This window comes from Agrococcus sp. UYP10 (assembly GCF_040547205.1).
GTDB classification, from domain to species: Bacteria; Actinomycetota; Actinomycetes; order Actinomycetales; family Microbacteriaceae; genus Agrococcus; species Agrococcus jenensis.
Window position 1 is genome coordinate 1 of sequence record NZ_JBEPPG010000001.1, and the last position, 112678, is coordinate 112678.

Annotated in this window: 105 protein-coding genes (1 of these 105 cut by a window edge); 19 read left to right on the forward strand and 86 right to left on the reverse strand. The window is 73.5% G+C overall.

Annotation, left to right across the window (positions count from 1 at the left end; genetic code table 11):
* Positions 1 to 99 precede the first annotated feature (99 nt).
* The 17 genes from tyrS to infC all read right to left on the reverse strand — a co-directional run bounded on the left by tyrS (position 100) and on the right by infC (position 17182).
* A complete protein-coding gene (tyrS, locus tag ABIB37_RS00005; protein WP_354255108.1) occupies positions 100 to 1404 on the reverse strand; it encodes a tyrosine--tRNA ligase in 1305 nt (434 codons plus the stop codon).
* Positions 1405 to 1423: 19 nt separating this feature from the next.
* Positions 1424 to 2839 carry an argininosuccinate lyase gene (argH, locus tag ABIB37_RS00010; protein ID WP_354255111.1) on the reverse strand — a complete coding sequence of 472 codons (1416 nt, stop codon included), beginning with the start codon at positions 2837 to 2839 and terminating at the stop codon, positions 1424 to 1426.
* On the reverse strand, positions 2836 to 3765 hold the full coding sequence (gene argF, locus ABIB37_RS00015) for an ornithine carbamoyltransferase (RefSeq protein ID WP_354255114.1): 930 nt from the start codon (positions 3763 to 3765) through the stop codon (positions 2836 to 2838). The genes argH and argF overlap by 4 nt, the downstream gene beginning before the upstream one ends.
* The gene (gene argB, locus ABIB37_RS00020) at positions 3762 to 4703 is read right to left on the reverse strand and encodes an acetylglutamate kinase (protein ID WP_354255117.1); all 942 of its coding nucleotides are present in this window, start codon (positions 4701 to 4703) and stop codon (positions 3762 to 3764) included. Before argB ends, argF begins: the two co-directional genes overlap by 4 nt.
* Positions 4693 to 5871: a bifunctional glutamate N-acetyltransferase/amino-acid acetyltransferase ArgJ gene (gene argJ, locus ABIB37_RS00025; protein WP_354255120.1), complete on the reverse strand. Its 1179-nt coding sequence runs from the start codon at positions 5869 to 5871 to the stop codon at positions 4693 to 4695. The genes argB and argJ overlap by 11 nt, the downstream gene beginning before the upstream one ends.
* A complete protein-coding gene (gene argC, locus ABIB37_RS00030) occupies positions 5868 to 6914 on the reverse strand; it encodes an N-acetyl-gamma-glutamyl-phosphate reductase (RefSeq protein WP_123697549.1) in 1047 nt (348 codons plus the stop codon). Before argC ends, argJ begins: the two co-directional genes overlap by 4 nt.
* A 9-nt stretch (positions 6915 to 6923) precedes the next feature.
* Positions 6924 to 7589, reverse strand: coding sequence for an SIMPL domain-containing protein (locus tag ABIB37_RS00035; protein WP_354255123.1), 666 nt, complete (start codon positions 7587 to 7589; stop codon positions 6924 to 6926).
* Between the two features lie 29 nt (positions 7590 to 7618).
* Positions 7619 to 10102 (reverse strand): phenylalanine--tRNA ligase subunit beta, encoded by a 2484-nt coding sequence (gene pheT, locus ABIB37_RS00040; RefSeq protein ID WP_354255126.1) that lies wholly within the window; start codon positions 10100 to 10102, stop codon positions 7619 to 7621.
* On the reverse strand, positions 10102 to 11148 hold the full coding sequence (pheS, locus tag ABIB37_RS00045) for a phenylalanine--tRNA ligase subunit alpha (RefSeq protein WP_354255128.1): 1047 nt from the start codon (positions 11146 to 11148) through the stop codon (positions 10102 to 10104). Before pheS ends, pheT begins: the two co-directional genes overlap by 1 nt.
* Before the next feature lie 27 nt (positions 11149 to 11175).
* Positions 11176 to 12117, reverse strand: a complete 942-nt coding sequence (locus tag ABIB37_RS00050) for an amino acid ABC transporter permease (RefSeq protein ID WP_354255131.1) — start codon at positions 12115 to 12117, stop codon at positions 11176 to 11178.
* Positions 12114 to 12761 (reverse strand): amino acid ABC transporter permease, encoded by a 648-nt coding sequence (locus ABIB37_RS00055; RefSeq protein ID WP_354255134.1) that lies wholly within the window; start codon positions 12759 to 12761, stop codon positions 12114 to 12116. Before ABIB37_RS00055 ends, ABIB37_RS00050 begins: the two co-directional genes overlap by 4 nt.
* 63 nt (positions 12762 to 12824) lie before the next feature.
* Entirely contained in the window at positions 12825 to 13748 is a 924-nt protein-coding gene (locus ABIB37_RS00060) for a glutamate ABC transporter substrate-binding protein (protein WP_123697543.1), read from the reverse strand.
* A gap of 38 nt (positions 13749 to 13786) precedes the next feature.
* A complete protein-coding gene (locus ABIB37_RS00065; RefSeq protein WP_354255137.1) occupies positions 13787 to 14524 on the reverse strand; it encodes an amino acid ABC transporter ATP-binding protein in 738 nt (245 codons plus the stop codon).
* A gap of 78 nt (positions 14525 to 14602) precedes the next feature.
* On the reverse strand, positions 14603 to 15412 hold the full coding sequence (locus tag ABIB37_RS00070; RefSeq protein ID WP_354255140.1) for a TrmH family RNA methyltransferase: 810 nt from the start codon (positions 15410 to 15412) through the stop codon (positions 14603 to 14605).
* Between the two features lies 1 nt (position 15413).
* A complete protein-coding gene (gene rplT / locus ABIB37_RS00075) occupies positions 15414 to 15800 on the reverse strand; it encodes a 50S ribosomal protein L20 (protein ID WP_123697540.1) in 387 nt (128 codons plus the stop codon).
* A gap of 34 nt (positions 15801 to 15834) precedes the next feature.
* Positions 15835 to 16029, reverse strand: a complete 195-nt coding sequence (gene rpmI, locus ABIB37_RS00080) for a 50S ribosomal protein L35 (RefSeq protein WP_123697539.1) — start codon at positions 16027 to 16029, stop codon at positions 15835 to 15837.
* Between the two features lie 10 nt (positions 16030 to 16039).
* The gene (infC, locus tag ABIB37_RS00085) at positions 16040 to 17182 is read right to left on the reverse strand and encodes a translation initiation factor IF-3 (protein ID WP_502914059.1); all 1143 of its coding nucleotides are present in this window, start codon (positions 17180 to 17182) and stop codon (positions 16040 to 16042) included.
* A gap of 158 nt (positions 17183 to 17340) precedes the next feature.
* Between infC and ABIB37_RS00090 the strand changes: the two genes are divergently transcribed.
* Entirely contained in the window at positions 17341 to 17697 is a 357-nt protein-coding gene (locus ABIB37_RS00090; protein WP_245989841.1) for a DUF1844 domain-containing protein, read from the forward strand.
* On the opposite strand, the gene ABIB37_RS00095 is transcribed toward ABIB37_RS00090, so the two are convergent.
* From ABIB37_RS00095 to ABIB37_RS00120, 6 genes are read right to left on the reverse strand one after another with little or no spacing between them, the layout of a single operon-like run.
* A complete protein-coding gene (locus ABIB37_RS00095) occupies positions 17694 to 18515 on the reverse strand; it encodes an SseB family protein (protein WP_354255144.1) in 822 nt (273 codons plus the stop codon). The two genes, ABIB37_RS00090 and ABIB37_RS00095, sit on opposite strands and share 4 nt — an antisense overlap.
* Positions 18508 to 19257 carry a bifunctional 1-(5-phosphoribosyl)-5-((5-phosphoribosylamino)methylideneamino)imidazole-4-carboxamide isomerase/phosphoribosylanthranilate isomerase PriA gene (gene priA / locus ABIB37_RS00100; RefSeq protein WP_354255147.1) on the reverse strand — a complete coding sequence of 250 codons (750 nt, stop codon included), beginning with the start codon at positions 19255 to 19257 and terminating at the stop codon, positions 18508 to 18510. The genes ABIB37_RS00095 and priA overlap by 8 nt, the downstream gene beginning before the upstream one ends.
* Positions 19258 to 19287: 30 nt before the next feature.
* The gene (hisH, locus tag ABIB37_RS00105) at positions 19288 to 19923 is read right to left on the reverse strand and encodes an imidazole glycerol phosphate synthase subunit HisH (RefSeq protein ID WP_354255150.1); all 636 of its coding nucleotides are present in this window, start codon (positions 19921 to 19923) and stop codon (positions 19288 to 19290) included.
* The gene (gene hisB, locus ABIB37_RS00110; protein WP_354255152.1) at positions 19923 to 20522 is read right to left on the reverse strand and encodes an imidazoleglycerol-phosphate dehydratase HisB; all 600 of its coding nucleotides are present in this window, start codon (positions 20520 to 20522) and stop codon (positions 19923 to 19925) included. Before hisB ends, hisH begins: the two co-directional genes overlap by 1 nt.
* Before the next feature lie 9 nt (positions 20523 to 20531).
* Positions 20532 to 21611 carry a histidinol-phosphate transaminase gene (locus tag ABIB37_RS00115; RefSeq protein ID WP_354255155.1) on the reverse strand — a complete coding sequence of 360 codons (1080 nt, stop codon included), beginning with the start codon at positions 21609 to 21611 and terminating at the stop codon, positions 20532 to 20534.
* Positions 21612 to 21660: 49 nt separating this feature from the next.
* Positions 21661 to 22023, reverse strand: coding sequence for a hypothetical protein (locus tag ABIB37_RS00120; RefSeq protein WP_354255157.1), 363 nt, complete (start codon positions 22021 to 22023; stop codon positions 21661 to 21663).
* Between the two features lie 221 nt (positions 22024 to 22244).
* Here ABIB37_RS00120 and lexA point away from each other — a divergent pair, with 221 nt between their 5' ends.
* Positions 22245 to 22868, forward strand: a complete 624-nt coding sequence (gene lexA / locus ABIB37_RS00125; protein WP_354255159.1) for a transcriptional repressor LexA — start codon at positions 22245 to 22247, stop codon at positions 22866 to 22868.
* 3 nt (positions 22869 to 22871) lie between these two features.
* Here the strand turns inward: lexA and hflX are convergent, their stop codons facing one another.
* Entirely contained in the window at positions 22872 to 24410 is a 1539-nt protein-coding gene (gene hflX, locus ABIB37_RS00130; protein WP_354255162.1) for a GTPase HflX, read from the reverse strand.
* Positions 24411 to 24431: 21 nt separating this feature from the next.
* Between hflX and ABIB37_RS00135 the strand changes: the two genes are divergently transcribed.
* A complete protein-coding gene (locus ABIB37_RS00135; RefSeq protein WP_502913999.1) occupies positions 24432 to 25043 on the forward strand; it encodes a class I SAM-dependent methyltransferase in 612 nt (203 codons plus the stop codon).
* On the opposite strand, the gene dapF is transcribed toward ABIB37_RS00135, so the two are convergent.
* From dapF to dapA, 16 genes are all read right to left on the reverse strand, one after another.
* Positions 25027 to 25893: a diaminopimelate epimerase gene (dapF, locus tag ABIB37_RS00140; RefSeq protein ID WP_354255165.1), complete on the reverse strand. Its 867-nt coding sequence runs from the start codon at positions 25891 to 25893 to the stop codon at positions 25027 to 25029. The two genes, ABIB37_RS00135 and dapF, sit on opposite strands and share 17 nt — an antisense overlap.
* Positions 25890 to 26798, reverse strand: a complete 909-nt coding sequence (miaA, locus tag ABIB37_RS00145) for a tRNA (adenosine(37)-N6)-dimethylallyltransferase MiaA (RefSeq protein WP_354255168.1) — start codon at positions 26796 to 26798, stop codon at positions 25890 to 25892. The genes dapF and miaA overlap by 4 nt, the downstream gene beginning before the upstream one ends.
* The gene (gene miaB, locus ABIB37_RS00150; RefSeq protein WP_354255171.1) at positions 26795 to 28270 is read right to left on the reverse strand and encodes a tRNA (N6-isopentenyl adenosine(37)-C2)-methylthiotransferase MiaB; all 1476 of its coding nucleotides are present in this window, start codon (positions 28268 to 28270) and stop codon (positions 26795 to 26797) included. Before miaB ends, miaA begins: the two co-directional genes overlap by 4 nt.
* A gap of 40 nt (positions 28271 to 28310) precedes the next feature.
* On the reverse strand, positions 28311 to 28781 hold the full coding sequence (locus tag ABIB37_RS00155; RefSeq protein WP_354255173.1) for a hypothetical protein: 471 nt from the start codon (positions 28779 to 28781) through the stop codon (positions 28311 to 28313).
* An 82-nt stretch (positions 28782 to 28863) separates the two neighbouring features.
* Positions 28864 to 29454 carry a regulatory protein RecX gene (locus ABIB37_RS00160; RefSeq protein ID WP_354255176.1) on the reverse strand — a complete coding sequence of 197 codons (591 nt, stop codon included), beginning with the start codon at positions 29452 to 29454 and terminating at the stop codon, positions 28864 to 28866.
* A complete protein-coding gene (recA, locus tag ABIB37_RS00165) occupies positions 29451 to 30521 on the reverse strand; it encodes a recombinase RecA (protein WP_123697524.1) in 1071 nt (356 codons plus the stop codon). Before recA ends, ABIB37_RS00160 begins: the two co-directional genes overlap by 4 nt.
* 159 nt (positions 30522 to 30680) lie before the next feature.
* The gene (locus ABIB37_RS00170) at positions 30681 to 30902 is read right to left on the reverse strand and encodes a DUF3046 domain-containing protein (RefSeq protein ID WP_123697523.1); all 222 of its coding nucleotides are present in this window, start codon (positions 30900 to 30902) and stop codon (positions 30681 to 30683) included.
* Positions 30903 to 30912: 10 nt separating this feature from the next.
* Positions 30913 to 31242, reverse strand: a complete 330-nt coding sequence (locus tag ABIB37_RS00175; RefSeq protein ID WP_354255180.1) for a helix-turn-helix domain-containing protein — start codon at positions 31240 to 31242, stop codon at positions 30913 to 30915.
* Positions 31243 to 31363: 121 nt separating this feature from the next.
* Complete coding sequence (locus tag ABIB37_RS00180; RefSeq protein WP_354255183.1) at positions 31364 to 31903, reverse strand: CinA family protein; 540 nt, start codon at positions 31901 to 31903, stop codon at positions 31364 to 31366.
* Positions 31900 to 32499 (reverse strand): CDP-diacylglycerol--glycerol-3-phosphate 3-phosphatidyltransferase, encoded by a 600-nt coding sequence (gene pgsA / locus ABIB37_RS00185; protein ID WP_354255186.1) that lies wholly within the window; start codon positions 32497 to 32499, stop codon positions 31900 to 31902. Before pgsA ends, ABIB37_RS00180 begins: the two co-directional genes overlap by 4 nt.
* 35 nt (positions 32500 to 32534) lie before the next feature.
* A complete protein-coding gene (locus tag ABIB37_RS00190; protein WP_502914001.1) occupies positions 32535 to 35354 on the reverse strand; it encodes an FtsK/SpoIIIE family DNA translocase in 2820 nt (939 codons plus the stop codon).
* Between the two features lie 51 nt (positions 35355 to 35405).
* Positions 35406 to 36617, reverse strand: a complete 1212-nt coding sequence (locus ABIB37_RS00195) for an ABC transporter permease (protein ID WP_354255189.1) — start codon at positions 36615 to 36617, stop codon at positions 35406 to 35408.
* Positions 36614 to 37315 carry an ABC transporter ATP-binding protein gene (locus ABIB37_RS00200; protein WP_354255192.1) on the reverse strand — a complete coding sequence of 234 codons (702 nt, stop codon included), beginning with the start codon at positions 37313 to 37315 and terminating at the stop codon, positions 36614 to 36616. The genes ABIB37_RS00195 and ABIB37_RS00200 overlap by 4 nt, the downstream gene beginning before the upstream one ends.
* Positions 37312 to 38463: an efflux RND transporter periplasmic adaptor subunit gene (locus ABIB37_RS00205; protein ID WP_354255194.1), complete on the reverse strand. Its 1152-nt coding sequence runs from the start codon at positions 38461 to 38463 to the stop codon at positions 37312 to 37314. The genes ABIB37_RS00200 and ABIB37_RS00205 overlap by 4 nt, the downstream gene beginning before the upstream one ends.
* A 116-nt stretch (positions 38464 to 38579) precedes the next feature.
* Positions 38580 to 40253 carry a ribonuclease J gene (locus ABIB37_RS00210; protein ID WP_354255197.1) on the reverse strand — a complete coding sequence of 558 codons (1674 nt, stop codon included), beginning with the start codon at positions 40251 to 40253 and terminating at the stop codon, positions 38580 to 38582.
* Positions 40254 to 40348: 95 nt separating this feature from the next.
* A complete protein-coding gene (dapA, locus tag ABIB37_RS00215) occupies positions 40349 to 41320 on the reverse strand; it encodes a 4-hydroxy-tetrahydrodipicolinate synthase (RefSeq protein ID WP_354255199.1) in 972 nt (323 codons plus the stop codon).
* 172 nt (positions 41321 to 41492) lie between these two features.
* On the opposite strand from dapA, the gene ABIB37_RS00220 reads away from it, so the two are divergent.
* Positions 41493 to 43067, forward strand: coding sequence for a cell wall-binding repeat-containing protein (locus tag ABIB37_RS00220; protein ID WP_354255202.1), 1575 nt, complete (start codon positions 41493 to 41495; stop codon positions 43065 to 43067).
* Here ABIB37_RS00220 and ABIB37_RS00225 read toward each other — a convergent pair.
* On the reverse strand, positions 43054 to 43572 hold the full coding sequence (locus ABIB37_RS00225; protein WP_354255205.1) for a dihydrofolate reductase: 519 nt from the start codon (positions 43570 to 43572) through the stop codon (positions 43054 to 43056). The two genes, ABIB37_RS00220 and ABIB37_RS00225, sit on opposite strands and share 14 nt — an antisense overlap.
* A 141-nt stretch (positions 43573 to 43713) precedes the next feature.
* Here ABIB37_RS00225 and ABIB37_RS00230 point away from each other — a divergent pair, with 141 nt between their 5' ends.
* Positions 43714 to 44727, forward strand: a complete 1014-nt coding sequence (locus ABIB37_RS00230; protein WP_354255208.1) for a cell wall-binding repeat-containing protein — start codon at positions 43714 to 43716, stop codon at positions 44725 to 44727.
* Entirely contained in the window at positions 44718 to 46358 is a 1641-nt protein-coding gene (locus ABIB37_RS00235; protein WP_354255211.1) for a cell wall-binding repeat-containing protein, read from the forward strand. Before ABIB37_RS00230 ends, ABIB37_RS00235 begins: the two co-directional genes overlap by 10 nt.
* Here the strand turns inward: ABIB37_RS00235 and ABIB37_RS00240 are convergent, their stop codons facing one another.
* The 3 genes from ABIB37_RS00240 to dapB are packed head-to-tail and all read right to left on the reverse strand — an operon-like array spanning position 46359 to position 48372.
* Positions 46359 to 47174 (reverse strand): thymidylate synthase, encoded by an 816-nt coding sequence (locus tag ABIB37_RS00240; RefSeq protein WP_354255214.1) that lies wholly within the window; start codon positions 47172 to 47174, stop codon positions 46359 to 46361.
* On the reverse strand, positions 47171 to 47671 hold the full coding sequence (locus ABIB37_RS00245) for a hypothetical protein (RefSeq protein WP_354255217.1): 501 nt from the start codon (positions 47669 to 47671) through the stop codon (positions 47171 to 47173). Before ABIB37_RS00245 ends, ABIB37_RS00240 begins: the two co-directional genes overlap by 4 nt.
* Positions 47668 to 48372 (reverse strand): 4-hydroxy-tetrahydrodipicolinate reductase, encoded by a 705-nt coding sequence (dapB, locus tag ABIB37_RS00250; RefSeq protein ID WP_354255219.1) that lies wholly within the window; start codon positions 48370 to 48372, stop codon positions 47668 to 47670. The genes ABIB37_RS00245 and dapB overlap by 4 nt, the downstream gene beginning before the upstream one ends.
* Positions 48373 to 48437: 65 nt before the next feature.
* Between dapB and ABIB37_RS00255 the strand changes: the two genes are divergently transcribed.
* Positions 48438 to 48896 carry a GNAT family N-acetyltransferase gene (locus tag ABIB37_RS00255; RefSeq protein ID WP_354255222.1) on the forward strand — a complete coding sequence of 153 codons (459 nt, stop codon included), beginning with the start codon at positions 48438 to 48440 and terminating at the stop codon, positions 48894 to 48896.
* Positions 48897 to 49043: 147 nt separating this feature from the next.
* On the opposite strand, the gene ABIB37_RS00260 is transcribed toward ABIB37_RS00255, so the two are convergent.
* The 3 genes from ABIB37_RS00260 to ABIB37_RS00270 all read right to left on the reverse strand — a co-directional run bounded on the left by ABIB37_RS00260 (position 49044) and on the right by ABIB37_RS00270 (position 53418).
* The gene (locus ABIB37_RS00260; RefSeq protein ID WP_123697513.1) at positions 49044 to 49646 is read right to left on the reverse strand and encodes a histidine phosphatase family protein; all 603 of its coding nucleotides are present in this window, start codon (positions 49644 to 49646) and stop codon (positions 49044 to 49046) included.
* 64 nt (positions 49647 to 49710) lie between these two features.
* Positions 49711 to 51084 (reverse strand): M16 family metallopeptidase, encoded by a 1374-nt coding sequence (locus ABIB37_RS00265; protein WP_354255225.1) that lies wholly within the window; start codon positions 51082 to 51084, stop codon positions 49711 to 49713.
* Positions 51085 to 51153: 69 nt separating this feature from the next.
* Positions 51154 to 53418, reverse strand: a complete 2265-nt coding sequence (locus tag ABIB37_RS00270) for a polyribonucleotide nucleotidyltransferase (RefSeq protein ID WP_354255228.1) — start codon at positions 53416 to 53418, stop codon at positions 51154 to 51156.
* Between the two features lie 234 nt (positions 53419 to 53652).
* Here ABIB37_RS00270 and ABIB37_RS00275 point away from each other — a divergent pair, with 234 nt between their 5' ends.
* Positions 53653 to 54492, forward strand: coding sequence for a hypothetical protein (locus ABIB37_RS00275; RefSeq protein WP_354255230.1), 840 nt, complete (start codon positions 53653 to 53655; stop codon positions 54490 to 54492).
* 76 nt (positions 54493 to 54568) lie between these two features.
* On the opposite strand, the gene rpsO is transcribed toward ABIB37_RS00275, so the two are convergent.
* From rpsO to ABIB37_RS00310, 7 genes are all read right to left on the reverse strand, one after another.
* Positions 54569 to 54838: a 30S ribosomal protein S15 gene (gene rpsO / locus ABIB37_RS00280; RefSeq protein ID WP_123697509.1), complete on the reverse strand. Its 270-nt coding sequence runs from the start codon at positions 54836 to 54838 to the stop codon at positions 54569 to 54571.
* Positions 54839 to 54947: 109 nt separating this feature from the next.
* Positions 54948 to 56195 carry a PrsW family intramembrane metalloprotease gene (locus ABIB37_RS00285; RefSeq protein ID WP_354255233.1) on the reverse strand — a complete coding sequence of 416 codons (1248 nt, stop codon included), beginning with the start codon at positions 56193 to 56195 and terminating at the stop codon, positions 54948 to 54950.
* A gap of 49 nt (positions 56196 to 56244) precedes the next feature.
* Positions 56245 to 57741 (reverse strand): aspartate ammonia-lyase, encoded by a 1497-nt coding sequence (locus ABIB37_RS00290; protein ID WP_354255236.1) that lies wholly within the window; start codon positions 57739 to 57741, stop codon positions 56245 to 56247.
* Positions 57742 to 57833: 92 nt separating this feature from the next.
* Positions 57834 to 59060 (reverse strand): kynureninase, encoded by a 1227-nt coding sequence (locus tag ABIB37_RS00295; protein WP_354255239.1) that lies wholly within the window; start codon positions 59058 to 59060, stop codon positions 57834 to 57836.
* Complete coding sequence (locus ABIB37_RS00300) at positions 59057 to 60088, reverse strand: amidohydrolase family protein (RefSeq protein WP_354255242.1); 1032 nt, start codon at positions 60086 to 60088, stop codon at positions 59057 to 59059. The genes ABIB37_RS00295 and ABIB37_RS00300 overlap by 4 nt, the downstream gene beginning before the upstream one ends.
* Complete coding sequence (locus ABIB37_RS00305; RefSeq protein ID WP_354255244.1) at positions 60085 to 60954, reverse strand: tryptophan 2,3-dioxygenase; 870 nt, start codon at positions 60952 to 60954, stop codon at positions 60085 to 60087. The genes ABIB37_RS00300 and ABIB37_RS00305 overlap by 4 nt, the downstream gene beginning before the upstream one ends.
* A gap of 30 nt (positions 60955 to 60984) precedes the next feature.
* The gene (locus ABIB37_RS00310; protein WP_354255247.1) at positions 60985 to 61773 is read right to left on the reverse strand and encodes a N5-glutamine methyltransferase family protein; all 789 of its coding nucleotides are present in this window, start codon (positions 61771 to 61773) and stop codon (positions 60985 to 60987) included.
* Positions 61774 to 61826: 53 nt separating this feature from the next.
* On the opposite strand from ABIB37_RS00310, the gene ABIB37_RS00315 reads away from it, so the two are divergent.
* Entirely contained in the window at positions 61827 to 63134 is a 1308-nt protein-coding gene (locus tag ABIB37_RS00315) for a M20/M25/M40 family metallo-hydrolase (protein ID WP_354255250.1), read from the forward strand.
* A complete protein-coding gene (locus ABIB37_RS00320; protein WP_354255253.1) occupies positions 63134 to 63538 on the forward strand; it encodes a hypothetical protein in 405 nt (134 codons plus the stop codon). Before ABIB37_RS00315 ends, ABIB37_RS00320 begins: the two co-directional genes overlap by 1 nt.
* Before the next feature lie 372 nt (positions 63539 to 63910).
* On the opposite strand, the gene ABIB37_RS00325 is transcribed toward ABIB37_RS00320, so the two are convergent.
* The 10 genes from ABIB37_RS00325 to ABIB37_RS00370 form a co-directional block, all read right to left on the reverse strand.
* Positions 63911 to 64321, reverse strand: coding sequence for a hypothetical protein (locus ABIB37_RS00325; protein ID WP_354255256.1), 411 nt, complete (start codon positions 64319 to 64321; stop codon positions 63911 to 63913).
* A gap of 134 nt (positions 64322 to 64455) precedes the next feature.
* The gene (locus ABIB37_RS00330) at positions 64456 to 65385 is read right to left on the reverse strand and encodes a cation diffusion facilitator family transporter (RefSeq protein WP_354255259.1); all 930 of its coding nucleotides are present in this window, start codon (positions 65383 to 65385) and stop codon (positions 64456 to 64458) included.
* A 29-nt stretch (positions 65386 to 65414) separates the two neighbouring features.
* Complete coding sequence (locus ABIB37_RS00335; RefSeq protein ID WP_354255262.1) at positions 65415 to 66287, reverse strand: aldehyde dehydrogenase family protein; 873 nt, start codon at positions 66285 to 66287, stop codon at positions 65415 to 65417.
* Positions 66287 to 67726: an aldehyde dehydrogenase family protein gene (locus tag ABIB37_RS00340; RefSeq protein WP_354255264.1), complete on the reverse strand. Its 1440-nt coding sequence runs from the start codon at positions 67724 to 67726 to the stop codon at positions 66287 to 66289. The genes ABIB37_RS00335 and ABIB37_RS00340 overlap by 1 nt, the downstream gene beginning before the upstream one ends.
* A gap of 8 nt (positions 67727 to 67734) precedes the next feature.
* On the reverse strand, positions 67735 to 68745 hold the full coding sequence (gene deoC, locus ABIB37_RS00345) for a deoxyribose-phosphate aldolase (RefSeq protein ID WP_123697496.1): 1011 nt from the start codon (positions 68743 to 68745) through the stop codon (positions 67735 to 67737).
* A 101-nt stretch (positions 68746 to 68846) separates the two neighbouring features.
* Positions 68847 to 69797: a bifunctional riboflavin kinase/FAD synthetase gene (locus ABIB37_RS00350; protein WP_354255266.1), complete on the reverse strand. Its 951-nt coding sequence runs from the start codon at positions 69795 to 69797 to the stop codon at positions 68847 to 68849.
* Positions 69794 to 70132: a hypothetical protein gene (locus ABIB37_RS00355; RefSeq protein ID WP_354261495.1), complete on the reverse strand. Its 339-nt coding sequence runs from the start codon at positions 70130 to 70132 to the stop codon at positions 69794 to 69796. The genes ABIB37_RS00350 and ABIB37_RS00355 overlap by 4 nt, the downstream gene beginning before the upstream one ends.
* 113 nt (positions 70133 to 70245) lie before the next feature.
* Complete coding sequence (locus tag ABIB37_RS00360; RefSeq protein ID WP_354255268.1) at positions 70246 to 70617, reverse strand: hypothetical protein; 372 nt, start codon at positions 70615 to 70617, stop codon at positions 70246 to 70248.
* The gene (truB, locus tag ABIB37_RS00365) at positions 70614 to 71519 is read right to left on the reverse strand and encodes a tRNA pseudouridine(55) synthase TruB (RefSeq protein WP_354255270.1); all 906 of its coding nucleotides are present in this window, start codon (positions 71517 to 71519) and stop codon (positions 70614 to 70616) included. The genes ABIB37_RS00360 and truB overlap by 4 nt, the downstream gene beginning before the upstream one ends.
* Before the next feature lie 9 nt (positions 71520 to 71528).
* A complete protein-coding gene (locus ABIB37_RS00370) occupies positions 71529 to 72239 on the reverse strand; it encodes a 4a-hydroxytetrahydrobiopterin dehydratase (protein WP_354255272.1) in 711 nt (236 codons plus the stop codon).
* A 98-nt stretch (positions 72240 to 72337) separates the two neighbouring features.
* Here ABIB37_RS00370 and ABIB37_RS00375 point away from each other — a divergent pair, with 98 nt between their 5' ends.
* Positions 72338 to 73342 (forward strand): ketopantoate reductase family protein, encoded by a 1005-nt coding sequence (locus tag ABIB37_RS00375; protein WP_354255274.1) that lies wholly within the window; start codon positions 72338 to 72340, stop codon positions 73340 to 73342.
* 37 nt (positions 73343 to 73379) lie between these two features.
* On the opposite strand, the gene ABIB37_RS00380 is transcribed toward ABIB37_RS00375, so the two are convergent.
* Positions 73380 to 74081 (reverse strand): nucleoside/nucleotide kinase family protein, encoded by a 702-nt coding sequence (locus ABIB37_RS00380; RefSeq protein WP_354255276.1) that lies wholly within the window; start codon positions 74079 to 74081, stop codon positions 73380 to 73382.
* Between the two features lie 40 nt (positions 74082 to 74121).
* On the opposite strand from ABIB37_RS00380, the gene ABIB37_RS00385 reads away from it, so the two are divergent.
* Complete coding sequence (locus tag ABIB37_RS00385; protein WP_354255279.1) at positions 74122 to 74994, forward strand: iron-sulfur binding domain-containing protein; 873 nt, start codon at positions 74122 to 74124, stop codon at positions 74992 to 74994.
* Positions 74995 to 75205: 211 nt separating this feature from the next.
* The gene (locus ABIB37_RS00390) at positions 75206 to 76627 is read left to right on the forward strand and encodes an RNB domain-containing ribonuclease (RefSeq protein WP_354255282.1); all 1422 of its coding nucleotides are present in this window, start codon (positions 75206 to 75208) and stop codon (positions 76625 to 76627) included.
* Positions 76628 to 76631: 4 nt separating this feature from the next.
* Here the strand turns inward: ABIB37_RS00390 and rbfA are convergent, their stop codons facing one another.
* From rbfA to nusA, 4 genes are all read right to left on the reverse strand, one after another.
* Positions 76632 to 77069 (reverse strand): 30S ribosome-binding factor RbfA, encoded by a 438-nt coding sequence (gene rbfA / locus ABIB37_RS00395; protein ID WP_123697488.1) that lies wholly within the window; start codon positions 77067 to 77069, stop codon positions 76632 to 76634.
* A gap of 64 nt (positions 77070 to 77133) precedes the next feature.
* Positions 77134 to 79893 carry a translation initiation factor IF-2 gene (gene infB / locus ABIB37_RS00400; protein WP_354255285.1) on the reverse strand — a complete coding sequence of 920 codons (2760 nt, stop codon included), beginning with the start codon at positions 79891 to 79893 and terminating at the stop codon, positions 77134 to 77136.
* A gap of 72 nt (positions 79894 to 79965) precedes the next feature.
* Positions 79966 to 80244, reverse strand: a complete 279-nt coding sequence (locus ABIB37_RS00405) for a YlxR family protein (protein ID WP_354255288.1) — start codon at positions 80242 to 80244, stop codon at positions 79966 to 79968.
* A gap of 39 nt (positions 80245 to 80283) precedes the next feature.
* Positions 80284 to 81273, reverse strand: a complete 990-nt coding sequence (gene nusA, locus ABIB37_RS00410; RefSeq protein ID WP_354255291.1) for a transcription termination factor NusA — start codon at positions 81271 to 81273, stop codon at positions 80284 to 80286.
* Positions 81274 to 81365: 92 nt separating this feature from the next.
* On the opposite strand from nusA, the gene ABIB37_RS00415 reads away from it, so the two are divergent.
* The gene (locus ABIB37_RS00415; RefSeq protein ID WP_354255294.1) at positions 81366 to 82862 is read left to right on the forward strand and encodes an alanine/glycine:cation symporter family protein; all 1497 of its coding nucleotides are present in this window, start codon (positions 81366 to 81368) and stop codon (positions 82860 to 82862) included.
* Here the strand turns inward: ABIB37_RS00415 and ABIB37_RS00420 are convergent.
* Genes ABIB37_RS00420 through ispG form a run of 9 tightly spaced genes read right to left on the reverse strand, consistent with a single transcriptional unit; the run spans position 82859 to position 92250 of the window.
* On the reverse strand, positions 82859 to 84622 hold the full coding sequence (locus ABIB37_RS00420; protein ID WP_354255297.1) for a proline--tRNA ligase: 1764 nt from the start codon (positions 84620 to 84622) through the stop codon (positions 82859 to 82861). The two genes, ABIB37_RS00415 and ABIB37_RS00420, sit on opposite strands and share 4 nt — an antisense overlap.
* A gap of 50 nt (positions 84623 to 84672) precedes the next feature.
* Positions 84673 to 85422: a hypothetical protein gene (locus ABIB37_RS00425; protein ID WP_354255300.1), complete on the reverse strand. Its 750-nt coding sequence runs from the start codon at positions 85420 to 85422 to the stop codon at positions 84673 to 84675.
* On the reverse strand, positions 85419 to 86411 hold the full coding sequence (locus tag ABIB37_RS00430; RefSeq protein WP_354255303.1) for a VWA domain-containing protein: 993 nt from the start codon (positions 86409 to 86411) through the stop codon (positions 85419 to 85421). The genes ABIB37_RS00425 and ABIB37_RS00430 overlap by 4 nt, the downstream gene beginning before the upstream one ends.
* Positions 86408 to 87397, reverse strand: a complete 990-nt coding sequence (locus ABIB37_RS00435) for a vWA domain-containing protein (RefSeq protein ID WP_354255306.1) — start codon at positions 87395 to 87397, stop codon at positions 86408 to 86410. The genes ABIB37_RS00430 and ABIB37_RS00435 overlap by 4 nt, the downstream gene beginning before the upstream one ends.
* On the reverse strand, positions 87388 to 87900 hold the full coding sequence (locus ABIB37_RS00440) for a hypothetical protein (protein ID WP_354255308.1): 513 nt from the start codon (positions 87898 to 87900) through the stop codon (positions 87388 to 87390). Before ABIB37_RS00440 ends, ABIB37_RS00435 begins: the two co-directional genes overlap by 10 nt.
* Positions 87887 to 88774 (reverse strand): DUF58 domain-containing protein, encoded by an 888-nt coding sequence (locus ABIB37_RS00445; protein WP_354255311.1) that lies wholly within the window; start codon positions 88772 to 88774, stop codon positions 87887 to 87889. The genes ABIB37_RS00440 and ABIB37_RS00445 overlap by 14 nt, the downstream gene beginning before the upstream one ends.
* A gap of 8 nt (positions 88775 to 88782) precedes the next feature.
* Entirely contained in the window at positions 88783 to 89805 is a 1023-nt protein-coding gene (locus ABIB37_RS00450; protein ID WP_456515419.1) for an AAA family ATPase, read from the reverse strand.
* Between the two features lie 23 nt (positions 89806 to 89828).
* The gene (locus ABIB37_RS00455) at positions 89829 to 91100 is read right to left on the reverse strand and encodes an MFS transporter (protein ID WP_354255317.1); all 1272 of its coding nucleotides are present in this window, start codon (positions 91098 to 91100) and stop codon (positions 89829 to 89831) included.
* Between the two features lie 7 nt (positions 91101 to 91107).
* Positions 91108 to 92250 carry a flavodoxin-dependent (E)-4-hydroxy-3-methylbut-2-enyl-diphosphate synthase gene (ispG, locus tag ABIB37_RS00460; RefSeq protein WP_123697476.1) on the reverse strand — a complete coding sequence of 381 codons (1143 nt, stop codon included), beginning with the start codon at positions 92248 to 92250 and terminating at the stop codon, positions 91108 to 91110.
* A gap of 88 nt (positions 92251 to 92338) precedes the next feature.
* Here ispG and ABIB37_RS00465 point away from each other — a divergent pair, with 88 nt between their 5' ends.
* Positions 92339 to 93286 carry an RNase H family protein gene (locus ABIB37_RS00465; RefSeq protein ID WP_354255320.1) on the forward strand — a complete coding sequence of 316 codons (948 nt, stop codon included), beginning with the start codon at positions 92339 to 92341 and terminating at the stop codon, positions 93284 to 93286.
* A 118-nt stretch (positions 93287 to 93404) separates the two neighbouring features.
* On the forward strand, positions 93405 to 94229 hold the full coding sequence (locus tag ABIB37_RS00470) for a class I SAM-dependent methyltransferase (protein WP_354255323.1): 825 nt from the start codon (positions 93405 to 93407) through the stop codon (positions 94227 to 94229).
* A gap of 5 nt (positions 94230 to 94234) precedes the next feature.
* Here the strand turns inward: ABIB37_RS00470 and ABIB37_RS00475 are convergent, their stop codons facing one another.
* A complete protein-coding gene (locus ABIB37_RS00475) occupies positions 94235 to 95563 on the reverse strand; it encodes a M50 family metallopeptidase (protein WP_354255326.1) in 1329 nt (442 codons plus the stop codon).
* Between the two features lie 46 nt (positions 95564 to 95609).
* Between ABIB37_RS00475 and ABIB37_RS00480 the strand changes: the two genes are divergently transcribed.
* Entirely contained in the window at positions 95610 to 96221 is a 612-nt protein-coding gene (locus tag ABIB37_RS00480; RefSeq protein WP_354255328.1) for a transglycosylase SLT domain-containing protein, read from the forward strand.
* A 2-nt stretch (positions 96222 to 96223) separates the two neighbouring features.
* Here the strand turns inward: ABIB37_RS00480 and dxr are convergent, their stop codons facing one another.
* Complete coding sequence (dxr, locus tag ABIB37_RS00485) at positions 96224 to 97306, reverse strand: 1-deoxy-D-xylulose-5-phosphate reductoisomerase (protein ID WP_354255331.1); 1083 nt, start codon at positions 97304 to 97306, stop codon at positions 96224 to 96226.
* Positions 97306 to 97791 carry an OsmC family protein gene (locus ABIB37_RS00490; RefSeq protein ID WP_354255334.1) on the reverse strand — a complete coding sequence of 162 codons (486 nt, stop codon included), beginning with the start codon at positions 97789 to 97791 and terminating at the stop codon, positions 97306 to 97308. Before ABIB37_RS00490 ends, dxr begins: the two co-directional genes overlap by 1 nt.
* 57 nt (positions 97792 to 97848) lie before the next feature.
* On the opposite strand from ABIB37_RS00490, the gene ABIB37_RS00495 reads away from it, so the two are divergent.
* Together ABIB37_RS00495 and ald are read left to right on the forward strand one after the other, a co-directional pair.
* Positions 97849 to 99180, forward strand: a complete 1332-nt coding sequence (locus ABIB37_RS00495) for an aminotransferase class III-fold pyridoxal phosphate-dependent enzyme (protein WP_354255337.1) — start codon at positions 97849 to 97851, stop codon at positions 99178 to 99180.
* The gene (gene ald, locus ABIB37_RS00500) at positions 99180 to 100292 is read left to right on the forward strand and encodes an alanine dehydrogenase (protein ID WP_354255339.1); all 1113 of its coding nucleotides are present in this window, start codon (positions 99180 to 99182) and stop codon (positions 100290 to 100292) included. Before ABIB37_RS00495 ends, ald begins: the two co-directional genes overlap by 1 nt.
* Here ald and ABIB37_RS00505 read toward each other — a convergent pair.
* The 5 genes from ABIB37_RS00505 to ABIB37_RS00525 all read right to left on the reverse strand — a co-directional run.
* On the reverse strand, positions 100259 to 102940 hold the full coding sequence (locus tag ABIB37_RS00505) for an FtsK/SpoIIIE domain-containing protein (protein WP_354255342.1): 2682 nt from the start codon (positions 102938 to 102940) through the stop codon (positions 100259 to 100261). The genes ald and ABIB37_RS00505 overlap by 34 nt on opposite strands.
* Before the next feature lie 66 nt (positions 102941 to 103006).
* The gene (locus ABIB37_RS00510; RefSeq protein WP_354255345.1) at positions 103007 to 105160 is read right to left on the reverse strand and encodes a transglutaminase domain-containing protein; all 2154 of its coding nucleotides are present in this window, start codon (positions 105158 to 105160) and stop codon (positions 103007 to 103009) included.
* Positions 105157 to 106335, reverse strand: a complete 1179-nt coding sequence (locus ABIB37_RS00515; RefSeq protein WP_354255348.1) for a DUF58 domain-containing protein — start codon at positions 106333 to 106335, stop codon at positions 105157 to 105159. The genes ABIB37_RS00510 and ABIB37_RS00515 overlap by 4 nt, the downstream gene beginning before the upstream one ends.
* A gap of 1 nt (position 106336) precedes the next feature.
* Complete coding sequence (locus ABIB37_RS00520) at positions 106337 to 107287, reverse strand: AAA family ATPase (protein WP_354255351.1); 951 nt, start codon at positions 107285 to 107287, stop codon at positions 106337 to 106339.
* A 17-nt stretch (positions 107288 to 107304) separates the two neighbouring features.
* On the reverse strand, positions 107305 to 112678 hold the 3' portion of the coding sequence (locus tag ABIB37_RS00525; protein ID WP_354255353.1) for an Ig-like domain-containing protein. The gene runs 353 nt beyond the window's last position; only the last 5374 of its 5727 coding nucleotides appear in the window; the start codon falls outside the window, past its right edge; the stop codon is at positions 107305 to 107307.

A 112678-nucleotide genomic window follows, 5' to 3' on the forward strand; every position in this document is an offset into this window, starting at 1 on the left:
GTCCGGCTCTGCGTCTTTGGGGTGACGAGGGATTACGTTACACGGGCCACACCCCCACCCCGCAAACCAGCCGCATCCCGGGCGTGTCGCCCCGGGTGGTCAGGCGGCGGGGCCCGCGTCGACGCCGGCGAGCGTCTTCTTGCCGCGCCGCAGCACGGCGAACCGCCCGTGCAGCAGCCGACCGTCGAGCGTTGCGCCCGGGTCGTCGATGCGCTCGTTGTTCACCGACACCCCGCCCTGCGCGATCGCGCGCCTGCCGTCGGAGAGCGAGTCGACGAGACCGGTCTCCTGCAGCAGCTGCAGCACCGGCGCATCCGGCGTCGCGGTCGCCTGCTTGTCGAGCGAACCGACCGCGGCGGCGAGCGTCGGGAGGTCGAGGGCGGCGAGGTCGCCGCTGCCGAACAGGGCCTGCGATGCGTCGATCGCCTGCTGCGTCGCGTCCGCCCCGTGGATGAACGACGTCGCCTCGATCGCGAGCACCCGCTGCGCCTCGCGCCGGAAGGGCGCCTCTGCGGTCGCGGCCGCGAGCTGCTCGATCCGCTCCTGCGGCAGGAACGTGAACGACTTGAGCAGCTGCACGACGATCGCGTCGTCCTGGTTGAGCCAGAACTGGTACATCGCGTACGGCGTCGTCAGGTTGGCGTCGAGCCAGACGGCGTTGCCCTCGCTCTTGCCGAACTTGCGGCCCTCGGCGTCGGTGATGAGCGGCGTGCCGATCGCGTGCGCATGCACGCCCTCGGCCTTCCGCAGCAGCTCCGTGCCCGCCGTCAGGTTGCCCCACTGGTCGCTGCCGCCGGTCTGCATGAGGCAGCCGTACCGCCGGTGCAGCTCGAGGAAGTCCATCCCCTGCAGCACCTGGTAGCTGAACTCGGCGTAGGAGATGCCCTCGTCGGACTCCATCCGCGCCGCGACCGCGTCCTTGCGGAGCATGGTGCCGACGCGGAAGTGCTTGCCCACCTCGCGGAGGAAGTCGACCGTCGACAGCGGCGCCGTCCAGTCGAGGTTGTTGACGAGCCGCACGGCGCTCTCCCCCTCGTCCGAGAGGAAGCGCAGCACCTGCGCCTGCAGGTACGTCACCCACTCGGCGACGGTCTCGCGCGTGTTGAGCTGCCGCTCGCTCGTCGGCTTCGGGTCGCCGATGAGGCCGGTCGAGCCGCCGACGAGCGCGAGCGGCCGGTGGCCGGCGAGCTGCAGCCGGCGCATGACGATCAGCTGCGCGAGGTTGCCGAGGTGCAGGCTCGGCGCGGTCGGGTCGAAGCCGCAGTAGAAGGTGATCGGGTCGCCGCCGAGCAGCGTGCGCAGCGCCTCCGGGTCGGTCGAGACGTGCACGCTGCCGCGGTACTGCAGCTCGTCCCACACGTTGTCGAAGGCGGGGTCGAGCTGGATGGGCGCGGGATCGATCACGGTTCGAACCTACCGGGGATCAGTGGCCGTCGAGGCGCGCGAGGCGCGCGTCGAGGGTCGCGAGCTGCGCATCGACGGCGCTGCGAGCGGTGCCGCCGATGCCGTCGCGCGACGCGATCGCGCCGTCGACGGTCAGCACCTCGCGCACCTCCGGCGTCAGGTGCTCGCTCACGCTCCGGTACTCGTCGTCGCTCGCCTCGTCGAGCTCGATCCCGCGCTGCTCGCACAGCCGCACGAGGGCGCCGGATATCTCGTGGGCCTCGCGGAACGGCACGCGCCGCTTGACGAGCCACTCGGCGACGTCGGTCGCGAGCGCGTAGCCGGCGGCCGCGCCCTCACGCATCCTGGCCTCGTCGAAGTCGAGCGTCGCGACCATCCCGGCGAACGCCGGCAGCAGCACCTGCAGCTGGTCGACCGCGTCGAAGACGGGCTCCTTGTCCTCCTGCAGGTCGCGGTTGTAGGCGAGCGGCAGCGCCTTGAGCGTCGCGAGGAGGCCGGCGTGGTCGCCGATGAGCCTGCCCGCCTTGCCGCGAGCGAGCTCGGCGATGTCGGGGTTCTTCTTCTGCGGCATGATCGACGAGCCGGTCGAGAACCCGTCATGCAGCCTCGCGAAGCCGACGTCGCGCGTCGACCAGAAGATGACCTCCTCGGCGAGCCGCGAGAGGTCGATCGCCGTCATCGTCAGCACGAAGGTCAGCTCCGCGACGACGTCGCGCGCGCTCGTCGCGTCGATGGAGTTCGGGCTCGGCGCCGCGAGCCCGAGCTCGTCCGCGACGACGGCCGGGTCGAGCCCGAGCGTCGAGCCGGCGAGCGCACCGGCGCCGTAGGGCGACTCGCTCGCGCGCACCCGCCAGTCGGCGAGCCGCTCGAGATCGCGCAGCAGCGGCCACGCGTGCGCGAGCAGGTGGTGCGCGAGCAGCACCGGCTGCGCGTGCTGCAGGTGGGTGCGGCCCGGCATCGGCGCGGTCGGATGCGCGTCGGCCTGCATACGCAGCGCCTCGATCACCGCGCGGATGCCGCGCTCCACCTCGTCGGTCTCCTCGAGCATCCACACCCGCACGAGCGTCGCGATCTGATCGTTGCGGGAGCGGCCGGCGCGCAGCCGTCCGCCGAGCTCCGGCCCCGCGATCTCGATGAGGCCGCGCTCGAGGGCCCCGTGCACGTCCTCGTCCGAAGCAGCGGCCGAGAACGCACCGCTGCGGACCCGGTCGCTCAGCTCGTCGAGCGCGGACCGCATGGCGGTCAGCTCCGCGTCGTCGAGCAGCCCCGCCGCGTGCAGCGCGGTGGCGTGCGCCTTCGAGCCGCGGATGTCGAGCTGCGCGAGCCGCCAGTCGAAGTGCGTCGACTTCGACAGCCGCGCCATCTCGGGGCTGGGGCCGGAGGCGAACCGGCCGCCCCACAGCGATCCCTCGTTCGTGCCCTGCTGGTCGCTCATGCGTCGCTCCGCTCGAGCAGCCAGGCGAGCAGGGCCTTCTGCGCGTGCAGCCGGTTCTCCGCCTCGTCCCAGATGATCGACTGCGGCCCGTCGATGACGTCGGCCGTCACCTCGAAGCCGCGGTCGGCGGGCAGGCAGTGCATGAAGACCGCGTCGGGCGACGCGAGGTCCATGAGCGCCTGGTCGACCTTGAAGCCGCCGAAGGTCGCGACGCGCTCGGCCTTCTCGTCCTCCTTGCCCATCGACACCCAGGTGTCGGTGACGACGACGTCGGCACCGGTCACGGCCTCGGTCGCGCTGGTCACGACCGTCGCGCTGCCGCCCGTCTCGGCGGCGATGCGCTGCGCATCCGCGACCACGCCCCCCTCCGGCACGTACTCGGCCGGCGCGCCGACGCGCACGTGCATGCCGGCGGTCGCGCACGCGAGCAGGTAGGACTGCGCCATGTTCGACCGGCCGTCGCCGACGAAGGCGACGGTGAGGCCCGCGAGCTCGCCCTTGTGCTCCTGGATCGTCAGCAGGTCGGCGAGCAGCTGGCACGGGTGGAAGTCGTCGGAGAGCGCGTTCACCACCGGCACGGTCGTCCCGGCTGCCATCTCCTCGAGCCCCGCCTGCGCGTAGGTTCGCCACACGATCGCGGCCACCTGGCGCTCGAGCACGCGCGCCGTGTCGGCCGCGGTCTCCTTGCCGCCGAGCTGGCTCGACGCGGTCGAGATGATGAGCGGCGAGCCGCCGAGGTCGGAGATGCCGACGTGGAACGACACCCGCGTGCGCGTCGACGACTTGTCGAAGATCACGGCGACCGAGCGGGGGCCGTCGAGCGGGCGCTCGCCGTAGCGGTCCTGCTTCATCCGCACCGCGCGCTCGAGCACCTCGCGCTGCTCGGCGGGGCTCAGGTCGTCGTCGCGGAGGAAGTGGCGGGTCATGCGGAGTCCCCTGTCTGGGTGGGTGCGTGGGCGGATGCGGGGCTCGAGGTCGCGGCGCGCACGACCTCGGTGCCCGAGCCCGCGCTCGTGAAGATCTCGGTGAGGATCGAGTGCGGCGAGCGGCCGTCGATGATCGCGGCCTTCGGCACGCCCGCGCGCACCGCGGTGAGGCACGCCTGCATCTTGGGGATCATGCCCGACTCGAGCGTCGGCAGCAGCGCCTCGAGCTCGTCGTCGGTGATCTCGCTGATGAGCGAGTCGCGGTCGGGCCAGTCGCGGTAGAGCCCCTCGACGTCGGTGAGGATGACGAGCTTCTGCGCGCCGAGCGCCGCCGCGAGCGCGGCGGCCGCGGCGTCGGCGTTGATGTTGAGGCTCTCCCCCGGGCGGTCGCCGTCGGGTGCGATCGACGAGACGACCGGGATGAGCCCGGCGTCGAGCAGCCGGTGGACGCCGGCCGGGTCGACCGCCACGACGTCGCCCACCTGGCCGAGGTCGACCTCCTCGCCATCGATCACCGCACCGCGGCGGCGGCCGGTGAAGAGGCCGGCGTCCTCGCCGGACAGGCTCGCCGCGAGCGGTCCGTGCGCGTTGATGAGCGACACGAGCGTGCGCCCCACCTGGCCGGTGAGCACCATCCGCACGACGTCCATCGCCTCGCGGCTCGTGACCCGGTAGCCGCCGCGGAACTCGCTCTCGATCCCGTGGATGCGGAGCGCCTCGTTGATCTGCGGACCGCCGCCGTGGACGACCACCGGCTGGATGCCGACGTGGCGCAGGTAGACCATGTCCTCGGCGAACGCGCGCTGCAGCTCGGCGCTCACCATGGCGTTGCCGCCGTACTTGACGACCATGGTCGCGCCGCGGAAGCGCTCGAGCCACGGCAGCGACTCGATGAGCGTCGCTGCCTTGTGCGCCGCGGCCTCGGCCCTAGCTGGCATATGCGGAGTTCTCGTGGACGTAGTCGTGCGTGAGGTCGTTCGTGCGCACCGTCGCGGTCTCGTCGCCCGCGAACAGCTCGATGAGGATGTGCGTCGCGCGCGGCGAGAGGTCGACCTCCTCGCGCGGCCGGTCGGGCTCGCCCGCGTGGCAGACGCGCACGCCGTTGAAGTGCACGTCGACGGCGTAGGGGTCGAAGGACGCGTCGGTCGTGCCGATCGCGGCGAGCACGCGGCCCCAGTTCGGGTCGTTGCCGAAGATCGCCGCCTTGAACAGGTTGGACCGCGCGACCGAGCGGGCGACGACGACCGCCTCCTGCTCGCTCGCGGCGGAGCGCACCTCGATGGCGATGTCGTGGGTGGCGCCCTCGGCGTCGCCGTGCAGCTGCGCCGCGAGGTCGTCGCACACCGCGGTGACGGCGGCGGTGAGCGCCGCCTCGTCGGGCCGCGAGCCGGATGCGCCCGACGCGAGCAGCAGCACGGTGTCGTTCGTCGACATGCAGCCGTCGGAGTCGAGCCGGTCGAAGGTCGTGCTGGTGGCGGCGCGGAGCGCCCGGTCGAGCATGTCGGCGTCGGCCTCGGAGTCGGTGGTGAGCACGACGAGCATCGTGGCGAGCCCCGGCGCGAGCATGCCGGCGCCCTTCGCCATGCCACCGACGGTGAAGCCGTCGGTCGTCACGACCGCCTGCTTCGGCTTGGAGTCGGTCGTCATGATCGCCTGCGCGGCGGCGAGCCCGGCCGCGTCGTCGTCCGCGAGCGCATCCGCGGTCAGGTCGACGCCGCGCAGCACGGCGGCGCGGAACGCCTCGTCGCCGACGCCGATGAGGCCGGTCGAGCACACCTGCACGTCGATCGCGCCGATGGGATCGGATGCCGTGCCGAGCCGCTCGGCGACCCTCTCGGCCGTCTGGTGCGTCGTCTGGAAGCCGAAGGCGCCCGTGAAGCAGTTCGCGCCGCCCGCGTTGAGGATCACCGCTCGAGCGGTGCCGCCGGCGATGGCCTGCTGGCTCCAGAGCACGGGGTTCGCCTTCGCGCGGTTCGAGGTGAACACGGCGGCCGCCGCGTCGAGCGGGCCGTCGTTCACGACGAGGGCCACGTCGAGGCCGCCCGACGCCTTCACGCCCGCGGCGACGCCGGCCGCCCGGAAGCCGCGCGCGGCCGTCACGCTCACGGCGCGACCCCGTCGATCGGCAGACCCATCTGCTCGTCGAAGCCGAGCGCGATGTTGGCGGACTGGATCGCCGCACCGGCCGTGCCCTTGCCGAGGTTGTCGATCGCGGCGATCATCACGACGCGGCCGGCCTCATCGTCGAGGCCGACGCCGATGTGCACCGAGTTCGAGCCGAGCACGTCGGCGGTGCGCGGGAACGTCCCCGCGGGGAGCATGTGGATGAAGCGCTCCTCGCCGTACGCCGACAGCCACGCCCCGCGCACCTCGTCGGCCGTCACATCGCCGACGAGCGGTGCGGTGACGGTCGCGAGGATGCCGCGCGTCATCGGCACGAGCACCGGCGTGAAGGAGTGGCGGATGTCGGTGGCGCCGACCGCGCGCAGGTTCTGCGCGATCTCGGGCAGGTGGCGGTGCGTGCCGCCGACGCCGTAGGGCGTCGCGGAGCCGGTGAGCTCGGCCGCGAGCAGGTTGGTCTTCGCGGCGCGGCCGGCGCCGGAGGAGCCGACGGCGAGCACCGACGTGAGCGCCGTCGCGTCGATGAGGCCCGCCGCGATGCCGGGCGCGGCCGCGAGCGTGACCGCGGTGGCGTTGCAGCCGGGGACCGCGATGCGGCGCGCTGCCCGCAGCTCGCGGCGCTGCCGGCCGCCGTCGGCGAGGATGAGCTCCGGCATGCCGTAGGGCCAGGATCCGGCGTGCTCCGTGCCGTAGAAGCGCTGCCAGTCGGCGGCGTCGTGGAGCCGGTGGTCGGCGCCCGCGTCGACGATGAGCGTCGACTCCGGCAGCTGCGCCGCGATGCCGCCCGAGTGCCCGTGCGGCAGCGCGAGGAAGACCACGTCGTGCCCCGCCAGCACCTCCGCGGTCGTCTCCTGGAAGGTCAGCGAGGCGAGGGAGCGCAGGTTGGAGTGGACGGAGACGAGGGGCTGCCCGGCGTTGGCGTGCGCCGTGACGGTGCGCACCTCCAGCTCGGGGTGCTGGGCGAGCAGCCGGAGCAGCTCGCCGCCCGCGTACCCGCTCGCGCCTGCGACGGCGACGGAGAGGCTCATGCCTCCAGGCTAGTCGCCCGCCCGATCCGCTTCGGCCGCGAAGCCCACCTCGACGGCGGCGCGCACCTCGAGCTCGCCAGCGGCCAGCTCGATGGCGCCGCCGCTGTCGCTCGCGGCCATGAGCTCGATGCCCCGCGCCTTCGCCATCGGCGGGCGAGGCGCCGTCGCCTCCGGCTCGCGGATGCTCGTGATGGCCGGCGTGCCGAGCCCGGCCGCGGCCGCGTAGTCGGCGGCCCGTGCCACGGCGTCGGCGATGGCGCACGAGCGGGCGCGGCCGGCGAGCTCGCGCTCCGTGCCCTCGGCGAGCGACCACGCGATGCCGCCGACCTCGTGCAGCCGCTCGACGCCGAGGTCGCCGATCCACGCGCCGAGCGCCTCGACGTCGACGAAGGTCGCGGTCACGGATGCGGAGGCGGTGAAGACGAGTCGCTGCGGCTGGCCCTCCCCCACCCACTCCCGGTGGTGCGAGACCCACACGCGGTCGGCGTGCCACGACTCGACGGCGCCCGAGGCGGCAAAGGCCTTCGCCTCGGCCGCCACCCGCGCGTGCCCGGTCGCGACCCGGCCCATCGCCTCGTCCGGCGCATCCGCCTGCCACCGCGACTGGACGGTGACGGTGGCGCGCTCGGCCGCCGCTCGCTCGACGGCCTCGCCGCGCACCAGGATCTCGACCATGCGCCGCATGCTACTCGTGGCGCCTGGCGCTACTCCCGCAGGCGCGCGCCGTGCCGCTCGGTCGCGACCGCGAGGCCGGCGAGCTTCGCCTCCGACGCCTCGGCCGCGGTGAGCGTGCGGTCGTCGGCGCGGAACCGCAGCGCGAACGTGAGCGACTTCTCGCCGTCGCCGAGCCCCGCGCCGCGGTAGTCGTCGACGAGCGCGATGTGCTCGAGCAGCGCACCGGCGCCGTCGCGGACCGCGCGACGCACGTCGCCGGCCGGCACGTCGACGGGCACGACCACCGAGAGGTCCTGCGTCGCCGCGGGCACGGGCGCGATGCGCTGGGTGTCGAGGCTGACGCGGGCCCGGGCGATGAGCAGGCTCAGGTCGAGCTCGGCCACGGCGACGACCCGCGGCAGGTCCGCTGCCGCCGCGACCGCGGGCAGCAGCTCGCCGGCGACCCCGACGACGGTCTCGCCGAGCAGCAGCTCCGCCGTGCGGCCGGGGTGCAGCCAGGGCCGCTCGGACTGGCGAAGCTCGAGCTTGAGGCCGAGCGTGCGGGCGATGCGCTCCGCCGCCTCGACCGCGTCGGCGATGCCGTAGCGCGCAGCCGCGACGCCGGGCTGCTTCCGCACCCGCTCGCCGACCAGCAGCACGGCCGCGTGGTCGGGCTGCGCGGGCAGGCGGTCGAGCTCGGCGAGCGCGTCGTCCTCCGGGCGGCTGGTGGACGCGGGCAGCGACTCGGTGCCCTGGCCGTCGACCGCGTGGAACACCCGGCCGAGCTCGAAGAGCGCGAGGTCGGTGAGCCCGCGGCCGAGGTTGCGGTGCGCGGTGTCGAGCATGCCCGGCAGCAGCGCGGTGCGCAGCCACGGGCGCTCGCCGTCGAGCGGGTTCTCGAGCCGCACGGGCTCGGCGCCGATGAGCCTGGCCTGCTGCTCGCTCACGAAGGGCGCGACGAGCACCTCGGTGAGCCCGGTCGAGGCGAGGGCGTCCGCGACCCGGCGGCGCAGCCGCTGCGGCCGCGTGTAGCCGCGCCCGGGAGGCGCGACCGGCAGCACCGAGGGGATGCGGTCGAACCCGACGATGCGGGCGACCTCCTCGACCAGGCCTTCGCGGTCGACGAGGTCGCGGCGCCACGTGGGCGGCGTGACCGTCCAGGCATCCGCCGCCTCGTCGATGCTCGCGCCGATGCGCTCGAGCGCGTCGCGCGCCTCGTCGACGGTGTAGTCGGCACCGGTGTAGGTGCTCCAGTAGCCGACCGGGATGGTGATGGGCGCCATCGCGGGCACGTCGCCGACATCCGCGCCGAGCTCGTCGATCGTGCCGCCCGCGAGCTCGACGAGGAGCTGGGCGACGCGGGCGGCCGCGGCCGCGGCGACGGCCGGGTCGACCCCGCGCTCGTAGCGCTTCGAGGCCTCGGAGAACAGCTTGTGGCGACGGGCGGTGCGGCCGATCGTGACGGCGTCGAACGTGGCGGCCTCGATGAGCACGTCGGTCGTCGACGCGTCCATCTCGGTCTCGGCGCCGCCCATGACGCCGGCGAGGCCGATCGCGCCGCGGTCGTCGGTGATGAGCAGGTCCTCGGTCGAGAGCGCCCGGTCCGCGCCGTCGAGCGTCGTGAGGCGCTCCCCCTCGGCCGCGCGCCGCACGACGATGCCGCCGCGGAGCTTGCCGAGGTCGTAGCCGTGGATGGGCTGGCCGAGCTCGAGCATCACGGCGTTCGTGATGTCGACCGGGAGCGAGATCGAGCGGATGCCCGCGAGCCGCAGGCGGGACGCGAGCCAGGCCGGGGTCGGCCGGCTCGGGTCGATGCCGCGCACGACGCGCGCGACGAAGCGCGAGCAGCCGGCGCGACCGCGGATGGGCGCCGCGTCGCGCAGCTCGACCGGGAAGCCGGATGCCGTGCCGGGCTCGATCGCCGATGCATAGATGGATGCGGGGTCGCGGAAGGGCTGCCCCGTCGCCGAGGCCACCTCGCGGGCGATGCCGCGCAGCGACAGCGCGTAGCCGCGATCGGGCGTGACGTTGATCTCGACGGCCTGGTCGTCGAGCCCGAGGATGGCGAGCGCGTCGTCGCCGATCTCGCCGGGGATCCCCAGCACGTCGAGGCGCATGATGCCGTCGTGGTCGTCGCCGAGGCCGAGCTCGCGCTCCGAGGCGATCATGCCGTCGGAGACGTGGCCGTAGGTCTTGCGTGCGGCGATCTCGAACCCGCCGGGCAGCGCGGCGCCGGGCAGGGTGACGACCACGCGGTCGCCCTCGACGAAGTTGAGCGCGCCGCAGACGATGCCGCGCACGCCGCCGTTGGCCTCGCCGACGTCGACCTGGCACCAGCGGATCGTCTTGCCGTTCTTCTGCGGCTCCTCCACGATCTCGAGCACGCGGCCGACGACGATCGGACCGCGGAGCTCACCGCCGTGGACGGCCTCCTCCTCGAAGCCGACGCGCACGAGCGTCGCGTGCAGCCAGTCGGCCGTGTCGGTCGCGGGGATCTCGACGAGCTCGCCGAGCCATGACAGCGGGATCCGCATCAGATCACCATCCCGAACTGCTCCGTGAAGCGGACGTCGCCCTCGATCATGTCGCGCATGTCGTCGAGCAGGTAGCGGAACTGCAGGGTGCGCTCGATGCCCATGCCGAACGCGAAGCCGGAGTAGACGTCGGGGTCGACGCCCGCGGCGCGCAGCACGTTGGGGTTGACCATGCCGCACCCGCCCCACTCGACCCAGCGCGCGCCGCCGCGCATGCCTGGGTGCCACACGTCCATCTCGGCGCTGGGCTCGGTGAACGGGAAGTAGTTGGGGCGCAGGCGGATCTTCGCCTCCTCGCCGAACATGGCACGCGCGAGGTGCTCGAGCGTGCCGCGGAGGTTCGCCATCGTGATGCCCTTGTCGACGGCGAGGCCCTCGAGCTGCGTGAACACCGGCAGGTGCGTGGCGTCGATGTCGTCGGTGCGGTAGACGCGGCCGGGCGCGACGATGTACGTCGGCAGCTCGCGGGTGAGCAGCGTGCGCACCTGCACGGGGCTCGTCTGCGTGCGCAGCACCATGTGCCGGTCCGCCGGCGCCACGTAGAAGGTGTCGGACTCGCTGCGCGCGGGGTGGTCGGGGTCGACGTTGAGCGCGTCGAAGTTGTACCACTCGTGCTCGAGCTCCGGCCCCTCGGCGACCTCCCAGCCCATCCCGACGAAGACGTCGCTCATCTCGTCCATGAGCATGGTCAGCGGGTGGCGCCCGCCGCGCGACCGGATGCGCGGCAGCGCCGTGACGTCGACGCGCTCCGCCTCGAGCTGCGCGGCCTCCTCGACGAGCGCGAGCTCGGCCTGGCGCGCGGCGATGGCATCGGCGACCCGGGCGCGGCCGGCGCCGATCGTCTGCCCCGCCGCCTTGCGGTCGGCAGGCGCGATGTCGCGCAGGCTCGCGTTGAGCGAGGCGAGCTCGCTGCCCTGCCCGTTGTGGGCGGACTTCGCGGCCTGCAGGTCGGCGGTCGTCGAGGCGGCGTCGATCGCGACGAGCGCCGCGGTCACCGCGGCGTCGACGCGCGCGCCGAGGTCGGCGTGAGCATCGGGGGTTGGCACCCGACGATCCTACCGAGCGCCGAGGGGTCAGCCTCCCTGGCCACCCATGCCCGCGCCCGGCAGCCGCGTGATGTCCGCCTGCGGGTCCGTGACCTCGCGCATGGCCTGCGTCGAGAGCGGGATCGCCTGGGTCGCGGTGCCGTCGAGGTTGCGTCCGCCGCGGCGCGGGCGCGCCATCCGCTTCGCCAGCGCGCGCACGATGGCGGACAGGCTCAGGTTGATCGCGAGGAAGATCGCGAGCATCACGAAGAACATCGAGAGCGCGTACGGGCCGCCCTGGCGGTCGTAGAAGTCGACGAGCTGACGGCCGATGCGGATGATCTCCGGCGAGCCGACGATGTAGCCGAGCGACGTGTCCTTCAGCAGCACGATGAGCTGCGCGAGGATGATCGGCAGCATGATGCGGAGCGCCTGCGGCAGCTCGATCTCGAGCGTCGTGCGCAGCGGCGTGAGGCCGATCGCCAGGCCGCTCTCGCGCTGGCCCTTCGGCAGCGACTTCATGCCGGCGCGGAGCGCCTCGCCGATGATCGCGCCGTTGTAGACGATGAGCGCCCAGACGACGGCCCAGTAGGCGCCGGTCGAGAAGACGATGAGGATGAACAGCATCATCAGCAGCACGGGCATGCCGCGGAAGAACTCGAGCACGATCGTGACCGGCACCCGCACCCACGGCGTGTAGGCGTTGCGCAGGATCGAGAAGACGATGCCGAGGACCATCGCGCCGACGGCGGCGATGGCGGCGATCGAGAGCGTGGTGCCGAGGCCGACCATGAGGCCGCGGGCGCCGAACCACAGCTGCGGGTCCTGGAAGATGTCCCAGCGGTCCTGGTAGAAGGCGCCGCCGAGCCACAGCTGGTAGGCGGCGAGCGCGAGCGCGGCGACGGCGACGACCGCGAAGACGATCGAGAGGATGCGCGACCGCTTGATCGCGTTGGGCCCGGGGGCGTCGAAGAGGACCGAGCCGCTCATCGCTGCACGCTCCACTTGCGCTCGAGGGCGTCGACCAGCTGGCCGAGCGGCACCGTGATGATGAGGTAGCTCAGCGCGATCCCCAGGAAGATCTGGAGCGACTGGTCGCCGTAGGTGTTCGAGAGGCGCTGCGCGACCGAGACGAGCACGAAGACGAAGAAGCCGAGCGCCACCGAGGTGTTCTTGACGAGCGCGATCACGACGTTGATGACCGGCGGCAGCACGCTGCGGAAGGCCTGCGGCAGGATCACGAGGCTCATGGTCTGGCCGAAGCCGAGCCCGATCGATCGGGACGCCTCCGCCTGGCCGAGCGGCACCGAGTTGATGCCCGAGCGCACCGCCTCGGCGAAGAAGGCGCTCGTGTAGTAGGTGAGGGCGATGATCGCGCCCAGGGTGAAGTCGAGGACGATGCCGAGCTTCGGGAGCACGAAGGCGGTGAAGAAGAACACGAGCGTCAGCGGGGTGTTCCTCGCGACCTCCGTCCAGACGGCCGCCACCACGCGCAGCGCGGCCACGGGCGACACCCGCATGCCCGCCAGCAGGATGCCGATGGGCAGGCCGATGAGCGTCACGACCCCGGTCAGCAGCAGTGTCGCGCCCATGCCCTGCAGCCAGAGCGGCCAGTTCTCGAGAAGTGCTTGCATCAGTCCCTCATCCGGCGGCCGGGTGCGGGAGGAGGACCTCCCGCACCCGGCTCGGGTGATCGATCAGTAGCGGTCGGGTGCCGGGAACTCGGGGGTCGGCAGCACGGCGCCTGCCGTCTGCTCCCAGAGCGACGCCATGGTGCCGTCGGCGACGGCCTCCTCGAGCACGTCGTTGATGAACGTGCGGAACTCGTCGTCGCCCTTCTCGATGCCGAGGCCGTAGGGCTCCTGCGTGAAGGTCGCGCCGCCGTCGACGAGCTCGAACTCGCCGGCGTTCTGGTCGACGAAGCCGGCCAGGATCACGTTGTCGGTCGTGACCGCGACGACCTGCCCGTTGCGCAGCGGGTCGAGGCAGTTCGAGTAGGTGTCGGTCGCGTTCAGCACGGCGCCGTACTCGTCGACGATGCGCGCTGCCGGGGTCGAGCCCTCGACGGAGCAGACCTGGAGGCCGGAGACGTCATCCGGACCGGTGAGGCCCTCGGGGTTGCCCGCCAGCACCATGAGCGCCTGGCCGGCCTCGTAGTACGGGCCGGCGAAGTCGATCTTCTCCTTGCGGGCGTCGTTGATCGTGTAGGTCGCCGCGACGAGGTCGACGGTGCCGTTCTCGATGAACGTCTCGCGGTTCGCGGAGACGGTCTCCTCCCACTGGATGCCCTCGAAGGGGATGCCCAGCTCGGCGGCGATGAGCGAGCCGACCGCGACGTCGAAGCCCTCGGGGGCGCCGTCCGGGCCGACCAGGCCGAACAGCGGCTGGTCGAACTTCGTGCCGATGGTGATCGAGCCGGCCTCGGCGAGCTCGGCCATGGTGGTGCCGGCCTCGAACTCGGGCGCCTCGGCGACCTCCAGGCCGTAGGGGTGCTCGGTGGCCGCGCCCGTCTCTGCGGGCTCCTCGGGGGCCTCGGACGACGTGGTGCCGGCAGGGCCGCCGCACGCGGTGAGGGCGAGGACCGCGACAGCGGCGACGCCCAGCGTCAGCTTGGTGCGCATGGGTGCTTCTCCTTGGGTGGTGGTGCTTCGGGAAGGGGTCAGTGGGTGAGGATCTTCGAGAGGAAGTCCTGGGCCCGCTCGGTCTGCGGGTTCGAGAAGAACGACTCCGGCGTCGAGTCCTCGAGCACCTTGCCGTCGGCCATGAAGAGCACGCGGTCCGCAGCCTTGCGGGCGAAGCCCATCTCGTGCGTCACGGTGATCATCGTCATGCCGCCGTGGGCGAGCTCGACCATGACGTCGAGCACCTCGTTGATCATCTCGGGGTCGAGCGCGCTCGTGGGCTCGTCGAAGAGCATGAGCTTCGGCTCCATCGCGAGCGAGCGGGCGATCGCGACGCGCTGCTGCTGCCCGCCGGAGAGCTGGGCGGGCATCTTGTTGGCCTGGTTGGCGATGCCGACGCGCTCGAGCAGCACCATCGCCTGCTCCTCCGCGTCCTTGCGCTTCTTGCCGCGCACCTTCATCGGGCCGAGCGTCACGTTCTCGAGGATCGACTTGTGCGCGAAGAGGTTGAACGACTGGAAGACCATGCCGACGTCGGCCCGCAGCTGCGCGAGCCCCTTGCCCTCGGAGGGCAGCTTGACGCCGTCGATGCGGATCTCGCCGTCGTCGATCGTCTCGAGGCGGTTGATGGCGCGGCAGAACGTCGACTTGCCGGAGCCAGAAGGCCCGATGACGACGACGACCTGGCCCTTGGGGATGCTGACGTTGATGTCGTTCAGCACGTGGAGTTCGCCGTAGTGCTTGTTGACGTGGTCGAGCTCGACGAGGGGCTGCATGCCGCCATCAAAGCACGACCTATGGCCAGGCTGAGCGCGCGATCCCCGGATCGAAACGAAACGGTTACACGCGCCCCGTCAGCTGCGCTGGGCGAACGCGCTCTGGTAGAGGCAGACCGACGCGGCCGTCGCGAGGTTGAGCGACTCCGCGCGCCCGTAGACGGGCAGCCGCACCGCGCGGTCGGCGAGCGCGAGCGTCGCGGCGTCGAGCCCGCGCGCCTCGTTGCCGAACAGCCACGCGGTGGGTCGGGCGAGCACGCCCTCGGCCTGCAGCGCGACGAGGTCCTCCCCCGTCACGTCGGCGGCGAGCACCGAGAGCCCGGCCGCCGCAGCGGCCTCGACGGCATCGAGCGTGGAGGCGCCGACGGCGACGTCGACGTGGAAGAGCGACCCGGTGGTGGCGCGCACGACCTTGGGCGCGTAGGGGTCGACGGAGTTGGCCGTCACGATGACGGCGGATGCGCCGGCGGCGTCGGCCGCGCGCAGGATCGTGCCGAGGTTGCCGGGGTCGCGCACCTCGTGGAGGATCGCGACGAGCGGGTGCTCCTCGGCGGCGGCGCGCTCGATCGCGTCCTCGAGCCGCACCGGCGACTGGCGGGCGACGGCGACGACGCCCTGCGGGTGCACGGTGTCGGCGAGCGCGGCGAGCGCGCGGTCGGAGACGGCGGTCAGCGTGGCGTGCTGCGCGGCGCGCTCGAGCAGGTCGGCGTGGCGCTCGCGCGCGGCGTCGGTGACGAAGACCTCGACGAGCTGCGCGGGCTGCCAGCGCACCGCCTCGTCGAGCGACGCGGGGCCCTCCAACAGGAACAGCCCGGTCGATGACCGGGCTGCTCGCTGCTGGAGTCTCGCAGCCTCTCGCACGCGGGGCGCGCGGGGGCTGTCGAGCATGTCAGGCTGCGTTCTTCGGCGCCGACGTGTCGGCCGGCAGGGCCGCCTTCGCTGCCTCGACGAGGGTCGCGAACGTGGCGGGCTCGTGCACCGCGAGCTCGGCGAGCATGCGACGGTCGACCTCGATGCCCGCGAGGCCGAGGCCCTGGATCAGGCGGTTGTAGGTCAGGCCGTTCGCGCGCGACGCGGCGTTGATGCGCTGGATCCACAGGCGGCGGAAGTCGCCCTTCTTGGCCTTGCGGTCACGGAAGGCGTAGACGTGCGAGTGGAGCAGCTGCTCCTTCGCCTTGCGGTACAGGCGCGAGCGCTGGCCCCGGTAGCCGGAGGCCTGCTCGAGGATGACGCGACGCTTCTTGTGGGCGTTGACCGCCCTCTTGACACGTGCCATGAGTCTGTTCTCTCTTGTCTCTCAGTCGCGCGCGTCAGCGGGCGAGCAGCTTCTTGATGATCTTGGCGTCGGCGGGCGCGAGCACCTTGTCCTTGTTGAGGCGGCGCGTCTGGACCGACGACTTCACCTCGAGGTTGTGGCGCATGCCGGCCTGCTGCTTGCGGATCTTGCCGGTGCCGGTGATCTTGAAGCGCTTCTTCGCACCGGAGTGCGTCTTCTGCTTGGGCATTCTTCTTCTCCTACTCGGATGCTGGCTTGCCGGCGGGCGGACCTGCGGGCTTGGCCTTGGGCGCTGCGGGCTTGCCGGCCGCCGAGGGCGCCGCGGGCGTGGCCGCGGGCTTCGGGACCGCGGGCTTCGCGGCGGGCTTCGGTGCCGCGGGCGCGGCGGCGGGGGTGCCGGCCGGCTTCGCGGCGGCGGGCGCCGCGGACGCGGGGCGCGGCGCGGTCGACGGGCGCGGTGCGCCGGCCGGGGTCGGCTGCACGGTGCGCGCGGTCTGGCGGGGGCGCGAGTCCGACGACTCCGACGACGGGCGCGACGAGCTCGAGGCGCTCGACGGGCGCGACGACGAGCTGCTCGCGGGGCGCGAGCTGCTGGCCGGGCGCGAGGTGCCGGTCGAGGGACGCGACGAGCGCGACTCCGAGTCACCGGTCGCGGCGCTGCGGGCAGGCAGCACCGGGCGAGCGGGACGCTCGGCGTCGAGGGCGGCCTGGTGCGCCGCCTGGCGCTCGGCCTCGGCACGACGCTTCTCCTGGTCCGCGGCGCGCTGCGCCGAGCGGGCGGCGTTGAGCTCCGCCTTCGCGTCGGACTTCGAGCGCATCGGGCCGACGATCATGACCATGTTGCGTCCGTCGATCGTCGGCGACGACTCGACCGAGCCGAACTCGCCGATGTCCTCCGCGAAGCGCTGCAGCAGGCGCACGCCCAGCTCAGGGCGCGACTGCTCGCGGCCGCGGAACAGGATCATGGCCTTGACCTTGTCGCCGGCCTTGAGGAAGCCCTCGGCGCGCTTGCGCTTGGTCTCGTAGTCGTGCTCGTCGATCTTGAGCCGGAACCGGACCTCCTTGAGGACCGTGTTCGCCTGGTTGCGACGTGCTTCCTTGACCTTCTGAGCCTGCTCGTACTTGAACTTGCCGAAGTCCATGATCTTGACGACGGGCGGGCGGGCGTCGGGCGCGACCTCGACGAGGTCGAGCTCTGCCTCGCGGGCAAGGCGAAGGGCATCCTCGACCCGGACGACGCCGACCTGCTCGCCGGCAGGGCCGACCAGTCGGACTTCAGGGACGCGGATGCGCTCATTGGTGCGGGGATCGCTGATCGCGGGCTCCTTCTCGTTTGCGTGCTGTGTGCTGGTGCACGGCGAACGAGGAGCCGACGCGCGGATCTGCTGCGCGGCTCAGCACCTGGCGACGAAGCGTCGCGGTGCCGTTGACCCGTTAGCCTGGAACGACTGCGGGTGGGATTGCTCCTCTTTCACCTCCGGGCGCGAAGCCCGAAACCTGCAGAAGCCTACCAGAGACCGACCTTCGGGAGAAGAGTGCGATGACCGACGCGATGCAGCACGACCACGACGACGCCATCGCCGAGATGCGCGACATCGCCGAGGTGCCCGCGGTCGAGCTGATCAACACCGTCGCGATCCACCTGCTGAGCGCGGCCGCGGTGAAGGTCGGGCTCGCGGACGACCCCGAGCAGCAGCTCGACCTCGACGAGGCGCGCAAGCTCATCAACGCCCTCGCCGGGCTGGTGACGGCGGCCGCGGCCGAGATCGGCGGCATCCACGCCGCACCGCTGCGCGACGGCCTGCGCTCGGTGCAGCTCGCGTTCCGCGAGGCGAGCACGATCCCCGACGCACCGGGCAAGGGCCCGGGCGAGAAGTTCACCGGGCCGGTCAACTAGCGCTCGAGCTCGGCGCGCGTGACGGCGAGCGCTGCCGGCGCCACGAGGGGCAGGCGCGCGGCGCCGCCGTCCCAGCGGTGCAGCCGCACCGCGACGCTCGCGATGCGCTCGCGCACGACCTCCGCGCCGCCGAGCGCCTGCGCCGCGCGCTGCACCTGGCCGGCGGCGTCGGGCGAGCCGTCGACGAGCGCATGCACCTCGAGCTCCGCGCCCGCGAGCGTGCAGCGCGGATCGCCGGTCGCGAGCACGACCGCCTGCACAGCGGGTGCTGCGAGCAGGGCGTCGAGCACCGCGGCGTGCACGGCCGGATCCTCGACGCCCCAGCGCCAGGGCTCGTCGGTCAGCAGCGCGGTGAGCATCGAGCGGCCGAGCACGAACTCGCCCTCGCCGCCGGGATCGACCACGATGCGCGCAGGTCCGTCGAGGGCCGCAGCCGCGGCGCGCTGCACGCTCGTCGGCACCGGGCGGGCGCGCGGGTTCCACGCCTGCATCGCGTCGACCCCCGAGAACATCGGCAGGATCGGCTCGCCGTCGGGACCGAGCACGGTGACGATCGACAGCTCCTGCGTCTTGTCGACGGTCCTGCCGCGGTCGTCGACGCCCGTCTCCCCCGCCGCCGCGAGCAGCGGCACGAGCAGGCGCTCGCCGCGCAGCGCGTCAACGACGGCAGCCCGGCCCGCGGTGCCGTCGGCGAGGGCGCGCACCGCCTCGCGGTAGCCCGCGGGCGGCGAGCCGTCGTCGCCGGCGTAGGCGGTGTCGTGATGGTCGAACGAGCGGCCGGCCCACGGCCGCCCGGCCGAGTCCGCGGCCTCAGGCACTCGCGACGTCGAGCGCGGCGGCGAGCGTGAACGCCCCCGCGTAGAGCGCCTTGCCGACGATGGCACCCTCGACGCCGTGCGGCACGAGCTCGCGGAGCGCGGCGATGTCGTCGAGGCTCGCGATGCCGCCGGACGCGACGACCGGCTTCTCGGTGCGCTCGGCCACCTGTCGCAGCAGCTCGATGTTCGGACCCTGCAGCGTGCCGTCCTTCGTGACGTCGGTGACCACGTAGCGGCTGCACCCGGCGGCCTCGAGCCGGTCGAGCACGTCCCACAGGTCGCCGCCGTCCTGCGTCCAGCCCCGCGCCGCGAGCGTGGTGCCGCGCACGTCGAGGCCCACCGCGATCTGCTCGCCGTACTCGGCGATCACGGAGGCCGTCCACTCGGGGTTCTCGAGGGCGGCGGTGCCGAGGTTGATGCGCTTCACGCCGGTGGCGAGCGCGGCCTCGAGCGAGGCCTCGTCGCGGATGCCGCCCGAGAGCTCGACCTGCACCCGGCCGCGCACGGCCTTGATGACCTTCTTGATCACGCCGCGGTTGTCGCCGCGGCCGAAGGCGGCGTCGAGGTCGACGAGGTGCAGCCACTCGGCGCCCTGCCGCACCCAGTCCTCCGCTGCCTCGACCGGGCTGCCGAACGACGTCTCGGTGCCGGCCTTGCCCTGCGTCAGCCGCACCGCCTTGCCGTCGGCGACGTCGATGGCGGGCAGCAGCTGCAGCTTGGGCGACTGGTTGAAGTCGGTCATGGGGGTTCGATGCCTTCCGGGGGTAGGAGCTCAGAGGCCGCTGACCCAGTTCCGCAGCAGGCGGATGCCCGCGTCGCCCGACTTCTCGGGGTGGAACTGGGTGGCGGCGAGGGGGCCGTTCTCGACGGCGGCGATGAATCGCTCGCCGTGCTCGGCCCACGTCACGCGCGGCTGGCGGATGCGCGGGTGCGGGTCGATGCTCCACTCGGTGGCCGCGTAGGAGTGCACGAAGTAGAAGCGCTCGTCGCGGAGCCCGGCGAAGAGCGTGGAGTCGTCGGGGGCGTCGACCTGCGCCCACCCCATGTGGGGCAGGATGTCGGCCTGCAGCCGGCGGACCGTGCCGGGCCACTCGTCGAGCCCGACGGTCGGGCTGCCGCCCTCCTCGCCGGCCGAGAAGAGCACCTGCATGCCCACGCAGATGCCGAGCACCGGACGAGAGCCCGCGAGGCGTCGGCCGATGAGCTCGCCGCCGCGGATCGCCTGGATGCCGGCCATGCACGCGGCCATCGAGCCGACGCCCGGCACGACGAGGCCGTCGGCCTCGATGACCGCACTGCGGTCGGCGGTGAGCGTCACGTCGGCGCCGGCCGCCTCGAGCGCCTTCGCGGCGGAGTGCACGTTGCCGAGCCCGTAGTCGAGCAGGGCGACGCGGGGACGCGCAGCCATCAGAGCGCGCCCTTGGTCGACGGCACCCCGGTGACGCGCGGGTCGTGCTCGACCGCCACGCGGAGCGCGCGCGCGAAGGCCTTGAACTCGGCCTCCGCGACGTGGTGGGGGTCGCGGCCGGCGAGCACCTCGACGTGCGCGGTGATCCTGGCGTTGAGGGTGATCGCCTCGAAGACGTGCCGCACGAGCGAGCCGGTGAAGTGGCCGCCGATGCGGTGGAGCTCGAACCCGGCGGGCTCGCCGCCGTGCACGAGGAACGGGCGGCCGGAGAGGTCGACGACGGCGCGCGCGAGCGCCTCGTCGAGCGGCACGGTGGCGTCGCCGTAGCGCCGCACCCCGGCCTTGTCGCCGAGCGCCTCGGCGAGCGCGAGGCCGAGCGCGATCGCGGTGTCCTCGACGGTGTGGTGCGCGTCGATGTCGGTGTCGCCGGACGCCTCGACCGTGAGGTCGATGAGCGAGTGCTTCGCGAAGGCCGTCAGCATGTGGTCGTAGAACGGCACGGTCGTCGAGATCGACGAGGTGCCGTCGCCGTCGAGGTCGAGCGAGAGGCGGATGCTCGACTCGCTCGTCGTGCGCTCGATGGAAGCAGTGCGGGCCATGCCTCGATCCTATTCCGCGCCGAGCTCGGCCATCGCGGCCAGCAGCGCGCTCGTCTCGGCCCGCGTGCCGGCGGTGATGCGCAGCGTGTGGGGCAGGCCGACGTCGCGCACGAGGATGCCGCGGTCGAGCAGGGCGCGGAAGGTGGCCTGCGGGTCGGCGACGCCCCCGACGAGCACGAAGTTGGCGTCGGACGGGTAGGGCTCGAAGCCCATGGCCGCCAGCTCGTCGACGATCCGGTCGCGCTGGGTGCGCAGCTCGTCGACGCGCGACAGCATCTCGTCGCTGTGGCGGAGCGCCGCGACGGCCGCCGCCTGCGTGATCGCCGACAGGTGGTACGGGAGCCGCACGAGCCGGAGCGCGTCGACGACGGCGGGGTGCGCGGCGAGGTAGCCGACCCGGATGCCGGCGAACGCGAACGCCTTGCTCATCGTGCGGGAGACCAGCAGGCGCGGGTACCGATCGAGCAGCGAGAGCGCGGTCTGGCTGCGGTCGTGCGCGAACTCGGCGTACGCCTCGTCGACGAGCACGATGCCGCGCGCGGCCTCTGCGGCCGCCTCGACGACGTCGAGGCCGATCGCCGTGCCGGTGGGGTTGTTGGGCGAGCAGAGGAAGACGACGTCCGGGTCGTGCTCGGCGATCGCCGCGCGCACGGCGTCCGGGCTGATCGTGAAGTCGGCGGCGCGCGGCACCGGCACCCACCGCATGCCGACGCCCTGCGCGAGCAGCGGGTACATCGAGTACGTCGGCGTGAACGAGAGCAGCGAGCGGCCGGGGCCGCCGAAGGCCTGCAGCACGTGCTGCAGCACCTCGTTCGAGCCGTTGCCCGCCCACAGCTGCGCTGGCTCGAGGCCGCGCCCGAGGTAGTCGACGAAGGCGCGACGGAGCGCGTCGAACTCGCGGTCCGGATAGCGGTTCGCGTCCGGGAGCGCGCGAGCGATCTCCTGCACGATGTCGAGCGCGACCGCCTCCGGCACCCGGTAGGCGTTCTCGTTGACGTTGAGCCGCACCGGCACGTCGAGCTGCGGAGCGCCGTACGGCGTCAGCCCGCGCAGGTCGTCGCGGATGGGGAGGTCGTCGAGGCTCGTCACTGAACCAGCCTAGGACGGCGGGCGAGCCGCGCAGGGCGCGGCCGCGCGCTCAGCGCGAGTAGTGCGCGGGGATCGCCAGCTGCTCGCCGGGCTGGATCGCGCCGGCGATGCCGTTGAGCAGCTCGATCTCGGCGATCACGTCGCGCGGGTCGGCCTCGGGGGCGACGACCTGCGCGATCTGCCAGAGCGACTGGCCCGGGAGCACGGTGATGTGCTCGAACTGGGCCGTGTCGGTGGAGGACGACGCGACGGCGCCGGCGAGCGCACCGCCCAGGACGCCGGCACCCGCGAGGGTGCCCGCGACGATGACGGGGGCGGCGACGAGCAGCGCGAGGGCGCGGCGACCGCGCGGCGTCATGCGCACCCGGACGGTCGGCGTGCCGGTGATGCTTGCGGTGGCGATGGCAGTCATGGCCTGCTCCTCTCGTGGGATCCGCAGCCGGTGCTCGGCCGGGAGCACCGGCCGCGAATCTCTGTTTCGAACCTATCTTCGATTCCACGGATGCGTCAAGCCCTGCCGCGGAGAATCTCCACGACACGCTCGAACATCCGTTTGATCCGGGCACCCTGTCGGATACGCTTTCGAACCACCAGGAGTCAAGCAGGGGCTACTGACATCGAGAGCGGGCGGGCATGGCGAGGCAGCTGACGGACAAGCAGCAGGCGATCCTGCAGATGATCCAGCGAGCGGTCCGCCAGCGCGGCTACCCGCCGAGCTACCGCGAGATCGGCGACGCCGTCGGGCTGTCCTCGCTCTCGAGCGTCACCCACCAGCTCGGCCAGCTCGAGCTGGCCGGCGCCATCCGCCGCGACCCCTCGCGCCCCCGCACCATCGAGGTGCTCGTCGACGACGAGCTCGACGAGACCGCCGGCAGCGTCGACCAGGCCACGTTCGTGCCGCTCGTCGGCCGCATCGCCGCCGGCATCCCGATCACGGCGGAGCAGCAGGTCGAGGACGTGTTCCCGCTGCCGAAGCAGCTCGTCGGCACCGGCGACCTCTTCATGCTCAAGGTCGTCGGCGACTCGATGATCGACGCCGCGATCTGCGACGGCGACTGGGTCGTCGTGCGGCAGCAGCAGACGGCCGACAACGGCGACATCGTCGCCGCGATGCTCGACGGCGAGGCGACCGTGAAGGTGTTCAAGCAGCGCGACGGCCACACGTGGCTGCTGCCCCGCAACTCGGCGTTCGAGCCGATCCTCGGCGACGAGTCCGACGTGCTGGGGCGCGTCGTCGCCGTCCTGCGCGCCGTCTAGGCGTCAGGCGGCCGGCTCGACCCGGAACTCCGCCAGCTGCGCGAGCGCAGCCTCGGTCACCTTCGCGTCGACGCGCGTGCCCGCCTCCTCGTAGGCCTCGCGCAGCACCTCGAAGCGGTCGTGGAGCATCGCGATGATGTCGCCACGGTCGAACGGCACGAGCAGCGACACCGCGACCTCCGGCCGCGGCAGCAGCTCGGCGATCCTCGCGAGGATCGCGTCGACGCCCTCGCCCGTCCGCGCCGAGGCGAACACGGCGTCCGGCTGGAGCCCGCGCAGCACGAGCCGCTCGTCGTCGCTGATGAGGTCGGCCTTGTTGAACACGACGACCTCTGGGATCGAGCGCGCGCCCGTCTCGCCCAGCACGTCGCGCACCGTGGCGATCTGCGCCGCCGGGTCGGGGTGGCTCGCGTCGACGACGTGCACGACGACGTCCGACTCCGCCACCTCCTCGAACGTCGAGCGGAACGCCTCCACGAGCTGGTGCGGCAGGTTGCGCACGAAGCCGACCGTGTCGGCGATCGTGAACTCGCGGCCGTCGGGCGTGCTCGAGCGCCGCACCGTCGCGTCGAGGGTCGCGAACAGCGCGTTCTCGACCAGCACGCCCGCGCCGGTGATGCGGTTGAGCAGGCTCGACTTGCCGGCGTTCGTGTAGCCCACGATGGCGACGCCCGGCACCTCGAAGCGGTCGCGGTTGGCGCGCTTCGCCTGCCGCGCGGGCCCGAAGCCCTTGATCTGCTTCCGCAGCCGCGCCATGCGGGTGTGGATGCGGCGGCGGTCGAGCTCGATCTTCGTCTCACCCGGACCGCGGGAGCCCATGCCGGCGCCCTGGCCGCCGACCTGGCCACCGGCCTGGCGCGACATCGACTCGCCCCAGCCGCGGAGGCGCGGGAGCAGGTACTCGAGCTGCGCGAGCTCGACCTGCGCCTTGCCCTCGCGGCTCGTCGCGTGCTGGCTGAAGATGTCGAGGATCACCGCGGTGCGGTCGATCACCTTGACCTTCACCTGGTCCTCGAGCGCGCGACGCTGGCTCGGCGAGAGCTCGCTGTCGGCGATCACGGTGTCGGCGCCGAGCTCCTTGACGATGGCCGCGAGCTCCTCCGCCTTGCCGCGGCCGACGTAGGTCGCGGGGTCGGGGTTGGGGCGGCGCTGCAGCATGCCGTCGAGCACGCGCGCACCGGCGGTCTCGGCGAGCGCGGCGAGCTCGCGCAGCGAGTTCTCGGCGTCCTCCGCGCCGCTCGCGCCACCCGAGTAGACGCCGACGAGCACGACGTTCTCGAGCCGCAGCTGGCGGTACTCGACCTCGGTGACGTCCTCGAGCTCGGTGCGCAGGCCGTCGACGCGTCGGAGCGCCGCGCGATCGGCGCGCTCGAGCTGCGCGCCGTCGACGTCGTCGCCGAACGCCGCGTCGGTCGCGGTGCCGTCGTCCTGCAGCGCTTGCGCGCGCTCGCCGAGCACGTCGTCCTCCGACGTGGCCCAGGCCAGGATGCGCTCCGTCGCGCGCCCGGGGCCGGTGGGTCCGCTGTCCTGCGGTGCTGCCATGCTTCGTCCTTCGCTACTGTCGTGTCCGTGCCGGACCACTACTTCTCACCCGATCCCGCCGCGCCCTCGTCCACCCGGACGATCCGGGTGCCCATCGCGGGCGAAGAGCGGGAGATGCTCACGGCCACCGGCGTCTTCTCCGGCGACCGCCTCGACGTCGGCACCGCGGTGCTGCTGGATGCCGTGCCCACACCCCCCGAGACCGGCGAGCTGCTGGACCTCGGCTGCGGCTGGGGGCCGATCGCCACGACGCTCGCGCTCCGCTCCCCCGCCGCCCGCGTGTGGGCGGTCGACGTCAATGCGCGAGCGCTCTCGCTCGTGGAGCGGAATGCCGAGCTGCTCAGCATATCGAACATCACGGCCGCCTCGCCCGAGCTGGTGCCGGACGACGTGCGGTTCGACGTCATCTGGTCGAACCCGCCCATCCGCATCGGCAAGGCCGAGCTGCACGCGATGCTGGAGCGGTGGATCCCGCGGCTGGCGCCCGGGGCGACGGCGTGGCTCGTGGTGCAGAAGCACCTCGGCGCCGACTCTCTGCTGCGGTGGCTCGCGGAGCGCTTCGAGGGCTTCGACGTCGAGCGCGCCGACTCCCGGAAGACGTACCGCATCATCGCCGTCACCGCGCCGGACTGAGCGTCTCTCCGCGGAAGACGATCTCGGCTGGCCCGGTGAGCCAGGCGTGGCCGCGCTCGTCGACGTCGACCTCGAGCCGGCCGCCCGGCACGTCGACGATCCAGCGGTCGGCGGCATCGCCCGACCAGTGCCGCGTGGCCATCGCTGCGGCGACGGCGCCCGTGCCGCAGGAGAGCGTCTCGCCGACGCCCCGCTCGTGCACGCGCATGCGGATCGAGCCGATGCCGTCGGCTATCGCCCCGGGCACGACGAACTCGACGTTCGCGCCGTCGACGGGCGCGGGGTCGAGCGACGGCGCCCGGTGCAGGTCGAGGCCGGCGAGCTCGTCCTCGCTCGCGAGGGCCACCACGACGTGCGGGTTGCCGGTCGAGACCCGCAGGCCCGGCCGGTCGACCTCGAGCCCGTCGGCGGCGACCAGGGCCATCTCGCCGAGCTCGAACGGGCCGAGGTCGACGGAGAGCAGCTCGCCGCGACGCACGACGCGCTTGACGCCCGCGCGGGTGGCGACGTCGATCGCGCCGCCGTCCGGCAGCTGCTCGAGCCCCGCCTCGAGCAGGTAGCGCACGAAGACGCGCACGCCGTTGCCGCACATCTCGCTCACGCTGCCGTCGGCGTTCCAGTAGTCCATCGCCCAGGTGCCCTCGGCGGCGCTGTCGAGGACGGCGACGCCCGTGGCGCCCGCGCGCACCGCGCGGATGACGCCGTCGCCCCCGACGCCGAAGCGCCGGTCGGCGAGCGCGCGGACGCGCTCCGGCGTGAGCGGCGCGCTGCCGTCGGCGTCGGCGACCAGCACGAAGTCGTTGCCGGTCCCGTGCCCCTTCGAGAAGCCCTGCGGGATCACCTGCGTCATGCTCCCAGGCTACCGACCGCTCGGCGCGCGAGCTCGGTCGGGTCCATCGGGGGCGCGGCCGGGTATCGCTGGAACCACGACACCTGGCGGCGGGCGTAGCGTCGCGTGAGCGCCTGGGTGCGCTCCACCGCCTCCGACTCGTCGATGCGCCCGTCGAGCTGGTCGAGCGCCTGGCGGTAGCCGATCGCCTGCTGCGCGGTCGTGCCCCGCTCGATGCCGGCCTCGCGCAGCGCGCGCGCCTCGTCGACGATGCCGAGCGCCCACATCCGCGCCACGCGTGCGTCGAGGCGCTCGACGAGCTCGGCCCTGTCTGCGCGCACGTGCTGGATGATCGTCGGCCGCACGAGCGACTCCTCGGGCGGCAGCCCCACGCGGAACGGCTCGCCGGTGAGGGTGACCGCCTCGAGGGCCCGCACGAGCCGCCGACCGTTGTGCGGGCCGATCGCGGCGGCGGCGCTCGCGTCGACGGCCGCGAGCCGCGCGTGCATCGCCGCCGCGCCGGACGCCTCGAGCTCGGCGTCGAGGTCGGCGCGGAGCGCAGCGTCCGTCGCGGGGAACGCGAAGTCGTAGAGCACGCTCGAGGCGTAGAGGCCGCTGCCGCCGACCAGGATCGGCACGGCGCCGCGCGCCTCGATCGCTGCGATCGCTCCCAGCGCGGCATCGCGGTAGGCCGGCACGGCGGCGTCCTGCCAGGGCTCGAGCACGTCGAGCAGGTGGTGCGGATGGCCGCGCCGGTCGTCGACGCCCGCCTTGGCCGTGCCGATGTCCATGCCGCGGTAGAGCTGCATCGCGTCGCAGTTCACGATCTCGGCCGTGCCGCCGAGGCGCGCGACCGCATCGGCGATGTCGAGCGACGCCGCCGTCTTGCCGGTGCCGGTGGCCCCGACGACGGCGATGAGGGTCACGTGGCGCGGAGCGCCGGCAGGCCGAGCGACACGGGGCGCGGGCCGCCGCCGGGGACGGGCGCCGGCACGGCGCACGAGTCGGCCTGCGCGCGATCCCAGGCGTCGCCCGCGCGGGTGCGCCGCAGCGCGAGCGGGCCGTCGTCGGCGATGAGGTGGAACGGCGCGGCGTGGGTGACGGCGACCGTCACGACGTCGCCGGGCCGCGGCACGTCGGCGCCGGGCGCGAAGTGCACGAGCCGGTTGTCCTCGGCGCGGCCGCTGAGCCGGTGCGTCGTCACGTCCTTCCTGCCCTCGCTGTTCGAGACGAGCACGTCCACCGTGCGGCCCACCTGCGCGCGGTTCTCCTCGAACGCGATGCGGTCCTGCAGCGCGACGAGGCGCTCGAAGCGCTCCTGCACGACCTCCTTCGGCACCTGGTCGGGCATCGTCGCCGCGGGGGTGCCCGGCCGGATCGAGTACTGGAACGTGAACGCCGACGCGAACCGCGACGCCTCGACCACGCGGAGCGTCTCGGCGAAGTCCTCCTCGGCCTCGCCGGGGAAGCCGACGATGATGTCGGTCGTGATCGCCGCGTGCGGGATGCGCTCGCGCACCCGGTCGAGGATGCCGAGGAACCGGGCAGAGCGGTAGGAGCGCCGCATCGCGCGCAGCACGCGGTCGGAGCCCGACTGCAGCGGCATGTGGAGCTGCGGCATCACCGCATCCGTCTCCGCCATCGCGTCGATCACGTCGTCGGTGAACGCCGCCGGGTGCGGGCTCGTGAAGCGGATGCGCTCGAGGCCGTGGATCTCGCCAGCGGCCCGCAGCAGCTTGCCGAACGCGAGGCGGTCGCCGAACTCGACGCCGTAGGAGTTGACGTTCTGGCCGAGCAGCGTCACCTCGACGACGCCGTCGTCGACGAGCGCCTGCAGCTCGGCGAGCACGTCGCCGGGCCTGCGGTCGCGCTCCTTGCCGCGGAGCGACGGCACGATGCAGAACGTGCACGTGTTGTTGCACCCGACGGAGATCGACACCCAGCCCGCGTAGGTCGATTCCCGCTTCGACGGCAGCGTCGAGGGGAACACCTCGAGCGCCTCGAGGATCTCGACCTCGGCCTCGCCGTTGTGGCGGCTGCGCTCGAGCAGCGTCGGCAGCGAGCCGATGTTGTGCGTGCCGAAGACGACGTCCACCCAGGGCGCGCGCTCGACGATCGTCGAGCGGTCCTTCTGGGCGAGGCAACCACCGACCGCGATCTGGAAGCCGGGCCGCTCGCGCTTGGTCTTCGCGAGCTGCCCGAGGTGCCCGTAGAGCCGCTGGTCGGCGTTCTCGCGCACCGCGCAGGTGTTGATGACGACGACGTCGGGCGCCCCGTCCTGCGCCTCGACCAGGCCCGCCGCCTCGAGCGAGCCGCGCAGCCGCTCGGAGTCGTGGACGTTCATCTGGCAGCCGAACGTCTTGACCTCGTAGGTGCGCGCTGGAGCGATCACGGACATGACGCCCAGGCTACCCGCGCTCGATCGAGCGCGGCGCTCGTCAGCCCTGCGTCGCGTTCAGCTCGTAGGTGTTCCCGTCGGTGCCCTCGCCCGAGAGGCTCATCGAGCCGTCGGTCGCGGTGCCGGAGAGCGAGACGTCGAACGTCTCGTCGCCGCTCTCGTCGACGGAGATCTGGGTGATGGTCATGTCGAGCGTGTCACCGCTCAGCGACCACACGTCGCCGGGCGAGTCGAACTCGGTGCCGGCCCAGTCGGCGAAGTCGATCGTGCCGTCCTCGTTGAGGGTGAAGGCGATGTCGGTCACCTGGCCGTTGAAGTCACCGGTCCAGCTCGTGCCGGCGAGGTCGCCGGTGCCGGCGCCCGGGTCGCCGGAGCCGGGGTCGCCGGAGACGACCGGTGCCTGCGTGGCCACAGGTGCGCCGCCGATCGGGGGCAGCTGGATGCAGCCCGTCAGCGCGAGCAGCGAGGCGCCGGCGAGGGCGGGGACAGCGAGGAGGCGGGTCGTCTTCATGGGAGCAACCTATCCTGCGGCTGAGCGTTCGTACCTGCACACGCGCTGAGTTTTCTTCCGATCGGCGCGTTCTTGCGATCGTTCAGCGGAACCGCGGCCCTGACGCGCTCCGACCCCGCGATCGCTGCGGCCTCGTGCGCTCGATCGCGATCCGCACGGTGCCGCCGGAGAAGCCGCGCCGCTGCAGGTAGCCGGTGAGGCGGCGCTCGGCCGTCTCGTCGTCGAGGTTCCCCGAGCGGCGTCGACGCTCGGCAGCGGCGTCGATCGCGCGCTGGAGCTCGTCGTCACGATCCGCCTCGTCGAGCTCGTCGGGGTCGAGGCCGCGCTTGCGCAGCTCCGCCGCCACGCCGCGCTCCCCCAGGTGCTTGCGCTCGCGCAGCCGCTCCGCGGTGTCGCGCGCCAGCTGCGCGTCGTCGACGAGCCCCTCGGCCTCGAGCCGGTCGAGCACGGCGGCCCGCACCTCCGGCTCGACATCGCGCCGCTCGAGCGTGCGGTCGAGCTCCTGCCGGCTCGCGGCGCGGCGCCCGAGCGCGCGCAGGGCGATCGAGCGGGCCGACTCCTCGTCGACGGGCTCCATCGGCTCGTCGTCGGAGTCGCCCGCGTCGCGCTCGGCGTCGCGGGCGACCCAGGCCGAGAGCTCGGTGACGCCGGCCAGGCGATCGGGGTCGCTCACGCGCCCTGGCGCCCCTGCCTGCGTGCGTCGAGCGACTCGACGCTGCCCTGCGCCTCGGCAGCCGGCTTCCCGGCGCCGATGCCGAGCTTCGTCAGGATCTGACGCTCGATCTCGGCCGCGATGTCGGGGTTCTCGATGAGGAACTGCCGGGCCTTCTCCTTGCCCTGGCCCAGCTGGTCGCCGTCGTAGGTGTACCAGGCACCCGACTTGCGGACGATGCCGTGCTCGACGCCGAAGTCGATCAGGCTGCCCTCGCGCGAGACGCCGATGCCGTAGAGGATGTCGAACTCGGCCTGCCGGAAGGGCGGGGCCATCTTGTTCTTCACGACCTTGACGCGTGTGCGGTTGCCGACCGCCTCGGTGCCGTCCTTGAGCGTCTCGATGCGGCGGATGTCGAGCCGCACCGACGCGTAGAACTTCAGCGCCTTGCCGCCGGCGGTCGTCTCGGGGCTGCCGAAGAAGACGCCGATCTTCTCGCGCAGCTGGTTGATGAAGATCATCGTGGTCTGCGTCTGGTTGAGGCCACCGGTGAGCTTGCGGAGCGCCTGCGACATGAGGCGTGCCTGCAGGCCGACGTGGCTGTCGCCCATCTCGCCCTCGATCTCGGCGCGCGGCACGAGCGCCGCGACGGAGTCGATGACGACGAGGTCGATCGAGCCGGAGCGCACGAGCATGTCGGCGATCTCGAGCGCCTGCTCGCCCGTGTCGGGCTGCGAGACGAGCAGCGCGTCGATGTCGACGCCGAGCTTCTTCGCGTACTCGGGGTCGAGCGCGTGCTCCGCGTCGATGAAGGCGGCGATGCCGCCGGCCTTCTGCGCGTTCGCGATCGCGTGCAGCGTGAGCGTGGTCTTGCCGGAGGACTCGGGGCCGTAGATCTCGACGATGCGGCCGCGCGGCAGGCCACCGATGCCGAGCGCGACGTCGAGCGCGATCGAGCCGGTGGAGATGGTCTCGACCGGTGCGCGCTCCTCGCTGCCGAGGCGCATCACCGATCCCTTGCCGAACTGGCGGTCGATCTGGGCGAGCGCCGCCTCGAGGGACTTCTCGCGGTCTGCGGGTGTGGGCATTGCTGGGCCTTCCGTCGGTGGTGCGCTCACGCTACGGCGGGCCGCTGACATGCGTGCGGCCCCAGCACCCGCCTGTGGATGACGGTGCCGTCGTGCCCCATCAGCCTACGCGCGCATCGAACGAGTCTTCGAACGACCGGCGGCGTGTCGCGACCCCGCTCAGGCTCGCGGCGCCCGCATCCCGCGACCGTGGCGGCGCTCGGCCGGCACGTCCTTCGCGTCGCACAGCGCCTGCCAGATGGCGCGCGCGGGCACGCCGGCGGCGAGGGCCTCAGCGGCCGTGCGGCCGCCGAGGCTCCCCAGCGTCATGTCGGTCATGAGCACCGCGCCGAGGGCGCCGAACTCCTCCGTGACCGCGAGCTGCAGCTCGCTCGTCCTCACCCGCGCTCCTTCAGCGGACGGCCGCGTCGAACTCCGCCACGAGCTCGTCGGGCAGCGTGTCGGGCACCGTCGAGCCGATCGAGTCGAGCTCGCCGTAGCTGAGCCCCTCGAGCACCGCGAGCCGGTCCCCCACCTCTCGGAGGATCCTCGACAGCGGTACCTCGAGGGCGTCCGCGACCGACGCGAGGATCTCGCTCGAGGCCTCCTTCTGACCGCGCTCGACCTCGCTGAGATAGCCCAGCGCGACCGAGGCGCGCGAGGCGACCTGGCGCAGCGTCCTGCCCTGCCGGAGGCGGACGTCACGCAGGACGTCGCCGATCTCCTGTCGTACCAGCACCATGGTCTCCCCCTTCACCGTGGCCGGATGCATCATCCTAGTCGCAGGCTCCCTGCGCCCAGCCGTGCTCCGCTCGATGTTGACAACGCCAGTGTCACATCCGGCATTCCGCACCGGCCCCTGGTCACGATGTGGATTCGCTGTGCATCACGAGGTCGGTGCGATCGAGCGCCGCGTCGAGGTCGGCGAGCGCCGCCTCGAGCGCCGCGTGCCGCACCGCCTCGCGGTCGCCGAGCACGACGTGCGACGACGCCTCGGCGACGAGGCCGTCGTTCGTCTCGAGCTCGAGGCCGATGTGGAACTCGCCGGGCGGGTGGTCGTCCTGTGCGCCGGGGCCCGCGACGCCGGTGGTGCCGAGCCCGATCGTGCACGCCGACCGGTCGATCGCCGCGAGCTGCCGCACGCCCCGCGCCATCCAGATCGCCACGTCGGGGTCGACCGCGCCGCGCTCCGCCAGCAGCGTCGCCGGCACGTGCAGCACCCGCTGCTTCATCTCCGTCGCGTAGGCCACGACGCCGAGCCGCAGCACGACCGAGGCGCCGGGCGTGCGGACGAGCGTCTCCGCGACCAGGCCGCCGGTGAGCGACTCGGCCACCGCGATCGTCACGCCCCGCGCCGCGGCTCGCGCGACGATCCGGGCGGCCAGCTCCTGTGCTTCCATCATCGTCCTCTCACTGCGTGCACCACGAACTCGATCCCCGAGTAGACCGTGAGGGCGACGGCGATCGTCATCGTGACGACGCACACCCACACCGCCCAGTCCCCCAGCCACGCCTGCAGCGGCAGCAGCGCGAGCGGCAGCGCGATGGCCTGCGCCATCGTCTTGGCCTTGCCCGCCCAGTCGGCCGCGATGACCACCTGCTGCGCCACCACGAGCCGGTACACCGTGATGCCGATCTCCCGCACGAGCACCACGATCGTGATCCACCAGGGCAGCTCGCCGAGCAGCGAGAGCACGACGAACGCGCTGCCGGTGATGGCCTTGTCGGCGATCGGGTCGAGGAGCTTGCCGAGGTCGGTCACGAGGCCGCGGCCGCGCGCGATCAGCCCGTCGACAAAGTCGGTCGCGATCAGCACGGCGAACAGCAGGGCCGCGAGCGTGCGCGGGAGCGAGGGCTCCGGGTTGGTGAGCGCGACGACGATGAAGACCGGGGTGAGCAGGATGCGCGCGAGCGAGATGAGGTTGGGCACGCTCGCGACGCTCGCCGGCTCGTCGCCGCGCCGCCAGATGCGACCGCGCCACGGACTGAGGATCCCCATGCTGCGAGGCTACCGACTCGAGCCGAGCGGGTCGGTCAGTCGCGACCCGTCAGCGACCAGGCGTCCTGGTCGTCGTCGTCGGCCTCCACGACCTCGAGCCCGTCGCGGTTCGCCTCGTCGAACGGGTCGGCGTAGCGGTCGTCGGCCTCGATCCAGGCGGCGCCGTCGTCGTCTGCAGCGTCGTCGACGTCGTCGGTGCTGTCGACCTGCGGCGCGGGCGCGGGTGCGGCGGCGGCGGCGGCGCGCGGCGCTGCCGCCGGGCCCTCGCCGCGGAGCGACGCGAGCACCGTGGCGAGGTTGTCCGGCGGCACGAGCACGTCGCGCGCCTTCGATCCCTCGGACGGGCCGACGATCTCGCGGGACTCGAGCAGGTCCATGAGCCGCCCGGCCTTCGCGAAGCCGACGCGCAGCTTGCGCTGCAGCATCGACGTCGAGCCGAACTGCGTCGAGATGACGAGCTCCGCCGCGGCGCAGAGGTCCTCGAGGTCGTCGCCGATGTCGCTGTCGATCTCGCGCTTCTCGGCGACCTCGGCGACATCGTCGCGGTACTCGGGCTGCGCCTGCCCGGTGACGTGCTGCACGACCCGCTGGATCTCGGCCTCGTCGACCCAGGCGCCCTGCACGCGCATCGCCTTGTTCGCGCCCATGGGCAGGAACAGGCCGTCGCCCTGGCCGATGAGCTTGTCGGCGCCCGGCTGGTCGAGGATGACGCGGGAGTCGGTGACGCTCGAGACCGCGAACGCGAAGCGGCTCGGCACGTTCGCCTTGATGAGGCCGGTGACGACGTCGACCGAGGGGCGCTGCGTCGCGAGCACGAGGTGGATGCCGGCGGCGCGCGCGAGCTGCGTGATGCGCACGATCGAGTCCTCGACGTCACGGGGGGCGACCATCATGAGGTCGGCGAGCTCGTCGACGACGACGAGCAGGTACGGGTAGGGCTTGAGCGCGCGCTGGCTGCCGGCGGGCAGCACGATCTCGTCGGCGCGCACGGCCTTGTTGAAGTCGTCGATGTGCTTGTAGCCGAACGACGCGAGGTCGTCGTACCGCATGTCCATCTCCTTCACGACCCACTGCAGCGCCTCTGCCGCCTTCTTGGGATTCGTGATGATCGGGGTGATGAGGTGCGGCACGCCCTGGTAGGCCGTGAGCTCGACGCGCTTGGGGTCGACGAGCACCATCCGAACGTCGGCGGGGGTCGAGCGCATGAGCAGGCTCGTGATCATCGAGTTCACGAACGACGACTTGCCGGAGCCGGTCGAGCCGGCCACGAGCAGGTGGGGCATCTTCGCGAGGTTCGCGACGACGTAGCCGCCCTCGACGTCCTTGCCGATGCCGATCGTCATCGGGTGCTTCGAGTCGGCGGCCGCGCGCGAGCGCAGCACGTCGCCGAGCTTGACGATCTCGCGGTCCGGGTTCGGGATCTCGATGCCGATCGCGCTCTTGCCCGGGATGGGCGAGAGGATGCGGACCTCGTTCGACGCCACGGCATACGAGAGGTTCTTCGACAGCGCCGTGACGCGCTCGACCTTGACGCCGGGCGCGACCTCGACCTCGTAGCGCGTGACGGTCGGGCCGCGCGAGAAGCCGGTGACCTTCGCGTCGACGTTGAACGAGCTGAGCACCTGCGTGATCGAGGCGACGATCTCGTCGTTCGCGGCCGAGCGCGCCTTGGGCGGGTCGCCCTGCCCGAGCGAGGCGATCGAGGGCAGGCGGTAGGGCCGCTCGCGCGGGGGCGCGACGGGCGCTGCCGGCGCCACGGCATCCGCGACCTCGAGGGACTCGTCCTCGCCGACGATCTCGCCGGTGTGCTTGCGCATCGCCTCCTCGGCCTGCTCGAGCGAGGCGAGCACCGCGGTGGCGTAGTCGTCGTGGTCGTCGGCGTCGGCGGCCGGCAGCGGCTCGACGGCGGCGGCCGGCACGCGGTCGACGTGCGTGGTGGGCTGCTCGCGATCGACGAGCACCGGGGTGTCGTAGGCGGGGTCGACCTCGCGGCCGGTGGCGTTGCGGCGCCAGAACGGCAGCGCGTCGGGGTCGTCGACGAGCTCGTCGTCGGCGATCTGCGCGGCCTCCGCCTTGGCGAGCTCCTTCGCGTCGCGGCGCTCGCGGCGCGCGGCCTCGCGCTGCTCGGGCGTCGCCGTCTCGACGCCGAACAGGTAGCCGTAGAGCTCGCGGAGGCGGTCGGGGATGCGGTTGGGCGCGGTGCGGGTGATGACGAGCACCGCGAGGGCGGCGATGAGGCCGCAGATGATGCCGGCGCCGATGCCGGTGAGGAGCGCGGCGAGCGGCGCGGAGATGACCCAGCCCAGGATGCCGCCGGCGTCCGCGAGCGCCGGCATGCCGAGCGAGGCGTCCGGCATGCCGAGCACGACGTGGCAGAGGCCGGCGACGGCGATGAGCAGCATGGCGAGGCCGACGCCGACGCGGCCGTTGTCGCTCACGGAGGCGGGGTGCCGGAACATCCAGAGCGCCAGCAGGACGAGCACGACCGGCAGCGCGATCGCGACCTGGCCGAAGAGCCCACCGAACGTGTAGGCGGAGATCGCCTGCGCGACCGGGCTCGTGGGGAGGATCCACTCCACGATGGCGCCCGCGATGGCGAGCAGGGTCAGCAGGAACGGCACGCCGTCGCGGCGCTCCTCCTTCGCGAGCGACTCGCGGCCGAACACCCGTGCGCCGGCGCCGGTGGCGTGGGCGAGGCCCATCCAGACGCGCTGGCCGAGGCCGGGACCGTGGTCCTCGAAGGTCGGCTGCGCGGTGGTCTGGCGCGTGCGCTGCACCTTCGTGGTCGCGGTGGCGGCCTTGCCCTTCGAGGCGGCGCTGGTCGATCGCGGGCGCGTCGGCTTGGTCGTGGACATGCGCACACCCTAAGCGCGGGCGCCGACGCCGCCGCGGAGGCGCTCCGCGGATCAGAAGCGGATGGCCTCGATCACCTTCGAGCGGACGGCGATCGTCGCCGGGATGCTGCCGGCGATCGCGCCGACCGCGGCCGACACGAGCAGGCCCGTGACGGCGGCCCCCATCGGGAATCCGGGGAGGACGACGCCCCCGATGCCCTGCGTGAGCGTCTCCTGCACGACCGGCAGCCGGTAGGCGAAGATGCAGATGGCGATGCCGGTCGCGCCCGCCACCACCGTGCCGACCACGGACTCGAGCATGACGGCGACGAAGATGCGGCTGCGCGAGGCGCCGAAGGCGCGTCGGATGCCGAGCTCGCGGACGCGCTGGCGGATCGAGACGACGGCCACCGTGATGAGCCCGAGCGCGCCCAGCAGCAGGATGACGACCGCGGTGCCGACGAGCGTGAGCTGCAGCGGCAGCAGCGGGTCGTAGCCCTCGAAGGCCTGCCAGTCCTGGCGGTTGCCGTCCACGGAGCTGCCGGGCAGGGCGGAGCGGATGTCCTGCGAGAGCATCCGCACGCCGTCGTCGGCCATCGACTCGGGCACCCACGCCTCGAGCTGCATGCCCGAGATCATTCCCGCCTGGCCCGCCGCATCGGCGACGCGCACGACGTCGGTCGGCAGCATCCACGCCTGCGGCCAGTCATCGCCGAGCCCGCGGTCGACGACGCCCACGACGACCGCCGTCGTGCCGCCCAGCTCGACCGTGCGGTGCGCGTCCATGCCGCCGCCGCCGAGCGCGTCGAGCACGCCCCGGTTGACGACGACCGCAGGCGCGAGGCGCGCGCGATCGCTCTCGACGAGGAACCTGCCGTCCGCGACGCCCAGATGCCGCATGACCGCGAAGTCGGGGTCGACGCCCTCGACCTGCACGCCCATCCCCTGACCGCCGATCGTCAGGGAGGCGCTCGTGCGGGCGCTGGCGTACTCGACCCGGTAGCGCTCGACGGCGGCGTCGATGGCGCCGAGCGCGGCGAGGTGCTGCTCGGCCGACGGGGCGTCGGTGGAAGCCGGGGTGACGTACATGGTGACCGTCGCTGGCCTGCCGCCGCTCGCCTCCATCGAGACGAGCAGCGTCGAGCGAGCCAGCTCTCCGACCGCGACGGACGCGGTGAGCGCGGCGATGGCGACCGTCACGCCGATGAGGCTCATGAGCACGCGCCCCCGGTGGATGCGGAGCTCGGTCCAGGCGTCCTGGATGGCGGCGGCCACGTCGGTCATGCCGGCACCTCGACGCGCTCGTGGGGCTGCAGGCGGCCGTCGACGAGCTGCAGCACACGGCGTGCGCGGCTCGCGACCGCGAGGTCGTGCGTGATGGTGACGAGGGCGGCGCCGGCGTCGGTCGCCACCCGGTCGAGCAGGTCCATCGTGCGGGCACCCGTCTCGATGTCGAGCGCGCCGGTCGGCTCGTCGGCGAGGATGAGGCGAGGCCGCCGCACGAGCGCCCGGGCGATCGCGACCCGCTGCTGCTCGCCGCCCGAGAGGTGCGTCGCCCTCGTGTCGAGCCGGTGGCCGAGCCCCACCCGGTGCAGCATCTCGCGCGCGAGGTGGGCTCGTCGCCAGTACGCCCGGCCGGCGCCGTAGTGCAGCGGCACCGCGACGTTCTCGGCGGCCGTGAGGCCCTCGATGAGGTTGAACTGCTGGAAGACGAAGCCGACGCTCGCGCCGCGCAGCCGGTCGCGCCTCCGCCCCCGCATGAGGGCGACGGGCTCGCCGTCGAGCTCGACGACGCCGGTCGTGGGCTGGTCGATCAGGCCGAGGAGGTTGAGCAGCGTCGACTTGCCCGAGCCGGAGCGGCCGACGATCGACACCCGGTCCCCCGCCGCGACGTCGAGGTCGACGCCCTTCAGGATCTGCAGGGCCGGGCCGTCGATCGTCGCGAACTGCCGCGTGACACCGCGCAGGTGCAGGAGCGTCACGGCGCGAACCCGCCGCCGAAGCCGCACACCATGGGGTCGGCGGTCACGGGATCGGCGCACGGATCGGCGGCGCCGGGCACGAACTGCAGCACCTGGTCGCCCTCCGCCAGCCCCGAGCGCACCTCGACCCGCGTGCCGTCGGTGAGCCCGAGCTCGATGCGCACCTCCTCCGGCTCCCCCGACGCCGTCGGCCGGTAGACGATGCCCGCGTCCGCGCTGCCGAGCACCGCCGTCGTGGGCAGCAGCAGCACGTCGTCGGCGGAGCCCGCGACGAGCTCGATGCTGGCGGCGAGGCCGACGAAGACGCGGACGTCGTCCGGCACGGCGCAGCTGAGGGTCGCGCTCTCGCCCGTCGCCGCCGCCTCGCCCGTCGGCTGCGCGATCGTGACGCCGCCGCACTCGAAGGGCGCCGGCCCGCCCTCGATCGTGACTGTCGCGGTCTCCGGCCGGCTCGTGAGCCGGTACTGCTCCGCCGCGCCGACGGAGGCGCGCACGAGGTGCTGCGGGGGCTGCACGGCGCCGGTCTCGGTCGCGATGTCGACGCCCTGGTCGACGAGCAGCGCGAACCCGGTGAGCGTGCCCGCGGCCGGCGCCGTGACGTTGTAGACCCGCGCTGTCGGCGGTCCGACGGTGCCATCCGCGGCCGGCTGCGGCTGCGTCTCGACGCGGACGGTGTACAGCACGTCGCCGGCGGCGACCTGCTGGCCGTCCGTGGCGACGATCCTCGCGACGGTGCCCGAGCGGGTGGAGCGCACCGGCACGGACTCGACCGGCACGACGGAGCCGGCGACGGACACCGCGTTCTCGATCGAGCCGCGCTCGACCCCGGCGGTGGGCTCCTCGAAGACCGCGCCCGGGAACGCGTCGTCGGCGATCGCGGTCTCGCCCGCGGGGAAGAAGGCGAGCTTCACGAGCGCGAGAGCGATCACGGCACCCACCGCGAGCTTCAGCACCGGCAGCACCCAGGTGCGCCAGGCACCGGGCCCGCGGGCGGCGCGCTCGGCCCTGTGCAGCTGCTTCCGCTCGAGGCGCTCGAGCCGTCGCTGCCGCGTCGTCGCTCGGCGCGCTTCGCGAGCGGACGGCTCGGCGTGCGCCGGCGCGGCCGCGGCGGGCGCGTCGAGGGCGTCGGGGTGGTGCTGATCCGGCACGGCGTCGTCCTCTCGGCTGCGGCGCCAGCAAAGATGCAGAGGCGCCCCTGTCCATACGCTAGGACGGGGCGCCTCCGCCGACCTCCTCCTGCAGGATGAGATCGGCTCGCTTCCGATCAGGCCTCGATGACCACCGGGACGATCATCGGGCGGCGGCGGATGCGCGTGCCGACCCAGCGGCCGACCGTGCGGCGCACGACCTGCTGGTACTGGTGCTGGTCGCGCACGCCCTGCTCCCCCGCCTCGGCGAGCGCCTTGACGATCTTCGGGCGGATCTCGTCGAAGACCTTGTCGTCCTCGGCGAAGCCGCGGGCGTGGATCTCCGGCCCCACGATGACCTTGCCGGTCTGCGGCTCCAGCGCGATGAAGATGGAGATGAAGCCCTCCTCGGCGAGGATCCGGCGGTCCTTGAGGTCGGCCTCGTCGATGCGGCCGACGGAGGAGCCGTCGACGTAGACGAACCCGATCTCGACCTGGCCGGCCACGCGGATCCGGTGGTCCTTGAGGTCCCAGACCGTGCCGTTCTCGCCCACGAACGCGCGCTCGCGCGGCACGCCGGTGTCGATCGCGAGCTGCGCCGCCGCGTGCAGGTGGCGGTACTCGCCGTGCACCGGGATGACGTTCGCGGGTCCGAGGATGTTGTAGCAGTAGAGCAGCTCGCCAGCGGACGCGTGGCCGGAGACGTGCACCTTCGCCGAGCCCTTGTGCACGACCTTCGCGCCGAGCTGCATGAGCCCGTTGATGATGCGGAAGACCGCGTTCTCGTTGCCCGGGATGAGGCTCGAGGCGAGGATGACGGTGTCGTCCGCCCCGACCTCGATGCGGTGCTCGCCGTTCACGATGCGGCTCAGCACGGCCATCGGCTCGCCCTGCGAGCCGGTCGACATGTAGACGACCTCGCGCGGCGGCAGGTTCTCGGCACGCTTCTGCTCGATGACGACGCCGTCCGGCACCTTGAGGTAGCCGAGCTCGGCGGCGATGCCCATGTTGCGCACCATCGAACGGCCGACGAACGCCACCTTCCGGCCGTTCTCGGCCGCGGCGTCCAGCACCTGCTGCACGCGGTGCACGTGGCTCGAGAACGAGGCGACGACGACGAGGCCGGTGGTCTTGGCGATCACCTGCGAGATGACCGGGCCGATCTCGCGCTCTGGCGCGGTGAAGCCCGGCACGTCGGCGTTCGTCGAGTCGACCAGGAACGCGTCGACGCCCTCCTCGCCGAGCCGCGCGAACGCGCGCAGGTCGGTGATGCGGTCGTCGAGCGGCAGCTGGTCCATCTTGAAGTCGCCGGTGTGGAGCACGAGCCCTGCACGCGTGCGGATCGCGACCGCGAGCGCGTCGGGGATGGAGTGGTTCACCGCGATGAACTCGGTCTCGAACGGGCCGAGCTGCTCGATCTGGCCCTCGCGCACCGTGTGCGTGTAGGGCTTGATGCGGTGCTCCTTGAGCTTCGCCTCGATGAGGGCGAGCGTCAGCTGCGAGCCGAGCAGGGGGATGTCGGCCTTGAGGCGCAGCAGGTAGGGCACGGCGCCGATGTGGTCCTCGTGGCCGTGCGTGAGCACGACGCCGACGACGTCGTCGAGGCGGTCGCGGATCGGTCCGAAGTCGGGCAGGATCAGGTCGACGCCGGGCTGGTGCTCCTCGGGGAAGAGCACGCCGCAGTCGACGATGAGCAGCTTGCCGTCGAGCTCGTAGACCGTCATGTTGCGGCCGACCTCGCCGAGGCCGCCGAGCGGGAGGATGCGGAGCGTGCCTGCCTCGAGCGGGGCAGGCTGGGTGATGGCCGTCAATGGCCCTCCTTCGTATGGAGCCCGCCGTGCGGCGAGCGGATGTGGTGGGGTGCGCACGCCGGGCGCGCTGTGGTCTGCGGGGCGGAGCCTCCGGGCTATCGCGTGGTGCCGTGCACCTTGGGGAGCGCCCCGCCGGCGGCCGCGTTGCGGTCCGGGCGGAAGCGGCTGAGGTCGAGGCCGTCGACGCCCCGGACGAGGGCGATCTCGTCCTCGATGAGCGCGGCCTCGGTGTCCTCGGGGCCGACGAGCGGCAGGCGCACGCGCGGGCTGCCGATGCGGCCGAGGCCGTGGAGGATGTACTTGCTGGCGACCGTGCCGGGCACGTGCGTCATGGTGGCGCGCACGAGCGGCTCGAGCGCCTTGTGCTGCTCCTGCGCCGTGTGCAGATCGCCCGCGTTGACCGCGTCGATCATGGTGCGGTACGGGCGCGGGGCGATGTTGGCGGTCACGCCGATGAGGCCTGAGGCGCCGATCGCGAGGTGCGGCAGCACGTTCGCGTCGTCGCCCGAGAAGTAGAGCAGGTCGGTCTGGTTGAGCACGCGGCTCACCTCGGCGAAGTCGCCCTTGGCGTCCTTCACGGCGAGGATGTTCGGGTGCTTCGCGGCGCGGACGAGCGTCTCGAAGCGGATCGGGATGCCGGACCGGCCGGGGATGTCGTACAGGATGACCGGCAGGTCGGTCGCGTCGGCGATCATCCGGAAGTGCGTGAGGATGCCCGACTGCGTCGGCTTGTTGTAGTACGGCGTCACGATCATCACGCCGTCGGCGCCCGCGAGCTCCGCCTGGCGGTAGAGGTCCACCGCGTGCGCGGTCTCGTTCGAGCCGCCGCCCTGGATGATCTTCGCCCGGTCCCCCGCGACGGCCTTCGCCACCTCGACGAGCCGGATCTTCTCGGGGTCGGTGAGCGTCGAGGTCTCGCCGGTGGTGCCGGAGACGACGATGCCGTCGGCGCCGTTCGTCACGACGTCGTCGATGAGCCGCTCGACGTCGTCCCAGGCGACCTCGCCGTCGACGCCCATCGGCGTCACGAGCGCGACGAGCACCTGGCCGAAGGGATTGGCATTCACCCTGCCAGGGTATCGCGCCGTGCGTGCGGCGCTCTCGGGGCCGTTGCAGAGATGCAGGAAACGCAATTCTGCAACATCGTTCGCATGCGACACTGGTAGCAGATCATGCGCAGGCTGCACATCGCCGCAAGCGCAGGATCACCGCACCATCGCCTCAGCATCAAGGACAGCCATGCGCGCCCTCGTCTCCATCGCCGCCGCGTTCGCCCTCGTGGTCGCCGGTCTCACCACCGCTGCCGCTCCTGCCGAGGCGGTGACGACCGAGCGCTATGCCGGTGCGGACCGCTACGCGACGAGCGTCGCCATCTCGCGCGCCACGAACGCCGGCACCACGGTGTTCCTCGCCAACGGCGAGAAGTTCCCCGACGCGCTCGCCGCCGGCCCGGTCGCGGCCGCAGAGCGGGCGCACCTGCTGCTCACCGCGCCGGGCCGACTCCCGGCCATCGTGGCCGAGCGCATCGGCGAGCTCCGGCCGACCGAGATCGTGGTCGTCGGCTCGGAGGCCTCCGTCTCGGCCGCCGTCGCCACGCAGGCGGCAGGCATCAGCGGCGCGCGCATCAGCCGCATCGGCGGCGTGGACCGCGTCGACACGTCGCTGCGGCTGCTCGACCGGCTCGCGTCGCGCGGCGCGGTCAGCACCGTCTGGGTCGCCTCCGGCTTCGACTTCCCCGACGCGCTCGTGGCGGCATCCGTCGCCGGACGGGCACGAGCGGCGGTCGTGCTCGACCACCACGCCTCCGACGCCGCGTCGGCACAGGCGTGGGTCGACCGCGTGCGCCCCGCGGTCACCGGCAGGCACGTGCGGATCGCGGGCGGCGAGCCCTCGGTGAGCGCTGCCGACGCGCAGGCCCTCCGCGGCGCCGGCACCGCATCCGTCACGCGCTACGCCGGGCAGGACCGCTACACGACCGCCCGCATCATCAACGACGCGTTCGCCGCGACCCCCGCCGAGCCGACGATGCTGCTCACCACGGGCAGCAACTTCCCCGACGCCCTCTCGGGGGCCGTGCACGCCTCGCTGCGCGGCGTGCCCATGTACCTGACGACCGGCACGTGCAACGCGGCGATCGCCGACATGCTGCAGGGCGAGGCGACCCAGCGCGGCATCACCCGCGTCATCGGCCTCGGCACTGCGACCACGATCAGCAACGCGTCGCTGTCGCTCGGGCCGTGCCCCCGCACGCTCGCGGACGAGGTCGGCGATGCGTACGGCAGGTTCGCCGCCCGCTCCTACAGCGGCACCGGCGACCGGGTGATCGACCTCGGCGCGGGCATCCCGTTCGCCCAGATCCGCGCGAGCATGCCGAGCGCCGGGATGAACCAGATCGGCGCGCTCGACGCCGGCCAGCAGCTCGTCGACCTGCCGCTGTCGATCACGGGCGCCTACGCGGGCACGGCGCTGCTCGCGGTGGACAGCCGCGACACGCCTGCCCGCTTCCTCGAGGTGACGTCGGACGGCTCGTGGACGATCCAGGTGAGCGACCTCACGAGCGCGCCGGTGCTGACCGGCTCGGCGAGCGGCAGCACGGACGCCGTGTACCTGTACGGCGGCGTCGCCCGCACGGTCGAGGCGAGCGGCAGCGGTGCCTCGTTCTTCGGCGTGCGCGAGGTCGCCGGCCCCTACGCGTCGCAGGAGTGGCCGTTCTCGGCGTGCTGCGAGCCGTTCACCACCTCGGGCCACCTGCGCGCGGGCCCCTCGGTGCTCGGCGTCATGGCCGAGGACTCCTGGACGCTCAGGTTCCGGTGATCTGCGCGGCCCGCTCGAGCGTGCGGTAGGCGTAGCGGAGGCCGGTGCGGCTGACGTGCCACCCCTCGGCCGGGTCGCGCGCGACCTCGCGCCACGAGGCATCCGCGACGGGCGCGGTCGTGTCGCCGGATGCGTCGAGGTCGATGTCGGTGACCTCGAGCCGGTCGGCGCGGTCGAGGGCGTCGCGATAGACGCGACCGCCGCCGATGATCCACACCTCGTCGTCGATCAAGCGCGCGGCCTCGAGTGCGTCGTCGAGGCTCCGCACGATGCGGGCACCTGGCGCGACGTAGTCGTGGTCGGAGGTGATGACGATGTTGTCGCGGTCCGGCAGCGGGCGGAAGCGCTCCGGGAACGACTCCCAGGTGCGGCGGCCCATCACGACCGGGTGCCCCGTGGTGATCGCCTTGAAGCGCGCCATGTCCTCCGGCAGCCGCCAGGGCATGTCGCCCTCGTCGCCGATCACGCCGTCGCGCGCCTGCGCCCAGATCATGCCGAGTGTCACGAGCTCCACCGTACGCGAGGGCGCCTCGGCGCTTCGTGACCGAACCGTGATCCGATCCGGCAGAGTTTCCGCATCCGCACGCTTAGAGTCTTCCTCAGCATCCCTCGCCGTACCGCTGCGGCGCTCAAGAACGGACACCGCATGCGTCTGCTGCTCTCCCTGCTCGCGACCGTCAGCCTCCTCGCGGTGAGCGTCACCGCGTCGGCGCCGCCCGCCGCAGCCGTCCCCGCATCCCGCATCGCCGGGGCGGACCGCTTCGCGACGAGCGTCGAGATCTCGAGGCAGACCCCGTCTCCCGGCAGCGTCGTCTACCTGGCCTCCGGCCTGTCGTTCCCCGACGCGCTCGCAGCTGGGCCGGTCGCCGCAGCCGAGGGCGGGCACCTCCTGCTGACGCGACCCGACGCCGTCGACGCGTCGGTGATGACGCGCCTCACGGAGCTGCAGCCGGAGGAGATCGTGCTGGTGGGGTCCGCGGCGACGGTGCGGGAGAGCGTGCGTGCGCAGCTCGCCGACGAGTTCCCCGACACCGCCATCACGCGGATCGGCGGCTCCGACCGCGTCCACACCTCCCTGCTGCTGCTCGATCGGCTCGCCGCGAGCGGGCCGGTCAGCGAGGTCTGGGTCGTCTCGGGCTGGAACTTCCCCGACGCCCTCGTCGCGGCCTCGGTCGCCGGCGCCACGAGCGGCGCGGTCGTGCTCGACTGGCACGGCACCGACCCCGCGAGCGTGCGCGGCTGGGGCGAGCGCGTCGCCCCGTACGTGGATGGCGTGTTCGTCTCGATCGCCGGTGGCGCGCCGTCGGTGAGCGACGAGGACGAATCGCTGCTCGCAGAGCTCGGCGCCGTCGACATCGTGCGGCACGCGGGCATGGACCGCTACGACACCGCCCGCCTCATCAACGACGCGTATGCCGTCGACGGGAGCGTCACGTCGATGCTGGTGGCGACCGGCGAGAACTTCCCGGACGCGCTCGCCGGCGCCGTGCTCGCGGCCACCACGGGCATGCCGCTGTACCTCTCCCCCGGCAGCTGCCACCCGGCGATCACGCCGATGCTCGGCGCGGAAGCCGCCGAGCACGGGCTGACATCGGTGATCGGGCTCGGCAGCGCAGCCACCATCGAGGACCGCGCGCTCGCGCTCGAGCCGTGCGCCTGATCCCGGTCGGCGCTCGACGGCGCTCGACCGTCGCGGTCACCGCCGTCCTCGGGCTCGTCGCGGCCGGCGTGGTCACCTCGGCCCCTGCCGCGGAGGCGGTCCCGACCTCGCGCATCGCTGGCTCCGACCGCTTCGCGACCAGCGTCGAGATCTCGCGGCAGACGCCGTTCACCGGTGACGTCGTCTACCTCGCCTCCGGCCTGTCGTTCCCCGATGCGCTCGCCGCCGGCCCCGTCGCCGCGGCGGAAGGCGGGCATCTGCTGCTCACGCGGCCGGACGCCGTCGACGCGGCGGTCATGGGTCGGATCGCCGAGCTGGCGCCGAGCGAGATCGTGCTCGTGGGCTCGGCGTCGACGGTGCGCGAGAGCGTGCGCGCTCAGCTCGCCCAGGCGTTCCCCGGCACGTCGATCGAGCGGATCGGCGGCACCGACCGCGTCGGCACCTCGCTGCTGCTCCTCGACCGGCTCGCCGAGTCGGGCGGCGTGAGCGAGGTCTGGGTGGTCTCGGGCTGGAACTTCCCGGACGCGCTCGTCGCCGCCTCCGTCGCGGGCGCGACCGGCGGCGCGATCGTGCTCGACTGGCACGGCACCGACGCTGCGAGCGTGCGGGGCTGGGCGGATCGGATCGAGCCGTACGTGAGCGGCATGCCTGTCTCGATCGCCGGCGGCACCCCATCGGTGAGCGCCGCGGACGAGGCGCTGCTCGGCGAGCTCGGTGCCGTCGACATCGTGCGCCACGCCGGCACCGACCGCTACGACACTGCTCGCCTCATCAACGATGCCTACGAGGTCGATGCGAACGTGCGCAGCATGCTGCTCGCGACGGGCGAGAACTTCCCGGACGCGCTGGCTGGCGCTGTCCAAGCTGCGAGCACGGGGATGCCGCTCTACCTCTCCCCGGGCCTCTGCCACCCGACGATCACGCCGATGCTCGCCTCGGAGGCGGTCGAGCGCGACATCATCGACGTCATCGGGCTCGGCAGCGCGGCCTCCGTGAGCGACCTCGCGCTCTCGCTCGGCACGTGCCCTGCACCGGACGCGACGCAGCGACTGTTCGCAGCCGAGTACGGCGTCTTCGACCCGATCCGGGTCAGCGGCAGCGGCAGCGGCATGGTCGCGATGCCGCCGCACGCCCGCGTCGGCGTCGTAGAGGTCGACAACTCGCGCTCGACCGGATCGCTGCGCGCGTGGACCGTCGCCGCCGACGGCAACCCGATCGAGCTCGTCGCCTCCCCGTCGGGCCCCGCGCGCTCGTTCGTCGAGCCGCACAGCAGGCCGTTCGGGCTCGGCGGCGGCCCAACGCCGACGCACCTCTACATCGAGACGTCGGGGCCGTGGACGGTGGAGGTCTACGACATGCGGAGCGTGCCCGTCGGCACCACGATCTTCCCCGGCCACGGCGACGCCGTGTGGCTCGCGGCGGGTGGCGCGCCGCAGGTGCACTACTTCTATGCCGGCGGCTCCCCCGAGGGCGGCTTCGAGGCGTGGTCGCACCGGCCGGCGAGCCTGGGCGGCGGCAGCACGCTCATCGCCTCCTCGGCGGGTGCGACGAACGGCACCGTCGCGGTGCCGGGCACCCGCGCGCTCGTGACCGTCCGCGCGTCCGGGCAGTGGACGCTGCGGCAGCGCTGACTAGACCGCGACGGGCGCCTTGATCGCCGGGTGGTGCTCGTAGCCGACGACCTCGAGGTCGTCGTACTCGACGTCGAGCACCGAGTCGCGGTGCGTCCGCAGCCGCAGGGTCGGCAGCGGGTACGGATCGCGCGAGAGCTGCTCGGTGACCTGCTCGACGTGGTTGTCGTAGATGTGGCAGTCGCCGCCGGTCCAGATGAGGTCGCCCACCTCGAGGCCGGTCTGCTCGGCGATCAGGTGCGTCAGCAGTGCGTAGCTCGCGATGTTGAACGGCACGCCGAGGAACATGTCGGCCGACCGCTGGTACAGCTGGCACGACAGCTTCCCGTCGGCGACGTAGAACTGGAAGAGCGCGTGGCAGGGCGCGAGCGCCATGCTCGGGATGTCGGCCGGGTTCCAGGCGGAGACGATCAGCCGGCGCGAGTCGGGGTTCCGCCGGATCTCGTCGATGACCTGCTGGATCTGGTCGATGGTCTCGCCGCCGGGCGTCGGCCACGAGCGCCACTGCACGCCGTAGACCGGGCCGAGCTCGCCATCCGCGTCGGCCCACTCGTCCCAGATCGTGACGCCCCGCTCCTGCAGCCAGCGCACGTTGGAGTCGCCGCGCAGGAACCAGAGCAGCTCGAGCGCGATCGACTTGAAGTGCACGCGCTTCGTGGTGATGAGGGGGAAGCCCTTGGACAGGTCGTAGCGCAGCTGGCGGCCGAACACCGAGCGCGTGCCGGTGCCGGTGCGGTCGCTCTTGTGCTCGCCGTGCGCGAGCACGTCGGAGAGGAGCTCCTCGTAGGGGTGCGCTCCGGGCTCGTTCGCGGTCATGATGCCTCCTGGCGTCCAGTCTTCCGCAGCCGCCGCAGCTGCCGGCGCAGGCCGAGGGATGTGCGGGCAGCGTGTCGCGCCCGGCGGCGGTCGCGCGCCGCGTCGTAGGCCATCGACAGCCGCAGCCACGACGCCCACGACTCCGGGTTCGCCTCGACGTCGGCCTTCGCGATGGGGAAGGCCTGCTCGGCGGCATCCTTGTCGGCGCGGCCCGATGGCGTACCGGGCAGCGGCGCGGGCATGCCGCCGGACGCCTCGAGCTCGGCGACGGCGCGCTCCAGCTGCACGCCGAACACGACCTCGCGGATGAGCGCCCAGGCGCCGGCGAGGAACGTCACCACCACGGCGACGCCGACGACGATCGCGAGCGGCTCGCCCGTGGCGATGAACCGCACGGCGCGGTCGCCTGCGACGACGACGTACAGCGCGAGCAGCGCCGCCATCGCGAGCGCGACCGACTTGCGGAGGCCGACGCGAGCGGCGGGCCGATCCGTCACGTCAGGCCCAGGAGGTCGTCGATGCCGACGGTCACGCCCGGTTGCCGCTCGGCGCGCAGCGCGAGCAGGATGCCGGCGCTGTAGGAGTCGCTGGACGTCGTGTCGTGCCGGATCGTGAGGGTCTCCCCCGTGCCGCCGAAGACGATCTCCTGGCGCGCGACGACGCCCGGCAGGCGGAGCGCGTGCACGGGCACGCCGGCGATGATCGTGCCGCGGCCGGGCTCGTCGGGCGTCGCGGGCCGGAAGCCGCGCACCGCGCCGATCGCCTCCGCCGTGCGGGTCGCGGTGCCGCTCGGGGCGTCGCGCTTGCGGTCGTGGTGCGCCTCGACGACCTCGACGGCGGTGAAGTGCCGGGCCGCGATCGTCGCGAGGTGCGTCTCGAGCACGCTGCCGAGCGAGAAGTTGGGCACGATGCGGATGCCATCCGCGCCGCGGTCCCGCAGGTCGCGGATGCGCTCCTGCGTCCATCCGCTCGTGCCGACGACGACGGGCACGCCCGCGTCGACGGCGGCGTCGACGAGCCGCTCGCTCGCATCGAGCACCGTCGCGTCGAAGATCGCGTCGAGTCCGGACAGGTCGAGGCCCTCGCGCACGTCGAGCTCGATCGGCTCGAGGTCGTCGGCCGCAGCCACCAGCCGCAGCGCGAGGGAGCCGAGCCTGCCGGTCGAGCCCGCGATGCCGATGCGCCTGGTGCCTGCCATGGCGTCAAGCCTACGGCCCCGCCCGCGCGGCCAGCGCGGGCGCGGACCGGTCGTAGGGTGGTCGGGTGGCTGTCACGATCGCACCCGAGGACCCCGCTTCCGCCGTCGCGCAGGCCCTGCTGCACGCCTACTTCTCCGACCGCGCGATCTCGTTCGTGGGCGGTGTCTACACGCCGAAGCCCGCGGACCCCGCGACGCTGCGCGCCCCCGAGGGCGCGTTCCTCGTCGCCTGGTCGGACGGCGAGCCGGTCGGCTGCGGCGCGCTGCGGCGGCTGTCGCCGGAGCGGTTCGAGGTCAAGCACCTCTACGTGGCACCGGCGGGCCGCGGCATGGGCACGGGCGCGTCGCTGCTCACCGCGCTCGAGGCGCGCGCGGTCGAGCTCGGTGCGACCGAGGTCGTGCTCGACACCAACAGCGCGCTGACGGCTGCGAACCGGCTCTACACGACCCGGGGCTACGCATCCGTGCCCGCGTACAACGACAACCCGAACGCGACGACCTGGTTCCGCAAGCCGCTCGCCTGAGCCCGCACCTCTGGCACAACGCAAGCCCGATCTACGATCGGCGCGCCGATCTCGGTGTGATCCCTCCGTCAGCCGCGCGAAGGGACCCGCGGGCTTGCGTTGTGCGGACGGTCGCGACCCGTCGGCCGGGGCGGGCTGGCCGGGCCGCTAGTAGGGCTGCGGGATGGGGAGGCCCGTGCGGTCCTCCGGCGGCAGGTGGCCGAGGTCGTTGTGCACGACGAGCTGCGGCGGCTTGCCGGAGCGCCGGCGGATGATCGTCAGGCCGCAGTTCGCCTGGTTGAGGCCCATCCACTGCCAGTGCGGCGACTGCATGACCTCGCGCACGAACCAGCCGATGACGAAGTTGTGGGTGATGAGCAGCTCGTTGACGTCGCCGCGCGACGGGCGCAGCCAGTGCTCCGCCGCGTCGTGCATCTGCGCGGCGCCCGCCTCGGCCTCCGCGGGCCGGATGCTCTTCAGGAACGACTGGAAGGGCAGCGGCGTGTCGGGCTCGAGCCCCGACGGGATGCAGTCGAGCAGCAGCGACGAGGGCTCGAACTCGACGGCCGGGAGCCGCTGCTGCATGATCGCGGCGGTCTCGGTCGCGCGCAGCAGCGGCGACGTCCAGGCGCTGTCGAAGTGCACGCCCGAGAGCCGCTGCGCGATGGCGTGGGCCTGCCGGACGCCGCGTGGCGAGAGCCTGCCGTCCTCGACGCCATGCTCTGCGTCGACCTGCTCCCCATGTCGTACGAGGTAGAGCAGGTGCGCCATCGTTCCTCCACTCGGCGCATCGATGCGCCGGTCCGTGCAGGGCGCGTCAGTGCCCTCGTGATCGTCATGGAGCGGCTGCGGCCGCTCCATCCACCCTAGCCGAGCCGGGGGACACGAGCTGGGCGTCGAGGCCCTCCGGCACCTGGCCGACGGCCGCGATCGAGCGGGATCCGGATGCCAGCTCGGCGGCGAGCGCGCGCACATCCGCGTCGGTGACGCGGTCGATCCGCTCGAGCGTCGCGTCGATGTCGAGGAACTCGCCGAGCGTCAGCTCCGCGCGGCCGAGCCGCGACATGCGCGTGTCGGAGTCCTCGAGCGCGAGGGCCGAGCCGCCCGCGAGCTGCCCCTTCGCGCGCCGCAGCTCCTCGTCGCTCGCGCCGTCGGCGAGCCGCTCGAGCTCGCCGAGCATGAGCTGCGCCACCTCGAGGGTCTTCCGCGGCGCGCACGCAGCCGCCATGCCCATGAGGCCGGCATCGGCGTAGCCGGATGCGTAGGAGTAGACCGAGTAGGCGAGGCCGCGCTTCTCGCGGATCTCCTGGAAGAGCCGCGACGACATGCCGGCGCCGAGCACGGCGTTGAGCACCGCCATCGCGCCGCGCCGGGGGTCGGTCGCGGTGAGGCCGGGCGTGCCGATCATGAGGCTCACCTGCTCGAGCGGGCGCTGCACGACGGTCAGTCCGCCGGCGGCGTAGGGCTGCGCCGCGCGGTCGCGCCGCGGCCTCGGGCTCGCTGCGTCGAGCGACCAGCCGTAGCGGACGAGCGCGAGCTGCAGCTGCTCGACGACCGCGTCGTGGTCGACGGCGCCCGCGACGGTGACGACGAGGTCGCCCGCCCCGTAGTGCTCGCGGTAGTGCTCGGCGACGCGGTCGCGCGAGACCTCGGTGATGGAGGCTGGCGTGCCGCCGATGGGCCGGCCGAGCGGTGCCTCGAGGCCGAGCACGAGCTCGCTCAGGCGCTCCCCCGCGACGTCGCCCGGGTCGTCGTCGGCCATCGCGAGCTCTTCGAGGATGACGTCGCGCTCGCGCTCGAACTCGTCGGGGTCGAGCAGCGACGACGTCACCATGTCGGCGAGCACGTCGACCGCCATCGGCAGGTCGCGGTCGCGCACCTTCGCGTAGTAGCAGGTGTGCTCCTTGGCGGTGAGCGCGTTGTGCTCGCCGCCCACCTCGTCGAAGGCCACCGCGATGTCGAACGCCGACCGCGTCGGCGTGCCCTTGAACAGCAGGTGCTCGAGGAAGTGCGTGGCGCCCCGCGCGTCGTCGCGCTCGTCGCGCGAGCCGACCGGCACCCAGAAGCCGACTGTCGCGCTCAGCGCCCCCGGCACGCGCTCCGTGAGCACGCGGACGCCGCTCGGCAGCACGCTGCGGCGCACGAGCGCACCGCCAGCTGCTGCGATGGCGATCTCAGGGGTCTCGAGCGGGAGCTGGACTGCGGGCATCCGTCCAGCCTAGGCGCAGACGACGGATGCCCCCACCCGGGAGGGTGAGGGCATCCGTCGTGGGAGCGACTACTCGGCCGCGTCCGCCGACTCCGTCGACTCGACCGCATCCGCAGCCGGCGCCGACTCGTCGACGATCTCGAGCGAGAGCTTGCCGCGGTCGTCGATCTTCGTGATCTCGACCTGGATCTTCTGGCCGATCGACACGACGTCCTCGACGCTCTCGATGCGCTTGCCGCCGTTGAGGGCGCGCATCGCGGTGACGTGGAGCAGGCCGTCGCGGCCCGGGAGCAGCGAGACGAAGGCGCCGAACGACGCCGTCTTCACGACGGTGCCGAGGTAGCGCTCGCCGAGCTCCGGGTTGAGCGGGTTGGCGATCGCGTTGACCGCGGCGCGCGCGGCCTCCGCCGAGGGGCCGTCGACGGCGCCGATGTACACGGTGCCGTTGTCCTCGATCGAGATCTGGGCGCCCGTGTCGTCCTGGATCTGGTTGATCGTCTTGCCCTTCGGGCCGATCAGCTCGCCGATCTTGTCGACCGGGATCTGCACGCTGATGACGCGCGGCGCGGTGGGCGCCATCTCGTCGGGGGCGTCGATGGCGGCGTTGAGGACCTCGAGGATCTTCGTGCGCGCCTCCTTCGCCTGCGTCAGCGCGCCGTGGAGCACGGAGGCGGGCAGGCCCGAGAGCTTCGTGTCCAGCTGGATGGCCGTGATGAACTCGGGCGTGCCGGCGACCTTGAAGTCCATGTCGCCGAGCGCGTCCTCAGCGCCCAGGATGTCGGTCAGCGCCGCGTAGCGGACCTGGCCGTCGACCGTGTCGCTGACGAGGCCCATCGCGATGCCCGCGACCGGGGCGCGCAGCGGCACACCGGCGTTGAGGAGCGCGAGCGTCGAGGCGCAGACCGAGCCCATCGACGTCGAGCCGTTCGAGCCGAGCGCCTCCGAGACCTGGCGGATCGCGTAGGGGAACTCGTCGCGGCTCGGGAGCACCGGCATGAGCGCACGCTCGGCGAGCGCTCCGTGGCCGATCTCGCGGCGCTTCGGGCTGCCCACGCGGCCGGTCTCACCGGTCGAGTAGGGCGGGAAGTTGTAGTTGTGCATGTAGCGCTTCGACGTGACAGGGCTGAGCGAGTCGATCTGCTGCTCGAGCTTGAGCATGTTGAGCGTCGTGATGCCCATGATCTGCGTCTCGCCGCGCTGGAAGATCGCGGAGCCGTGCACGCGCGGCACGACGGCCACCTCGGCGTCGAGCGGACGGATGTCGGCGAGGCCGCGGCCGTCCATGCGGATCTGGTCGGTGAGGATGCGGCCGCGGACGACCTCCTTCGTCACCGCCTTGTAGGCGCCGGAGACCTGCGTCGCGACGATCGAGTCGAGCTCGCCGCGCTCGATGCGCTGCGCGATCTCCTGCTTGACCTGCTCCTTGAGCTGGTCGTCGGCGTCCTGGCGCTCGAGCTTGCCCGCGATGCGGTAGACCTCGCCGAGACGGTCCTTCGCGATGCCGCGCACGGCCTCGAGGGCCTCGGGCGAGTAGGGCGGGAAGAGCGGGTACTCCTGCGTCGGCTTGGCGGCGGTCTTCGCGACCTCGGCCTGCGCGGCGACGAGCTGCTTGATGAACGGCTTCGAGGCCTCGAGGCCCTGCGAGACGATCTCCTCGGTCGGCTTCACGGCGCCGCCCTGGATGAGCTCCCAGGCGTTGTCGGTGGCCTCGGCCTCGACCATCATGATCGCGACGTCCTCGACGCCCGCGGCGTCGGTGACCACGCGGCCGGCGACGACCATGTTGAACACGGCCTGCTCGAGCTGCGAGTGCTTGGGGAACGCGACCCACTGGCCGTCGATCAGCGCGACGCGGACGCCGCCGATCGGGCCGTCGAACGGCAGGCCGGAGAGCTGCGTCGACATGGACGCGGCGTTGATGGCGAGCACGTCGTAGAGCTCGTCGGGCTCGATCGCGAGCACGGTGACGACGACCTGCACCTCGTTGCGGATGCCCTCCACGAACGACGGGCGCAGCGGCCGGTCGATGAGGCGGCACGTGAGGATGGCGTCGGTCGAGGGGCGGCCCTCGCGACGGAAGAACGAGCCGGGGATGCGGCCCGCGGCGTACATGCGCTCCTCGACGTCGACCGTGAGCGGGAAGAAGTCGAAGTTGTCCTTCGGGTGCTTCGAGACGCTCGTGGCGCTCAGCAGCATCGTCTCCTCGTCGATGTACGCGACGGCTGCGCCCTGGGCCTGCTGCGCGAGGCGGCCGGTCTCGAACCGGACGGTGCGCGTGCCGAAGCGGCCGTTGTCGATGACAGCCTCGGCGAATGTGATCTCGGGACCTTCCATGAAGGTCACTCCTCTCCTGTGCCCGCGAGGGCACGACATGGATGTCGTGCACCGGTCGCGGCACGGAGTGGTCATCAGTGGAGAGCGCCGAAGGCGACTTCGGCACCCTCCACCAACGACCAGCTCTCGAGCAGGTGCGAATCGGGCGCACGACGGCCGCAGACGCGGCCTCGGACAGGCTATCAGCACGGGCCGCGGAACCCCAGGAGGACGCGCTTCAATCGACTCGTGCCCATGCCGCCGCAGCCCGACGTCCGTCCCCTGCACCAGCCGCGCTCGAGGGAGGCCGACGCCCATGCGCGGCGATGGCTCCGCGCGCACCGCCAGCCGGCGGACGTGCCGGCCATCGGGCTCGCGGTCGCCGGGTGGGTGCTGCTGCTGCCCGGCGCCCTGCTCGTGCTCGCCGCTCTGCCCGGCGACGCCGATCCCGCGATGCCGGTCGTGGGCGGCGTGCTCGCGGGCATCGGCGCTGCGCTGCTCGTGTGGCGCGCCGGCCGCCGACGCGACGCGCTCCGGCGCACCGCGCGACTGCTGCCCTTCGCGGAGGCGAACGGGCTCGGCTACGCGCAGCGCGCCCTGCTCGGGCCGAAGCCCGCCGCGGCGCTGCGGGAGGGCTTCGACTGGGTCGCGCGCGACGTCCTGCGCGCGCCGGATGGCGCGGAGTGGGGCGTGTGGCGGTACCGGCTGCTCGCGCGCCGCGGGCACGAGGAGCTCCGCGGCTACGTCGAGCTGCCGTGGGCGGCGGCCGCGCCGCCGGCCGGCTTCGTCGCGGCGCTCCGCGACGCACCGATGCCGCTGGACGTCGAGGTGGCGGGCGGCGCGCTCACGGTCACGGCCCGCTCGGGGTGGCGGATGGACGATCCGGCGGTGCAGGCGCTCGTGCACCGCATCCGCACCCTCGCGGCGATGCGCGACGGCGAGCGTCAGCCCGTCGCGCCGGTGCCCATGCCGGCCATCGCGTCGACGGCAGCGGGTCGGCGCCAGGCGGCGAGCGCGCTCGTGATCGGCGCGGGCGTCGCGGTCGCGGCGATCGCGGTCGCCGTCGCGCAGTCACTCGTGCGCGCCGCCGGATAGCACGAAGGAGGAGGGTTCCTGAGCAACGACGAAGGGCCGCCCCCGCAGGGACGGCCCTCCTCGAACGCTTCGAAGGCTAGCGGCGCAGACCGAGGCGCTCGATGAGCGCGCGGTAGCGGGAGATGTCGATCTCCTGGAGGTAGCCGAGCAGGCGGCGACGCTGCCCGACGAGCAGCAGCAGACCACGACGCGAGTGGTGGTCGTGCTTGTGCTCCTTCAGGTGCTCCGTGAGGTCCTTGATGCGGCGCGACATGAGCGCGACCTGCACCTCGGGGCTTCCGGTGTCGCCTTCGTGCGTGGCGTACTCCTCGATGATGGCCTTCTTGATCTCTGCGTTCAGGCTCATGGTGTGAAACCCCTCTCTCCTCGCAGCGCGGTGCCCCTGCCCGATGCAGGAGCGCTCTCTGTCCGCGGCCGGTCTACGGCAACCGCTCGACTCTACCAGAGATGGGGGTTCAGCGGCGCGGCGGCCACGCGGCGTCGATGTCGCCGAAGCGCTGCACACGGGCGGTGGGCGCCGCGACGGGCGCGCCGACCGCCATCGCCACCGGCTGGCCCATCACGGCGGAGGCCATCCCCCGTCGGTGCTGCACGAGGCGCGCGAGCAGCGTGGCCTCGTCGGCCATGCTGCTGCGGCTGCGATCGCGGCCGACGAGCGCGCGCTGCCGGCTGTTGGCGAGCCGGGTCGCGGTGATGATGTAGTCGCGCATCGTGCGACGCAGGCCGCGCTTCCGCGCCCAGGCCAGCAGCGATGCCCGGCCGTCGCCCGTCGAGAGGCGCTCGACCTCCTCGGCCGTGAACCATCCGGCACGGCCGTAGTCGTGCAGGCGGGCACGGGTGATCCGGATCTCCTGCCGCAGCAGCAGCCAGACGAGCCCCGCCGCGAGCACGCAGAGGGGCACCTGCACGACGAGGTAGTAGACGAAGAAGCCGACGGTGCCGCCGGGCACCCACCAGCTCGACGAGTTCCAGAGCGCGTGCAGGAGCGCCGAGACGAGCCAGCCGGCCGGGAACGCGAGCAGGATCCACCAGCGCGAGCGCAGCCGCGCGGCGAGCCCGAGCGCGAGCCCGATGCCGACGGCGGTGAAGATCGCGTGCGTGAGCGGGCTCATGATGCCGCGCAGGAAGAAGATGAAGGATCCGTCGCCCGACTCCGCGAGCGACGTGCCGAAGTAGAGGATGTTCTCGGTGAACGCGAACCCCGCGGCCGAGAGCGCCGCGAACACGACGCCGTCAACCGGGCCGTCGAACGTGCGCCGGAAGAACAGGAACATGATGACCACCGGGATGGACTTCCACAGCTCCTCGGTGATGGGCGCCTGCACGACCGTGGCGTAGAACTCGTACTGATCCTGCGACTGCAGGAAGGGCGTGACGATGGGCTCGAGCACCCACGCGTTGAGCGCGAGCGTCAGCAGCACCGCGGCGACGCCGCCCCACAGCGCCGCGAACCACATCGCGATGCGCGGCTCGGGCTCCCAGCGGTCGATCGCGAGCACCGCCCAGATGACGAACGAGAGCGGCACGAGCGCCATCACGCCGGAGGTCGCGACGACGAGCGGGTTGCCGATCGCCCCGCCCAGCACGAGGATCACGCCGAACGACGCGAGCGCGAGCACGGCGATGCCGATGATGCCGGCGATCAGCCCGACGTCCGGGCCCTTCGGCTGCGCGAGCGGCGAGAGTGGAGCGGTGGCGGTCACGCAAGGAGCGTAGCGAGTCCCGCCCCGCTCCTCGCGGTCCGCGTGCCGGTCAGGGCAGGTCGTCGGGCGAGATCACCGGGATCGCCTGCGTCACGGGCTGCAGGCCCGACAGCCGCGCGGGCGCGAGCAGCTTCTCGACCCGCTCGCGATCCATCAGCCCGCCCTCGACGACGAGGTCGGCGATCGACTTGTGGCTCGTGAGCGCCTCGTGCGCGAGCTTCGCCGAGTCGGCGTACCCGAGGTAGGGCGTCAGCGCCGTGACGACGCCGACCGAGGTGCCCACCATGAGCCCGAGGCGCTCGCGGTTCGCCTCGATGCCGTCGACGCAGTTCACGCGCAGCGTGAGGCACGCCTGCGTCATCCAGTGCAGGCTCTGCAGGATCTGGTGCGCGATGACCGGCTCGAACGCGTTGAGCTGCAGCTGCCCGGCCTCGGAGGCGGCGGTCACCGTCGCATCCGACCCGATGACCGCGAACGCGACCTGGTTGACGACCTCCGGGATGACCGGGTTCACCTTGCCGGGCATGATCGACGAGCCCGCCTGCTTCGGCGGCAGCGTGATCTCGCCGAGCCCTGCCTGCGGGCCGGACGACAGCAGCCGCAGGTCGTTGCAGATCTTCGAGAGCTTCACCGCGCAGCGCTTGAGCGTGCCCGACAGCGTCATGAACACGCCCGTGTCGCTCGTCGCCTCGATGAGGTCGGCGGCCGCGACGATCGGGAGGCCCGTGAGCTCCGCGAGGTGGCGGCAGGCCGCCTCGGCGTAGCGCGGGTCGGCGGTGATGCCGGTGCCGATCGCGGTGGCGCCGAGGTTGACCTCGCTGAGCCACGCGATAGTCTCCTCGAGCCGGTCGCGGTCCTCGCGCAGTGTCACGGCGAAGCCGCGGAACTCCTGGCCGAGCGTCATCGGCACGGCGTCCTGCAGCTGCGTGCGGCCCACCTTGAGCACGTCGCGGAACTCGACCGCCTTCGCGTCGAACGCGTCCGTCAGCCGCACGAGCTCGTCGAGCAGGCGGCGGAGGGTGAACGACATCGCGACCTTGATCGACGTCGGGTAGGTGTCGTTCGTCGACTGCGAGCGGTTCACGTCGTCGATGGGGCTGAAGTGCTCGTAGTCGCCCTTGGCGTGGCCGAGCTCGACGAGGCACGCGTTGGCGATGACCTCGTTCGTGTTCATGTTCGTCGAGGTGCCCGCGCCGCCCTGGATGACGCCGACCTTGAACTGGTCGTGCAGCTCGCCGCCGCGGATGCGCCGGCAGACGCGGTCGATGAGGTCGGCCTTGTCGGGGTCGAGCACACCGATCTCGCGGTTGGCGCGCGCGCACGCCTGCTTCACGACCGCGAGCGCGTTCACGAGGTCGGAGTACACCGAGATCGAGCGGCCCGTGATGGGGAAGTTGTTGAGCGCGCGCTCCGTGTGGATCCCCCAGTACGCGTCGGCCGGCACCGGCAGCTCGCCGAGCGAGTCGCGCTCGATGCGCGTCGGGCCGGCGTAGATGCGCTCGCCCTGCGGGGCGGGGTCGAGCTTGTACGTGGGGGTGTCGGTCATGCTGGCTCCATTGCCTTCGGTGCCCGGTGGCCGGGTGGGCGTCGCGGGCGCGGACGCGGGTGCGGGGTTCGCATGTGAAGCGTAGCCGCCGGTCATGCCAGCGCGGCCCGGAGCTCCTCGCCGATCGCCGCGATGCCGGTCTCCACCTCGGCGAACGTCGTGCTGAGCGGCGAGAGGCCGACCCGGATGCCGTCCGGGCCCCGGAAGTCGGGGATGACGCCGCGCGCCCAGAGCCGCTCGGTGACCTCCCGGAAGGCCGGGTGCGTGACGGTGAGGTGGCTGCCGCGCGTCGGCCCGGCCGGCGGGCTCGCGAGCCGCGCGCCGAGCGGGAGCACGTGCGCCTCGAGCGACGCCTCGGCGAAGTCGGTGAGCGCGACCGACTTCTCGCGCACGGCGTCGACGCCGACGTGCTCGAGCAGCTCGACCATCGCCTCGAGCGCCACGGTCGCGAGCACGGGCGGCGTGCCGCTCGCGAAGCGGCGCAGGTCGGGCGCCGGCTCGTAGCTGGGCGCCATCGAGAAGACGTCGGCCGCGCCCATCCAGCCCTGGATCGGCTGCGCGAGCGCCGTCTGCAGGTCGCGCCGCACGTAGCCGAAGGCGGGCGAGCCAGGACCGCCGTTCAAGTACTTGTAGGTGCAGCCGACCGCGAGGTCGACGCCGCTCGCGTCGAGCTCGGTCGGGATGACGCCGGCGGAGTGGCACAGGTCCCACAGCACGAGCGCGCCCGCGTCGTGCGCTGCGGCGGTGATGCCCGCCACGTCGGCGACGTGGCCGGAGCGGTAGGCGACGTGGCTGAGCAGCACGAGCGCGGTGCGCTCCCCCACGACCGCTCGGACCTGCTCCAGCGTCGCACCGGCGGCGCGGTCGACCTCGATCCAGCGGATGTCGAGCCCGCGCTCCGCGGCGACGCCCTCGACGATGAACCGGTCGGTCGGGAAGCTGTCGTCCTCGATGACGATCTCGGTGCGACCGCTCGCCGCCTGCGCGTCGACCGCGGCGCGCACGAGCTTGTAGAGCAGCACGGTGGTCGAGTCGCCGACGAAGGCCTGACCGGCGGCCGCGCCCACGAGCGCGCCGAGCCGGTCGCCGAGGTCGTAGGGGCGACGCATCCACCCCTCGTCCCAGCCGCGGATGAGCCGGGTGCCCCAGTCGTGGCCGATGAAGCGCGCGAAGCGCTGCTCGAGCGCCGCGAGCGGTCGGCCGAGCGAGTTGCCGTCGAGGTAGGAGACGACGCTCGGGTCGCGCACGAACGCGGCGGTGTGCGCCGCGAGCGGGTCGGCGGCGTCGAGCGCGGCGGCGCGGGCGGCGGTGTCGGTCATTCGTCCTCCATGTGGAACCGGGCCACGGGCAGCGGGCCCGCTCGGTGCAGGTGCTCGATCGCCGACTCGTCGTCGATGACGTCGGCCGGCAGCCACGTCACGGTGACGCCGGGCGGCAGCAGCCACTCGCTCAGCAGCGCGTCGACGAGCGCGGTGCCCTCGATGCCGGCCTGCCGCAGCGCGGCGAGCTCGTTGGGGTCGAGGTCGAAGCGGCTGATGCCGTTGCCGAGGTCGGTGCCGTAGGCGACCGCGCCGCCGTGCGCGGCGAAGCGCGCCAGGTTGTCGGTCGCTCGGGCGAAGGCGATGTCATCGCCGTCGCGGCTGTGCATCGCGAGCGTCGACACCCAGGTCTGGCTCGCCGCGGCCGCGGCGATGAGGTCGTCGCTCAGCCGCTCCGTCCACGGCGCGTGCGCCAGCACGTCCACGCCGGCGAGGAGCGCCCGCTCGGCCTGCCCGGCGCCCTGCACGTGCGCCACGAGCGGCAGCCCGACCGCATGCGCTTCGGCGACGATCTCGGCGAGCAGCGCGTCGTCGGGCACGGGGCCGTCCTCGGCATTCATGGCGACCTTGATGACGGATGCGCCGGCGGCCGACTGCGCCCGGATGGAGCGGGCGACGTCGCTCGCGTCCGCCAGCTCGGCGACGGCGCCGGGCGGCGCCCACTCCCGCATCGACGGGTAGCCGCCCACCGCGGCGTGGAACGGACCCGCGACGCGCACGTCGAGGCCGTGGTGCGCACCGCGCGCCGCGGCGCTGAGCCCCGGCAGCGCGTCCGGCACCCAGCCGAGGTCGAGCACCCGGCCGAGGGCACTCGGCGCCGGGACCGCGGCCTCCGCTAGACCGAGGTGCACGTGCGCGTCGGTGATCGGGGGCATGAGTGAGCCCTCGATGTGCCGGAGGACGCGCTCCGGGGCCTCGTCCGGCGGCACGAGCCGCATGCCGGTCCCGCTCAGCTCGACCACCGCATCCGTCACCCAGCGACCGCCGATGCGCGCGCGGTCGACGCGGGCGATGATCGGCGCGGTCACCCCTCGAGCCGCGTCCGCACGGCGTAGAGCTCGGGGAAGAAGGTGAGGTCGAGCGCGCGGCGCAGGAAGTCGGTGCCGCTCGAGCCGCCCGTGCCGGTCTTCATGCCGATGGTGCGCGAGACGGTGCGCAGGTGCCGGAAGCGCCAGAGCTGGAAGTTGTCCTCGAGGTCGACGAGCTCCTCGCACGCCTCGTACTCGCGCCAGTGCTCCGCGCCCTCCGGCTGCCCGGCATCGGTGTAGATGCGCGTGAAGACGTCGACGAGCGGCTCGCTGAAGACGTGCGCCTTGCGCACGTCGCGGTCGAGCACCTCTGCGGGCACCGCGTGGCCGCGGCGCGCGAGCAGGCGCAGGAACTCGTCGTAGAGGCTCGGCCGCTCGAGCTCGGCCGCGAGCGCGGCGTGGTCGGCCGGGTTCGAGGCGAAGACCTGCAGCATCCGCTCGTGCTTGTTGCCGAGCGCGAACTCGACGAGGCGGTACTGCGCCGACTGGAAGCCGGAGGCGCTCGCGAGCGCGCCGCGGAACTGCACGTACTCGGTGGGCGTGAGCGTCGCGAGCACCGACCACTGCTGCGTCAGCACCTCCTGGATGTGCTTCACGCGCGCGATGCGCTTGAGCGCCGCGCCGAGCTGGTCGGCGGCGAGCAGCGCGCGGGCGTCGTCGAGCTCGTGGATGACGAGCTTGAGCCACAGCTCGGTCGACTGGTGCTGGATGATGAACAGCAGCTCGTCGTGGTGCTCCGGCTCGCTCCGCGGATGCTGCGACGCGAGCAGCGTGTCGAGGCCGAGGTAGGAGCCGTAGCTCATCCGCTCCCGCAGGTCGGTGACGATGGTCGACTCGATCTCGCGCGTGTTGTCCGCGACGCCCACGGGGGCCTCCTTCGATGCTTGGCCCCAACGCTAACGCGCGGCGCGCACCGCCACGAGCACGGTCGCGCCGAGCTCCTCGTCGTCGCGCTGCTCGACGCCGCCGAGCCCGGCGCGCTGCAGGATGCCGGTCGCGACGTCGACCTGCTCGGGAGCGAGCTCGATCGCGACGGTGCCGCCCGGCGCGAGCCGCGCGGCGATCGCCGGAGCGAGGGCGCAGAGCGGCGCGAGCCCGTCGGCACCGCCGTCGAGCGCGAGCAGCGGCTCGTGGTCGCGGGCGTCGTGGGGCATGTGGGCGAGCTCGCGCGTCGGCACGTAGGGCAGGTTCGCGGCGATGACGTCGAAGGCGGCGGATGCGTCGAGCACGTCGGGCGAGGCGGCATGCAGCACGAGGGCGGTCGGCAGGTTCTCGCGAGCGCACGCCACCGCGACCGGGTCGGCGTCGATCGCGACCACCTCGATCCCCGGCACGCGGTGCATCGCGAGCGCCGCGATCGCGCCGGAGCCGCAGCCGAGGTCGAGGAGGCGAGCGCCCGGGGGCAGCGCGCGGAGGGCGTCGGCGACGATCGTCGCGAGCAGCACGGTGCGGCGTCGCGGCACGAAGACGCCCGGCCGCACCACGACGCGCAGCTCGGCGAAGGCGGCGCTGCCCACGATCTGCTCGATCGGCTCCCCCGCCACCCGGCGCTCGACGAGCAGCTCGAGCGCGGCGGCGTCGGTCGCGGCGCGGCAGAGCTCGGCCAGCTCCTCCTCGGCGAAGACGCTGCCGCTCGCGCGCAGGGCGTGCACGAGCAGGGCATCCGTCGCGCGCGCATCCGCCATCGCTCCCCCGTCCGCCCCGGAACCCCGGTCGGCGACGACGATAGCCTGCTCGCGTGGTGGGCATCGATGACCGGGCGATCGACGACCTGATCGCGCTCGTGCAGCTGCCGACCGAGCGCGAGGAGCAGCTGCCAGCGTTCCAGTCGGCGCTCCGCGACCGCTTCCCGCGCCTGTTCTCGGCGCTCGACGTCGAGTCGGTCGGCGCGACGCTGCTCGCCCGCTGGCCCGGCCGCGGCGACGAGCCCGGTGCCGGCCCGGCGCTGCTCATGGCGCACCAGGACGTCGTGCCCGCGCCGTCAGAGGGGTGGACGCATCCGCCCTACAGCGGCCACCGCGACGCGACGCACGTGTGGGGCCGCGGCACGCTCGACGACAAGGGCTCGCTCGTGGGCATCTGCGTGGCGATCGAGGCGCTGCTCGCCGAGGGCTTCCGACCGGCGCGCGACGTGTGGCTCGTCTTCGGCCACGACGAGGAGACGATGGGCACCGGCGCCGCCTCGGCCATCGCGGCGCTCGATGCCGCGGGGGTGTGGCCGGCGTGGGCGCTCGACGAGGGCGGCGCCATCATCGAGCCGCCGATCGCGGGCGTCGAGCGCGACGTCGCGGTCGTGGGGGTCGCCGAGAAGGGCTTCGCCAACATCCGGATGCGCGTCGCGCAGCTCGGCGGGCACGCGTCGACGCCGCCGCGGCTCGCGGCGACCTCGCGGCTCGCCCGCGCGATCCGGCGGCTCGACCGCGCGCCGTTCCCCCGCTCGCTGCCCGAGCCGTCGCTGCGCATGCTCGAGCTGCTCGGCGCCGAGGCCCGCGGCGCGCAGGGCGCCGTGCTGCGGCGGGTGCGGCGCTCCCGCCCTCTGGTCGAGCGCATCCTCGCCCGCGACGACGAGACGCGCGCGATGCTCTCGACCACCGCGGTCGTGACGCAGCTCTCGGGCTCCGCGGCGCCGAACGCGCTCGCCGAGGAGGCGATCGCCGTCGTGAACGCGCGCATCGCGACGGGCTCGAGCGTCGACGACACGTTCTCCGTGATCCGCCGCGCGATCGCCGACCCGCTCGTCGAACTCGAGGTGCTGCACGGGCACGGCCCGAGCCCCGAGAGCCCCGCGAGCGGGCCGGGATGGGCCGACATCGAGGCGGCGGTCGCACGGATGCGACCCGACGTGCTCACCGTGCCGTACGTGATGCTCGGCGGCACCGACGGCCGGCACGCGCACCGCATCACCGACCGCGTCTACCGCTTCACGCCGTTCGCCATGACGCGCGAGGAACGCCTGACGCTGCACGCGCGCGACGAGCGCATCCGCATCGACACCTGGCTCGACGGCTGCCGCTGGTACGCCGACCTGATCGAGAGGAGCTGCTGATGACCCGCTTCGCCATCGACGCGCCCACCGCGCTGCGCATCGTCCGGGAGGGCGTCGACGTCGGCGACCACCAGCTCGTCGGGGCGGGGGCGCTGCGCTCGCAGGCGATGCAGCTGCTCTACGCCGCCGTGCGCGCGGGCGAGGTCGACGCGGGCGAGGTGCGCGGGGTGCTCGACGGCATCGCCGGGCTCAAGATGCGGCTGCTCGGCGATCGCGTCTCGCGCGCGACCGCGTGGAAGATCGCGACGCACCTCGACTGGGACGACGTGACGCTCGCCGAGCCGCTCGCCGTCGCGACGCTGCAGGCCGACGTGCTCGTGACCGACGACCCGGCGCTCGTGAGGGCGGCGGCGGGGCTGGTGGAGCGGGTGTCGTGGGAGGGGTTCGTGGAGGGGCTTCGGTGAGGGTTGGCTCCGTGGGGGCGCGGGGGTCGTGGGTCGGCCGGGTCGGCCGGGTCGGCCGGGTCCTTCGCTAGCCGGAGCGGCTGGCTGACAGGGCGGAGCGGCCGGGATGCTGTGCGGGGCGTGCGGGTGCGTCGGTCGCGCGGGCGGTGGGTCGGCTCTCGTGTGGTTCCGTTTGCGGTACCGAGTTGCCTCTCTGCCGTTTGCGGTACCGAATGGTCGCTTCGGCGGCGTTGGGGCGACCACTTCGTACCGCTAACCGGGCCGAGGAAGGCGCGCTTCCTCGTTTGCGGTACCGAATGGTCGCTCCGGGCGGCGTTCAAGCGACCACTTGGTACCGCAAACCGGTGATCGGCGCGAGGGTCAGAGCGGTGGTCAGGCGCGGGAGCGCCACAGGTGCGTGGCTCCGGCGCCGAGGACCGCGCCCACGAGCAGCGTCATCGAGAAGGGGATCACGAGCGGGTCGCCGGAGAGCAAGCTCCACGCCATCGCCCCGATGATGACGGCGCTCTCGATCGCCATGCACGCGTGCCACACATCCCACGGTGCCGACCACCACGAGCCGTTCGCTCCTGCCGAGAGGGGCAGTGAGAGGACCAGCCATGCCCCGAGCAGCGCGATGCGGTGCCATCCGTCCTGGGGCAGCAGCCACCAGACCAGGAACAGCGCGGGAGCCAGGAACGCGTACGCGTACCGGCAGCGCAGCATGCCGCGGGTGACCAAAGGAGCCGCGCGCCTCGGCACGCTTTCGACGCGCCCCGTCACCGGGTTCGCGATCCGCTCCATCGACGCCTCCTCGCGGCCAACCTAACCCGCGACAGCACGTTTCCGGTACCGATCTGCGGGTGCGGGTGAGGCGGACCCGCAGATCGGTACCGGAGATCGCCACCTGACCGGGACTCGGCGACGGCAGACTCGCGTCAGGCGTGCGTCGGGCGCTCGTGGTCCGCGTGGCCGGGCGGCTCGAGCTGGAACGTCGCGTGCTCGAGCGGCACGGGGAAGTGCTCGGCGACGCAGGTCTGCAGCGCGTCGAGGATGCGCGGGGCGTGACCGTCGTGGAAGCACGCCTCCTCGACGACGACGTGCGCGGTCAGCTGGTGGGAGCCCGTGCCGAGCGTCGAGGCGTGCAGGTCGTGGACGGCGAGCACGTGGGGCTGCTGCTCGAGGTGCGCGCGCACGTCGTCGAGGTCGAGCTCCGCCGGCGCCGCCTCGAGCAGGATCCGGCCGCTGTCGCGCAGCAGCACGACCGACCGCGGCACGATGAGGGCCGCGACGAGCGCGCTCGCGATGAGGTCGGCCTGCTGGAAGCCCCACAGCCAGATCGCCGCACCGGCCGCGATCACCGCGACCGAGCCGATCGCGTCGTTCAGCACCTCGAGGAACGCCGCCCGCAGGTTGAGGCTCGAGCCGCGGCCGCCGGCCAGCACGGCGAGCGCGACGAGGTTGCCCACGAGCCCGACGGCTCCGAAGGCGAGCAGCAGCGGGCCGGGCACCTCCGTGGGCTCCCCGAGCCGGCGCACGCCCTCGACGACCACGACCAGCGCGACGATGAGCAGCGCCGCGGCCTGCGCGGCGGCCGCGAGCACCTCGACGCGCACGAGGCCCCACGTGCGGCGCCCCGACGGCGGCCGGCGCACGAGCGCCTGCGCGCCGAGCGCGACGCCGAGGCCGGCCACATCCGTCAGCATGTGCACGGTGTCGACGAGCAGCGCGAGGCTGCCGGTGACGATCGAGCCGACCACCTGCGCCGCGAAGAGCGCCGCCGTGATGCCGAAGGCGATCGCGATGCGGGTCGTGCCCGCGCCGCCGCCGTGGGCGTGCGCATACGCGTGCACGTGCCCTCCGCCCATGACGACGGCGCTCCGCTGCCGAGCCGCCGCTAGAGGCGCGACTTCGTGTGCCAGACCGTCTTCGTCTCGGTGAGCGCGAGGATGCGCTGCGGCGTCTCCGGCGCGAGGCCGGGCTCTGGACGGATGACGCGCTTGAGCGTGTCGGCCGCGATCACCTCGAGCTCGACCCAGTCGAGGCCGCCGGCACCGGTGAGGTCGAGCGCGTTGACGTCAGCATGACCCGCGAGCCACGGCGCGAGCTCGGCCGGGTCACCGGTGAGCACGTTGACGACGCCGCCGGGCAGGTCGCTCGTCGCGAGCACCTCGCCGAGCGAGATCGCCGCGAGCGGCGAGGACGCGGCGGGCACGACCACGACGGCGTTGCCGGTGACGAGCGCGGGCGCGATGACCGACGTGAGACCGAGGAGGCCCTGCTGCTGCGGGGCGACGATCGCGACCACGCCGGTCGGCTCGGGCACCGACAGGTTGAAGTACGGGCCCGCGACCGGGTTGGCGCTGCCGCCGATCTGGGCGATCTTGTCGGTCCATCCGGCGTGCCACACCCACAGGTCGATGGCGTCCTCGACCTGCTGCTGCGCGCGGGCGGCGCTGAGGCCCTCGCTGCGCACGAGCTCGTCGACGAACTGCGCCTTGCGGCCCTCGAGCACCTCGGCGACCCGGTAGAGCACCTGGCCGCGGTTGTAGGCGGTCGCGCCCGCCCAGCCGGGCTGCGCCTTGCGGGCGGCGCGGACCGCGTCGCGCGCATCCTTCCTGGATGCCTTCGCGACGTTGGCGACGAACCCGCCGTCAGGGCTGCGCACCTCGGTCACGCGGCCGGACTCGCTGCGCGGGAAGGCGCCGCCGATGAAGAGCTTGTAGGTCTTCGGCACGTCGAGGCGCGTCGCCGTCTTCGTGGTCGCCATCACTTGCCTGCCTTCAGGTATGCCTGCATGCCCTGGATGCCGCCCTCGCGGCCGTAGCCGGACTCCTTGTAGCCGCCGAACGGGCTCGTCGGGTCGAACTTGTTGAACGTGTTCGTCCACACCACGCCCGCGCGCAGCTTGTCCGCGACGGCGAGCACGCGGCTGCCCTTGTCGCTCCAGATGCCGGCCGAGAGGCCGTACGGCGAGTTGTTCGCCTTCGCGATCGCCTCGTCGGGCGTGCGGAAGGTGAGGACCGACAGCACCGGGCCGAAGATCTCCTCGCGGGCGATCGTCGACGACGCCTCGACGCCGGTGACGACGGTCGGCGGGAACCAGTAGCCCTGCGCGGGGATCTCGCACGCGGGCGACCAGCGCTCGCCGCCCTCGGCCTCGCCGCGATCGACGAGCCGCGTGATGCGCTCGAGCTGCCCGGCCGAGTTGATGGCGCCGACGTCGGTGTTCTTGTCGAGCGGGTCGCCGAGGCGCAGCGTCGCCATGCGCTCCTTGAGGCGCTCGAGCACCGCGTCGTGCACGTTCTCCTGCACGAGCAGCCGGCTGCCGGCGCAGCACACCTGGCCCTGGTTGAAGAAGATGCCGTTGACGATGCCCTCGATCGCCTGGTCGAGCGGGGCGTCGTCGAAGACGATGTTCGCGCCCTTGCCGCCGAGCTCGAGCGTGAGCTTCTTGTCGGTGCCGGCGATGGCCTTCGCGATCTCGCGGCCGACCGCGGTCGAGCCCGTGAACGCCACCTTGTCGACGTCCGGGTGCCGCACGAGCGCGGCGCCCGTCTCGCCCGCACCCGTGAGCAGGTTCACGACGCCCGCGGGCAGGCCCGCCTGCTCGCAGATCTCGGCGAACAGCATCGCCGTGAGGGGGGTCGTCTCGGCGGGCTTCAGCACCACCGTGTTGCCCGCGGCGAGCGCCGGGGCGACCTTCCACGCGAGCATGAGCAGCGGGAAGTTCCACGGGATGATCTGCGCGGCCACGCCGTGCGGCTGCGGCGCGGCGCCGAGGCCGACGTGGTCGAGCTTGTCGGCCCATCCGGCGCAGTGGAAGAACCACTGGGCGACGAGCGGCACGTCGGCGTCGCGGGTCTCCTTGATCGGCTTGCCGTTGTCGAGCGTCTCGGCGACCGCGAGCTCGCGGGCGCGCTCCTGCAGCAGCCGCGCGATGCGGAAGAGGTACTTGCCGCGGTCGCGGCCGGACATCGGGCCCCAGACGGTGCGGAAGGCGGTGCGCGCGGCGGCGACCGCCCGGTCGACGTCGCCCTCGTCGGCGGACGCGAACATCGCGATCCGCTGCTCGGTGGAGGGAGAGATCGAGGCGAACGGCGTGCCGCCGCCGTCGACCCACTCGCCGCCGATCCAGAGCCGGTAGTCGTCGCGCAGGTCGAGGATGGAGGTCGACTCGGGAGCCGGCGCGTAGTCGAGGAATGCCATGGGGTGCCTCAGTCGATCGTGACGTAGTCGGGGCCGGAGTAGCGGCCGGTGGAGAGCTTCTGGCGCTGCTGCAGCACGTCGTTGAGCAGGCTCGACGCCCCGAAGCGGAAGAGGTGCGGGTCGAGCCAGGTCTCGCCGCACGTCTCGGCGACCGTGACGAGGTACTTGATGGCGTCCTTCGCGGTCGAGATGCCGCCGGCGGGCTTGACGCCGATGCGCTCCCCCGTCAGCCGCTCCCAGTCGCGGACGACCTGCAGCATGAGCAGCGTCACCGGCAGCGTCGCGGCGGGCTGCACCTTGCCGGTCGAGGTCTTGATGAAGTCGCCGCCCGCGAGGATCGAGAGCCACGAGGCGCGGCGCACGTTGTCGTAGGTGACGAGCTCGCCGGTCTCGAGGATGACCTTGAGGTGCGCGTACGTCCCGTCGTCGCGGCGGCACGCCTCCTTCGTCAGCACGATCTCGTCGAAGACCTTGCCGTAGTTGCCCTCGAGGAAGGCGCCGCGGTCGATCACCATGTCGATCTCGTCGGCGCCGGCGGCCACCGCGTCGCGGGTGTCCTGCAGCTTCACCGGCAGGCTCGCGCGGCCGGCCGGGAACGCCGTCGCGACCGCGGCGACGTTGATGCCGTCGTCCTTGCCGGCGCTCCAGGCGGAGCCGAGCGCGTCGACCGCGTTGCCGACCATGTCGCCGTAGACGCAGACGGCCGCGGGGCGGGGCGTCGAGGGGTCGGATGCGTCGGGCACGAGCGCCTTGGCGACGAGCGAGTGCACCTTGCCGCGGGTGTCGGCGCCCTGCAGCGTCGTGAGGTCGATCATGCGGATGACGAGGTCGAGCGCCGCCCGCTTCGAGGTGGTCTTGATCGAGCGCGTGCCGAGGCCGGCGGCGCGGGCCTCGAGCCCGACGGCGTCGACGGTCGGGAGGCCCTCGAGGTGCTGCCGGAGCGCGACCTCCGAGAGGTCGCTGCCGAGCAGCTGGACGGCGCGCTCTGCGGGCGCGAGCGCTGCGCTGGGTGTGGTCACGCTGTTCCTCCTGCTCCGCCGCGGTGCGGTTCTCCGCCAGGTGTGTCGCGGCTTGCGGGTGCAGGGCAGTCTACCGGCCGAGCCCACCCTCCCGGCGACGCTCAGGCGGTCGCGGCGGTGATGCGCTCGCGCGTCTGCTCGACGTCGCGGCCCATCTGCGCGATGAGCTGGTCGAGGCCCTCGAAGCGGTGCATCGGGCGCACGAAGTCGACGAGCTCGAGCGCGATCGGCCGGTCGTAGAGGTCGAGGTCGACGTCGAGCAGGTACGCCTCGACCGTCTTCGCGGCGACGCCGTCGAAGGTGGGGTTGTCGCCGATCGAGACGGCGGCGGCGAAGGTGCCGGCGTCGACGTGCGCGAGGGCGGCGTAGACGCCGTCGGCGGGGATGAACCCCTCGACCGGGGCGCCGAGGTTCGCCGTCGGGTAGCCGAGCGAGCGGCCGCGCTGGAAGCCGCGCACGACGTCGCCGCGCAGCAGGTGGCGGCGGCCGAGCATCCCGTTCGCCTCCTCGATGCGGCCGAGGGCGAGCGCCTCCCGGATCCACGTGCTCGAGACGCGGCGGCCGTCGGCGAAGCAGATGTCGGCGATCGACTCGACGCGCGCGCCGCGCGGCTCGGCGAGCTCGCGCAGCAGCGCGGCATCGCCCGCGCCGCGGGCGCCGAAGCGGAAGTCGTCGCCGACGAGCAGCACGCGCGCGCCGAGGCCGTCGAAGAGCACGCGCTCGGCGAACTCCCGGGCGGGCTGCGCGGCCGTCTCGGGCGTGAAGGGCACGACGACCACCCGGTCGGCGCCGGCGGCGTGGAGCAGCTCGACCTTGTGCGCGAGCGAGACGAGCGGCACCGGCGCGCGGTCCGGGCGCACCACCTCGAGCGGGTTGCGGTCGAACGTGACGACGGTGGTCGACAGCCGCTCCGCTCCCGGCTCAGCGGGCTCGGCGAGGGCGCGCAGCTGCTCGATGATGCGCTGGTGGCCGATGTGCACGCCGTCGAACTTGCCGACCGTGATGGCGGAGGGGACGGACTCGAGCTCGTCGATCCAGGCCATGCCGCTCATGCCGTCACCCGCTCGCGGCTCGCGCGCAGCCACCAGAGACCGAGGAACGGCAGCACCGCGGGGATGAACAGGTAGCCCATCCCGAACCGGCTCCAGACGGTGTCGTGCGCGAAGAGCTCGGGGGCGACGAGCGAGAGCGTACCGACCACGAGCACGCCGACGAGCTCGAAGCACACGGCTGCGAGCGCGACCTTGCGAGAGGCGTCGCCCCGCATCGCGAGCGCGACGGTCGCGACGAGGTAGACGACGGCGGCGACGGCGCTCAGCGAGTACGCGAGCGGCGCCTCGTCGAAGCGCTGCACGATCTGCACGAACGAGCGCCCGGTGGCGGCCATCGCCAGCACCGCGTAGACGGCCACGAGGACCCGGCCGATGCCCGCATGCTTCCGCTCGCTCACTCGTCCGATCCTAGTCCTCGCGCGGTCGGCCGCTCGCGGGCGGCGGGCGGTCAGGCGACCTGCACGAACCAGATCTGGTGCATCCGGTAGACCATGACGGCGACCGCCAGGATGCCGACGCCCACGACGAGGGTCGCCCACTCGCCCTTCTTGTCGACGAGCGCCCACAGCACCGCGGCCGGCGGGATCATGAGGGCGGTGATGAGGTAGGTCCAGTACTCGAGCAGGTCGCCGGTGGGGCCGGCGCCCGCGAGCGGCGCGATGATCGACGCGACGGTCTGGACGATGAGCGTGAGCATCGCGATCGCTGCGCCGGCGAAGACCCAGTCGTTGAACGGGCGGCGCGCGAGGCCGACCACCGCGACGGCCGCGCCGATGAGCCCGAGCGCGCTCGCCTGCGCGAGCATGAGCCAGCTGATCACGCCGCGCCCCCGGCGCCGGTCGGGAAGTTCGTGACCGGCAGCAGTCGGCGACCCGCGACGCGCGCGATGCCGACGAGCCGGTCGCCGTGCACCGCCGCGACGATGCCGGACTCCCCCTCGAGGGCGGCGGTGCGACGGCCGTTGGCGAGGTCGGCGGCGCGCTCGGCGTCGAGCGTCGCGACCGGCAGGATGCGGGCGGCCGCCTCGGCGGGCGGCAGCAGCAGGTCGCGCGCAGCCTCGGGCAGCGCGTCGGCATCGGGCGCGCCGTCGACCGAGAACGGGCCGATGCGGGTGCGGCGGAGCGCCGACAGGTGGCCGCCGACGCCGAGCGCCGCGCCGAGGTCGCGGGCGAGCGCCCGGATGTACGTGCCGCTCGAGCAGTCGACGACGACATCGGCCTCGGCGACGGCGCCGGGCCGGAACGCGAGCACCTCGAAGCGTGCGACGGTCACGGGGCGCGCCTTGAGCTCGACCTGCTCCCCCGCCCGCACGCGGGCGTAGGCACGCTCGCCGTCGACCTTGATGGCGCTCACCGACGACGGCACCTGCCCGATGTCGCCCGTGAGCGCCGCCATCGGCGTGACGAGGTCGGACTCGGACAGGTGGGATGCATCCGTCGTCGCGGTGACCTCGCCCTCCGCGTCGTCGGTCGTGGTCGCGGCGCCGAGCGCGATGGTCGCCGTGTAGGTCTTGTCGAGCCCCACCATGTGCGTCAGCAGCCGCGTGGAAGGACCGACGCCCAGGATCAGCAGGCCGGTCGCCATGGGGTCGAGCGTGCCCGCATGACCGACCTTGCGCGTGCCGAGCGCCCGTCGCGCGCGGCTCACCGCAGTGTGGCTCGTGATGCCCTGGGGCTTGTCGACGAGCAGGATGCCGTCGGGGTCTGCGGGGGCTGCTGGCACCCGTCGACCCTAGTCGCTCGTGGGCGGACGATCCTCGTCGGCGCCGCCGCCCGGGTCCTCGTCGAAGTCCTCGACGTCGGGCCACGAGGCGATGTCGACGCCGTGGTTCTCGGGCGACGCGATCGTCCACCAGCGCCCGGGCTCCTCCCGCACGATGCGGCCACCGGCCGCCACCGCTGCTGCGACGCGCGCCTCGGCGTGGTCGGCGGGCACCGAGATGTCGATGTGGGTGCGGCCTCGGCCGGGCTTCGGCGGGTCGAGCTCGTGCAGCCAGATGTGCGGGTTGCGCCGCTGGGGGTCGATCGCATCCTCGTCGCCGAGCAGGTCGTAGCCCATCACGGCCGCCCAGAACGGCCGCACGTCGGCGCCGTGGTCCTGGGCGACGGCGATGCCGGTGACCATGAGGGTCGAGGGGTCGGACCGGCACCCGAGCCGCCGGGCCGCCTCGGAGATGCCCTGGGCGAGGCGCGCGTCGGCCGCGCTGAGCCCGCCGTCGCGCCGCGTCGCCGTGCGGATCGTCACGCCGCGGGGCCGCAGGTCGACATCGGGCGCGTGGCCCACCGCGGCCGCGACCTCGCCGATGGCGCTCGCGAGCTCGACCGCGTGGGCGAACGAGTCGCACGCGTAGTGGGCGTGCGCGCCCCAGAACAGCACGCGCCAGTCCTCGACGCCGGGATGCTCGTGGAAGCGCTTGGCGGTCAGCCGGGGTGCGTCGGTCATGGGGTGCCTCCCTCCCCGCACGCCGTCGCGCGGGCCTGGCGGAAGCGTAGGTCGCGCCGCCGACATCCGGCCAGCGCGGCGCGTATAGCCTGCTCGGCATGGCGATCGAGGACGGCCGGCGGCAGCCGCGGCAGCGCATCGCGGTGATCGGTGCCGGGGCGATCGGCGGCACGATCGCGGCGCGGCTGGATTCCATCGGTCACCACGTGACCGTCACCGCGCGCGGCGGGCACCTCGCGGCCGTCCGGGAGCACGGGCTGCGACTGCAGGGCGCCTTCGGCACGCACACCGCCCGCGTCGCGGCGCTGGAGCTGCTGCAGGAGGCGCCCGACCTCGCGATCCTCGCCACCAAGGCGACCGGCGCCGCGGCCGCGATCGAGGCGAACCGCGCGCTGCTCGCCGGCGTGCCGCTGCTCGTGGTGCAGAACGGCCTCGGCGGCGAGCTCGCCGCGGCCGAGCTGCTGGGGCACGGGCGCGTCGCCGGCGGGATCGCGCTGATGGCGGCGAACTCGATGGAGCCGGGTGTCATCACGGTGACCGCGGCCGGCGACACCATCGTCGGCGGCGCTGAGGGGGCGCGGTTCGCCGCGGTGCTGGGCGAGGCGCTGCCGACGAGCGAGACGCCGTCGATCGAGGGCGCGCAGTGGACCAAGCTGCTCATCAACATGGTGAACGCGCTGCCCGCGATCGTCGGCCACTCGGTGCAGGACGTCATCCGCGACCCGGGGCTGCGCCGCGTGATGCTCGCCTCGATGCGGGAGACGGCGCAGATGGGCCTGGCCTCGGGCGTGCGGTTCCAGCCGCTGCAGGGGCTGACGCCCCTCATGGTGCGGGTCGTCGCCTTCGCGCCTCGGCGGATCGCCCAGCAGGTGCCGCTCCGCATCAAGGATCGGCTCGGCGACGTGCCGAACCTCGGGTCGACGCAGCAGTCGATCCGGCGGCGGCAGCCGACGGAGGTCGACCACATCAACGGCGCGGTCGTCGCGGCCGCGGCGCGACTCGGGCGAGAGGCACCGGTGAACGCGGCGCTCGTCGAGCTCGTGCACGAGGTCGAGCGCACAGGGCGGTTCCTGCCGGCATCGGTGGTGCGACGACTGGCGTAGCACCGGGCTGCTCTCGCTGGAGCTCGACCAGCAGGGGTCAGCAGGTGTCGGCGAAGACCTGCTTGGGAGACCGCCAGTCGCTGTTGTCGACGATCACGAGCGCCTTCTGGCGCGGGCGGACGGTGCGCTCGTAGTGGTCGTGCGCCTCGCGGTAGCGCCGGTGCGACTCGTGCTGCACGTCGGGGTGCGCGCCGTCACGGGCGCGCATCCGCTCGCCGCGCACGCGGTCGTCGGCCTCGAGGTAGAGCACCGCGTGCCACTTGCCGGCGAGCGCCGGGCGCTGCAGGAACACGCCGTCGACGATGAGCACCGCGTCCGGGCCCGCGGTCTGCCACTCCATCTCGACCGAGCGGTCGGCGTGCAGGTCGAACGCGCGCGTCATGAAGCCGGTCGAGCCGCCCATGCGGAACGGGTGCAGCAGCACGCGGTCGAGCAGCTCGACGTCGAAGGCGTCCTCGTAGTAGCCCTTCGGCGAGTCCCGGCCCTGCCGGTAGCGGAACGCCTGCGACCGGTGGAAGTCGTCGGCGCTCGCGCGGAACGCCTCGACGCCGGCGCGCGCGAGCGCGACCTGCAGGGCATCCGCGAACCGCGTCTTGCCGACGCCGTCGCGGCCCTCGATCGCGACCAGCCGACGGCCACGCGGATTGCGGCGCACGAGCAGCTCGGCGAGGCTCGTGTAGAGCGCCTTCTGCTCGGGCGTCCAGGACGCTGCCTTCATCAGGAGGGCGGAGTCGACCATGCCGTCAGCCTAGGCGGTCGCGCTCGTCTACCCTGGCGGGATGCTCGGGATCGCCTCCATCGCCGCGCTCGCGGGCTGGTACCGCGACAACGCGCGCGACCTGCCGTGGCGCCGGCCCGACTTCGACGCGTGGGGCACGCTCGTGAGCGAGATCATGCTGCAGCAGACCCAGGTGTCGCGCGTGGCCGTCGAGATCGACCGCTGGCTCGAGCGCTGGCCGACGCCTGCCGACCTCGCCGACGCACCCACCCACGAGGTGCTGCGGCAGTGGGGCACGCTCGGGTACCCGCGTCGGGCGCTGCGGCTGCAGGACGCAGCGCGGGCGATCGTCGAGCGGCACGGCGGCGACGTGCCGCGAGACGTGGCCGCGCTGCTCGCGCTCCCCGGCATCGGCGACTACACCGCGCGCGCGGTCGCCGTCTTCCACTTCGGCGACCGCCACCCGGTCGTCGACACGAACGTGCGCCGCGTGATCGCGCGCGCCGTGCACGGGCAGGGCGAGGCCGGCCCCGCCGCGAGGCGCGACCTCGCCGACGTCGAGGCGCTGCTGTCGGACTCCCCCGCCGACGCATCCGTCACCTCCATCGCGCTCATGGAGCTCGGCGCGCTCGTCTGCACGGCGCGGGCCCCGAGGTGCGACGCGTGCCCGATCGCCGACGCGTGCGCGTGGCGCGCGGCCGGCTACCCGGCGTACGAGGGCAGGCGCGCGCCGCGGCAGGGCACCTTCGCGGGCAGCGACCGGCAGGCGCGCGGCACGGTGCTGCGGGCGCTGCGGGCCGTCGACGTGCCGCTCGCGGAGGCCGAGCTGCAGCCCCTCTGGTCCGATGCCGCGCAGCTCGATCGCGCGCTCGCATCGCTCGCCGCCGACGGCCTCGTCGTGCGCGCTGACGGGACGGCCCGCCTCCCGGACTGAGGGAGCTCCTGCCACCCGCGGTGCCAGGCCCGCGTGCGCACAACGCAAGCCCCCGCGCGACGACCGGCGGCAGCATTCGCGGCCTCCCGGATCCGCCGCACGATGTCGCCTGCGGGCTTGCGTTGTGCGAGAGCGGGGCGGGGCGGGGCGGGGCGGGGCGGGGCGGGGCGGGGCGGGGCGGGCCGTCAGACTGCCCCACTAGGTTGTGCGCATGCCGGCACGACATGCGCGTCTGACCGAGGCGAGCGACGAGCTCGCCGCCGCCCTCGCCGCGATCCGCGCGGAGCTGGGCCTGACTGCCGAGTTCCCGCCCGGGGCCGAAGCGGAGGCGGCCGCGCTCGCCGCCGACCCGCCGCTGCCGGAGGCCGACCAGACGGGCGTCGCGTTCGTCACGATCGACCCCGAGGGCTCGACCGACCTCGACCAGGCGCTCCACCTCGAGCGCGACGGCGACGGCGACGGCGTCGTCGTGCGCTACGCGATCGCCGACGTGCCGGCGTTCGTGGCGCCGGGCGGCGCCATCGACGTGGAGGCGCGCCGCCGGGGCCAGACGATGTACGCGCCGGACGGCCGGGTGCCGCTGCACCCGCCGGTCGTGAGCGAGGGCGTCGCGAGCCTCCTCGCGGGCCAGGTGCGGGGCGCCTACGTCTGGACCATGCGGCTGGATGCGCGCGGTGACGTGGTCGCGACGACGCTCGAGCGCGCGCGGGTGCGCTCCCGCGAGCAGCTGACCTACGCCGAGGCGCAGCAGCGCATCGACGCCGGCGACGCCATGCTGGGGCTGCTGCGGGAGGTCGGCGAACTGCGGATCGCGCTCGAGGCCGAGCGCGGCGGCGCGAGCCTCGACATGCCGGAGGAGCAGGTCGTGCGCGACGGCGACGGGTACCGCATCGAGCGGCGCGAGCTGCTGCCGGTCGAGCGCTGGAACGCGCAACTGTCGCTCATGACCGGCATGGAGGCCGCGAACCTGCAGCTGCGCGCGAAGCGCGGCATCCTGCGGACGATGCCGGCGCCGCCGGCCGCCGACGTCGAGCGCTTCCGCAAGGAAGTGCGCGCGATCGGCGAGGAGTGGGCCGACGGCGAGCACTACGGCGCGTTCCTGCGGCGCCTCGACCGCTCGCAGCCGACCACGCTCGCGATCCTGCAGGCGGCGCGGCGGCTCTTCCGCGGCGCCGCGTACACCGTGCTGGACGACGCGTCCGAGGCGTCCGGGCTCGAGCAGGCGGCCATCGGTGCGCCGTACGCGCACGTGACCGCGCCGCTGCGGCGGCTCGTCGACCGCTACGCGCTCGCCCACTGTGAGTCGATCGCGAACGACCGCGAGATCCCCGCGTGGGCCGCCGAGGGGCTCGAGGGGCTGCCCGGCATCATGCAGGCGTCGGCACAGACGGCATCGAGGCTCGAGCGGGAGTCGATCGACGTCGTGGAGATCGCGGTGCTGCGGTCGCGCATCGGCGACGCGTTCGACGCGGTCGTCGTGGACTCCCGGAAGGACGGGTCGACGATCCAGCTGCTCGACCCGCCGACCGAGGCGGCGTGCGACACGGACGCCGAGCCGGGCACGCGCATCCGCGTGCGGCTGACGGACGCGGACCTCGCCGAGCGGCTGCTGCGCTTCGCCGAGGTCCGCTGAGCCGTCAGTCCTCGTCGTCGATCTCGCGCGGCTTCTTGTAGGGGTCGGCGTCGCCGGCGTACTGCGCGGCGGCGGCCGCCTCCTGCGCGGCGCGGTCGCGCACGCGCGCCTCGTCGAGCAGGTGCTCGATCGACGCGGCATTCTCGGGCAGCGCGTCGAGGAAGAACTCGATCGACGGCGTCAGCCGCAGCGTCAGGCCCTTGCCGATCTCGCGGCGCACGACGCCCTTCGCGCTCGTGAGGGCCCTCGCGGTCTCCTCGCGCTCCTCGTCGGTGCCGTAGACCGTGTAGAAGATCGAGGCGTGCTGGAGGTCGCCCGTCATCCGCACCGCCGTGATCGTCACGAAGCCGAGCCGCGGGTCGCGCACCTCGTGCTCGAGCGCGCGCACGGTGATCTCGTGGATGCGGTCGGCGATCTTCCTCGCCCTGGGGTTCTCTGCCATGTGGTTCCTCCGGTCCTAGAGACAGGTGTGGGGCGACCGCAGTCGCCCCACACCCGATTGCGCGTCAGACGCGCGGCTTCTCCACCATCTCGGTGGTCTCGATCTCGTCGCCGATCTGCAGATCGTTGAACTTGCCGAGGCCGATGCCGCACTCGAAGTCCGTGCGGACCTCGGTGACGTCGTCCTTGAAGCGGCGCAGCGACTCGATGGCGAGGCCATCGGCCAGCACGACGCCGTCGCGGATGACGCGAGCCTTGGCGTTGCGGGTGATCGTCCCCGAGCGCACGATGCAGCCGGCGATGTTGCCGAACTTGGACGAGCGGAACACCTCGCGGATCTCCGCCACGCCCGACTGCTTCTCCTCGAACTCCGGCTTGAGCATGCCCTTCAGCGAGTTCTCCACGTCCTCGATGGCCGCGTAGATCACGTTGTAGAAGCGGATGTCGACGCCCTCGCGGGCGGCGCGCTCTCGAGCCTTCGGGTCGGGGCGCACGTTGAAGCCGATGATGACGGCCGAGTCGACCGTCGCCAGGTTCACGTCCGACTCGGTGACGCCGCCGACGCCGCGGTGGATGATCCGCAGGTCGACGGTGTCGTCGATCTCGATCTTCATGAGCGACTCCTCGAGCGCCTCCACGGCACCCGACACGTCGCCCTTGATGATGAGGTTGAGCGTCTCGACCTTGCCCTGCTCCAGCGCCAGCTTGAAGTCCTCGAGCGACAGGCGCTTGCGGGCCTTCGCCAGCTGCGCGTTGCGCTCCACGGCCTCGCGCTTCTCAGCGATCTGGCGCGCGGTGCGGTCCTCCTCGGTGACGATGAAGCTGTCGCCGGCGCGCGGGACGCTCGAGAGGCCCTGCACCTGGACGGGCATCGACGGGCCGGCCTCCTGGACCAGCTCGCCGCGGTCGTCGACCATCGCACGGACGCGGCCGTAGGCCGTGCCCGCGACGATCGCGTCGCCGACGCGCAGCGTGCCCGACTGGATGAGCACGGTCGCCACGGCGCCGCGGCCCTTGTCGAGCCTCGCCTCGATCGCGACGCCGCGAGCCTCCTTGTTGGGGTTGGCTCGCAGGTCGAGACCTGCGTCCGCGGTGAGCAGCACGGCCTCGAGGAGCTCCTCGATGCCCGTGCGGGCGAGCGCGGAGACGTCGACGAACATCGTGTCGCCGCCGTACTCCTCGGTGACGAGGCCGTACTCGGTGAGCTGCTGGCGCACCTTGGCGGGGTTCGCCCCCTCCTTGTCGACCTTGTTGACCGCGACCACGATCGGCACGTTGGCCGCCTGCGCGTGGTTCAGCGCCTCGATGGTCTGCGGCATGATGCCGTCGTCCGCCGCGACCACCAGGATCGCGATGTCGGTCACCTGCGCACCGCGGGCACGCATGGCGGTGAACGCCTCGTGACCCGGGGTGTCGATGAAGGTGATCGCGCGGTCCTCGCCCTCGTGCTCCTTCCAGACCTGGTAGGCGCCGATGTGCTGCGTGATGCCGCCGGCCTCGCCGTCGATGACGTTCGCGTCGCGGATGGCGTCGAGCAGGCGCGTCTTGCCGTGGTCGACGTGACCCATGACCGTGACGACGGGCGAGCGGTAGACGAGGTCCTCGTCGGTCTCGTCCTCGAGCTCCTGCTCGAGGTCGATGTCGAAGCCCTCCAGGAGCTCCTTGTCCTCGTCCTCGGGGCTGACGATCTGGATGCGGTAGCCGAGCTCCGCTCCGAGCAGCTCGAAGGTGGCCTCGTCGAGCGACTCCGTCGCCGTCGCCATCTCACCGAGGTGGAACAGCACGGTCACCAGGTCACCGGGGCTCGCGTCGATCTTCTCGGCGAAGTCCGCGATCGATGCGCCGCGGCGCATGCGGATGACCGTGGTGCCATCGCCGCGACGGACCTTGACGCCGCCGATCGAGGGCGCCTCGCGCATCTCGAACTCGAGCCGCTTCGTGCGCTTCGACTTGCGGGACTTGCCCTTCGCGCCGCCCTTGCCGAACGCGCCGGCCGTGCCGCCGCGACCGCGACCGCCACCACCGGGACGACCCGCGAACGCGGGACCGCCGCGGCCCGGAGCACCGGGACCGGGAGCGCCGGCGCCGGGGCGCTGGAAGCCGCCGCCGGGGCGACCGCCGGCTCCGGGTCGGCCGGGGCCGCCGGTGCGGGGGGCGCCGGGACGGGGAGCGCCGGGACGCGGTGCGCCCGGGCGGGGAGCGCCGGGGCGCGGAGCCACGGGGCGCGGGCCGCCGGGGCCCGCCTTGCTCGTGAACGGGTTGTTGCCGACGCGCGGCCGGCCCATGCCCTGCGCGGACGCGAACGGGTTGTTGCCCGGGCGCGGTGCGCCGGGGCGGCCCATCGGGCGGGGGATGCTGCTGCCGCTGTCGCCATCGCCCTGCTGCGCGGGCGCGGCGGGTGCGGGCGATGCGGATGCGGGCGCTGCGGGTGCGGGCGATGCCGGCGCAGGGGTCTGCGCTGCCGGAGCCGGCGCAGCCTTCGGGGCGGGCGTCGCGGCAGGCGCCGCGGTGGGTGCGGGTGCCGGTGCGGCCTGCGGGGCCGCGGGAGCCGCAGCCTTCGGGGTCGCGGCGGGGGCAGCCGCTGCGGGGGTGGCCGATGCCAGCTTTGCCGACGGGGCGGCCTTGGCCGGTGCCTTCGGGGCCGCGGCCGCAGGTGCGCTCGCGCTCTCGGACGCCAGAGCGGCCTTCAGCTTGCGGGCGACCGGGGGTGCGATCGCCGAGGCGGGTCCCTTGACGAACTCGCCCATCTCCTTGAGCTTGGCCATCGCGACCTTGCTCTCGACGCCGAGCTCGGCGGCGATCTCGTGCACGCGTGGGTTTGCCACGTTCTCTCCTGTCCTGGTCCGCCCAGGACAGGGCGGACTCAATTGCTGACGGGTCTCATTTCGAGCTGCTCATCAGTTGTCCATGTGCTTTTCATTCCTTCGGTCGGGGCTCGGGTCGAGCCCGTCCTGGGCCCATCGTGCGATGGGTGACGTGTCCAGGCGCTGGCGCAGCGCTCGCGGGATCGCGCGGACCGCGCGTTCCACGCACTGCTGCGTCGGATGCACCCACGCCCCTCGGCCGGGAAGCCGTCGATCGGGATCGACGACCGCCGCTCCGCCTGCGCCCACGATCCGCACGAGATGTGCGGGTTCAGTGCGCGCGCGACAGCCGAGGCACGTACGGATGCTCATCAGTCTAGCGCAGACACGCCCGGGACGCAGGTGGGCGTGTCACTCATCCATGACCGAGTCGGGCTGGATGTCGATCTTCGCGCCGGTCAGCTTCGCCGCCAGGCGGGCGTTCTGGCCCTCCCGACCGATCGCGAGCGAGAGCTGGAAGTCGGGCACGAGCGCGCGCACCGCCTTCGTCTTCTCGTCGAGCATGAACGCGTCCGACACCCGCGCGGGGCTCAGCGCGCTCGCGACGAAGGCGGGCAGGTCCTCGGAGTAGTCGACGATGTCGACCTTCTCGTCGCCGAGCTCCGCCTGCACCGCGCGCACGCGGGCGCCGAGCTCACCGATGCACGCGCCCTTCGCGTTGATGCCGGGGCGGGTGGCGCGCACGGCGATCTTCGTGCGGTGGCCGGCCTCGCGCGCGATCGCGACGATCTCGACCGCGCCGGAGGCGATCTCGGGCACCTCGAGCGCGAAGAGCCGGCGCACGAGCGACGGGTGGGTGCGGCTCACGGTGACCTGCGGGCCGCGCTGGCCGCGCTCGACCTTCGTGATGTAGACGCGCATCCGCTGGCCGTGCTTGTACTCGGCGCCCGGCACCTGCTCCTCGGGCGGCAGCAGCGCCTCCATGTCGTCGCCGAGCTTGACGTGGACCATGCGCGGGTTCGTGCCCTGCTGGACGACGCCGGCGATGATGTCGCCCTCGCGGTCCTTGTAGGCCCCCAGCACGGTCTCGTCGCTCTTGTCGCGCAGCGCCTGGAAGATGACCTGCTTCGCGGCGGATGCGGCGATGCGGCTGAAGTCCTCGGTGGTCGCGATCGACTCGCCGATGCGGTTGCCGTCCTCGTCGAGCTCGGGCTCGAAGAGCGTCACCTCGCCGGTCGCGCGGTCGACCTCGACGCGGGGCTGCGGCGCCGCGGCGTCGTGCTTCTCGCCCGAGCGGAGGTGCGCCTGCAGGATCGCCTGCTCGATGATGTGGATCAGGGCGTCCGAGGAGATCTCCCGCTCGCGCTCGACGGTCTTCAGCACGGTCAGATCGATCTTCACTTGTGGGCTCCTTGTTCCGCGTCCATCCGGCATCCGATGCCGACCGATCAGTCTAGCGCCAGAGGGGCGACCCGGGAACTAGTCTGGCCCGCATGAGCTTCGACGACCTCGTGCTGACGACCGGCGACTTCTGGTGGACGTGGGTGGTCCTGCCCGTGCTCGCCGTGCTGGGCATCTACTTCACGATCCGGACCGGCGTCGTGCAGCTGCGGCTGCTGCCGTCGATGTTCCGGGTGCTCACCGACAAGACGCCGAAGGCACGCGACGGCAGCAACCAGTCGGTGTCGTCCTTCCAGGCGTTCACCATCTCGGCGGCGAGCCGCGTGGGCGTCGGCAACATCGCCGGTGTCGCGACGGCGATCGCGATCGGCGGACCGGGTGCCGTGTTCTGGATGTGGACGATGGCGTTCGTCGGCGGCGCGTCGTCGTTCATCGAGTCGACGCTCGCGCAGCTGTACAAGCACCGCGACGCCGACGGCTTCCGCGGCGGCCCCGCGTACTACATGCAGCGGGGCCTCGGCGCCCGCTGGATGGGCATCCTGTTCGCCGTCATCCTCATCGTCTGCTTCCCGTTCGCGTTCTCGTCGCTGCAGGCGAACACGATCGTCGCCACGGTGACCTCCACGATCGGGTCGGACGCTGCATGGCTCCCGTGGGTCATCGGCGCCGTCGTCGCCGTGCTGACGGGCCTCATCGTGTTCGGCGGTGTCCGCCGCATCGCGAAGGTGACGGAGTCGCTCGTCCCCGCGATGGCGCTGCTCTACCTGCTGCTCGGGCTCATCATCGTCGGCATGAACATCACCGAGGTGCCGCGCGTGCTCGGCGAGATCTACGCCGGCGCGTTCGGCTTCCAGCAGGTCGCCGGCGGCGCGATCGGCACGATCATCATGCAGGGCGTCAAGCGAGGCATGTTCTCGAACGAGGCCGGCCTGGGATCGGCGCCGAACGGCGCGGCATCCGCGGCGGTCACGCACCCGGCGAAGCAGGGCCTCGTGCAGACGCTCGGCGTCTACTTCGACACCTTCCTGGTCTGCTCGATCACGGCGTTCATCATCCTGGTCTCCACGCCAGACCTCACCGGCGCAGAGGGCGGCATCGGCCTGACGTTCGATGCCGTGACGGGCGAGCTCGGCGCGTGGGCGGGGGTCGCGCTGTCGCTCATCGTCTTCCTGCTCGCGTTCTCGTCGATCATCGGCAACTACTACTACGGCGAGTCGAACATCGAGTTCATCACGGAGAGCCGCGTCGCGCTCACCGCCTACCGCGTGCTCGCGGTGGCCGCGGTGCTGGGCGGATCCGTCATCGCCACCGCGACCATCTGGAACACCGCGGACCTGCTCATGGGCGTCATGGCGATCGTGAACCTCGTCGCCATCGCGCTGCTCTCGGGGGTCGCCTTCAAGCTGCTGCGGAACTTCGACGAGCAGCGCAGGGCGGGCAAGGATCCCGTGTTCACGCGCGACATGCTCCCGGACGTCCGCGGCGTGGAGGTGTGGGAGGACGCCGAGTCGGTCACCGGCCAGTGGACGATCGCCGATGCGGCTCCCGGGCGCACGGCGCCCGAGGCGGGCGCCGGGCGCCAGGCCTAGCGCCCCAGCGCCTCCTCCAGCGCGTCGAGCGCGACCTGCTGCCGCTCCCCCGTCGCCCGGTCCCAGACGTCGACGAGACCCTCGTGCGCGTCGCGGCCGACGATGACGATCTGCGGCACGCCGATGATCTCGGCGTCGCCGAACTTGACGCCCGGCGAGACCTTGGGGCGGTCGTCGAAGAGCACCTCGAGCCCGCGCGCCTCGAGGCCCGCGATCACGGTCTCGGCGACCTCGAAGGCGCGCGCGTCCTTGCCGGTGGCGACGACGTGCACGTCGAACGGCGCGATCTCGCGCGGCCAGATGATGCCCTTCTCGTCGTGCGACCGCTCGACGATCGCCGCGAGGTTGCGCGTCACGCCGATGCCGTAGGAGCCCATCGTGACGGTGACGAGCTTGCCGTTCTGGTCGAGCACCTTGAGGCCGAGCGCCTCTGCGTACTTGCGGCCGAGCTGGAAGACGTGGCCGACCTCCATGCCGCGCTCGAGCGTGACGGGTCCGGAGCCGTCGGGCGCGGGGTCGCCGGCGCGCACGTCGGCGGCCTCGACCCATCCGTCGCCCGCGAAGTCGCGGCCCGCGACGAGCCCGAAGACGTGCTTGCCCGGCTCGTTCGCGCCGGTGATCCAGCTCGAGCCGTCGACGACGCGCTTGTCGAGCAGGTAGCGGATGCCGGTGGCGGCCTCCTCGCCGAGCACCGCGCCGGCGGTCGACCACGGCCCGATGTAGCCCTTCACGAGGCCAGGGTTGGCCGTGAAGTCGTCCTCGTCGGCCGCGGTGACGTCGGCGGGCTGGAACGCCACCTCGACGCGCTTCTGGTCGACCTCGCGGTCGCCGGGCAGGCCGATGACGACGAGCTCGCGGCTGCCGTCGAGGTGCGTGAGCCGCAGCACGACGTTCTTCAGCGTGTCCGCCGCCGTCCATGCACGGCCGTCCTCGCGCGGGAAGCGCGCGTTCGCGTCGGCGACCAGGGTGTCGATCGTGGGCGTGTCCGGGGTGTCGCGCACGGCTGCCGCGGGCTGGCCCTCGACGGGGAGCGGCTCGGGCGCCACCGTCTCGAACGCCTCGACGTTCGCGGCGTAGCCGCCTGCCGAGCGCACGATCGTGTCCTCGCCGACGGGCGTCGGGTGCAGGAACTCCTCGGACTTCGAGCCGCCCATCGCACCCGCGTCGGCCGAGACGATCACGTACTCGAGGCCGAGGCGCTGGAAGATGCGCTCGTAGGCGTCGCGCTGGCGCTGGTAGGAGGCGTCGAGGCCCGCGTCGTCGACGTCGAACGAGTAGGCGTCCTTCATCGTGAACTCGCGCGCCCGCAGCAGGCCCGCGCGGGGCCGCGCCTCGTCGCGGTACTTGTCCTGGATCTGGAAGATCGTCAGCGGCAGCGCCTTGTAGCTCGAGACGAGGTCCTGCACGAGCAGCGTGAAGACCTCCTCGTGCGTGGGGGCGAGCAGGTGGTCGGCGCCCTTGCGGTCCTGCAGGCGGAAGATGCCGTCGCCGTACTCGGTCCAGCGGCCGGTGCGCTCGTAGGGCTCGCGCGGCAGCAGGCCGGGGAACAGCACCTCCTGCGCGCCCGCGGCCTCCATCTCCTCGCGCACGACCCGCTCGATGTTGCGGCGCACGCGCAGGCCGAGCGGCAGCCACGAGTAGAGCCCGGCGCCGGCGCGGCGGATGTAGCCCGCGCGCAGGAGCAGCCGGTGGCTCGCGACCTCGGCCTCGGCCGGGTCCTCGCGGAGGGTGGTGAAGAAGAGCTCGGAGAGGCGGATCACCCTGCGAGTCTAGGGACTCGCCGGTGTCGCGGGCTCACGGTGTCGCGGGCTCACCACGGGCGGTCGACGCCGGTGCCGCCGCCGTCCTCGCCCTCGTCGTACTGGTCCTGCTGCTGCTGCTCCTCCTGCGCGTCCTGGTTCTGCTCCTCGAGCTGCTCCTCGGGCGTCTGCGGCTCCCCCTCGCTGTCGCCCTCGCCCTCGCCCTCGCCGTCGCCGTCGCCGGACGGGTCCTCGATCTTCTCCTCGATGCGCGGGGTCGCGGCTTCGAGCTGCTCGGCGGTGTCGGCCTCGTTCGGCAGCGGCTCGTCGAGGCAGCCGTCCGGCACCCCGTCGATGAGCGCGAGCGCCTCGCCGTAGAAGCCGTTCGCGGTCTGCACGTCGTCGGCCTCGCGCGCGACGTCGCCCTGCTTCTCGATCGTCGTGACGAGCGAGGCGACGATGATGCAGTGCTCGTGCACCTGCGGCGGCGTGACGGGCTCGCCGTGCAGCTCGAGCGACCGCTCGAGCGCCGCGCGGCCCTCCTCGAGGGATCCCGCCATCGCCAGGCTCACGCCGAGGTCGAACGGCCCCTTCCACGGCTCGACCCAGTTCCACAGCTCGAGCCCGCGGGCCGCCTCGGCGCCCTGCGCGTAGGCACGCGCCTCGAAGCGGTCGATCGCGGTCTGCGACAGCACGTTGACGCTGATGAGCTTCGTCGCGACGACGAGCACCGCGAGCGCCACGGGGATGAGCCCGAGCATGAGCCACCAGCGCAGCGTGCGGCGCTGGCCGTCGGTGAGCACGCGACGACGGCGGGTCATCGCGACCCCTCCCTGCTGAGGATGCCGCGGGTCCCGCGGAGCGAGCGGGCGAGGCTGAGCGCCTCCCACGCGAGCAGCAGCGCGATCGGCACGCCGAGCACCCAGGCGATCTCGAGCCGCGCCTCCTCGGTGCGGTCGAGGTTCGCCTCGCCGTCGGCCGCCGCCATCGGGCCGAGCGCGTCGGCGATGGGCAGGCCGGGCGCGCGGTGCAGGTAGGTGATGCCGAGCTGGTCGGCGATCGCGCCGAGCTGCCCCTCGTCGATGCGTGAGAGCGCGTCGCCGCCGGCGGGGTCCTGCACGTACTGGTCCTGCGCGGCGGGGTCGAAGCTCGACACCCGCATCCGCCCGCCCTGCTCGGTGCCGTAGCCGAGCACGAGCCCGCGGTCGACGAGCCCGGCGACGTCGTCGAACGACTGCGGCTGATCCTCGGCGGTGTGCTCGCCGTCGCCGAGGTAGAACACGATCGCTGGCGAGTCTGGCTCGGCCGCCTGGCTGCGCTCGAGCTCGGTCTTGAGCAGGTCGTGGGCGACGGCGACGGAGGTGCCGCGCGACTGCTGCGCGATCTCCGGGCGCAGCGCCCGCACCATCTCGATCACGGCGGAGCCGTCGTCGGTGAGCGGCACCCGCAGGATCGCCTGCGAGTCGAAGGAGATGACCGAGAGGTCGGCGCCGGCGAAGGCGCGCGCGATCTCGACGACGTCCTCCTGCATGCCGGTCAGCCGAGGGTCGCTCCCCCAGTCCTCGGCGGCGATCGACTGCGACGTGTCGATCATGATGAACACGCGAGCCTGGATGGTCGCGGTGGGCACCTCGCCGCCGGGCAGGGCGGGCCGGAAGGCCATCGCGACCGCGAGCAGCACGAGCAGCGAGCGCCGCAGCCACGCGAGGCGGCGGCCGCGCACCGCGACGAGCTGCCAGAGGCAGAGCGCGAGCATCGCGACGCCGAGCACGGCGACGACGATCGGCAGGGTCGGGTGGAAGGTGATCACAGGCGCACCCTCCAGGCTGCGAGGCAGACGCCCGCGACGAGCACGAGCACGATGAGCGGCAGGGCGCCTGGCCGGTCGATGATCTGCACCTGCGGCGGGGTCTCGATGTAGCCGGCCTCGATCGCGTTGACGCGGTCGACGATCTGCGGCACGGTCTGGGCGAAGTCGAGCGCGAAGTAGGCGCCGCCGGTGCCCTCGGAGACCTCGCGCAGCTCCTGCGAGGCCATGTCGCCGCCGAAGTCGAACGGGTTGATCGCGTACACCCGCACCTCGTTGTCGACGGCGAGCTGGCCGGCCTGCGGCAGCGAGAAGATCTGCTGGCCGTTCACGACGTTGTCGGTCGCGAGGATGATCGACCGCGGCCGCTCGCTCGCCTCGAGGTCGGCGAAGTCGAGCACGCACGAGGCGAGCCCGTCGCCGACGAGGGACGCGCCGAGGCCGCTCGCGGTGCCCGCGAGGTAGTTGAACTGCTCGTCGGGGCCGAGCGTGCCGCTCAGCGCCCGCTGGTAGCGGCCGAGCTGGCCGGCGATGTATTCGTAGTCGCTCGTGAGCGGGAAGGCCATGACGCTCGACGCGTCGAAGATGCGCATGCCGATGCGCTCGCCGTCGAGCTCGGACGCGATCTGCTGGTAGACGCCCAGGATCTCGGCGTCGACGTCGACCATCGACCCGGAGACGTCGAGGCACAGCACGATGTCGCGCTTGTAGTCCTCCTCCTGGTTCGCGCTGATGCCGGAGGGGCGCGAGCCGATCGCGCCGGCGACCGCGACGCCGACGAGCGACGCGACGAGCGCGCCGCCGATCCAGAGCCGGTAGCGCAGCAGCGCGCCGCGGAAGGCGGCGAGCGAGGTCATCCGGTCGACGTGGGCGACGGGCAGGCCGCGATCGCGCCTGCGCCGCGGCAGCCAGAGCCCGAGCGCGGCGAGCAGCAGCCCGATCCCGATCGCGATGGGCAGCACCCATGGCCACAGCAGCGTCACATCCACGTCGAGACCACCTGCCGCGCGGAGGCGATCGCCGCGTCCGGGTCGTGCTTCGCCGCGCGCCGGAACGACGACGGGTAGTACTGCTCGACCGCGCCGTGCACGCTCGGCAGGTCGGCGCCCTGCAGGTCGCGCAGGGTCATCACCTCGGCGACGACGCCGGTGGACTCGTGCGCGAAGAAGCGCAGCACGAGGCTGAGCCGCTGCGCGAGGCCGCGGGCGTCGAGCTCGCCGCGCTCGTGCTCCTCGGCGACCTCCTCGATCATCCCGAGGTACTTCTGCTTGACGCTGCGCACGTCGATGGGCACGGGCGGCGGGGGCGGCGGCTCGAGGATGCCGCGCGGGCGCGTCCAGAGCCACGCGAAGGCGTAGGCGGCCAGCACGAGCAGCAGCGCGGCCGCGCCGAGCAGCCACCACGGGCCGTAGCCGAACGGCCCGTACGTGTCGGGTGCCGGCAGCTGCGCGAGCGCTGCCGCCAGCGAGTGGACCAGATCAGCGGCGTGCACGGCGGTGCCTCTCGAGCAGCCGGAAGAGGCCGCCGATCGCGCCGGCGCTGTCGCCGATGCGCACGGAGGCGATGCCGAGGGTGCGTAGGCCCGCCTCGAGCCGCTGGCGCCGCTCGGCGGTGGCCTCGTCGAACGCCCTGCGGAGCCCGCGGTCGCGGCGCAGGAACGGCGGCAGGCCGAGCCCCGAGTCGACGCCGACGAGCTCGCGGTGGTCGCGGTGGCGCGACATGAGGTCGGCGTCGCCGATCGACACCCACAGCACCTCGTGCCGGGTGTGGAGCCTGCCGAGGTGCACGTCGAGGTCGTGCGTGTAGGCGAGGTCGTCGGCGATCACGACGATGATCGAGCGCCGGCGCATCCGCCGCACGGCCTGCCCGAGCACGCCCTCGAGGTCGGAGCGCGGCCCCTCGAGCGCGATCGCCTCGTCGACGCGGCGCAGCATGCGCTCGAGGTGCGACTCGGAGCCGCCCTCCTGCATGCTCTCGAGCCGGTCGGCGTCGCCCATGAGCAGGCCGACGCGGTCGCCGTGCCGGGTCGCCAGGTAGCCGAGCACGCCCGCGACGAGGATCGCGATCTCCTGCTTCGTCTCCCCCGACTCCGCCGTCGCCGCCATGTTCCGGCCGGAGTCGACCACGAGCAGCAGGGTGTGCTGCCGCGACGCGATGTACCGCTTCACGAGCGGCACGTGGCTGCGCGCGGTCGCCTTCCAGTCGATGTCCTTGACGTCGTCGCCCGGCTGGTACTCGCGCAGGTCGTCGAAGTCGTGGCTGCGGCCGTGGTGGATCGACGCGTACTCGCCGTCGAGCAGCTCGAGGGTGCGGCGGTGCGCGTGGATCGACATGGTGGTCTTCACCTTGCGCAGTCGTCGCTCCACGACGGGTCCTACGGGGTCCGCACAGCGGCGAAGATCGCGTCGATGATCTCCTCGCTCGTCACGCCGTCGGCCTCCGCCTCGTAGCCGAGGATGAGGCGGTGCCGCAGGATGGCGTGCCGCAGGTCCTTGACGTCCTCCGGGATCACCCAGTCGCGGCCCTGCACGAGCGCGAGCGCGCGCGACGCCTGCGCGAACGACAGCGAGCCGCGCGGGCTCGCGCCGTACTCGATGTAGCCGGCGAGCTGCGCGCCGATGTAGTCCTTCGCGTGCCGCGTCACGTACATGAGCTGCACGACGTAGTTCGTGATCGCCTGGTCGACGTAGACCCGCTTCACGAGCGCCTGCAGGAAGCGCACGTCGTCGAGCGACGCGACCGGCTCGTCCGGCGCCTCGAAGACGCCCGTCTCGGCGCGGCGCACGATCTCGGCCTCCTCCGTCGGCGACGGGTAGGTGAGGATCTCCTTCAGCAGGAAGCGGTCGAGCTGGGCCTCGGGCAGCGTGTAGGTGCCCTCCTGCTCGATCGGGTTCTGCGTCGCGAGCACGAGGAACGGCTCCGGCAGCCGGTGCGTCTCGCCGCCGATCGAGGTCTGGCGCTCCTGCATCGCCTCGAGCATCGCCGACTGCGTCTTCGCGCTCGAGCGGTTGATCTCGTCGAGCAGCACGAAGTTGGCGTGCACCGGCCCGAGCTGGGTGCGGAAGTCGCCCGAGTGCTGGTCGTAGATCTGGGTGCCGACGATGTCGCTCGGCAGCAGGTCCGGGGTGCACTGGATGCGGTGGAACGACGCCGTCACCGATCGCGCGAGCGTCGCGGCGGCGGTCGTCTTCGCGAGCCCCGGCACCGACTCCATGAGCACGTGGCCGCCCGTGAGCAGCGCGACGAGCAGCGAGCGCAGCAGCTGGTGCTGGCCGACGACCGTCGACTGGAACGACTGCTCGACCGCGCGGATGATGCGCTTCGCGCGCTCCAGCTCCTCGGGCGTGATGGGGTCCCGGCCGGGGACTGCGTTCGACACGGGCGCTCCTTCTGGCATGGTGGCGGCGGCGGTCGCCTCGCTCACGGTACCCGGCGGCCGGTGCGAGCCGCTGGACGGCCGCTGGACGGAGCGCCGCCGGCGCCGCCGCCTGGCCGACGGGTCGCGAGCACCGCCGCGATCGCGACCGTCGCGATGACCGGCAGCATCGCGAGGTTGAGGCCGCCGTAGCCGGCGAGCCCGAGCAGCGGACCGGCCGCCGCCCCCGCGGCGGCGCCCGCGAGCCCCATGACGAGGTCGCTGCGCCCCTGCAGCGCCGGCCGCAGCGCCGGCACGACGGCGCCCGCGACGATCGTCGACCCGGCGACCGTCGCGGCGCTCCAGCCGAGGCCGAGCAGTGCGAGCCCGACGGGCGCGAGGTCGGGCCCGAGCAGCAGGTTCGCGATGACCGACGAGAGCAGGATGGCGGCGCCCAGCAGCGTGGTCGCGCGCGGGCCGACGCGGTCGGTGAGCCAGCCGAAGACCGGCGAGAGCGCGTACATGCCGGCGGTGTGGGCGCTCATCGTGAAGCCGATGAGCGCGAGCGCGTGGCCGGCGTGCTCGAGGTGCACGGGCGTGAGCGCCATCACGCCGACCATCGTCGCGTGGGCGGCGGCGACCGCGACGACGGCCGCGACCGCGCGCGGGTGGTCGCGCAGCCGAAGCCGAGCGGTCGGGCCGACCGCGGCGGGCGCGTCGGCGCGGCTCTCGAGCAGCGGGTCCGGCCGCAGCAGCAGCCACAGCACCGCCGCCATGAGCGCGGTCGCGGCGCCGGAGATGACGTAGGCGCCGACGAGGTGCGGCAGCCCGAGCGCCGTGCCGAGCGCGTCGCCCGGCGCGATGAGGTTGGGGCCGACGATCACGCCGATCGTCGTCATCCACACGACGAGCGCGAGGTCGCGCCCGCGCCGAGACGGCTGCGAGAGGTCGGTCGCGGCGAAGCGAGACTGCAGGTTGACGGCCATCGCGCCGCCGAGCAGCAGGAAGCCGGGCAGCACGATCCACGGCGAGCCGAGCGCGCCGCCGACCGCGAGCAGCACCGTGCCGACGAGCGCGAGCAGCGCGCCGGCGGTGAGCGCGATGCGCCGGCCGCGCCGGTGCGCGAGCCGCGCGAGCGGCAGCGCGAGTCCGGCGCCGCCGAGCGTGAGCAGCGTCGCGGCGAGCCCGGCGAGCTCCTCGCGCCCGGTCACCTGCGCGACGAGCAGCGAGCCGACGCCCAGGGCGACGCCGTTCGCGACGCCGCCGAGCGCCTGCACCGCCGACAGCACCACGAGGGTGCGGCGCTGCGACGGGTGCGGCGCCCCTGCGGCGGTCACGGCCGGCTCAGGCCGTGACGACGGTGGCCTCGCCCGCGGGCAGGCCCTGCTCGGCGGCGAGCTTCCGCGCCTCCTCGATGAGCGTCGGCACGATGAGCGCCTCGGGCACGGTCTTGACGACCTCGCCCTTGATGAAGATCTGGCCCTTGCCGTTGCCGGATGCGACGCCGAGGTCGGCCTCGCGCGCCTCGCCCGGACCGTTGACGACGCATCCCATGACGGCGACGCGCAGCGGCACCTGCACGTCCTTGAGGCCCTCGGTGACGGCGTCGGCGAGCGAGTAGACGTCGACCTGCGCGCGGCCGCACGACGGGCACGACACGATCTCGAGCTTGCGCTCGCGGAGGTTGAGCGACTGCAGGATCTGCAGGCCGACCTTGATCTCCTCGGCGGGCGGGGCCGAGAGCGAGACGCGGATGGTGTCGCCGATGCCCTCGGCGAGCAGGATCGCGAAGGCCGTCGACGACTTGATCGTGCCCTGGAACGCCGGGCCCGCCTCGGTGACGCCGAGGTGCAGCGGCCAGTCGCCGCGCTCGGCGAGCATCCGGTAGGTCTTCACCATGACGACCGGGTCGTTGTGCTTGACCGAGATCTTGAAGTCGTGGAAGTCGTGCTCCTCGAACAGGCTCGCCTCCCAGACCGCCGACTCGACGAGCGCCTCGGGCGTCGCCTTGCCGTACTTCTCGAGCAGGCGCGGGTCGAGCGAGCCGGCGTTGACCCCGATGCGCAGGCTCACGCCCGCGGCCTTCGCGCGCTTCGCGATCTCGCCGACCTGGTCGTCGAACTTGCGGATGTTGCCCGGGTTGACGCGCACGGCGGCGCAGCCCGCGTCGATCGCCTGGTAGACGTACTTCGGCTGGAAGTGGATGTCGGCGATGACCGGGATCTGGCTCTTCTTCGCGATGATGTGCAGCACATCCGCGTCGTCCTGGCTCGGCACCGCGACGCGCACGATGTCGCAGCCGGTCGCCGTCAGCTCGGCGATCTGCTGGAGCGTCGCGTTGATGTCGGTGGTCTTCGTCGTGGTCATCGACTGCACCGAGACGGGCGCGTCACCACCGACGAGCACCTTGCCGACCTTGATCTGCCTGCTCTTGCGACGGGGCGCGAGCGTGAGCGGCTCGGGCTTGCCGAGATTGATGGCTGCCATGGTCGCAAGCCTACGCGCGCTGGCCCTGAGAGCCGCGCCGCCCGACCGCCGGGCCGGTCGCCGGGTCCGGGACTGCGATGATCGAGGCGTGATCACGGCAGCAGCGGACGGCTCCTCCCTCGGCAATCCCGGGCCCACCGGCTGGGGCTGGTACATCGACGACGCCCGCTGGGCGGCGGGCGGCCAGCGGCAGGGCACGAACAACATCGGCGAGCTCTCGGCGGTGATCGACCTGCTGCAGCAGACCGAGGGCGTCGACGAGCTGCTGATCCTGTGCGACAGCCAGTACGTCATCAAGTCGATCACACAGTGGATGCCCGGCTGGAAGCGCAAGGGCTGGCGGAAGGCCGACGGCAAGCCGGTGATGAACCGCGAGCTGCTCGAGGAGCTCGACCGCCTGATGACGGCGCGGAAGGCGGCCGGCGACGTGGTGCGCTTCGAGTGGGTGCGCGGCCACGCGGGGCATCCGCTCAACGAGGAGGCCGACCGGCTCGCGAACGGCGCCGCGACCGCCTACCAGCGCGGCGCGGTCCCGGATGCGGGACCCGGGTTCGGCGGCGTGACGCGCGCGCCCGCGCCGCCTGCCGCCGCAGCGCCCACGCCGGCACCGGCTCGGCCGTCGACGTCCGTCGGCCTGTTCGACGACCTCGACGGCTTCGCCGCCGACGACGTCCTCCCGGCCGCCGAGGCCGCCGCCGACGCCGACCAGGCGGCCGTCGTGCGCCTCGAGCGGGAGCTGCTGCGCGACGACGTGCGCGCCGACCGTGCGCGCGTCGCGGCGCTGCTGCATCCCGAGTGGGAGGAGATCGGCGCGTCGGGCCGCCGCTGGAGCCGCGAGCAGCTGCTCGCCGAGGTCTCCCCGCTCCCCTCACCGGTCGAGCTCGAGCTGCTCGCCGCCCATCGCGTCGCCGCCGACGCGCTCCTCATCGTCTGGCGCGGCACGGGCGCGACCGAGGCGCTGCGCAGCTCGCTGTGGGTGCGCGCCGACGGGAGCTGGCGCCAGCGGTTCCACCAGGGCACACCGCTGCAGGGATAGCCGCTGCCACGATCGCATCTGGTGGCGACGCGTCGACCGGAGTTCAGTGGGCGGTGCCCACGAGCCCGCTGCACCGCAGCCCCTGCCGCTCGCGGCGACGGGATGGAGGATGCGGATGGTGCCCGAACCGGATGATCAGGCGCTCAAGGCCAAGCATCGGACGATGTGGGCCTCGGGCGACTACCCGACCATGGTCGAGACGTTCCTGCTGCCCCTCGGGCCGCGGCTTGTCGCCGCAGCGGGCATCGTGGCCGGCACGCGCGTGCTCGACGTCGCGGCCGGCACCGGCAACGCGTCGCTCCCCGCGGCCGCCGCCGGCGCCGAGGTGAGGGCGAGCGACCTCACGCCCGAGCTGCTCGAGGCCGGCCGCCGCCGTGCCGAGGAGGCCGGGCTGCAGCTCGCGTGGGTGGAGGCCGACGCCGAGCGCCTGCCGTTCGCGGACGCGTCGTTCGACGTCGTCATGTCGTCGATCGGCGTCATGTTCGCCCCGCACCACCAGGCGGCGGCCGACGAGCTCGTGCGCGTGTGCGCGCCCGGCGGCACCGTCGCGCTGCTGAGCTGGACACCGGAGGGGATGCTCGGTGCGCTCTTCCGCACGATGAAGCCGTTCGCGGCGCCGCCGCCCCCGGGCGCGCAGCCCCCGCCACTCTGGGGCAGCGAGGCGCACCTCGCCGAGCTGTTCGGCGACCGAGTCCGGTTCCACACGCTCGAGCGCGACACGCTCGAGATCACCGCCTTCGCGCAGCCGCGCGACTACGCCGTGCACTTCAAGGCCAACTACGGCCCGACGATCGCGGCCCGCGCGAACGCCGAGCGCGAGGGCAGGGCAGAGGAGTTCGACGCCGCCCTCGACGCGTTCTGCGACGAGTGGGATCGCGGCTCGGACGGCCGCGCCCGGTTCGAGAAGGAGTACCTGATCGCGGTCGGCACCCGCAGCGCGTAGGAGGGCTAGCCGCCGAAGACGCTGATCGGCTTGACGATGTCGGCGTAGATGAGCAGCGCGCTCATGACGCCGAGCACGCCGGTGACGACGAGTGTCACCGGCACCCACTTCGCGGTGTCGAGCGGCTTCGCGACCGTGCCGCGCAGCCGCGCCCACCCGCGGCGCACGGCGTCGACGATGGCGCCCAGCACGTGGCCGCCGTCGAGCGGCATGAGCGGGATGAGGTTGAAGACGAAGAGCGCCACGTTGAGGCTCGCGAGCAGCTGCACCATCGCGCTCACGCGCTCGAGCACCGGCACCTGGTCGAGCGCGGCGATCTCGCCGGCCATGCGCCCGACGCCGACGACCGACATGGGGCCGTTCGGGTCGCGCTCCCCCGGCCCGAACGCGGCCTCGGCGACGTCGATGAGCCGCTGCGGCAGGTTGAGGATGAGCTCGCCGACGCGCACGACGTTGTCGCCGACGGCGGGGAGCACGGCGGATGCGGGCTGCTGCTCGATGACGTAGAGCGGCCCGACGCCGACGAAGCCGATGGTCTCGGTGACCGGGGCGCCGCCCGACTCGACGCGCTCGCCGCGGTCGTCGAAGACGTAGCGCTCGGTGGCGAGCGGCGTGACCTCGAGCGCGAGCTCGCGACCGTCGCGCTCGATGTCGAACGACGTCGCGACGCCGGCGCGGTCCCGGATCGCGGCCTGCACGTCGGCCCAGCCGGCGACGGGCTTCCCGTCGATGCGCACGATCGTGTCGCCCGGCAGCATGCCGGCGGCCGCGCCGGGCGCCTCGGGATCGCCGGCCGCGCACTCGGTGCGCTCCTCGGTCGCCGAGATCACGCACTCCGAGACCGCCGAGACGGTCGTCGACGGCACGGCGATGCCGAACCCGCACAGCACGAGCGCGTAGAGCACGGTCGCGAGCAGCAGGTTCATGGTCGGTCCGCCGAGCATGATGACGATGCGCTTCCAGGTCGCGAGCCGCCAGAAGGCCCGGTGCTCCTCGCCCTCGTGGATCGTCTCGGCGCTCGAGTCGCGCGCGTCCTGCACGAGCGTGTCGAGGAACCCGGTCGAGGCGTCGCGCGACTCCCCGCCCGGCCGCAGCGGCGGGAACATGCCCGACATCGAGATGTAGCCGCCGAGCGGGATGGCCTTGACGCCGTACTCCGTCTCGCCCTTGCGGAACGAGAAGAGCGTCGGGCCGAAGCCGATCATCCACTGGCCAACGCGCACGCCGAACGCCTTCGCGGGCCACAGGTGGCCCAGCTCGTGCAGGCCGATCGAGACGGCGAGGCCGATGACGACGACGAGCACGCCGACGATGTAGAGCAGCACGGGTTCCATCGCCGCTCAGGCTAGCCGCATAGCCGATGTCCCTACGCTGTGGCGCATGGCAGGCGGCCCAGCATCGACCGGCGCGACGGCGGTCGCCGAGCGCATCCCCAAGCAGGCATCCGACGGCCGCGGCATCGTGCTCGGCGTGGTCGGCCTCGCGCTCGTGCTGCTGCTGGCCTGGATCATGACCCGGCCGGACACCGACCCGGTCCGGCAGACGGCGACCGTCGAGGGCGGCGTGCCCGGGCCCGTCGGGTCGTGGAGCGGCGAGCAGCTCGAGCACGCGGCGATCGTGATGCGCGCCGGCCGCGACCTCGGCATGACCGAGCGCGACGTGCAGGTCGCGGTGATGACCGCGATGGGCGAGTCGAGCCTGCGGGTGCTCAACCGCGGCGACGACGCCGGCCCCGACTCGCGCGGCCTGTTCCAGCAGCGCGACCCGTGGGGGCCCTACGAGGTGCGCATGGACGCCTACGGCTCGGCCGTGCTCTTCTACCGAGCGCTCGCGGAGGTCGGCGGGCGCGACGCGATGGAGCCGACGCTCGTCGCGCACGCGGTGCAGATCAACCGCGATCCCAACCACTACGCCCGCTGGTGGGACGACGCGGCCGAGGTGGTCGCGGCGATCGACCGGGCGGGCGTCGTAGTGGTCGTCGAGCGGGCCTAGGGCTACCGGCCGACGCCGCAGACGTCGTCGGCGACGCGGCGAGCCCAGCGCTCCGCCTGCAGGACGAGCTCGAGCGTCAGATCGCCGGGCTCGTGCTGCTCGAGCACCCGCTCGATCGCGGGGATGATGTCGAGGAACCCGATCTCGCCGGCGTGGAAGGCGTGCACCGCCTGCTCGTTCGCGGCGTTGAAGACGGCCGGGTAGGTGGAGCCGAGCTGCCCGACCCGCTTCGCGAGCGCCACCGCGGGGAAGGCGGTCTCGTCGAGCGGCTCGAACGTCCAGCTCGAGGCGGTCGTCCAGTCGAGCGGCACCCCGACGCCGGGCACCCGGTGCGGCCAGTCGAGGCCGAGCGAGATGGGCAGCCGCATGTCGGGCGGCGAGGCCTGCGCGATCGTCGAGCCGTCGGCGAACTCGACCATCGAGTGCACGATTGACTGCGGGTGCACCGTCACGTCGATCCGCGCGAGCGGGACGTCGAACAGCAGGTGCGCCTCGATCACCTCGAGTCCCTTGTTCACGAGCGTCGCGGAGTTCGTCGTCACCATCGGCCCCATGTCCCACGTGGGGTGGGCGAGCGCCTCCGCCGGGTCGACGTCGGCCATCCGCTCGCGGGACCAGCCGCGGAACGGCCCCCCGGATGCCGTCAGCACGAGGCGACGCACCTCCCCGTGGTCGCCCGCGCGCAGGCACTGGGCGATGGCGGAGTGCTCGGAGTCGACCGGCACGATCTGGCCGGGCGCGGCCCGCCGCATGACGAGGTCGCCGCCGGCGATGAGCGACTCCTTGTTCGCGAGCGCGAGCGTCCTGCCGGCGTCGAGCGCGGCGAGCGTGGGCGCGAGCCCGACCGAGCCGGTGATGCCGTTGACGACGACGTCGCAGTCGACCGACTCGATCATCGTGACGGCCGCGTCGGCGCCGAGGGCCGCCTCGCCGCCGAAGGCCGCCTGCTGCGCCTCGAGCCCCGCCCGGTCGCTGCCGGCGACGAGCCCGACGACCTCGAAGCGGTCCGGGTTGGCGCGGATGACGTCGAGCGTCTGGGTGCCGATCGAGCCGGTCGAGCCGAGGATGATGACGCGGCGGCGCATCAGCGCTCCCCCTGCTCGCCCGCGACGAGGATGGTGGGCTCGTGCAGCACCGGGAAGGCGACGGACGAGGCGATGAAGCAGTCGCGGCCGGCCTGCCCGTGCGCGTCGAGCGCATCCGCCGCCCGCGCGGCGTCGGTGATCGTCACGACCGGGTGCAGCACGGCCTCCGTGAAGCGGCCTCCGGAGCCCTCGGTCACCATCGTGCCGGTCGCGGCGTCGCGGTAGGCGGTGACGACGATGCCGCGGCTCGCCGCCTGGTGCAGGTAGGAGAGCATGTGGCACTGCGCGAGCGCGGCCAGCAGCAGCTGCTCGGGGTTGTGGCGCCCGCGATCGCCGCGGAAGGTCTTGTCGGCGGAGCCGAGGATGTCGGGGAGCCCGTCGATGCGGACGACGTGGTCGCGCGCGTAGGAGCGGTACGTCCTCGTGCCCTCGTCGCCGGCCCCGGTCCACTCGACCTCGACGGCGTAGGCGTGCTGCATCGGCATGGCATCAGCGTAGGCGTCGCACGCTCCCGGCTCGCTGCCCGGCGTAGGATCGAGCGCATGACCGACATCGCCATCTCCGCGCCGTCCCGCTCCGTCGTCACCGAGATCCCCGGCCCGAAGAGCCGCGCGCTGCTCGAGCGCAAGGCCAAGGCGGTGCCGCAGGGCATCCCCCACCAGCTGCCCGTCTTCATCGAGTCCGCGCACGACGCGATCATCACCGACGTCGACGGCAACCGCTTCATCGACCTCGGCTGCGGCATCGGCGTGACCACCGTCGGCCACACGAACGACGCCGTCGTCGCTGCCGTGCGCGAGCAGGTCGGCAAGCTCACGCACTCGCTGTTCGGCACCACGCCCTACGAGTCCTATGTGCGCGTCGCCGAGTACCTCGCCGCGCACACCCCCGGCGACCATGACAAGAAGACGTTCTTCGTCAACTCCGGCTCGGAGGCCGTCGAGAACGGCGTCAAGGTCGCCCGCAAGTTCACCGGCCGCCGCGCGGTCGCCGTCGTCGAGCACGGCTACCACGGCCGCACGAACCTGACGATGACCATGAACTACAAGCCGGCCCCGTACGCGACCGGCATGGGCCCGCTCGCGTCCGACATCTTCCACGCGCCCGGCTCCTACCCGCTGCAGGACCAGCTCGACGGCGTCGAGGCCGCCGAGCGCACCCAGTACTACCTCGAGAAGCACGTCGGCGTCTCCGACCTCGCGTGCCTCGTCATCGAGCCCATCCAGGGCGAGGGCGGCTTCATCGTGCCCGCCGACGGCTACCTGCCTGCGATGCAGGAGTGGTGCACCGCGAACGGCGTCGTGATGATCGCCGACGAGGTGCAGTCCGGCATCTGCCGCACTGGCACGACGTTCGCCTCCGAGCAGCTGGGCTGGGTGCCCGACATGGTGCTCTCGGCGAAGGGCATCGCGGGCGGCCTGCCGCTCGCCGGCGTCACCGGCCGCGCCGAGATCATGGACTCCGTGCACGTCGGCGGCATCGGCGGCACGTTCGGCGGCAACCCGGTCGCGTGCGCCGCGGCGGTCGCGGTCTTCGAGCAGATCGAGGCGAACGACCTCAACGCCGAGGCGCAGCGCATCGAGCGCGTCCTGCGCCCGCTGCTCGACGGCCTCGCCGAGCAGCACCCCGAGATCATCGAGGTGCGCGGTCGCGGCGCGATGCTCGCGATCGAGTTCATCGACCCCGAGTCGGGCGCGCCCATCCCGACCGCGCCGATCTCGCAGGCGGCGGGCCTCGACGGCGTGCTCGTGCTCACGGCCGGCACCGACTACAACGTGCTGCGCTTCCTGCCGAGCCTGAAGATCACCGACGACCAGCTGCGCGAGGCCGTCGACGTCATCGGCCGCGCGATCGCCTCGACGAAGTCCGTGTGATGCTCGTCGGGGTCCCGCGCGAGACCAAGGCCGACGAGGCGCGCGTCGCGCTGACGCCAGCCGGTGCGGCGGAGCTCGTCGCCCGTGGCCACGAGGTCGTCGTCGAGGCCGGCGCGGGCCTCGGCAGCGGGATCCCGGACGAGGCCTACGTCGCGGCCGGCGCGCGCACCGTCGCGACGGCCGCCGAGGCGTGGGCCTCGGAGCTCGTCGTGAAGGTCAAGGAGCCGACGCCCGCGGAGCTCGGCTTCCTGCGCGACGACCTGACCCTCTTCACCTACCTGCACCTCGCGGCGTCCCCCGAGCTCGCGCAGGCGCTGCTCGAGCGCGGCACGACCGCGATCGCCTACGAGACGGTGCGCGCGCCCGACGGGTCGCTGCCGCTGCTCGCGCCGATGAGCGAGGTCGCCGGCCGCCTCTCGGTCACGCAGGGCGCGTCGCTCCTCACCGCGCCGGCGGGCGGCGCCGGGCTGCTGCTCGGCGGCGTGCCGGGCACGCGCGCGGGTCACACCGTCGTGCTGGGCGGCGGCGTCGCCGGCACCGCGGCCGTCGAGATGGCGGTCGGCCTCGGCTCGCGCGTCACCGTGCTCGACGTCTCGCTGCCGCGGCTGCGCCAGTTCGACGTCGTCTACGGCGGACGGGTGCAGACGCTGCACTCCAACCTCGTCACCGTGGCCGAGTCGGTCGCCGACGCCGACCTCGTCATCGGCTCGGTGCTCATCCCCGGGGCGAAGGCGCCCAAGCTCGTCACGAGCGCGATGGTCGAGGGCATGCGCCCCGGCTCGGTGCTCGTCGACATCGCGATCGACCAGGGCGGCTGCTTCGCCGACTCGCGGCCGACGACGCACCGCGAGCCGACGTTCCGCGTGCACGGCTCGGTGTTCGCGTGCGTCGCGAACCTGCCGGGCGCGGTGCCGCGCACCTCGACGTCGGCGCTCACGAACGCGACGCTCGCGGCGACCACGCGGATCGCCGACCTCGGCTGGCGCGAGGCGCTGCGGGCGGATGCCGGTCTCGCGCAGGGCCTCAACACGAGCGGCGGGCAGGTCGTCCACCCGGGCGTCGCCTCGTCGCTCGGCGCTCAGGCCGTGCCGGTCGCCTCGCTGCTCGGGTAGCGCAGCCGCTCGAGGCGACCGTCGGCGAGCACCCATGCAGGTGCTCCGCGCATCGGCGGTGCCGGCGGCGCGTTGCGCAGCACCTGTCGGAGCTGCCGCTCGTCGACGCCGAGCACGACGACCGGCCGGTCGAGCCGCAGCCGGTCGAGCTCGCCCCACGCCGCCTCCCACTCGGCGACGGTGCCCGCGACGACGTCGCCGGGCTGGCCTGGCCGCGCCGCCTCGCGGGCGATCGCCGGCATCGCCGCGGCCGGCCCGAGCACGATCGCAGCGCGGCCGGTCGGCATCGGCACCGAGCGCGGCGCCCGGCGCGGCGCCCGCCCCTCCGCGATCGCGAGCTGGATGCGCTCGTCGCGCAGCCAGCCCGCCCCGGGCGGCAGCGTGCCGTCGTGCAGCGCGCCGGCGCCGCCCGCCACGACGTGCTCCTGGCGGCTGGCGATCCGCAGCAGGATGCGCAGCTCGGCGAGCGGCGCGAGCTGCCCCATCGCGCTCGAGGCGCGCCGCGCGGTGAGCGCGACCGGCGCCCCCTCGCGCATCCTGCGCGCGAGCAGCTGCACGACGATCGCCTGCTGCTCCTCCCCCAGCCGGGCGAGCTGCAGGTCGAGGTCGTCGACGACGAGCGGCGCGGCGACCGCGCGCTCCGTCTGCGGCTCCCACAGCGCGTCCCAGAGCGCATCCTCGCGGTCGACGACCGGGCAGCCGAGCTGCGTCGCGAGCAGGTCGGCGAGCCCCGTCCTGCCGCTCGCCGCGCCGCCGATCGCGAGCAGCGGCCCGTCGGTCGCGGGCAGCCACCGGGCAGGGGCGACGCGCTGCTCGGCCGGCAGGTCGACGAGCCCGAGGCGGATGCCGTCCCCCGGCACGGCCGCGAGCGGGAGCCGCTCGGGCAGCGGCTCGCACCACGGCCGCGGCGGGCGCGGCTGCCCGGCAGCAGCGTCGACGAGCCGCGCGAGGTGCGCCGGGGAGGCGATGGCCGCCTGCGCCGTGCGCGTCGCGCCGCCGCTCACGCGGACGACGCATCGTCCGCGCGCCTCGAGCGGGATCGCGGCCGCCTCGGCGGTGCCGGTGATCGCGAGCGCGTCGTGCGGCTCGGTCACCCGCAGCGAGATCCGGATGCCGCAGTTCGCGAGCAGTGCGTCGCGCACGGCCTCGGCGGGGCGCTGCGTGCACAGCACGAGGTGCACGCCGAGCGAGCGACCGCGCGCGGCGAGGTCGACGAACAGCCGGTGCAGGTCGGGCAGCTCCTGCAGCATCGCCGCGAACTCGTCGACGACGATCACGAGCCGCCCGAGCCCCGCCGCCTCGTCGACCGCACGCGCCCCCTGGGCCGCGAGCATCCGCTCCCGCCGCCGGAGCTCGGCCCGCAGGCTCTCGATCGCGCGCCTCGCGCCCGCCTCGTCGAGGTCGGTCATGACGCCGACGCAGTGCGCGAGCGCCGCGATCGGCGCGAACGAGGCGCCGCCCTTGAAGTCGACGAGCAGGAACGCGACCTCGGCGGTCGACCTGCCCGTCGCCATGGCGGCGACCCAGGCGAGCAGCAGCTCGCTCTTGCCCGAGCCGGTCGTGCCGCCGACGACGGCGTGCGGTCCGTCGCGCACGAGGTCGAGCTCGACCGGCGCGTCGTCGGCGAGGAAGATCGCGGCGAGCCCGCCGGTCGCGACCGGCAGGGCCTCGAGCTCGACGCGCCCGGTTCCGCCCGCACCACGGATGCCCGCGTGCGCCGCGGCACGCGCGAGCAGCGCGACCGCGGCCGCCGCCTCCCGCTCGGCGAGCGCCACCGGAGCGCACGTGCGGTCGCCGGAACCCGGCGGACGCAGCCGCGCGCGGTCGAGCGCGACGTGCACCACGACGCGGCACTCGCGCGGCAGTGCCGACGCCACCGGTGCGATCGCCACCGTCGCCTCGAGCCCCTCGCCCACGAACCGCACGGTCGCGCCCGGCTCGCGGTGGAGCTGGTGCGGTGCCGCCGCGAGCCAGTCCCAGGCCGGGTCGTCCGGCGCGATGAGCGCCGCGGCATCCGGCGGCACGGCCTCGAGCAGCTGCACGACCGCGGCTCGAGCGACCGCGAGGGCGACGGGCGCTGGCCCGACGAGCCCGACGCCCTCGCTGGAGTCGACGAGCACCGGTCCGAGCAGCGTGGCGGCGGCGGAGCGCAGCCGCTCGGCCTCGGCCGCGGCGCCGATGCTGCGCACGAGCCGGTCGCTCGCGGGCACCTCGCCGTCGACGGCGACGCCCGAGGGCAGCGCGCCCATGCCGAGCACGATCGGGAGGCCGGCATCGCCCGCCGCCGCCCGCCAGCGGTGCGGATCGTGCGCGGGCCGCGCCGCGAGCGCGCGAGGTCCCGGATGCGCGCGGGCGAGCGCCGCACGCCGCTCGTCGAGCGCGGCATCGACCCGGTCGGCGACCGCGGCGAGCTCCGCGCGCCAGCGCTCCTCCTCGCGCCGCCGACGCCGGCGCCGCACGCGTCGCCCGTCGCCGAGGCTCGCGAGCGCGATCACGGGGCCGAGGAGCGCGAGCACGAGCACCGTCGGCGTCTGCAGCAGCAGCCAGAGCGCGCCGGCGCCGAGCACCGGGGCGAGGCTCGCGAGCAGCGGGAACGACGCGGGCTCGGGCTCCGACGGTGCCCGCGGCAGGGCGATGCGCGTCTCCATGCCGGCAGGATGGCCGCCGCGACGGGCATGCCGTCGTCGGCCGTCCCGACCCTGTGGAGAGCGGCCTCAGCGGCCCACGAGCGACGCCGGGTTGAGGCTCGCGAGCAGCGGGCGCAGCCTGCCCGCGCCGGCGTCGCGGGCGGCGAGCACGTCGTCGCTCAGCCGCCACGCGTCGTCCACCTCGGCGTCGGTCGGCGGCGCCGCGGCGAAGACCGCCCGGTCGACGCGGGCGGCGAGCTCGCGCATCCGCTCGTCGGCGGCCGCCTGCTCGAGCCGCGTGCCGTCGGGCTGCGGCGGCTCGCCGCGGTCGCGCAGCCGATCGACGAGCTCGGTCCATGCCCCCTCTGCGCGGTCGCGCGGCGCGTCCGCGCGCCGCCGCCTCCGGCGGCGCACGACCTTCGCGACGACGAGTCCGACGGGCAGCGCCGCGACGAGGGCGAGCAGCCCCAGCACGGCGGCGCCGGCGCCGAGCACGGCCAGCAGCCGCGAGGCCGGGTCGCCGGTGTCCTGCGGCGCGCTCGGCGCCGCGGGGTCGGCGCCCTGCTCCTGCCCTCCCGGGGCCGGCACCGGCGCCTGCTGCGCGGGCGGCTCCTCGACGACCGACGGCGCGCCGTCCTCCTCCTCGGGGATGGGCCGCTCGTCCGCCACCACGTCGATGCCGACCCAGCCGGAGGTGGTGCGCACCTCGATCCAGGCATCCGCGTCGGCGCCGCGGACGACGGTCGGCACGCCGGCCTCGACCACGTCGGGCGTGTAGCCGACCACGACGCGCGCGTCGAAGCCGAGCTGCCGGGCGAGCAGCATCGCGGCCGTCGCGTACTGCTCGGCGTCGCCGATCATCGGCTCGCGGAACAGCTCCTCGAGCCGCTCGAGCGAGTGGCCGGGGCGCGACGGCGCCTCCTCCTCGAGCACGCCGTGGCTGACGTAGCCCGCGGCCCGGAGGCCGTCGACCATGGCGGCGAGCCGTTCGCCCTGCGTGCTCGCCTCGCCCGTCCACGAGGCGAGCGCCTCGAGCATCGCGTCCGGGAGCACCTCGGAGCCCTGCGCGGGATCGGCGGGCTCGAGCGCCGCCACGCCCTCGCCCGCGACCACCGGCGTGCCCGGCTCGACGAGCAGCTGGTAGCCGTCGCCGGCGCCGAGCCCCGGGGCCACGACGAGCGCGCCGAGCGCCGCGTCGCGGTGGAGCCCGGAGGCGAGCAGGTCGGAGCGCGGGCCGACGAACCGGATCCCCGACGCCACGCCGACGCTCGGCAGCCACGGGCCGCGCAGCTCGCCGATCGTGATGCCGACGATGCGGCCCCGCCCCTCCTCGGCGCTCGCGACGCGCTCGAAGGCGGCCCGTCCGACGCCGAGCACCTCGCCGTCGTAGTCGTCGAGCGCGGCGACGCGGATGCGGTCGCCCGCCTCGAGCCCCGTCGCGGTCAGCTGCGTGGCCTCGCGCGCGTCGACCGCCCAGTTCGCGCGGTAGCCCGAGAGCGGCGAGGCGCCCTCGAGCGTCACCGACGACGCGCTGTCGCCGCGCAGCACCACGCGCTCGGGCAGCGGCAGCAGGGCGCCCGCCGCCGCCCCGCCTCCGCCCGCGAGCAGCGCGACGAGCGCACCGGCACCGACGCGGCGCGCGAGCGATGACAGGGCGCGCGGCGCCCGGCTGCGGCGGCGGGCCTGCCGCACGACCGTCACGTACGCCGTGATCGGCACGATCGTCAGCAGTCCCGTGAGCCAGGGCGCGGGCAGGTCGGTCGGTCCCCAGAGGATCGCCCAGATGGCGAGGAGCGCCGGCACGAGCGCCGCGGCCTCCGCGCGGCGCGATCGCAGCGCGAGCGTGACCGCGACGATCGTGCCCGCGAGCACGAGCACGATCGGCGCCATGAGCAGCGAGTCGCCCGTGCCGACGGGCAGGCCGATCGTGAGCAGCCGCCGCCAGGCGAGCACGAGCGCGGCGCTCGCGTCGGCGAAGGCGGGCAGCCACTCGCCGCGCGGGATGCGCTGCGGGGCGGTGAGCGGCACCGCCAGCAGCGCGAGCGCGACGACGCCCATGGTCGCGAGCAGCGCCTTGCTCCAGCGGCGCAAGGCGCCGACCGCCGCGATCGCGGCGCCGACGAGCAGCGCCACGGCGAGCGCGACGACGAGCTGGGGCGTGCCGAAGATCCACCACATCGGCACGCACGCGGCGGCGATCGCGAGCATCACGAGGCCCGCGCCCGGTGCGCGGGCGATCACGGCGACCTCGACTGGCGGATGCCGCGGGCGAGGTCCTCGATCGCGCCGACCGTCACGACATCGGCGTCCCCGAGCCGCGAGCGCGCCGGCGCCGCGCCGACGGCCGCCCGCACGACGATCGACACCACGCCCGCCGGCATGCCGTTCGCGGCGGTGCGGAGCGTGCGCGGCGCGACGGTCGATCCGGTGATGAGCCAGGCGACGCTGCCGGGCGCACCGCCGCGGGAGGCGCGGGAGGCCTGCGCGATGCCGTGGGCGCTGCGCGGCTCGAGCACCGCGAGCGCGTCGAGCAGCCGCTCGCGCGTGGCGGCGTCGATCGGCTGCGCCGCGCCGCGCTCGGTCGCGGGGCTCTCGACGACGCGCACGGTGCGACGGTCCGCGATCGCGGCGAGCGCGAGCGTGCCGACGAGCGAGAGCGCGAGCTCGAAGTCGTCGCCGTCGTACTCGGAGGGGTCGGTGGAGACGACGATGAGCGTGTCGGCGCGGCGCGACGGCTCGAACTGGCGCACGAGCAGGGTGCCGTGCCGCGCGCTCGAGCGCCAGTGCACGAGCCGCCGGTCGTCGCCCGGCGAGTACTCGCGCAGGCTGTGGAACGAGACGTCGTCGGCGGTGCGCTCGGCGGCGGCCTCGCCGTCGAGGTCGCGGACGATGCCGCCAGCACCGCCCGGCAGCCGGACGACGCGCGGGTGCACGACGAGCGTGCGCGTCTCGGTCAGGTGGTGCCGACGCTCGAGCACGCCGAACGGGTCGGTGCGGAGGATCGTGGCCGGGCCGATCGTGCGCAGCCCGCGCCTCGAGGTGTCGAGCGGCACGCTGCGCAGCACGCTCGCGCCGACCTCGAGCGGCGGGATCTCGAGCACGGCCTCCTCGTCGCCCACGTTGAGGTCGACCTGGCGGGGCGTCGCGGCGCGCGACGGACGGGCGATCTCGACGAGCGCGAGCGCCTCCGAGCCGACCGGCACGCGCTCGGCGCTCAGGCCGATCCTGGCGCGCGCCCACCGCTCGCCGACGATCCACGGGATCGCGCCGAGCATGAGGCATCCGGCCGCGACGGCCGCGACGATCGCCTCGCTCCAGCCGAGCGTGCGGGCGAGCACGATGCCCATCACGACGGTCGCCAGCAGCGTCCACCCCCACGGGGTGAGCGCGCGCAGGGCGCCGTCGAGCCAGCGCATGTCAGCGCCTGGGCGGCGCCACGGTGAGCATGAGCTGCTGCACGATGCTCTCGGGCCGGACGTCGTCGAACTCCGCCTCGGGCTGCAGCACCAGGCGGTGCGCGAGCGCGGGCACCGCGAGCGCCTTGACGTCGTCGGGGGTCACGTAGTCGCGCCCGTGGATGGCCGCCCAGGCCCGCGCCGTGCGGACGAGCGCGAGCGCCCCGCGCACCGAGACGCCGAGGCGCACCTCGTCGGCCTCGCGCGTCGCCTCCACGAGCCGCGCGACGTAGTCGACGATCGAGGGCTCGACGTGCACGCCGCGGATGACGGCCGCCATCGTCTGCACCGTCGCCGCATCCGTCACCGGGCGGATGTCGTCCGGCGAGACCTCGTCGCCCGAGTCGGCGAGGATCCGCAGGGTCGACGCGTGGTCGGGGTAGCCGATCGACGCCTTGAGGGCGAACCGGTCGAGCTGCGCCTCGGGCAGCTCGTAGGTGCCGGCGTGCTCGATCGGGTTCTGCGTGGCGATCACCATGAACGGCTGCGGCACCGAGTGCGGCACGCCGTCGACCGTGACCCGGCCCTCCTGCATCACCTCGAGCAGCGCCGACTGCGTCTTGGGGCTCGCGCGGTTGATCTCGTCGGCGAGCACCACGTTCGCGAACACCGGGCCCTGCCGGTACTCGAACTCGCCGGCGCCCTGGCTCCACACGCTCACGCCGGTGATGTCGCCGGGCAGCAGGTCGGGCGTGAACTGGATGCGCGTCGCCGTGCCCGAGATCGAGGCCGCGAGCGCGCGGGCGAGCGACGTCTTGCCGGTGCCGGGGTTGTCCTCGATGAGCAGGTGGCCGTGGCTCAGCATCGCGGTGAGCGACAGCTGCACGACGTGCGGCTTGCCGACGAGCACCCGCTCGACCCGCTCGACCACTCGCTCGGACAGCTCCTGGATGCTCGCGACGTCGACGCCCACGGGCGGCTCCCCTCTGTTCACAGCCCGCAGCCCGCCACGGTGGGCGACGGATCCCGGAGGGGATCGGACTCCAGATAGGTTACGACGCCCCACGCCTCGACCCTGGTCGCCCCGGCGGGCACCCGCGACGTCGACGGCCGCTCGTCGGTCCACCGGCCGTCGACGAGGTATCGGGCGACGACGCTCCCCCGCGCATCCGAGGTGGCGTTGACGGGCGCGCGCGCGTCGAGCGGCACGAGCGGCGTGCACGCGTCGACGGTCGCCCGCAGGCTGAGCGGCATCGCGCTGCCCACCGTCGTCGGCTCGGAGCAGACGGCCCCGGAGCCGGCGCCGGACGGCGCGCAGACGCGCACGTCGACGGAGGCCTCGCGCCCGTACGTGAAGGAGGTGGTGGTGGGCGTCACCCACGACCCCACGCCGATCCGCTGCCAGACCGGATCCGTCGCCTGCGGCGACTGCACGGTGCGCGCCTCGAACCAGAGGCCGTCGGCGGCGGACGGGATCGCGACGATCTGCACGTCGCGGGCGTCGTCGCGCACCTGCGCCTCGCCCGCCGCGATGGTGACGTCGGAGGGCGCGACGGGGGACGGCCGCCCGAACACGGGGTCCGAGACCGAGACGGCGCAGTGCCAGCCGTTGTCCGCCGTGACGGCGACGACGGCGCGCGCGCCCTCGGCGATCGTGAGGGTCGCGTTCAGCGCCGCGGTGCCCGCCGGCTCCCCCGTGCCGGTGCTCGAGCAGCCGAGCGACGGGACGTCGGCCGCGGCGACGATGCGGGCGGTGTAGCGCACCCTCGCGGCGCCGCCGGCGTCGACCGCCGACCAGCGCGCGGTCACGCTGCCGCCGCTGCGGTCGGTGATGAGCACGGGCGCCGTGCCCGGCTCGCCGACCGCGGTGAACGGCACCGGTGCGGCGGGCCAGCGCCACGCGTCGTCCGGGACGCCCGCGTCGTTGGCCGCCGCGACCTCGATCGCGTACGGCCGACCGGGTGTGAGCCCCGCGATCACCGCAGTGCGCTCGGCCGCGCCGACCCGCACGAGCCGATCCGTGCCGCTGCCGGTGATGCGCACGAGGTACGCCTCGATCGGCGTGCCGCCCTGCGGCTGCGGCACGGCGCGCCACGCGACGCGAACGGCACCGGGCTCCGCGTCGGGCACCGCGGCCACGCCCTGCACGAGGGCCGGCAGCCGGTCGGCGTGCACCGGCTCGGAGGGGGCGGACTGCTCGCTCTCGCCGAGCGCGTTCGTCGCGATCGCGCGGAGCCGCAGCTCGACACCGGCCTGGAGCCCCTCGATCGTGCATCGCGGCTGCGCACCGCACGCCACGTCGACGCCGGGACCGACGATGCGGTAGCCGGTGATCGGGCTGCCGTTGTCGACCGGCGGGTCGATCGTCATGCTCACGACGCCGTCGACGTGCTCGTCGAACACCTGCACGGGGGGCGCCGGCGCATCCGGCACGTCCTGCACGGTGATCGTGATCGGGCTCCATACCCCGCGCCGCGGATCGCCGGTGATGTCGAGCACGAGCACCTGCACGATTGTCGCCCCGATCACGGCGCCCGGGCGGGCGGACAGCGTCACGGCGCCGTCCTGCAGCCCGGCGTCGATGCCGCGCGCGGCGGCGCCGGTGGCGCGGAGCGCGCCGATCCGCAGCGGCGCGTCGGGGAACGGGTTCGACGCCTCGTCGTTCTCGAGCGGCGCCACCTGCCCGCTCGTGCCGCGCTGCAGGGTCACCGCGTCGGCGACCGGTGAGACGAGCGGCCGCGTGGTGGAGATGACCGACAGCACGACCGTGCCGGGCACGCCGGCGCCCGCCCCGTCGCGCGCACCCACCTGCAGCTCGGCGGTGGTGCCGGGATCGGTGTCGGGCAGCGCGCGCACGGTGAGCGCCGAGCCGCTGACCGACGCCTCGAAGCCCTCCGGCGTCCCGTCGACGAGCGACCAGGTCGCGGCGGGGAGCCGCGCGGGGTCCGGGGCGCGCGTGACGCGCGCGAGGTCGATCGTGCGCTCGCTGCCGGGCTCGAGCTGCACGAAGGAGCCGAGCACCGTGAGCGGCACGTCGTCGCCCGCCGTCACCTCGATCGGCAGCACGATCCTGCCGACCCGTCCGTCGGGATCGGTGGGGCTGTCGCCGTCGGTCACCTCGAAGGTGATGCTCGCCGGGCCGAAGTAGCCGGGCGGCGGCACGAAGCGCAGCGTGCGCTCGTCGATGACCGGGTTCGAGCCGTCGGTCGGCGACGCCTCGACGGCGCTCGCGTCGGTGAGCAGCGCGCCGTCGCCGTCGACGGTGACGACCACGGCGTCGATGTCGATCTCGAGCGTCTCCCCGGCTGCCACCGTGAGCGGCGCGACGCCCGGCCGCAGCTGCGGCAGCGCATCGAGCCTGCCGGGCACGGCGATCACGGCGGTCGCGACCTCGTCGGGCGCGTCGGTGCGCGAGACCGAGAAGGGCACGAAGCGCGTGCGGTCGGCGACGGCGATCTCGATCGTGCCGTCGTCGCGGAGCGCGACGCCCTCGACGGCCATGGGGAGGTCGGCCTCGAGCACGTCGGTGCGGCCGTCGCGCACGGACGCGTGCGCGAGCGGCGAGATGCGCACCGCGTCGGCGTCGGCGATCGACTCGATGTCGACCTGCACGTCGTCGACGTCGGCCACGGGCGGCGGCGCCGCGGGGTCGACCTCGATGCGCAGCCAGCTCGACGACCTCGTGCCGGCGGCGTTCTCGACGGTCACCACGACCCCGATGCTCGTCGCCTCGAGCCCCGCGGTCACGAGCACGGCGCCGTCGCGCACCTCGGCGGACGCGCCCGGCGAGCCGGTCTCGACGCCCACGATCTCGAGCGGGAGCCCGGCGGGGTCGCTGTCGTTGTCGAGCACCGGCACGACGAGCGTCGAGTCGGGGCGCATGACCGCCTCGTCGGGGCGCAGCACCGGCGGCAGCGCGGCGTCCGGCTCGACGACCGCGACGCGCACGGTGCCCTCGCTCACCGCGCCCAGGTCGTCGACGACCCGGTAGCGGAAGGCGTCGGTGCCGAAGGAGTAGTCGCCCGCCTGGTAGCGCAGCGTCGACCGGCCCTCCCGCGTCACGAAGCCGAGCGCCGGGGCCGACGACGGGCCGAGCAGCTGCACGGGGTCGCCGTTCGGATCGGCGTCCGAGAGCGGCAGCGGGATGTCGATGCTCGCGCCCGCGACGACGCGCGCCTCCACGGTCGGCGCGTCTGGCGCGGCGTTCGTGGTGCTCGCCTGCGCCGCGACCCGGAGGGTGATGTCGGCGGTCGCCGTCTGGCCGTCGGGGCCGCGGACGCCGTAGGTGGCGGTGAAGGTGCCGGCCGCGTCGCCCGCGACGTACCGCATCCGCTCCCCGTCGACGAAGAGCATGCCGGCCTCCGGCGGGGCGACGATCTCGGTGTCGAGGGTGAGCGCGAGCCCGTCGGGCTGCTCGTCGTTCACGAGCACGGGGATCTCGACGAGCCCGCCAGGGCGGAGCGTCACCTCGTCGTCGCGCGCGATCGGCGGCTGCACCGATGCGGCGGCGGCCGACGAGACGAGCACCTCGCCGGTCGTCGTGGCGACGCCGTTCGTGACGGTGTACCGCACCGTCGCCTGCTCGGCGAGGTCGTCGGTGAGCGTGAGCCGCAGCCGCTCGGCGTCGACGACCTCTGCCCGCACCGCGGCCGAGTCGCTCTCGGCCGTGCGCAGCGCGATGACGCCGCCGGCGGGGTCGTGCGCGAGCCGATCGACGTCGATGGCGACGGTGCCGATCGCGGGGAGCGCGACCCGCTCCGGCATCGTCACCGGCGCCGAGGAGGCGTCGGCGCCGTCGAGCACCCGGACGACGACCGCGCCCTCCTGCGTCGCCTGGCCGTCGGTCACGACGTAGTCGAACCGCAGGAGGCCGGGCTCGGTCGGCGTGACGATGATGGTGTCGTCGGCGAAGCTGGGCTCGACCGGCTGGGAGGCCGCGACGACGTTGTGGAGGCTGAGGGGGCCGGCGCCGCCCTGCGCGGCGAGCAGCGGCTCGAGCACGAGGCGCTGGCCGACGCGGGTGACCGCGGTCACGGGCTGCGCGGCGATCGCCACGGAGCCCGCGTGCACGGTGACGGCGATCGCCTCCGTCGACGTCGACCGCCCGTCCGACACGGTCACCTCGATCTCGCGCTGCGCGCCCGCGAGCCCGTCCCGGAACTCGAGCCTCCCGTCGGCCCGGACGCTCACGCTGTCGGGAGCGTCGACCGTCGCGTCGACGACCGCGAGCGGGTCGCCGTCGGGATCGACCCAGCCGTCGAGCGCGTCGAGCGCGAGCGTGCCGCCGGCGGCGACGGTCGCCTGCACGGGCCGCTCGAGCACGGGCGGCTCGTTGCCGCCGCGCACGGTGACGGCCGCGGCCGCAGTCGCCGTCGCGGTGCCGTCGGAGATCTCGTACGCGATCCGCGTCACGCCCTCCTCCGGCGCCTCGAGGCGGATGCTGCGGCCGTCGGGCGCGATCGAGGCGGCCGCGTCGGCGCGGTCCGACTCGACCTCGGTGAGCACGATCGGGTCGCCGTTCACGTCGGTGTCGTTGAGCAGGACCGGCAGCAGCGTGACGGCGCCCGGCCGTGCACCGAGCGCGTCGTCCTCGGCGATCGGAGGGGCGGGCGCGGCCTCGACGACCTCCTCGACGGTCTCGCTCTCCGCGGGCTGCTCCGGGGCGGGGCTGTCGCCCTCGGTCTCCCAGCCGACGATCCGCTCGCCGTCGTGGTCGATCGCCCACGCGTCGCCGCTGCCGTCGTCGACGAGCGCGGTCGCGCTGCCGCGCTGCAGGATGCGCAGGTCGGGGTCGAGCGCGACCTCGTCGAGCCCGAGCACGACCGGCTCTGCGTCGGTGCAGTCGCGCCAGCCGACACCGTCGCTCCAGGCCGCGAACGTGCATCCCTCGCGCACGACCGGCGCGGCCGGCACGCCGCCGGAGCCGGATGCGAGCACCTCCTGGGTCGGCACCCCGAGCGCCTGGCGCACGAGCGCGTCGCCGGTCGCGTAGAGCACGGCGCTCGCGCTCGGCCCCGGCTCCTGCAGGCGCACGTCCTCCCCCTCGACCGAGGTCTGCCACGTCCGCGTCGAGAGCACGCCGGATCCGGCGTCGAAGAGCACCCACTCGTCGCCGAGCGCCGTCAGCTGCAGGGCCGGCGCCGACGGCGAGACGGGGGCGCGCTCGCTCGCGACGGTCTCGCCCGCCTCGTCCACCCGCAGCACGCGGCCGAGGCCGGGCGAGGCGGCGAGCAGGCTGTGCTCGCCGAGCACCGCGACGCCGCCGCGGCCGAGCGCGACGACCGGCTCGCCGAGCTGCGCGCCCTCCGCGATCGCGCCGGTCGTGGTGCGCCACACGTCGCCGGTGCTCGGCGCGGTGACGACG

Bases quoted from the DNA above. Each gene is read 5' to 3' on its own strand.
- argH (WP_354255111.1), bottom strand. From the start codon at position 2,839: ATGAGCGACCAGCAGGGCACGAACGAGGGATCGCTGTGGGGCGGCCGG.
- argF (WP_354255114.1), bottom strand. From the start codon at position 3,765: ATGACCCGCCACTTCCTCCGCGACGACGACCTGAGCCCCGCCGAGCAG.
- argB (WP_354255117.1), bottom strand. From the start codon at position 4,703: ATGCCAGCTAGGGCCGAGGCCGCGGCGCACAAGGCAGCGACGCTCATC.
- argC (WP_123697549.1), bottom strand. From the start codon at position 6,914: ATGAGCCTCTCCGTCGCCGTCGCAGGCGCGAGCGGGTACGCGGGCGGC.
- ABIB37_RS00035 (WP_354255123.1), bottom strand. From the start codon at position 7,589: ATGGTCGAGATCCTGGTGCGCGGCGAGGCCGTCGAGCGAGCGGCGGCC.
- pheT (WP_354255126.1), bottom strand. From the start codon at position 10,102: ATGCGGATCCCGCTGTCATGGCTCGGCGAGCTCGTCGAGATCCCCGCG.
- ABIB37_RS00050 (WP_354255131.1), bottom strand. From the start codon at position 12,117: ATGAGCGGCTCGGTCCTCTTCGACGCCCCCGGGCCCAACGCGATCAAG.
- ABIB37_RS00055 (WP_354255134.1), bottom strand. From the start codon at position 12,761: ATGCAAGCACTTCTCGAGAACTGGCCGCTCTGGCTGCAGGGCATGGGC.
- ABIB37_RS00060 (WP_123697543.1), bottom strand. From the start codon at position 13,748: ATGCGCACCAAGCTGACGCTGGGCGTCGCCGCTGTCGCGGTCCTCGCC.
- ABIB37_RS00065 (WP_354255137.1), bottom strand. From the start codon at position 14,524: ATGCAGCCCCTCGTCGAGCTCGACCACGTCAACAAGCACTACGGCGAA.
- ABIB37_RS00070 (WP_354255140.1), bottom strand. From the start codon at position 15,412: ATGCTCGACAGCCCCCGCGCGCCCCGCGTGCGAGAGGCTGCGAGACTC.
- rplT (WP_123697540.1), bottom strand. From the start codon at position 15,800: ATGGCACGTGTCAAGAGGGCGGTCAACGCCCACAAGAAGCGTCGCGTC.
- rpmI (WP_123697539.1), bottom strand. From the start codon at position 16,029: ATGCCCAAGCAGAAGACGCACTCCGGTGCGAAGAAGCGCTTCAAGATC.
- ABIB37_RS00090 (WP_245989841.1), top strand. From the start codon at position 17,341: ATGACCGACGCGATGCAGCACGACCACGACGACGCCATCGCCGAGATG.
- priA (WP_354255147.1), bottom strand. From the start codon at position 19,257: ATGACCGACTTCAACCAGTCGCCCAAGCTGCAGCTGCTGCCCGCCATC.
- hisH (WP_354255150.1), bottom strand. From the start codon at position 19,923: ATGGCTGCGCGTCCCCGCGTCGCCCTGCTCGACTACGGGCTCGGCAAC.
- hisB (WP_354255152.1), bottom strand. From the start codon at position 20,522: ATGGCCCGCACTGCTTCCATCGAGCGCACGACGAGCGAGTCGAGCATC.
- ABIB37_RS00120 (WP_354255157.1), bottom strand. From the start codon at position 22,023: ATGACTGCCATCGCCACCGCAAGCATCACCGGCACGCCGACCGTCCGG.
- lexA (WP_354255159.1), top strand. From the start codon at position 22,245: ATGGCGAGGCAGCTGACGGACAAGCAGCAGGCGATCCTGCAGATGATC.
- hflX (WP_354255162.1), bottom strand. From the start codon at position 24,410: ATGGCAGCACCGCAGGACAGCGGACCCACCGGCCCCGGGCGCGCGACG.
- dapF (WP_354255165.1), bottom strand. From the start codon at position 25,893: ATGACGCAGGTGATCCCGCAGGGCTTCTCGAAGGGGCACGGGACCGGC.
- miaB (WP_354255171.1), bottom strand. From the start codon at position 28,270: ATGTCCGTGATCGCTCCAGCGCGCACCTACGAGGTCAAGACGTTCGGC.
- ABIB37_RS00155 (WP_354255173.1), bottom strand. From the start codon at position 28,781: ATGAAGACGACCCGCCTCCTCGCTGTCCCCGCCCTCGCCGGCGCCTCG.
- recA (WP_123697524.1), bottom strand. From the start codon at position 30,521: ATGCCCACACCCGCAGACCGCGAGAAGTCCCTCGAGGCGGCGCTCGCC.
- ABIB37_RS00175 (WP_354255180.1), bottom strand. From the start codon at position 31,242: ATGGTGCTGGTACGACAGGAGATCGGCGACGTCCTGCGTGACGTCCGC.
- ABIB37_RS00180 (WP_354255183.1), bottom strand. From the start codon at position 31,903: ATGATGGAAGCACAGGAGCTGGCCGCCCGGATCGTCGCGCGAGCCGCG.
- pgsA (WP_354255186.1), bottom strand. From the start codon at position 32,499: ATGGGGATCCTCAGTCCGTGGCGCGGTCGCATCTGGCGGCGCGGCGAC.
- ABIB37_RS00190 (WP_502914001.1), bottom strand. From the start codon at position 35,354: ATGTCCACGACCAAGCCGACGCGCCCGCGATCGACCAGCGCCGCCTCG.
- ABIB37_RS00195 (WP_354255189.1), bottom strand. From the start codon at position 36,617: ATGACCGACGTGGCCGCCGCCATCCAGGACGCCTGGACCGAGCTCCGC.
- ABIB37_RS00220 (WP_354255202.1), top strand. From the start codon at position 41,493: ATGCGCGCCCTCGTCTCCATCGCCGCCGCGTTCGCCCTCGTGGTCGCC.
- ABIB37_RS00230 (WP_354255208.1), top strand. From the start codon at position 43,714: ATGCGTCTGCTGCTCTCCCTGCTCGCGACCGTCAGCCTCCTCGCGGTG.
- ABIB37_RS00240 (WP_354255214.1), bottom strand. From the start codon at position 47,174: ATGACCGCGAACGAGCCCGGAGCGCACCCCTACGAGGAGCTCCTCTCC.
- dapB (WP_354255219.1), bottom strand. From the start codon at position 48,372: ATGGCAGGCACCAGGCGCATCGGCATCGCGGGCTCGACCGGCAGGCTC.
- ABIB37_RS00260 (WP_123697513.1), bottom strand. From the start codon at position 49,646: ATGGCGCACCTGCTCTACCTCGTACGACATGGGGAGCAGGTCGACGCA.
- ABIB37_RS00265 (WP_354255225.1), bottom strand. From the start codon at position 51,084: ATGCCCGCAGTCCAGCTCCCGCTCGAGACCCCTGAGATCGCCATCGCA.
- ABIB37_RS00270 (WP_354255228.1), bottom strand. From the start codon at position 53,418: ATGGAAGGTCCCGAGATCACATTCGCCGAGGCTGTCATCGACAACGGC.
- ABIB37_RS00275 (WP_354255230.1), top strand. From the start codon at position 53,653: ATGCCGCCGCAGCCCGACGTCCGTCCCCTGCACCAGCCGCGCTCGAGG.
- rpsO (WP_123697509.1), bottom strand. From the start codon at position 54,838: ATGAGCCTGAACGCAGAGATCAAGAAGGCCATCATCGAGGAGTACGCC.
- ABIB37_RS00290 (WP_354255236.1), bottom strand. From the start codon at position 57,741: ATGACCGACACCCCCACGTACAAGCTCGACCCCGCCCCGCAGGGCGAG.
- ABIB37_RS00295 (WP_354255239.1), bottom strand. From the start codon at position 59,060: ATGACCGACACCGCCGCCCGCGCCGCCGCGCTCGACGCCGCCGACCCG.
- ABIB37_RS00310 (WP_354255247.1), bottom strand. From the start codon at position 61,773: ATGGCGGATGCGCGCGCGACGGATGCCCTGCTCGTGCACGCCCTGCGC.
- ABIB37_RS00320 (WP_354255253.1), top strand. From the start codon at position 63,134: ATGACCCGCTTCGCCATCGACGCGCCCACCGCGCTGCGCATCGTCCGG.
- ABIB37_RS00325 (WP_354255256.1), bottom strand. From the start codon at position 64,321: ATGGAGCGGATCGCGAACCCGGTGACGGGGCGCGTCGAAAGCGTGCCG.
- ABIB37_RS00330 (WP_354255259.1), bottom strand. From the start codon at position 65,385: ATGGGCGGAGGGCACGTGCACGCGTATGCGCACGCCCACGGCGGCGGC.
- ABIB37_RS00335 (WP_354255262.1), bottom strand. From the start codon at position 66,287: ATGGCGACCACGAAGACGGCGACGCGCCTCGACGTGCCGAAGACCTAC.
- ABIB37_RS00340 (WP_354255264.1), bottom strand. From the start codon at position 67,726: ATGGCATTCCTCGACTACGCGCCGGCTCCCGAGTCGACCTCCATCCTC.
- ABIB37_RS00350 (WP_354255266.1), bottom strand. From the start codon at position 69,797: ATGAGCGGCATGGCCTGGATCGACGAGCTCGAGTCCGTCCCCTCCGCC.
- ABIB37_RS00355 (WP_354261495.1), bottom strand. From the start codon at position 70,132: ATGGCCGCCACCGGGCGCTCGTTCGTGCAGATCGTGCAGCGCTTCGAC.
- ABIB37_RS00370 (WP_354255272.1), bottom strand. From the start codon at position 72,239: ATGACCGACGCACCCCGGCTGACCGCCAAGCGCTTCCACGAGCATCCC.
- ABIB37_RS00375 (WP_354255274.1), top strand. From the start codon at position 72,338: ATGGCGATCGAGGACGGCCGGCGGCAGCCGCGGCAGCGCATCGCGGTG.
- ABIB37_RS00380 (WP_354255276.1), bottom strand. From the start codon at position 74,081: ATGGTCGACTCCGCCCTCCTGATGAAGGCAGCGTCCTGGACGCCCGAG.
- ABIB37_RS00385 (WP_354255279.1), top strand. From the start codon at position 74,122: ATGCTCGGGATCGCCTCCATCGCCGCGCTCGCGGGCTGGTACCGCGAC.
- ABIB37_RS00390 (WP_354255282.1), top strand. From the start codon at position 75,206: ATGCCGGCACGACATGCGCGTCTGACCGAGGCGAGCGACGAGCTCGCC.
- rbfA (WP_123697488.1), bottom strand. From the start codon at position 77,069: ATGGCAGAGAACCCCAGGGCGAGGAAGATCGCCGACCGCATCCACGAG.
- ABIB37_RS00405 (WP_354255288.1), bottom strand. From the start codon at position 80,244: ATGAGCATCCGTACGTGCCTCGGCTGTCGCGCGCGCACTGAACCCGCA.
- ABIB37_RS00415 (WP_354255294.1), top strand. From the start codon at position 81,366: ATGAGCTTCGACGACCTCGTGCTGACGACCGGCGACTTCTGGTGGACG.
- ABIB37_RS00425 (WP_354255300.1), bottom strand. From the start codon at position 85,422: ATGACCCGCCGTCGTCGCGTGCTCACCGACGGCCAGCGCCGCACGCTG.
- ABIB37_RS00450 (WP_456515419.1), bottom strand. From the start codon at position 89,805: ATGCCAGAAGGAGCGCCCGTGTCGAACGCAGTCCCCGGCCGGGACCCC.
- ispG (WP_123697476.1), bottom strand. From the start codon at position 92,250: ATGGCAGCCATCAATCTCGGCAAGCCCGAGCCGCTCACGCTCGCGCCC.
- ABIB37_RS00475 (WP_354255326.1), bottom strand. From the start codon at position 95,563: ATGGAACCCGTGCTGCTCTACATCGTCGGCGTGCTCGTCGTCGTCATC.
- ABIB37_RS00480 (WP_354255328.1), top strand. From the start codon at position 95,610: ATGGCAGGCGGCCCAGCATCGACCGGCGCGACGGCGGTCGCCGAGCGC.
- dxr (WP_354255331.1), bottom strand. From the start codon at position 97,306: ATGCGCCGCCGCGTCATCATCCTCGGCTCGACCGGCTCGATCGGCACC.
- ABIB37_RS00490 (WP_354255334.1), bottom strand. From the start codon at position 97,791: ATGCCGATGCAGCACGCCTACGCCGTCGAGGTCGAGTGGACCGGGGCC.
- ABIB37_RS00495 (WP_354255337.1), top strand. From the start codon at position 97,849: ATGACCGACATCGCCATCTCCGCGCCGTCCCGCTCCGTCGTCACCGAG.
- ald (WP_354255339.1), top strand. From the start codon at position 99,180: ATGCTCGTCGGGGTCCCGCGCGAGACCAAGGCCGACGAGGCGCGCGTC.
- ABIB37_RS00505 (WP_354255342.1), bottom strand. From the start codon at position 102,940: ATGGAGACGCGCATCGCCCTGCCGCGGGCACCGTCGGAGCCCGAGCCC.
- ABIB37_RS00515 (WP_354255348.1), bottom strand. From the start codon at position 106,335: ATGCGCTGGCTCGACGGCGCCCTGCGCGCGCTCACCCCGTGGGGGTGG.